This is a genomic window from Flavobacterium ajazii, from assembly GCF_010614725.1.
Classification (GTDB): Bacteria; Bacteroidota; Bacteroidia; order Flavobacteriales; family Flavobacteriaceae; genus Flavobacterium; species Flavobacterium ajazii.
This window is the reverse complement of the sequence record NZ_JAAEHL010000014.1, coordinates 57,672-165,723: the sequence shown is the minus strand read 5'-3', so window position 1 is coordinate 165,723 and position 108,052 is coordinate 57,672. Positions and strand designations below refer to the sequence as shown.

At 32.8% G+C, this 108,052-nt stretch carries 108 protein-coding genes (1 of these 108 running past the window's edge); 59 read left to right on the top strand and 49 right to left on the bottom strand.

Going from position 1 to position 108,052, the window contains the following annotated elements; all coding sequences use genetic code 11:
• Positions 1–105 precede the first annotated feature (105 nt).
• The 4 genes from GWR14_RS21430 (at position 106) to GWR14_RS21415 (ending at position 2,242) form a co-directional block, all read left to right on the top strand.
• Complete coding sequence (locus tag GWR14_RS21430) at positions 106–588, top strand: cbb3-type cytochrome c oxidase subunit I (RefSeq protein ID WP_163411190.1); 483 nt, start codon at positions 106–108, stop codon at positions 586–588.
• A gap of 58 nt (positions 589–646) precedes the next feature.
• A complete protein-coding gene (locus tag GWR14_RS21425; protein ID WP_163411189.1) occupies positions 647–1,042 on the top strand; it encodes a hypothetical protein in 396 nt (131 codons plus the stop codon).
• 297 nt (positions 1,043–1,339) lie between these two features.
• Positions 1,340–1,699 (top strand): hypothetical protein, encoded by a 360-nt coding sequence (locus GWR14_RS21420; protein WP_163411188.1) that lies wholly within the window; start codon positions 1,340–1,342, stop codon positions 1,697–1,699.
• Between the two features lie 303 nt (positions 1,700–2,002).
• Entirely contained in the window at positions 2,003–2,242 is a 240-nt protein-coding gene (locus GWR14_RS21415) for a hypothetical protein (RefSeq protein WP_163411187.1), read from the top strand.
• A 35-nt stretch (positions 2,243–2,277) separates the two neighbouring features.
• On the opposite strand, the gene GWR14_RS21410 is transcribed toward GWR14_RS21415, so the two are convergent.
• From GWR14_RS21410 to GWR14_RS21375, 8 genes are all read right to left on the bottom strand, one after another.
• Positions 2,278–2,979, bottom strand: coding sequence for a sulfite exporter TauE/SafE family protein (locus GWR14_RS21410; RefSeq protein WP_163411186.1), 702 nt, complete (start codon positions 2,977–2,979; stop codon positions 2,278–2,280).
• A gap of 122 nt (positions 2,980–3,101) precedes the next feature.
• Entirely contained in the window at positions 3,102–3,551 is a 450-nt protein-coding gene (locus tag GWR14_RS21405) for a FixH family protein (RefSeq protein WP_163411185.1), read from the bottom strand.
• A gap of 187 nt (positions 3,552–3,738) precedes the next feature.
• Positions 3,739–5,157: a cytochrome c oxidase accessory protein CcoG gene (ccoG, locus tag GWR14_RS21400; protein ID WP_163411184.1), complete on the bottom strand. Its 1,419-nt coding sequence runs from the start codon at positions 5,155–5,157 to the stop codon at positions 3,739–3,741.
• A 5-nt stretch (positions 5,158–5,162) separates the two neighbouring features.
• Positions 5,163–6,104, bottom strand: coding sequence for a cbb3-type cytochrome c oxidase N-terminal domain-containing protein (locus tag GWR14_RS21395; protein WP_163411183.1), 942 nt, complete (start codon positions 6,102–6,104; stop codon positions 5,163–5,165).
• A gap of 1 nt (position 6,105) precedes the next feature.
• Positions 6,106–6,300, bottom strand: a complete 195-nt coding sequence (locus GWR14_RS21390) for a CcoQ/FixQ family Cbb3-type cytochrome c oxidase assembly chaperone (RefSeq protein WP_163411182.1) — start codon at positions 6,298–6,300, stop codon at positions 6,106–6,108.
• A gap of 7 nt (positions 6,301–6,307) precedes the next feature.
• On the bottom strand, positions 6,308–8,494 hold the full coding sequence (gene ccoN / locus GWR14_RS21385) for a cytochrome-c oxidase, cbb3-type subunit I (RefSeq protein ID WP_163411181.1): 2,187 nt from the start codon (positions 8,492–8,494) through the stop codon (positions 6,308–6,310).
• Positions 8,495–8,496: 2 nt separating this feature from the next.
• Positions 8,497–8,688 carry a cbb3-type cytochrome oxidase assembly protein CcoS gene (gene ccoS / locus GWR14_RS21380; RefSeq protein WP_089052370.1) on the bottom strand — a complete coding sequence of 64 codons (192 nt, stop codon included), beginning with the start codon at positions 8,686–8,688 and terminating at the stop codon, positions 8,497–8,499.
• A 110-nt stretch (positions 8,689–8,798) separates the two neighbouring features.
• Entirely contained in the window at positions 8,799–11,189 is a 2,391-nt protein-coding gene (locus GWR14_RS21375; RefSeq protein ID WP_163411180.1) for a heavy metal translocating P-type ATPase, read from the bottom strand.
• 203 nt (positions 11,190–11,392) lie between these two features.
• On the opposite strand from GWR14_RS21375, the gene GWR14_RS21370 reads away from it, so the two are divergent.
• Positions 11,393–12,079, top strand: coding sequence for a Crp/Fnr family transcriptional regulator (locus GWR14_RS21370; protein ID WP_163411179.1), 687 nt, complete (start codon positions 11,393–11,395; stop codon positions 12,077–12,079).
• On the opposite strand, the gene mazG is transcribed toward GWR14_RS21370, so the two are convergent.
• The 3 genes from mazG to def form a co-directional block, all read right to left on the bottom strand.
• Entirely contained in the window at positions 12,074–12,844 is a 771-nt protein-coding gene (gene mazG / locus GWR14_RS21365) for a nucleoside triphosphate pyrophosphohydrolase (protein ID WP_163411178.1), read from the bottom strand. The two genes, GWR14_RS21370 and mazG, sit on opposite strands and share 6 nt — an antisense overlap.
• 93 nt (positions 12,845–12,937) lie before the next feature.
• On the bottom strand, positions 12,938–13,417 hold the full coding sequence (locus GWR14_RS21360) for a DUF5606 family protein (RefSeq protein ID WP_163411177.1): 480 nt from the start codon (positions 13,415–13,417) through the stop codon (positions 12,938–12,940).
• 39 nt (positions 13,418–13,456) lie between these two features.
• Entirely contained in the window at positions 13,457–14,047 is a 591-nt protein-coding gene (def, locus tag GWR14_RS21355; protein ID WP_163411176.1) for a peptide deformylase, read from the bottom strand.
• A 196-nt stretch (positions 14,048–14,243) separates the two neighbouring features.
• Here def and GWR14_RS21350 point away from each other — a divergent pair, with 196 nt between their 5' ends.
• Complete coding sequence (locus tag GWR14_RS21350) at positions 14,244–16,463, top strand: FUSC family protein (protein ID WP_163411197.1); 2,220 nt, start codon at positions 14,244–14,246, stop codon at positions 16,461–16,463.
• A gap of 45 nt (positions 16,464–16,508) precedes the next feature.
• On the opposite strand, the gene GWR14_RS21345 is transcribed toward GWR14_RS21350, so the two are convergent.
• The 6 genes from GWR14_RS21345 to GWR14_RS21320 form a co-directional block, all read right to left on the bottom strand.
• A complete protein-coding gene (locus GWR14_RS21345) occupies positions 16,509–18,008 on the bottom strand; it encodes a malate:quinone oxidoreductase (RefSeq protein WP_163411175.1) in 1,500 nt (499 codons plus the stop codon).
• 125 nt (positions 18,009–18,133) lie between these two features.
• Positions 18,134–18,550, bottom strand: a complete 417-nt coding sequence (gene ruvX, locus GWR14_RS21340; protein ID WP_163411174.1) for a Holliday junction resolvase RuvX — start codon at positions 18,548–18,550, stop codon at positions 18,134–18,136.
• A gap of 42 nt (positions 18,551–18,592) precedes the next feature.
• The gene (locus GWR14_RS21335; protein ID WP_163411173.1) at positions 18,593–18,874 is read right to left on the bottom strand and encodes a type II toxin-antitoxin system RelE/ParE family toxin; all 282 of its coding nucleotides are present in this window, start codon (positions 18,872–18,874) and stop codon (positions 18,593–18,595) included.
• Complete coding sequence (locus GWR14_RS21330; protein WP_163411172.1) at positions 18,864–19,109, bottom strand: hypothetical protein; 246 nt, start codon at positions 19,107–19,109, stop codon at positions 18,864–18,866. The genes GWR14_RS21335 and GWR14_RS21330 overlap by 11 nt, the downstream gene beginning before the upstream one ends.
• Positions 19,110–19,143: 34 nt before the next feature.
• Complete coding sequence (locus GWR14_RS21325; RefSeq protein ID WP_163411171.1) at positions 19,144–19,893, bottom strand: class I SAM-dependent methyltransferase; 750 nt, start codon at positions 19,891–19,893, stop codon at positions 19,144–19,146.
• A gap of 152 nt (positions 19,894–20,045) precedes the next feature.
• Positions 20,046–20,675: a PAS domain-containing protein gene (locus tag GWR14_RS21320; protein WP_163411170.1), complete on the bottom strand. Its 630-nt coding sequence runs from the start codon at positions 20,673–20,675 to the stop codon at positions 20,046–20,048.
• A gap of 261 nt (positions 20,676–20,936) precedes the next feature.
• Between GWR14_RS21320 and GWR14_RS21315 the strand changes: the two genes are divergently transcribed.
• Together GWR14_RS21315 and GWR14_RS21310 are read left to right on the top strand one after the other, a co-directional pair.
• A complete protein-coding gene (locus GWR14_RS21315) occupies positions 20,937–21,752 on the top strand; it encodes a 2,3,4,5-tetrahydropyridine-2,6-dicarboxylate N-succinyltransferase (protein WP_163411169.1) in 816 nt (271 codons plus the stop codon).
• A gap of 130 nt (positions 21,753–21,882) precedes the next feature.
• Entirely contained in the window at positions 21,883–22,941 is a 1,059-nt protein-coding gene (locus GWR14_RS21310) for a glycosyltransferase family 9 protein (protein ID WP_163411168.1), read from the top strand.
• On the opposite strand, the gene GWR14_RS21305 is transcribed toward GWR14_RS21310, so the two are convergent.
• The gene (locus GWR14_RS21305; protein WP_163411196.1) at positions 22,934–23,767 is read right to left on the bottom strand and encodes a glycosyltransferase family 2 protein; all 834 of its coding nucleotides are present in this window, start codon (positions 23,765–23,767) and stop codon (positions 22,934–22,936) included. The genes GWR14_RS21310 and GWR14_RS21305 overlap by 8 nt on opposite strands.
• On the bottom strand, positions 23,767–24,528 hold the full coding sequence (locus tag GWR14_RS21300; protein WP_163411167.1) for a Kdo domain containing protein: 762 nt from the start codon (positions 24,526–24,528) through the stop codon (positions 23,767–23,769). The genes GWR14_RS21305 and GWR14_RS21300 overlap by 1 nt, the downstream gene beginning before the upstream one ends.
• A gap of 109 nt (positions 24,529–24,637) precedes the next feature.
• Here GWR14_RS21300 and GWR14_RS21295 point away from each other — a divergent pair, with 109 nt between their 5' ends.
• The gene (locus GWR14_RS21295) at positions 24,638–25,480 is read left to right on the top strand and encodes a glycosyltransferase (protein WP_163411166.1); all 843 of its coding nucleotides are present in this window, start codon (positions 24,638–24,640) and stop codon (positions 25,478–25,480) included.
• A gap of 92 nt (positions 25,481–25,572) precedes the next feature.
• On the opposite strand, the gene GWR14_RS21290 is transcribed toward GWR14_RS21295, so the two are convergent.
• The 7 genes from GWR14_RS21290 to GWR14_RS21260 all read right to left on the bottom strand — a co-directional run bounded on the left by GWR14_RS21290 (position 25,573) and on the right by GWR14_RS21260 (position 33,671).
• Entirely contained in the window at positions 25,573–26,478 is a 906-nt protein-coding gene (locus GWR14_RS21290) for a hypothetical protein (RefSeq protein WP_163411165.1), read from the bottom strand.
• A 340-nt stretch (positions 26,479–26,818) separates the two neighbouring features.
• Entirely contained in the window at positions 26,819–27,631 is an 813-nt protein-coding gene (locus GWR14_RS21285; RefSeq protein WP_163411164.1) for a glycosyltransferase family 2 protein, read from the bottom strand.
• Positions 27,632–27,693: 62 nt separating this feature from the next.
• Entirely contained in the window at positions 27,694–28,518 is an 825-nt protein-coding gene (locus tag GWR14_RS21280) for a glycosyltransferase family 2 protein (RefSeq protein WP_163411163.1), read from the bottom strand.
• Positions 28,511–29,641 (bottom strand): glycosyltransferase family 4 protein, encoded by a 1,131-nt coding sequence (locus GWR14_RS21275; RefSeq protein ID WP_246236363.1) that lies wholly within the window; start codon positions 29,639–29,641, stop codon positions 28,511–28,513. The genes GWR14_RS21280 and GWR14_RS21275 overlap by 8 nt, the downstream gene beginning before the upstream one ends.
• 75 nt (positions 29,642–29,716) lie before the next feature.
• Positions 29,717–30,601 carry a glycosyltransferase family 2 protein gene (locus GWR14_RS21270; protein WP_163411162.1) on the bottom strand — a complete coding sequence of 295 codons (885 nt, stop codon included), beginning with the start codon at positions 30,599–30,601 and terminating at the stop codon, positions 29,717–29,719.
• Between the two features lie 75 nt (positions 30,602–30,676).
• Entirely contained in the window at positions 30,677–31,813 is a 1,137-nt protein-coding gene (locus tag GWR14_RS21265; protein ID WP_163411161.1) for a glycosyltransferase, read from the bottom strand.
• 25 nt (positions 31,814–31,838) lie between these two features.
• Positions 31,839–33,671, bottom strand: a complete 1,833-nt coding sequence (locus GWR14_RS21260; protein ID WP_163411160.1) for an ABC transporter ATP-binding protein — start codon at positions 33,669–33,671, stop codon at positions 31,839–31,841.
• Positions 33,672–33,959: 288 nt separating this feature from the next.
• Here GWR14_RS21260 and GWR14_RS21255 point away from each other — a divergent pair, with 288 nt between their 5' ends.
• A complete protein-coding gene (locus GWR14_RS21255; RefSeq protein ID WP_163411159.1) occupies positions 33,960–34,664 on the top strand; it encodes an adenine nucleotide alpha hydrolase family protein in 705 nt (234 codons plus the stop codon).
• Between the two features lie 138 nt (positions 34,665–34,802).
• On the top strand, positions 34,803–35,531 hold the full coding sequence (locus GWR14_RS21250) for a 7-cyano-7-deazaguanine synthase (protein WP_163411158.1): 729 nt from the start codon (positions 34,803–34,805) through the stop codon (positions 35,529–35,531).
• Here the strand turns inward: GWR14_RS21250 and GWR14_RS21245 are convergent.
• Together GWR14_RS21245 and GWR14_RS21240 are read right to left on the bottom strand one after the other, a co-directional pair.
• Complete coding sequence (locus tag GWR14_RS21245; protein ID WP_163411157.1) at positions 35,511–36,401, bottom strand: ATP-grasp fold amidoligase family protein; 891 nt, start codon at positions 36,399–36,401, stop codon at positions 35,511–35,513. The genes GWR14_RS21250 and GWR14_RS21245 overlap by 21 nt on opposite strands.
• On the bottom strand, positions 36,391–37,518 hold the full coding sequence (locus GWR14_RS21240; protein WP_163411156.1) for a glycosyltransferase family 4 protein: 1,128 nt from the start codon (positions 37,516–37,518) through the stop codon (positions 36,391–36,393). Before GWR14_RS21240 ends, GWR14_RS21245 begins: the two co-directional genes overlap by 11 nt.
• Positions 37,519–37,775: 257 nt before the next feature.
• Between GWR14_RS21240 and GWR14_RS21235 the strand changes: the two genes are divergently transcribed.
• Positions 37,776–38,345 carry an L-threonylcarbamoyladenylate synthase gene (locus GWR14_RS21235; RefSeq protein ID WP_163411155.1) on the top strand — a complete coding sequence of 190 codons (570 nt, stop codon included), beginning with the start codon at positions 37,776–37,778 and terminating at the stop codon, positions 38,343–38,345.
• A 16-nt stretch (positions 38,346–38,361) separates the two neighbouring features.
• Here the strand turns inward: GWR14_RS21235 and GWR14_RS21230 are convergent, their stop codons facing one another.
• Positions 38,362–39,486 carry a cysteine desulfurase family protein gene (locus GWR14_RS21230; protein ID WP_163411154.1) on the bottom strand — a complete coding sequence of 375 codons (1,125 nt, stop codon included), beginning with the start codon at positions 39,484–39,486 and terminating at the stop codon, positions 38,362–38,364.
• Between the two features lie 80 nt (positions 39,487–39,566).
• Here GWR14_RS21230 and GWR14_RS21225 point away from each other — a divergent pair, with 80 nt between their 5' ends.
• Entirely contained in the window at positions 39,567–40,508 is a 942-nt protein-coding gene (locus GWR14_RS21225; protein ID WP_163411153.1) for a hypothetical protein, read from the top strand.
• 124 nt (positions 40,509–40,632) lie between these two features.
• Here the strand turns inward: GWR14_RS21225 and GWR14_RS21220 are convergent, their stop codons facing one another.
• Positions 40,633–41,181 carry a Smr/MutS family protein gene (locus GWR14_RS21220; RefSeq protein ID WP_163411152.1) on the bottom strand — a complete coding sequence of 183 codons (549 nt, stop codon included), beginning with the start codon at positions 41,179–41,181 and terminating at the stop codon, positions 40,633–40,635.
• Positions 41,171–41,332: a hypothetical protein gene (locus tag GWR14_RS21215; RefSeq protein WP_394367940.1), complete on the bottom strand. Its 162-nt coding sequence runs from the start codon at positions 41,330–41,332 to the stop codon at positions 41,171–41,173. Before GWR14_RS21215 ends, GWR14_RS21220 begins: the two co-directional genes overlap by 11 nt.
• 142 nt (positions 41,333–41,474) lie before the next feature.
• Between GWR14_RS21215 and GWR14_RS21210 the strand changes: the two genes are divergently transcribed.
• Positions 41,475–41,741, top strand: coding sequence for a DUF2752 domain-containing protein (locus tag GWR14_RS21210; RefSeq protein WP_246236364.1), 267 nt, complete (start codon positions 41,475–41,477; stop codon positions 41,739–41,741).
• A gap of 3 nt (positions 41,742–41,744) precedes the next feature.
• Here the strand turns inward: GWR14_RS21210 and GWR14_RS21205 are convergent, their stop codons facing one another.
• On the bottom strand, positions 41,745–42,446 hold the full coding sequence (locus tag GWR14_RS21205) for a DUF1003 domain-containing protein (RefSeq protein ID WP_163411149.1): 702 nt from the start codon (positions 42,444–42,446) through the stop codon (positions 41,745–41,747).
• 191 nt (positions 42,447–42,637) lie between these two features.
• Between GWR14_RS21205 and epsC the strand changes: the two genes are divergently transcribed.
• The 5 genes from epsC to GWR14_RS21180 all read left to right on the top strand — a co-directional run bounded on the left by epsC (position 42,638) and on the right by GWR14_RS21180 (position 46,500).
• On the top strand, positions 42,638–43,429 hold the full coding sequence (gene epsC / locus GWR14_RS21200; protein ID WP_163411148.1) for a serine O-acetyltransferase EpsC: 792 nt from the start codon (positions 42,638–42,640) through the stop codon (positions 43,427–43,429).
• Position 43,430: 1 nt separating this feature from the next.
• The gene (gene cysM / locus GWR14_RS21195; protein ID WP_163411147.1) at positions 43,431–44,318 is read left to right on the top strand and encodes a cysteine synthase CysM; all 888 of its coding nucleotides are present in this window, start codon (positions 43,431–43,433) and stop codon (positions 44,316–44,318) included.
• A gap of 113 nt (positions 44,319–44,431) precedes the next feature.
• The gene (locus tag GWR14_RS21190) at positions 44,432–45,418 is read left to right on the top strand and encodes an aldo/keto reductase (RefSeq protein WP_163411146.1); all 987 of its coding nucleotides are present in this window, start codon (positions 44,432–44,434) and stop codon (positions 45,416–45,418) included.
• 145 nt (positions 45,419–45,563) lie between these two features.
• Entirely contained in the window at positions 45,564–45,962 is a 399-nt protein-coding gene (locus tag GWR14_RS21185; RefSeq protein WP_163411145.1) for a hypothetical protein, read from the top strand.
• A gap of 97 nt (positions 45,963–46,059) precedes the next feature.
• Complete coding sequence (locus GWR14_RS21180; RefSeq protein WP_163411144.1) at positions 46,060–46,500, top strand: hypothetical protein; 441 nt, start codon at positions 46,060–46,062, stop codon at positions 46,498–46,500.
• Here the strand turns inward: GWR14_RS21180 and GWR14_RS21175 are convergent, their stop codons facing one another.
• On the bottom strand, positions 46,501–47,553 hold the full coding sequence (locus GWR14_RS21175; protein ID WP_163411143.1) for a sensor histidine kinase: 1,053 nt from the start codon (positions 47,551–47,553) through the stop codon (positions 46,501–46,503).
• Positions 47,554–47,711: 158 nt separating this feature from the next.
• Between GWR14_RS21175 and rlmD the strand changes: the two genes are divergently transcribed.
• The 3 genes from rlmD to GWR14_RS21160 are packed head-to-tail and all read left to right on the top strand — an operon-like array spanning position 47,712 to position 50,459.
• Positions 47,712–49,124, top strand: a complete 1,413-nt coding sequence (gene rlmD, locus GWR14_RS21170; protein WP_163411142.1) for a 23S rRNA (uracil(1939)-C(5))-methyltransferase RlmD — start codon at positions 47,712–47,714, stop codon at positions 49,122–49,124.
• An 11-nt stretch (positions 49,125–49,135) separates the two neighbouring features.
• On the top strand, positions 49,136–49,672 hold the full coding sequence (locus GWR14_RS21165) for a DUF6452 family protein (RefSeq protein ID WP_163411141.1): 537 nt from the start codon (positions 49,136–49,138) through the stop codon (positions 49,670–49,672).
• Complete coding sequence (locus GWR14_RS21160; RefSeq protein ID WP_163411140.1) at positions 49,644–50,459, top strand: DUF6048 family protein; 816 nt, start codon at positions 49,644–49,646, stop codon at positions 50,457–50,459. The genes GWR14_RS21165 and GWR14_RS21160 overlap by 29 nt, the downstream gene beginning before the upstream one ends.
• Positions 50,460–50,522: 63 nt before the next feature.
• On the opposite strand, the gene GWR14_RS21155 is transcribed toward GWR14_RS21160, so the two are convergent.
• The 3 genes from GWR14_RS21155 to GWR14_RS21145 form a co-directional block, all read right to left on the bottom strand.
• Complete coding sequence (locus GWR14_RS21155; RefSeq protein ID WP_163411139.1) at positions 50,523–51,215, bottom strand: aspartate/glutamate racemase family protein; 693 nt, start codon at positions 51,213–51,215, stop codon at positions 50,523–50,525.
• Positions 51,216–51,232: 17 nt separating this feature from the next.
• The gene (locus tag GWR14_RS21150) at positions 51,233–51,469 is read right to left on the bottom strand and encodes a hypothetical protein (RefSeq protein WP_163411138.1); all 237 of its coding nucleotides are present in this window, start codon (positions 51,467–51,469) and stop codon (positions 51,233–51,235) included.
• A gap of 137 nt (positions 51,470–51,606) precedes the next feature.
• Complete coding sequence (locus GWR14_RS21145) at positions 51,607–52,764, bottom strand: THUMP domain-containing class I SAM-dependent RNA methyltransferase (RefSeq protein WP_163411137.1); 1,158 nt, start codon at positions 52,762–52,764, stop codon at positions 51,607–51,609.
• 157 nt (positions 52,765–52,921) lie between these two features.
• On the opposite strand from GWR14_RS21145, the gene GWR14_RS21140 reads away from it, so the two are divergent.
• Both GWR14_RS21140 and GWR14_RS21135 read left to right on the top strand, forming a co-directional pair.
• Positions 52,922–53,686 (top strand): class I SAM-dependent methyltransferase, encoded by a 765-nt coding sequence (locus tag GWR14_RS21140; RefSeq protein ID WP_163411136.1) that lies wholly within the window; start codon positions 52,922–52,924, stop codon positions 53,684–53,686.
• Between the two features lie 91 nt (positions 53,687–53,777).
• A complete protein-coding gene (locus GWR14_RS21135; protein WP_163411135.1) occupies positions 53,778–54,446 on the top strand; it encodes a ZIP family metal transporter in 669 nt (222 codons plus the stop codon).
• 262 nt (positions 54,447–54,708) lie between these two features.
• On the opposite strand, the gene GWR14_RS21130 is transcribed toward GWR14_RS21135, so the two are convergent.
• Positions 54,709–57,096, bottom strand: a complete 2,388-nt coding sequence (locus tag GWR14_RS21130) for an outer membrane beta-barrel family protein (RefSeq protein WP_163411134.1) — start codon at positions 57,094–57,096, stop codon at positions 54,709–54,711.
• Between the two features lie 155 nt (positions 57,097–57,251).
• Positions 57,252–58,400 carry a helix-turn-helix domain-containing protein gene (locus GWR14_RS21125; RefSeq protein WP_163411133.1) on the bottom strand — a complete coding sequence of 383 codons (1,149 nt, stop codon included), beginning with the start codon at positions 58,398–58,400 and terminating at the stop codon, positions 57,252–57,254.
• Positions 58,401–58,578: 178 nt separating this feature from the next.
• Between GWR14_RS21125 and murQ the strand changes: the two genes are divergently transcribed.
• The 8 genes from murQ to GWR14_RS21085 all read left to right on the top strand — a co-directional run bounded on the left by murQ (position 58,579) and on the right by GWR14_RS21085 (position 64,373).
• On the top strand, positions 58,579–59,391 hold the full coding sequence (murQ, locus tag GWR14_RS21120; RefSeq protein ID WP_163411132.1) for an N-acetylmuramic acid 6-phosphate etherase: 813 nt from the start codon (positions 58,579–58,581) through the stop codon (positions 59,389–59,391).
• A 115-nt stretch (positions 59,392–59,506) separates the two neighbouring features.
• The gene (locus GWR14_RS21115; RefSeq protein ID WP_163411131.1) at positions 59,507–59,728 is read left to right on the top strand and encodes a DUF6095 family protein; all 222 of its coding nucleotides are present in this window, start codon (positions 59,507–59,509) and stop codon (positions 59,726–59,728) included.
• Between the two features lie 25 nt (positions 59,729–59,753).
• Positions 59,754–59,951: a hypothetical protein gene (locus GWR14_RS21110; protein ID WP_163411130.1), complete on the top strand. Its 198-nt coding sequence runs from the start codon at positions 59,754–59,756 to the stop codon at positions 59,949–59,951.
• Positions 59,952–60,003: 52 nt separating this feature from the next.
• The gene (locus GWR14_RS21105) at positions 60,004–60,576 is read left to right on the top strand and encodes a pentapeptide repeat-containing protein (RefSeq protein WP_163411129.1); all 573 of its coding nucleotides are present in this window, start codon (positions 60,004–60,006) and stop codon (positions 60,574–60,576) included.
• Between the two features lie 2 nt (positions 60,577–60,578).
• Positions 60,579–61,154 (top strand): DUF1572 family protein, encoded by a 576-nt coding sequence (locus GWR14_RS21100; RefSeq protein WP_163411128.1) that lies wholly within the window; start codon positions 60,579–60,581, stop codon positions 61,152–61,154.
• Positions 61,155–61,295: 141 nt separating this feature from the next.
• A complete protein-coding gene (locus GWR14_RS21095; protein WP_163411127.1) occupies positions 61,296–61,667 on the top strand; it encodes a DNA topoisomerase IV in 372 nt (123 codons plus the stop codon).
• Positions 61,668–61,827: 160 nt separating this feature from the next.
• Positions 61,828–63,741, top strand: a complete 1,914-nt coding sequence (locus GWR14_RS21090; RefSeq protein WP_163411126.1) for a DUF294 nucleotidyltransferase-like domain-containing protein — start codon at positions 61,828–61,830, stop codon at positions 63,739–63,741.
• Between the two features lie 2 nt (positions 63,742–63,743).
• The gene (locus GWR14_RS21085; protein WP_163411125.1) at positions 63,744–64,373 is read left to right on the top strand and encodes a 3'-5' exonuclease; all 630 of its coding nucleotides are present in this window, start codon (positions 63,744–63,746) and stop codon (positions 64,371–64,373) included.
• Between the two features lie 41 nt (positions 64,374–64,414).
• Here GWR14_RS21085 and GWR14_RS21080 read toward each other — a convergent pair whose 3' ends face one another.
• The 4 genes from GWR14_RS21080 to ychF form a co-directional block, all read right to left on the bottom strand.
• Positions 64,415–65,329, bottom strand: a complete 915-nt coding sequence (locus GWR14_RS21080; RefSeq protein WP_163411124.1) for a YihY/virulence factor BrkB family protein — start codon at positions 65,327–65,329, stop codon at positions 64,415–64,417.
• A gap of 95 nt (positions 65,330–65,424) precedes the next feature.
• On the bottom strand, positions 65,425–66,096 hold the full coding sequence (locus GWR14_RS21075) for a hypothetical protein (RefSeq protein ID WP_163411123.1): 672 nt from the start codon (positions 66,094–66,096) through the stop codon (positions 65,425–65,427).
• An 8-nt stretch (positions 66,097–66,104) separates the two neighbouring features.
• Positions 66,105–66,782 carry a TIGR02117 family protein gene (locus GWR14_RS21070; RefSeq protein WP_163411122.1) on the bottom strand — a complete coding sequence of 226 codons (678 nt, stop codon included), beginning with the start codon at positions 66,780–66,782 and terminating at the stop codon, positions 66,105–66,107.
• Between the two features lie 251 nt (positions 66,783–67,033).
• Positions 67,034–68,128: a redox-regulated ATPase YchF gene (ychF, locus tag GWR14_RS21065; protein WP_163411121.1), complete on the bottom strand. Its 1,095-nt coding sequence runs from the start codon at positions 68,126–68,128 to the stop codon at positions 67,034–67,036.
• 292 nt (positions 68,129–68,420) lie between these two features.
• Between ychF and GWR14_RS21060 the strand changes: the two genes are divergently transcribed.
• Complete coding sequence (locus GWR14_RS21060) at positions 68,421–71,123, top strand: TonB-dependent receptor (protein WP_163411120.1); 2,703 nt, start codon at positions 68,421–68,423, stop codon at positions 71,121–71,123.
• 57 nt (positions 71,124–71,180) lie between these two features.
• Here the strand turns inward: GWR14_RS21060 and GWR14_RS21055 are convergent, their stop codons facing one another.
• A complete protein-coding gene (locus GWR14_RS21055) occupies positions 71,181–72,344 on the bottom strand; it encodes a peptidase associated/transthyretin-like domain-containing protein (RefSeq protein ID WP_163411119.1) in 1,164 nt (387 codons plus the stop codon).
• Positions 72,345–72,512: 168 nt separating this feature from the next.
• Complete coding sequence (locus tag GWR14_RS21050; RefSeq protein WP_163411118.1) at positions 72,513–72,863, bottom strand: 4Fe-4S dicluster domain-containing protein; 351 nt, start codon at positions 72,861–72,863, stop codon at positions 72,513–72,515.
• A gap of 137 nt (positions 72,864–73,000) precedes the next feature.
• Here GWR14_RS21050 and GWR14_RS21045 point away from each other — a divergent pair, with 137 nt between their 5' ends.
• From GWR14_RS21045 to GWR14_RS21015, 7 genes are all read left to right on the top strand, one after another.
• Positions 73,001–74,071 (top strand): acyl-CoA reductase, encoded by a 1,071-nt coding sequence (locus GWR14_RS21045; RefSeq protein WP_163411117.1) that lies wholly within the window; start codon positions 73,001–73,003, stop codon positions 74,069–74,071.
• 95 nt (positions 74,072–74,166) lie between these two features.
• Positions 74,167–75,237, top strand: coding sequence for a 3-phosphoserine/phosphohydroxythreonine transaminase (gene serC / locus GWR14_RS21040; RefSeq protein ID WP_163411116.1), 1,071 nt, complete (start codon positions 74,167–74,169; stop codon positions 75,235–75,237).
• 92 nt (positions 75,238–75,329) lie between these two features.
• Complete coding sequence (locus tag GWR14_RS21035; RefSeq protein ID WP_163411115.1) at positions 75,330–76,280, top strand: D-2-hydroxyacid dehydrogenase; 951 nt, start codon at positions 75,330–75,332, stop codon at positions 76,278–76,280.
• Between the two features lie 106 nt (positions 76,281–76,386).
• On the top strand, positions 76,387–76,950 hold the full coding sequence (locus GWR14_RS21030) for a DUF937 domain-containing protein (protein ID WP_163411114.1): 564 nt from the start codon (positions 76,387–76,389) through the stop codon (positions 76,948–76,950).
• Between the two features lie 143 nt (positions 76,951–77,093).
• Complete coding sequence (locus tag GWR14_RS21025) at positions 77,094–77,531, top strand: DUF6146 family protein (protein WP_163411113.1); 438 nt, start codon at positions 77,094–77,096, stop codon at positions 77,529–77,531.
• 33 nt (positions 77,532–77,564) lie between these two features.
• Positions 77,565–77,867, top strand: coding sequence for a DUF6787 family protein (locus GWR14_RS21020; protein ID WP_163411112.1), 303 nt, complete (start codon positions 77,565–77,567; stop codon positions 77,865–77,867).
• A gap of 344 nt (positions 77,868–78,211) precedes the next feature.
• Positions 78,212–81,001 (top strand): T9SS type A sorting domain-containing protein, encoded by a 2,790-nt coding sequence (locus GWR14_RS21015; protein ID WP_246236362.1) that lies wholly within the window; start codon positions 78,212–78,214, stop codon positions 80,999–81,001.
• Positions 81,002–81,066: 65 nt separating this feature from the next.
• On the opposite strand, the gene GWR14_RS21010 is transcribed toward GWR14_RS21015, so the two are convergent.
• Both GWR14_RS21010 and GWR14_RS21005 read right to left on the bottom strand, forming a co-directional pair.
• Entirely contained in the window at positions 81,067–81,363 is a 297-nt protein-coding gene (locus tag GWR14_RS21010) for a hypothetical protein (protein ID WP_163411111.1), read from the bottom strand.
• A 10-nt stretch (positions 81,364–81,373) separates the two neighbouring features.
• The gene (locus GWR14_RS21005) at positions 81,374–82,099 is read right to left on the bottom strand and encodes a phosphodiester glycosidase family protein (RefSeq protein ID WP_246236361.1); all 726 of its coding nucleotides are present in this window, start codon (positions 82,097–82,099) and stop codon (positions 81,374–81,376) included.
• A gap of 125 nt (positions 82,100–82,224) precedes the next feature.
• Here GWR14_RS21005 and GWR14_RS21000 point away from each other — a divergent pair, with 125 nt between their 5' ends.
• From GWR14_RS21000 to GWR14_RS20960, 9 genes are all read left to right on the top strand, one after another.
• Positions 82,225–82,890: an ABC transporter ATP-binding protein gene (locus GWR14_RS21000; protein WP_163411110.1), complete on the top strand. Its 666-nt coding sequence runs from the start codon at positions 82,225–82,227 to the stop codon at positions 82,888–82,890.
• 109 nt (positions 82,891–82,999) lie between these two features.
• Positions 83,000–83,764 carry a TIGR02757 family protein gene (locus GWR14_RS20995; protein WP_163411109.1) on the top strand — a complete coding sequence of 255 codons (765 nt, stop codon included), beginning with the start codon at positions 83,000–83,002 and terminating at the stop codon, positions 83,762–83,764.
• Between the two features lie 203 nt (positions 83,765–83,967).
• Entirely contained in the window at positions 83,968–85,029 is a 1,062-nt protein-coding gene (locus tag GWR14_RS20990; RefSeq protein WP_163411108.1) for a HEAT repeat domain-containing protein, read from the top strand.
• Positions 85,026–86,459 carry a glycosyltransferase family 2 protein gene (locus tag GWR14_RS20985; protein WP_163411107.1) on the top strand — a complete coding sequence of 478 codons (1,434 nt, stop codon included), beginning with the start codon at positions 85,026–85,028 and terminating at the stop codon, positions 86,457–86,459. The genes GWR14_RS20990 and GWR14_RS20985 overlap by 4 nt, the downstream gene beginning before the upstream one ends.
• Positions 86,460–86,726: 267 nt before the next feature.
• On the top strand, positions 86,727–88,805 hold the full coding sequence (locus GWR14_RS20980; protein WP_246236360.1) for an LTA synthase family protein: 2,079 nt from the start codon (positions 86,727–86,729) through the stop codon (positions 88,803–88,805).
• Positions 88,806–88,831: 26 nt separating this feature from the next.
• Complete coding sequence (locus GWR14_RS20975; RefSeq protein WP_163411105.1) at positions 88,832–90,121, top strand: YaiO family outer membrane beta-barrel protein; 1,290 nt, start codon at positions 88,832–88,834, stop codon at positions 90,119–90,121.
• Positions 90,122–90,307: 186 nt separating this feature from the next.
• On the top strand, positions 90,308–92,467 hold the full coding sequence (locus GWR14_RS20970; RefSeq protein WP_246236359.1) for a DUF4838 domain-containing protein: 2,160 nt from the start codon (positions 90,308–90,310) through the stop codon (positions 92,465–92,467).
• 20 nt (positions 92,468–92,487) lie between these two features.
• Entirely contained in the window at positions 92,488–92,850 is a 363-nt protein-coding gene (locus GWR14_RS20965) for a response regulator transcription factor (RefSeq protein ID WP_163411103.1), read from the top strand.
• Between the two features lie 96 nt (positions 92,851–92,946).
• Positions 92,947–94,293, top strand: a complete 1,347-nt coding sequence (locus GWR14_RS20960) for a DEAD/DEAH box helicase (protein WP_163411102.1) — start codon at positions 92,947–92,949, stop codon at positions 94,291–94,293.
• A 90-nt stretch (positions 94,294–94,383) separates the two neighbouring features.
• On the opposite strand, the gene GWR14_RS20955 is transcribed toward GWR14_RS20960, so the two are convergent.
• A complete protein-coding gene (locus tag GWR14_RS20955) occupies positions 94,384–95,496 on the bottom strand; it encodes a lactonase family protein (protein WP_163411101.1) in 1,113 nt (370 codons plus the stop codon).
• 245 nt (positions 95,497–95,741) lie between these two features.
• On the opposite strand from GWR14_RS20955, the gene GWR14_RS20950 reads away from it, so the two are divergent.
• From GWR14_RS20950 to GWR14_RS20935, 4 genes are all read left to right on the top strand, one after another.
• Positions 95,742–97,670, top strand: coding sequence for a vWA domain-containing protein (locus tag GWR14_RS20950; protein WP_163411100.1), 1,929 nt, complete (start codon positions 95,742–95,744; stop codon positions 97,668–97,670).
• 65 nt (positions 97,671–97,735) lie between these two features.
• Positions 97,736–98,986 carry a dihydroorotase gene (locus tag GWR14_RS20945; RefSeq protein WP_163411099.1) on the top strand — a complete coding sequence of 417 codons (1,251 nt, stop codon included), beginning with the start codon at positions 97,736–97,738 and terminating at the stop codon, positions 98,984–98,986.
• Positions 98,987–98,990: 4 nt separating this feature from the next.
• Positions 98,991–99,317, top strand: a complete 327-nt coding sequence (locus GWR14_RS20940) for a hypothetical protein (protein WP_163411098.1) — start codon at positions 98,991–98,993, stop codon at positions 99,315–99,317.
• An 81-nt stretch (positions 99,318–99,398) separates the two neighbouring features.
• Complete coding sequence (locus GWR14_RS20935; RefSeq protein ID WP_163411097.1) at positions 99,399–100,043, top strand: alpha/beta hydrolase; 645 nt, start codon at positions 99,399–99,401, stop codon at positions 100,041–100,043.
• A gap of 95 nt (positions 100,044–100,138) precedes the next feature.
• Here GWR14_RS20935 and GWR14_RS20930 read toward each other — a convergent pair whose 3' ends face one another.
• Together GWR14_RS20930 and GWR14_RS20925 are read right to left on the bottom strand one after the other, a co-directional pair.
• On the bottom strand, positions 100,139–100,642 hold the full coding sequence (locus GWR14_RS20930; protein WP_163411096.1) for a hypothetical protein: 504 nt from the start codon (positions 100,640–100,642) through the stop codon (positions 100,139–100,141).
• Between the two features lie 12 nt (positions 100,643–100,654).
• Positions 100,655–101,419 carry an MBL fold metallo-hydrolase gene (locus GWR14_RS20925; protein ID WP_163411095.1) on the bottom strand — a complete coding sequence of 255 codons (765 nt, stop codon included), beginning with the start codon at positions 101,417–101,419 and terminating at the stop codon, positions 100,655–100,657.
• A gap of 91 nt (positions 101,420–101,510) precedes the next feature.
• On the opposite strand from GWR14_RS20925, the gene GWR14_RS20920 reads away from it, so the two are divergent.
• The 6 genes from GWR14_RS20920 to GWR14_RS20895 all read left to right on the top strand — a co-directional run.
• Positions 101,511–102,968 carry a TonB-dependent receptor gene (locus tag GWR14_RS20920; protein ID WP_163411094.1) on the top strand — a complete coding sequence of 486 codons (1,458 nt, stop codon included), beginning with the start codon at positions 101,511–101,513 and terminating at the stop codon, positions 102,966–102,968.
• Between the two features lie 147 nt (positions 102,969–103,115).
• On the top strand, positions 103,116–103,643 hold the full coding sequence (locus GWR14_RS20915; protein WP_163411093.1) for an NADPH-dependent FMN reductase: 528 nt from the start codon (positions 103,116–103,118) through the stop codon (positions 103,641–103,643).
• Complete coding sequence (locus GWR14_RS20910) at positions 103,643–104,620, top strand: transglutaminase domain-containing protein (protein WP_163411092.1); 978 nt, start codon at positions 103,643–103,645, stop codon at positions 104,618–104,620. The genes GWR14_RS20915 and GWR14_RS20910 overlap by 1 nt, the downstream gene beginning before the upstream one ends.
• 38 nt (positions 104,621–104,658) lie before the next feature.
• Positions 104,659–105,648, top strand: a complete 990-nt coding sequence (locus tag GWR14_RS20905; RefSeq protein WP_163411091.1) for a transglutaminase domain-containing protein — start codon at positions 104,659–104,661, stop codon at positions 105,646–105,648.
• A gap of 78 nt (positions 105,649–105,726) precedes the next feature.
• Positions 105,727–106,902, top strand: a complete 1,176-nt coding sequence (pncB, locus tag GWR14_RS20900) for a nicotinate phosphoribosyltransferase (RefSeq protein WP_163411090.1) — start codon at positions 105,727–105,729, stop codon at positions 106,900–106,902.
• A gap of 164 nt (positions 106,903–107,066) precedes the next feature.
• Positions 107,067–108,052: the 5' portion of a DNA topoisomerase IV subunit B gene (locus tag GWR14_RS20895; protein ID WP_163411089.1), read on the top strand. It continues 883 nt past the right edge of the window; 986 of the gene's 1,869 nt are visible here — the first part of the coding sequence; the start codon lies at positions 107,067–107,069; the stop codon falls past the right edge of the window.

Here is a 108,052-nt window from a genome sequence, read left to right as displayed (position 1 = left end):
TCACTTACAACTCGTGTAAATAACTATTTTTGGGTAAACGTAGTTAACTAAAAAGGGTTTTTAGACGAACTGACGTTAGGAGTAAGCCATGAAAACGAAGAAGCAATGAATAAAACTTTAATGAATTTAATAAAAATTAAAACATATAATTTATTTTGGCTAGTTGCTTTAATAATACTAATGATTGGATTAATTCAGGATCATTTTGAAGATAATACTTTCGATATAAATATACATGATACATATTTTGTAATTGCACATCTTCATTTTGCTATCTTTTTGAGTTTAACTTACTATCTGATAGGACTTGGATATTGGATTGTTCAAAAAGCCATGAAGAGAAAACTAATTAATGTATTGACGATAATCCATTCCGCAATCCTTAATGGAAGTTTTTTAGTTTATTGGTTAGTAATAGGCTATAGTAAAGCTTTTTTAGAAACTCCTTTTCCCTTATTCGACAATTATCAGTTAATCAATCAAACACTTGTAATTCTAACTATATTGATATTATTAATTGGCCAACCGATTTATATTATAAATTTAACAATAGGAATTTTTAAGAAACAGAAAAAGGCCTACTCCTAACACACGCTACAAGCAAGCTGGGACGTTATAAGTAAGCCATTGAAAAATTGTAGAAAAAATGAGTAAATTAGGATGCGTATGCGGAAATACGATTGTCGACCAATGTGATAATTTAGACAATAAGGCTTATTTTATTAGAGACCAAGATTACGAAAAATCTGAAAATTATACTGAAGATATTGAATCGTTTATTAATGCTGTGAAAAATGACAGTCGTGATAAATGGACAGAAAAATATTTTGGTTCTGAAGTGTATAAAAATCTCTCAAACTCAACAGTAATTCAAGACATAATCAGTCGATACAAATTGAAATACGAAAGTACAATGTATCAATGTAAAAATTGTGGAAGAGTAAAAATCGAAAAAGGAACAACAAATATTTTCACTTCATTCGAAACCGAAAATGACCAAAGTATGGATATTTTTAAAGTAGTGACCGAAAATGAAAGCTAATAAATCTGGCCTACTTATAACAGCCGTTACATACCATTTGCTCATTTAGTGCAAAATAGAAACAACAATTTTCATAAATTCGTTTTTTCCTAGCGGAAAAAACTCAGCTTCAAAACCGCAAACGGCTTGTAGCGCCCAAACGTTATGCGGGAGTTGTGCCGAAATTACGCACAAGAAATCAATTAGAAGACAAAAATTTGTTTCCACAAGAAATTTACAAAGCAGAAGCTTGACAGTTGGAACTTTCCAGCGGAAAGGTGAAAAGTGGAAACTAATAACAAATAGAATCTCAAAAAAATGCACATAATTTTAATTATTTTACCACTATTATTTCAAATTATTTTTGGCAGAAAAGCTATTGGAGGCGATATTAAATTGAGCTTTGGGGCGGTTTGTTTAATTAGTTTTTTAAGTCAAATCCTATTAACGATTTCTGCTTTTAAGCTAATTGCATATTATCTTGAAAAGAATAATAATGCTTGTGGAATGCCATTAGTTGGACTTGTAATGTTGTCGTTACTTTTTTCAGTAATCTTATTTATAACAATGCTTTTTCAAGACCGTATTAAAAAATCATATGAAGATGATGAAAATGATAAAATTGAGGATGAAGAGGATAAAATAGAAGATTATGGAAACGAAGAAGATGATTTTTAAAAAGGTGAAATTAATTGAAAACAAAAATTAAAACTACCATCAATGAGTTTGGTTTTTCTCTCTGGTGTTCGTTTGCAACGAGTATCTACATAAATTAAAAGATAAATTGTAGCATTTGTAATTCGGCTATTAACACAAAAGTTCATTATAAATTATAGAGAATTCATGTAAACAGGCGTGTTACGAACGCTTTATTCCCTGCTTTTAACAACTTCTTTAAAAGGTTTTAATGAGTATACAAAAGAAATTTAACAAAACATCTCAAGAAAATTTTGTTCTTTTTGAATATTAAAATTTCAGATTATGAAGCTTGAATTGAACATACAGGACAAAAAATTGAAATTAATCCAATGGCTTTCTACACTGGAGGATTCAACAATTATAGAAAAAATTATTGCTTTGAGAAATAATAAATCAAAAGATTTCTGGGATTCCATTTCTGAGACTGAAAAAGAATCTATCGAGCAAGGCCTGAATGATGCTAATTCCGGAAAATTAAATTCTCATTCAAGCGCAAGGAAGCTATATAAAAAATGGCTATAAAACTACAAATCCAATTGATATAATTCAATCCTATCCTAATGACAATCAGGATTCCCCTGTACAAACAAACTCATATTAGATGGGGAAACATACGGAATTCCTAATCCTAAACCTCTGAGGATAAATAAAACTCCAATTATCACAGCTACATAAGGAATTGCTTTTTGAATTTTATTTCGAAAAGGCAGTTTTAGTAAAGAATGAATATACACCACAACGGTCATTAAAGGTATAGTTCCTAATCCGAACAAGAGCATATACAAAATGCCAAAACCGGCGCTTTGCATTGCTATGGCTCCAAATAAAGCTACATACACCATTCCGCAGGGCAGGAAGCCGTTTAATAATCCAATGGTGAAAAGAGATTTGTAGCTTTTGTTTTTAAACTGACTTCCTAAAGAAGATTTTATGTTTGAAATCACTTTATAAACCGGTTTAGAGAAATTGTATTTTGAAAAGATTCTTTCCGGAATCAAAACGGCTGCAATCATAGCCAAACCAATAAAAATCGACATTTTCTGTTGTAATCCAACCAGGAAAAAACCTCTTCCTAATAGTCCAAAAATTAATCCGATTGTGGTGTAAGCGGTTAATCTTCCCAGATGATAGGTAATAATCTGCGTTACTTTTTTGGCTTCATTTTGATGGTCAACCGGAAGCATCATCGCAATTGGGCCGCACATTCCGACACAATGCAGACTACTGATAAGACCTAATATAAAAGCTGAATACAACATTATTTTTTATTTTTTGCCACAGATTTAATAATTAAAATGATTTTTAAAATCTGCGTGCTAAAATTTTCACGCAGATTCAGCAGATTTTGCAGATTCTGAAATTAAGAATTAGTGTTTATCCTTTAATTAACGTAAATCACTTCTTTCGAAAGGTATTTTTTCCCTTCGTACTGCCATTCCATGTTGACATCCCAGCGTCCTTTTACCAATTTCTTTTGCGGAATAAGCAAAGTTGAATTGGTCAGGGCAATTTGGGTGTTAAAATCAAACTTTTTATTTGAAGGACGGTACAGTAAAACGTTTCCTTTTAGTTTATTGCTTTCGAAAGTTTCAGGAAAAGTGATTTTTACTCCGTCTTCCACATATTGAATCGAAGGCTTGTACTGTAAATCATGTGCGTTCTGAATTCGTGCCATCTCCTCCTGAAAATGCGAATCGTGCTTGTAATATTCTTCTACAACCAAATCGTTGTCGTATTTACTGTTTGATTGCACTTCAAAAACAAAATATAAAATAAAGGTCATAAACAATCCGAATGCTATGACAATTCCTGTTCCCCAATTGATTTTCATAATATTGCTATTTAAATTACAACACATAGAATGATAGTTTTCATAGCCTAAAAAAGGCGTTTCACTTACTTCAAAACACATAGCTATGTGTGAAAACTAGTTTTTTCTAAAACCTTTTTATTCAAATTTAAATCTATGTTTCTATCTGTTACTATTTTTTTAATTATACCTAAAACAAGTTTGTTGTTTAATTAAAACTTCTCGGTCCTAAGAAATTTGTAGTCGTAGTTTCTAGTAATTCCTTACCGTTGTACACACCGATTTTTACTTTCGTTTTATCGCTTTCCAAAAGGGCTTCATTGATTTCGATGAATAATGTTCCCTGCGAAATTCCTTCTTTTGCTACTTTAAAATGCTGTTCACCAACTTTGCTGATTTCTCCTTTCTGATCAATCAATTCAAAATGAATATCGCTGTAATCTTTTATTGTCTTGTTTACAATTTTATAAGTGTAAACATTACTTATTTTATCGCCTTTATGCTGGAAAAGCTGTCCCGGTAGGCGTAAAATAATTGCTTCGACATTGGTTCTTAAAAACAGCATTCCGACAAAAACACTCAATAAAATAAATAAGACTGCTGTATATCCTTTCATTCGAGTGGTGAATTTAAAAGGCTCTTTTTTCTCTATTTCATCTTCAGACGCATAACGAATCAATCCTTTTGGCAGACCAACTGAGTCCATAATCGAATCGCATTCATTGATACAGGCAGTACAATTGGTACATTCTAACTGCGTTCCGTTTCGAATGTCGATTCCCATTGGGCAAACATGCACGCATTGATGACAGTCGATACAATCGCCTTTCCCGGTTAAAGCTCTGTCTTCTTTTTTATTGAATTTGGCACGACCCTGCTCTTTTTCGCCACGAACAAAATCATAGGCTACATTTATCGATTTATTATCTAAAAGTACCCCTTGTAATCGGCCATAAGGGCAGGCAATAATACAAACCTGCTCACGAAACCATACAAAAACAAAATAGAAAACGCTGGTAAAAATCAACAGTGCTATAAAATTACCTGCTTGTTGGATTGGTCCCTGTTCTATCATCAAAAACAAGGTATCACTACCCACTAAATACGCCAGAAAAACATTCGCAATTCCAAAAGAAATCAGAAAAAAAACAAACCATTTCGTGAGTCTTTTTCGGATTTTCTCTGCGTTCCATTCCTGTCTTGCTAAGCGTGATTGTGCGCCACGATCACCATCAATCCAATATTCAATTCGGCGGAAAACCATTTCGAGGAAAATCGTCTGAGGACAAATCCATCCGCAAAATATCCTTCCGAAAACAACGGTAAACAAGATGACAAACACAACCCCAACAAGCATCGAAATCACAAAAAGATAAAAATCCTGCGGCCAGAAAGGGAATCCGAAAATATTAAAACGACGTTCTATGATATTGAACATCATGAACTGGTTTCCGTTAATTTTTATAAAAGGATTAGCAATCAGAATCCCCAATAAAATATAACTGACTATTTTACGATACTCGTAAAACTTACCAGACGGTTTTTTAGGGAAAATAAATTTTCGTTTTCCGCCTTCATCAATAGTTCCAATGGTATCTCTAAAAGCTTCGTCTGGTAAATTTGACATGGTAATTATTTTTTAACTGCTGTACTATCTGTTGTTTTGTTTGCTGCACCCTCTTTTTTCGGAGCGCTTTCGTCTACCCAAACTTCTCCTTCAGCTTCTTTGGCATCTTTTGGATTACTTCCCTGTAAAGACAAAATGTAACTTGCCACTTTTTGAATTTCTTTTGGTTTCATACCATTTGTTTTCCAGGAAACCATTCCTTTTCCGTCACGTCCACCATTAGTAATTGTATGGAAAACATTTTTAATTCCACCACCCAAAATCCATTTATCATCTGTTAAGTTCGGACCAATCTGACCTCCTCCATCAGCTCTGTGACAAGCTGCACAATTGGTGGTAAAAATTTCTTTTCCGGCAGCTAAACTTGCCTCATCCGTAAGCAGAACTACTGTTTTTTCATCCATCAGGTCCGGAGCCGTTTTCAGGTATTCTTCTACCTCAATTTTTGCCTGAGCCATTTCCTTTTTCAATTCCATTTCCTGATTGTCACCGCCAAGAACATCAAAGTAAAAAACATAAACAACGCCAAAAGCTATACAGATATAGAACAGAATCACCCACCATGGCGGTAAATTATTGTCCAATTCTTTGATTCCGTCATAATCATGATCCATCAACAAATCACCTTCTTTTTCAATTGGTTCTGTTTTGGTAAGCTTGTGCATCAGGTTTTTAAACCAGGTGCTTTCCTTTATGCTCAGACTTTCTTCGTATGCCAGTTTTTCTTTTTCTTCAGGAGATAATAACTGATACATTACCCTATTAACGGCACTAAGTGTAATTTCGATAGCAACCAAAATAAAAAGAAAGACAAATAAAAAGACAGAAACCATCGGGTATTTGATAAAAGCAGGTCTGTCACCTGAGTCAATAAAATACTCCATTAAAGCAAATCCGATGAAGAAAATCAACGGTACTCTCACATATGCTGGAAAAAACTTTTTCATTTTAGCTTTCTTTTGAAATTATACTACTTCCTTCATTTAGAGGAATTTCACTCATCTCCTTAATTTTATCTTTAGTGTATGAAAACACCCAAAAACCTAATCCTACAAAAAAGAAGAAGAAAATCAGGAGGGAAAGAATCGGGTAAATTTCTATACCCGATATCGTTTCCATATTGTGTTTTATCTGTTCAAACATAATGCTGTTATTTTGATGTTTCTTTTACCTTAATATCAGTTCCAAGTCTTTGTATGTAAGCGATTAATGCCACAATTTCCCTTTCGTTCATCGGAACAAATTTCTCACCTTTTACAGCAGCTCTTTTTCTGCTTTCCTCATAACTTTTCACATAGTCAGGGTCATTTTCAAGGCTTTTCTCAATAGTAAGAGCCTGAGTTCTCAAGGTTTTCTGCGCATTGGCAACTTCTGCTTCTGAATAAGGAACACCTAATGACTTCATCGCTTTCATTTTCTTTTCAAGTAATGAAATATCCAATGCTTTATTATCAAACAGCCATTTATAGCCTGGCATAATAGATCCGGCAGAAGTACTTTGCGGATTCCACATATGATTAAAGTGCCAGTTGTCATTGTACTTACCACCTACTCGCTGCAAATCAGGACCTGTACGTTTTGATCCCCATAAGAATGGATGATCATACACAAATTCTCCTGCTTTAGCCTGAGGTCCATAACGTTCTACCTCACTCCTAAACGGGCGAACCGATTGTGAGTGACAGCCCACACAGCCTTCACGAATGTATAAATCGCGACCTTCTAATTCTAACGGTGTATATGGTTTTACACTTGAAATAGTTGGAATATTAGATTTTACCATAATCGTTGGGACAATCTGTATAATACCTCCAATTAAAATAGCAATCGTAGCCAAAATTGATAACTGAATAGGTTTTCTTTCTAACCATGAATGGAATTTCTCTCCCGTAACTCTTCCGCTTCTAATGGTCTGCAATGCAGGGGCCTGAGCCAACTCATCTTCAATTCTATTTCCTGCTTTAACGGTCATGATAATATTGTAAACCAGTGTCAGCATTCCAATCAGATACAAACTTCCTCCGATAGCTCTCATCCAATACATTGGCATAATCGCTGTAACTGTTTCAAGGAAGTTTCCGTATGTCAAAGTACCATCCGGATTAAACTGTTTCCACATTGATGCCTGCTGGAAACCTGCAACATACATTGGTAAAGCATACAATATGATTCCTAAAGTCCCAATCCAGAAATGGAAATTAGCTAATTTGGTTGAGAATAATGTGCTTTTTGTCATTCGGGGAATCAGCCAGTAAATGATACCAAAAGACATAAATCCGTTCCAGGCTAAAGCTCCAACGTGTACGTGCGCTACGATCCAGTCTGTATAATGTGCAATAGCATTTACATTTTTAAAAGAAAGCATTGGACCTTCAAAAGTCGCCATTCCGTAACCTGTAATAGCTACCACAAAGAATTTCAACACCGGTTCTACACGAACTTTATCCCAGGCTCCTCTTAAGGTTAATAATCCGTTGATCATACCTCCCCAGGACGGAGCAATTAACATTACAGAAAATGCAACACCTAAATTTTGAGCCCAGTTTGGCAAAGCTGAATATAGTAAGTGATGCGGTCCAGCCCAGATATAGATAAAAATTAAAGACCAAAAGTGAATAATCGATAATCGATAAGAATAAACTGGTCGGTTGGCCACTTTCGGAATAAAATAATACATCAATCCTAAGAATGGAGTCGTTAAGAAAAATGCCACCGCATTGTGCCCGTACCACCATTGTACTAGAGCATCCTGAACACCGGCATAAACAGAATAACTTTTTAATCCTGAAACCGGAATTTCAATATTATTGAAAATGTGTAAAACCGCAACTGTAACGAATGTCGCAATGTAAAACCAGATAGCCACATACAAATGACGTTCTCTTCGTCTCAGCATTGTACCTATTAAGTTAATCCCCATTACCACCCAAATTACCGCTATTGCAATATCAATTGGCCATTCAAGTTCAGCATATTCTTTTGATGAAGTATATCCTAATGGTAATGTAATGGCTGCTGCAACAATAATAAGCTGCCATCCCCAGAAATGTAGGTTACTCAAAAAGTCACTGAACATTCTGGCTTTCAGCAATCTTTGCAGTGAATAATACATCCCTGCGAAAAAAGCATTCCCTACAAAGGCAAAAATTACAGCATTGGTATGCAAAGGCCTTAATCGGCCATAACTAAGCCACGAAATCCCATCGGTCATGTTGGGAAAAAGGTACATAACCGCCAGGGTCAGTCCTACTAACATACCTACCACCCCAAAGAGAATGGTGGCATAAATGAATTTTTTTACGATTTTGTTGTCGTAGTAAAATTGTTCCATTTCCATAATTAAACTTGTTTTTCTTCTATTGGTGAATTATTATTTTGAGAGGTGATTTTGGTTTCATCGTCGAAAAGGATTCTGACCGAGGGTGTATAATCATCGTCGTACTGCCCTGATTTGACAGCAGCTATAAATGCAATAAAGAAACAGATTGCGACAAAAATACTTACTGAAATTAATAGATAAATGACACTCATACCTTAAATTTATATTATCAAAATTACTCGGTTACAGCCTATTAAAACATGATATTTATCATAGTCAAAAAAGTATGTTAAATTTATAAAAAAATAATATAAAACTTACTTTACAGTTGCTTTAAATCACTGTTGCTTAAACAGTTAGACATCACAGTAACAAAACTCACAATTGTAATTGTACTTAAAGGCATAATAATAGCAGCAACTAATGGCAAGAGGTTTCCAGTGACTGCAAATGCAAGACCGACAACGTTATAAAGCAATGATAGACCAAAGCTCATTTTGATAATCGAAATCGCTTTATGAGAGAGTTTTAAAAAGTAATTTAAACGTGAAAACTCTGTTGCATCCAGGATGGCATCACAAGCCGGAGAAAAGACATTGACATTCTCCGAAATAGAAATTCCAACGTTACTTTGAGCCAAAGCACCAGCGTCATTCAATCCGTCGCCAACCATCATTACATTTTTTCCTTTTTCCTGCAGGTTTTTAATAAATTCCAGCTTCTGTTCCGGTTTTTGATTAAAAATAAGCTCTGTGCCTTTTGGCAGAATAGCCTCCAGATTGGCTCTCTCTCCATCGTTATCTCCCGAAAGAACTTTTATTTCATAATTTTTATTCAGAGTACTAAACAATGCTCCAAGACCATCTCTATACTGATTTTGAAAACTAAATCGTCCATAATAAATGTTACCAATCTTAATATGAAGTGCTGTTTTTTCTATTTCTTCAGTATGATTAGTACTTTCAACAAAAGAAGCCGAACCAATTTTAATTGTTTTATTTTCAAAAGAAGCCAAGATTCCTTTTCCTGTTATCTCTTCAAATTCATCAATTTTGATTTTTTTTGTTTCAGGCAGAAAATCATATAACATGCGGCTTAAAGGATGGTTTGAAGCCCGAAGCACATTTTTAATCAGTACATAATTTTCATCAGAAAGTACGTTTCCTTCGTAAACAATATTTGATTTTTTATTGGTCGTAATGGTTCCTGTTTTATCAAAAACTATAGTATCTACTTTTGCCAGCTGTTCAATCACCAAAGCATTTTTAAGATACATCTTTTGTCTGCCCATAATTCTGAGAATATTCCCGAAAGTAAACGGAGCGGTCAGTGCCAATGCGCAGGGACAGGCTACAATTAAAACTGCCGTAAAAACATTGAAAGCGGTATTTGCATCAATAAATATCCAGTAGCCAAAACCAACAAATGCAATAAACAGTAAGATTGGGGTGAAATACCGACTTATTGCATCTGTTATGGTTTTATGCTTTTGATCTACTTTTTTCTGAAAAATTTCATTACTCCATAATTGTGTCAAATAACTTTGTGAAACCGAATGCAGTACTTCCATTTCGATTACTTTACCAATCTGTTTTCCTCCGGCAAAAACTTTGTCTCCTGATTTTTTAGTAATAGGAACTGCTTCACCTGTCACGAAACTATAGTCAATTTCAGCTTTTTCGCTAATTAAAATTCCATCTACCGGAATTAATTCCTGATTTCGAATTAATAACCTGTCTCCTTTTACAACATCATAAATTGGTATACTCTCTTCAGATGTATTCGTATTAATTCGGGTAACTGCAATAGGAAAATAGGATTTGAAATCTCTTTCGAAACTCAGGAAACTATAGGTTTTAGTCTGAAACATTTTTCCGAGCAGCATAAAAAAAACTAAACTTGCTAAACTGTCAAAAAAACCCGGACCATGATCCATAAGCATATCATAAGTACTTCGGATGAACATTACAATAATTCCCAAAGCGATTGGAATATCAATGTTCAGCATCCTCGTTTTGATACTGTGATAAGCTGAAACATAATAACCGCTAGCAGAATAGAGAAAACTTGGCAATGCCAAAACAAAAATCAAAAGTCTGAAAAATGGTTTATAGCTATCCAGCCAAAATTCTTTCATTTCAAAATATTCCGGAAATGACAATAACATTATATTTCCAAAACAGAAAAAAGCAACCCCTAATTTATAAGTAAGGCTTCGGTCTAATTTTGTTTTTCCGTTTTCATAATTTTCTAAGCTGATATAAGGTTCGTAACCAATTGAACTCAGCAAATAAACAATTGATTTGAGGGAAACGATTTCAGAATTGAATGTGATTCTAACTTTCTTCTCATGGAAATTAACCTGAGAAGCACTTATGCCTAGCTGCAAACGGTTAAGATTTTCAAGAATCCAGATACAAGAGCTACAATGAATGTGTGGTATATTTAAAGAAACTATTGAAGTATTTCCTTCCTGAAATTCTAAAACTTTTGAAATAATAGCTTCATTATCCAAAAAATCATATTTGCCCTGGATATTCTGAGGAGTGGCGCCCGGAGATTTTTCAAAATCATAATAGCAGGTTAAATCATTAAGACTAAAAATTTCGTAAACTGTTTTACAACCCGTACAACAAAATTTTTTTTTATCAAAATTGATCACTTCATTTTTAGGAATTGTAAGTCCACAATGAAAACAACTCTGCTCGCTCATAATTTGTTTCTTTTTAATGCAACAAATATTTCAAATAATAAGCCACTATAAATATGACATTTATCATATGAAAATGAAATCGGATTTTAAATTTAAGAAAATAAAACAGGCAAATTACTACAACTGATTTTCTCAGTCTTTTTTCAAAATATTTTAACCTATCAAAGCGATTATTGGTTAATTTTGCAGTAAATACTTTTGCTATGAATAAATGTGATCAATGTATCGTACGCCAGCTTTCATCTTTAAAAGCACTTAATAAAGAAGAAGTTATAAAATTAGCAAATAGTAAAACGACTCACAAAATTAAAAAAGGAGAAGCTATTTTTGAGGAAGGAGAAATAACTAATGGTGTTTTTTGTGTAAAAGACGGCGTTGGAAAACTTTCTAAATTAAGCGCCAACGGAAAAGATCAGATTATAAAACTGGTAAAATCGGGAGAACTTTTAGGACAGCGTTCCATGATCAGCAACGAACCTGCAAATTTATCGGCAAAAGCAATTGCAGATATGGAAGTTTGCTTTATACCAAAATCTGAAATCATAAACTTCTTTAATAATAACAATCAGTTTTCATTAAATCTGATGCAATCGGTTTGTGAAGATTTGAAAGAATCTGAAAACGATAAAATTGCCCTTGTACAAAAAACGGTAAAACAAAGACTTGCAGAGACTTTGTTGCATTTGCACGATGAATTTGGTGAGAACCCGGATAAAACACTGAAAGTTCAACTAACAAGAGAAGAACTCGCCGGAATGATTGGTACAGCTACAGAAAGCTGCATCCGCTTATTATCTGATTTTAACAAACTGGAATTAATCGAACTAAAAGGTAAAAAAATCGTACTTAAAAACGTAAAAGCCTTAAAAAAAATGGCTGAACAATTATAGCTTTTTGGCTTCGTTCCAAAATACATCCATTTCTGCCAAAGTCATTTCCATTAATGGTTTTCCTAGTTCTCCGGCTTTATTTTCCAAATACTGAAAACGTTTGATAAACTTTTTATTGGTTCGTTCTAAAGCATCTTCCGGATTCACATTTAGAAATCTTGCATAATTTATCATCGAGAATAAAACATCTCCGAATTCGGCTTCAATTTTATCCTGATCGCCGGATTTAATCTCAACCTGTAGCTCTTCTAATTCTTCCTGAACTTTGTCCCAAACCTGATGTGGCTCTTCCCAGTCAAAACCAACACCTTTTACTTTGTCCTGTATTCGGCTTGCTTTTACCAACGCAGGTAAACTTCTCGGAACTCCTTCCAAAACAGATTTTTTTCCTTCTTTTAGTTTTAGTTTTTCCCAGTTTTGTTTGACTTCTTCCTCATCTTTAACCACAGTATCGCTATAAATATGGGGATGTCTGTGAATTAATTTATCACAAATTTCATTACACACATCAGCTATATCAAAATCATTTGTTTCAGAACCAATTTTGGCGTAAAAAACGATATGTAGCAATAAATCTCCCAGTTCTTTTTTAACTTCGTTCAGATTATCATCCAAAATAGCATCGCCCAACTCATAAGTTTCCTCAATAGTCAAATGTCTTAGGGTTTGTAAAGTTTGTTTTTTATCCCATGGGCATTGCTCACGCAGTTCATCCATTATAATCAATAATCTTTCGAAAGCTTTAAGCTGAAGTTCTTTGCTCATTTTGAAGTTTTTTTTGGTAACCTAATAGTGTAAAAGTAAAAAATCCTGTCAAGAAAATATCTTAACAGGATTAATTATTTGAATGTAAAATTACTATTCTTCTTTTTTAGCTTTTGCTTTTTTTGCAGGAGCTTTTTTTACCGGCTCTTCTACAGCGATTTCTTCAGATGTTGAAGTTGCAGCCGGAGCTTCATCAGTAACTAACCCTTTTGCCTGAAGCATATTATACCAATTTAATACTTTTTTAATATCAGATGGATAAACTCTTTCTTCATCATACTCTGGCAAAATTTCTTTAAAATAAGCTGTTAATTTTGCATTATCTTCTTTATGAGAAATTGCCTGACCCTTATTTTCCTTAACAGCGATATGCTGCATTACTTCTGTTAAAGGTTTTTCGCCTTCGTAAGTATAAATTGAAATTTCAGACAATAAACTTACATTGCTTTTTAAGTTAACAGTGATTTTTTTTCCGTCTAATAATGATTCTGCCACAAAACCTGTACGCGTTTGCACTTTCAATACATATAATCCAGGTTTTCCTGAAATGGCTAAAATTTTGTCTAAATTCATGTTTATTAAATTAGTATTAAGAATTTTGGGTGTATTATATTATCTTGCTTTTTTAGGAGATGCAAACTTCATTCTATACTCCTGTGATGTCTTCCCTTCGGTAATGTTTTTTAATTTTTTCTGAATCAAACGTTTCTTCAAAGAAGATATTTTATCGGTAAACAGGATTCCTTCAATATGATCGTATTCGTGCTGAATAACCCTTGCTACCAAACCGTCAAAAACTTCGGTTTTCATTACAAAATCCTCTTCGCAATATTCTAGTGTAACAGTAGGTTTTCTGTATACATCCTCTCGCACATCAGGAATACTTAAGCATCCTTCATTAAAGCTCCATTCCTCGCCTTCTTCTTTAACAATTTTAGCATTAATAAAAGTTTTTTTGAAACCTTTTAAATCTTTCTGCTCATTAGAAGGTAAATCTTCATCATCGCTAAAAGGCGCCGTATCAATAACAAATAATCTCAAGGCCAAGCCAACCTGAGGTGCAGCAAGTCCTACGCCGTAAGCATTGTACATGGTCTCGTACATATTTGCAATTGTTTCTTTTAAATTTGGATAATCTGGTGTCACTGACTCTCCCACTTTTCTTAAAACAGGATCCCCATATCCTACAATTGGTAAAATCATTTAGTTTATTTTAATTTTTTTTATGTTTTAAACCTCTTCCGATTCATCGAAAATCAGGAGGCAAAAATAGTAAAAATTAGTCAATGACAGTTTTAAAATGTATATTAATCTCATTTTGCCTGCTCATCAAAATCTGAGCTATAATTATGCCAAATTAACTCTTACAATTCTTACCTTTGTCTGTAAACCAGTTTCTATGCTAGACCGTATTACAAAATTTACCAATAGTACTTCTTTTTTAAACGCCACAAAAGTAACGATAGCCTCTGTTATCCCTGTATTGATTTTGAATTTTTTAGACCTTTTTGAAATTGGTTTTACCATAGCTTTAGGTGCTTTTTATACTTATCCGAGTGATATTCCGAGTACGTTAAGTCATAAAATAAAAGGACTTATAGTTGCTTCATTTATTGTATCAGGAGTTAACCTTTTAGTCAATTTTGCCTATCCTTATCCTGTTTTATTTTATCCTTTTTTAGTTTTTCTGCTTTTTTTATGTTCCATGATTTCAGTCTATGGGCAAAGAGCTACTTTGGTTTCCTTTTCTGCCTTAATCTCAATTTCCTTATCATTCGGACATATACACGAAGGCTGGGAGGCTTTTGCTTATTCTGGTTATATTTTCATCGGGGGAATTTTATATTTAATTGTTTCTCTTATCTTCCATTTTATACAGCCTTATAAATATATTGAGCTTGAAATTGCTCAGGGAATTAAATTAACTGCAAAATATTTAAAACTAAGAGGTGATTTATGGAGTCCTGAAGCCAACCGAAAGACAATTATTGAAAAACAATTGGGTATTCAGGTAGAACTAAATGAGATTCATGAAGATTTGAGAAAAGTGCTTATTGGTAACCAAAGCAGTTCAGCAACCAGTCAAAACCGAAAGATGTTATTGGTATTTATTACGCTGGTTGAAATTCAGGAACTGGCTTTGTACACTTCTTTTGATCATAGTAAAATTCATGAAAAATTCGCCAAACACCCTGATGTAATAAGAACGTATCAGAATGTAGCATACAAACTGGCATCAACTTTAAAGAAACTTTCTAAAAATGTACACCATATTGCAGTATATGTAGATAAAAATGATTTAAAGAATGAGCTTGATGCCCTTGAATTTGCCATTTTTGATTACGAAAAAACATTAGGAAAAGAAGAAGCTGCTGAAGGGGTTCTGATGCTGACCAATATGCTGAAATATGCTAAAAATCAGGTTGGAAAAATCAAAATTATACAAAGGGCATTTTCACTGGCAATGCAGTCTTATAAACTTAAGGATAAAGATAAAGAACTCGAAAAATTCCTGACACCACAGTATTATCCTTTACGTACACTCATAGAAAACCTGAGTTTTTCATCATCAATCTTCAGGCATTCAGTACGATTAACAATTACCATTTTAATTGGATTTATAGTCGGGAAATTTCTCCCTTTTCAAAATGTATACTGGATTTTATTAACTATTGTTGTGATCATGCGTCCGGGTTACGGCTTAACAAAAGAACGTTCCTATAATCGTATTTTCGGAACAATTTTAGGAGGTTTACTGGCTTTTGGAATCGTCTCTTTGATACAAAACCATGTCCTTTTGAGTATTTTTTCAATTATCTGTATGCTTTTGGGCATTTCTTTTGCACAAGCCAATTACAAAATCAGTGCGACTTTTGTAACGATGTATGTCGTTTTCATTTACGGAATTTTAGTTCCGAATGTTGTAGAGGTAATTCAGTTCCGAATACTTGATTCGCTTGTAGGAGCAATTTTAGCCTTTCTCGCCAATCAGTTTTTATGGCCTGCCTGGGAATTTATCAATACTCCAATACATATTGAAAATTCGATTCGTGCCAATCGGACTTATCTTAAGGAAATTGCTGATTTTTATAACAAAAAAGGAGAAATACCAACTTCATACAGGCTAGCCAGAAAAAATGTTTTTATCGAAATAGGCAATTTAATGACCTCTTTTCAGCGTATGATGCAGGAACCTAAATCAAAACAAAAAACGCTTCCATTGGTCAATAAGCTGGTAGTTTTAAATCATTCTCTGCTTTCTGCTCTGGCATCTCTATCAACTTATATCCAGTCGCATCAGACTACATCAGCATCGGAATCATTCAATTATATCATCAAGACCATTCTGTTGAATTTAGACCATTCTATTTTAGTTTTAAAAAACGAAGCTATCCTGACTGATACTTTTTTTGATAAAGAAGATGTGACTCTGCAATTTGAAGAACTGAAACGTAAAAACTTTACCCGTCTCGCAACAGATGAAGATCTCGACAAAGAAACGCGCCAGTCCAAAATGCAGGAAGCACAAATGGTCATTGAGCAATTAATCTGGATGAGTAATCTGGCCGAAAAAATATTAAAAATCACAAAAGACTTTAAAGCAACAAATCCGGATTAATTCATCCGGATTTGTTTTTTTTATAGTGAAAATTATCTTTTAATATTAGTTTCTATTCAGCTTTAAAACCTCAGCAGTCTGCTTTCTAAGTTCTTCTAAAAGTTCGGGCTTGTCGTTTAAAGTCTGCTTGTAAGAAGGAATCATTTTTTTCAGTTTCGCTTCCCATTCTGGTGTATTGATCTGATCTTTAAAACATCTTCCAATTAAATCTACCATAATTGAAACTGCTGTAGAAGCTCCCGGAGATGCTCCTAACAAAACAGCCAGAGTTCCGTCTTGTGTATTAATTACTTCGGTACCAAATTCTAAAACACCACCTCCGTTTTCACCTTTTTTGATCACCTGAACACGTTGTCCTGCCTTTTCCAAAACCCAGTCCTTAGACCTTGCACTTGGCAAATATTCGCGTAAAGCTTTTATTCTGTCTTTTGGAGACTGACGAACCTGTTCAATTAAATATTTAGTTAACGGAATATTGTTGTATCCTGCAGACAACATCGGAATTAAGTTGTTTGCTTTTATAGATAATGGTAAATCAAGGTATGAACCATTTTTTAAGAAACGAGTTGAAAATCCTGCAAAAGGACCAAAAAGCAGTGCTTTTTCACCATCAATTACACGAGTATCAATATGTGGAACCGACATTGGCGGAGCTCCAACACTCGCTTTTCCGTATACTTTTGCCTGGTGTTTAGCAATAACTTCCGGATTTGTGCATTTTAACCACTGTCCACTCACAGGGAAACCTCCATAACCATGTCCTTCCGGCACATTTGCTTTTTCTAACAACGGTAAAGATCCTCCTCCGGCACCAATAAATACAAATTTAGTATAGGCTTTTCTTTTTTGACCAGACTCTAAATCAGTAATTTTAATTCTCCATGATTTATCTTCACGCTGTCTTATTTTTTTCACCTCATGATTAAAATACAAAGACACGCCGTCTAATTTCTCTAAATAATTAAACATGCTTCTGGTCAAAGCACCAAAATTTACATCGGTACCAATTGCCACTGTAGTCGCAGCCAGTTTTTCATCAGGCTGTCTTCCTTCCATTACAAGAGGCATCCACTGTTTTAGCTGTTCAAAATCAGTACTAAAAAGCATATCTGCAAATAATGGGTTAGCCTGCAAAGCTTCAAAACGAGTTTTAAGATACTGAACGTTTTTATCTCCCCAAACAAAACTCATGTGAGGCACACTTTTAATAAAGTTTTCAGGTGAAGGAACCTTATTTTCCTGTACTAAATACGACCAAAACTGACGCGAAACCTCAAAAGCTTCCGCAATACTTATGGCTTTTTTAGGATCTACAGAACCATCGGCCTTTTCAGGGGTGTAATTTAATTCGCAAAAAGCAGAATGTCCGGTTCCGGCATTATTCCATGCATCAGAACTTTCGGCTGCAGCAACATCTAATCTTTCGTAAATTTCAATCTTGATATCAGGTTGTAATTCTTTCAAAATTACTCCGAGTGTAGCACTCATAATTCCAGCTCCAATAAGCACTACTTCACTATTGGAACGTATTGTATTGTCAGGCATAACAGTATTATATTTTAAAATGCAAAGGTACTTTTTATAATCCCAAAAAAAAACTAATTTTTGAAAGATAATAGTTAGATAATTACATTTTTTTCTAAATAAAGTGAAATTTATAAGCCTAAAACCTAAAAACGATTAGAAGAAAGATAGTCCTGAAGCATAATCGTTGCGGAAATTTCATCAATCAGTCCTTTGTTCTGACGCTGCTTTTTGCTCAATCCACTATCGATCATGGTCTGGAAAGCCATTTTTGAAGTAAAACGTTCATCTACTCGGACTACTTTCATATCTGGAAAAATATTTGAAAAGTGAGTCACAAAACCTTTTATAACGGATGCACTTTCTGATGGCTGGCCATTCATTTGTTTCGGCTCACCAATTAAAACCGCTTCCACCTTTTCTTTCGCAAAATAAGCTGTAAGGAAATCAATTAAAGTATTCGTTGGAATCGTAGTCAAACCCGAAGCTATAATTTGCATTTCATCAGTAACAGCAATTCCGGTACGCTTTTGTCCGTAGTCTATAGAGAGAATTCTTGGCATTTTGTAATTTTAATCAAAGATATAAAGGATATTTTTAAAAAGTTAAAGAGAATATTTATGTTTTATAAATCCGAAAACTGAAATAAAATTTTCTGGCTCATTAATAAAATAAACAATCACATAACCTTTAAATATATAATCTCTTATCATTTCGTTATTGAAATATCTAGATTTCTTAAAGTAAAAAGGATTCTTAAGATCTTTTTCAATATTACGCAGTAAGTCATTTTTAAATTTTCTGGCAGCTGCTGGCTTATCTTTTGAAATGTAGTCAACTTGTAAATCTAAGGCTAACAAAAATTCTTCCTGTAGCCTAATTTTCATATTTTGAAATTGTTTCTTCAAGTATTGCGTCCACTTCTTCAAAAGTATAAAATTTTGCAGTTCCGTTTTTAACCTTAGCATAGGTCGCATTCAATTTCTTCTTGTTCTCCTTAAAGTCATGGTCAAAAAGAATATCTTCTTCAACAATTTTCAATTCATCAGAAGAAAATGAACTCAATAATTCTAAAATTTTCTCTTTAATTTCTGATTTAAACTCTAATCTAATCGCTTCCATAATACTTTCATTTACAATACAAATATAAAACTTTTCAAACTTTATTTCCCTTATTCAGCATCCCAATTCTTAGTAATAAAGGAAATTTCACTTTCTTATCATTATTTCCCCAGGAAAATTTCAATTCATCATAAATCAAATCAATTGGATTTTGATTGTTTTTTGAAATATAATGCTGAACTGAAGACCAGGTCTGAAGATATCCAATAAGTGTTTCAAAATCCCATATAAATTCGTTACAGAACTTATTTGCCGAAATTTCATCAAACGGAAAGGGAATAGTTTCGTAATTTTCATCCAGATACTTTCGTTCAGCATCCCAATAAGGCCCGACAATATCATAATAAAAATGTCTCAGGATTTTATCCGAATCAGAGTTGGTAGAAAATAATCCATAACCTATTACAGCAAAAACACCTTCGGGTTTTAATATTCTGTAGATTTCTTTATAAAACACATCAAAATTAAACCAGTGAACTGCTTGTGCCACAACAATCAAATCAAATTGCTGATTTTTGAAAGAAGTTTTCTCTGCAGATTCTTTACTGTAAATTATATTTTCAGCCCGAATTGCATTATCCAGTTGTTTTTGACTAATATCAGTTGCAAATACATTTTCAAAATAAGCAGAAAGTTTATGGGCTACCTGACCGTTTCCTGTAGCGAGATCTAAAGCAGTCGATTTATAATCAACAAATGAGACTATATATCGAATCATTTCCTCCGGGTATTGTGGTCGAAATTTTGAATAATCTACTGCCTGTTTTGAAAAATTATCTTTCATGATACTTATTTTAAATTGGTATCCTAAAGTTATGACCTTTTTACCTAACTATATCTACCCAAATATTTAGACTGCAAAAAATCCGCTCTGAAAAATTCAAAACGGATTTTTAACCAAATTTAAAACAACTAAAAAATTAATTATTAAAAGTATTACCTACCAAATAACCTTTTAAAAAAACCTTTTCCCTCTTCTTCGTCTTCTTCTTTGAGTTCATATTGAGCAAATTTTGACTGCGCTTTTTCATGCTCATAAATCAACTCCTTAATATACTCAATATAACTTCTCTTTTTTTCTTCCAGGAATCCGATTAAATATTTTTCACTGAACTCGACACCGCTGGCAGCTTCAATTTGCAGCAATTTTTTATAAAGAGGCTCAATATGCAATGAAACAACTTCCTGAGGAACAGCCTGTCTTCTTGCAAAATAATTTACAATTACACCGTTTTCATCCCTTGCAATATCAAAATCTGTAATTACCCAGTAGTATCTTCCCGATTTCGCTAAATTTTTTACAATTGCATGAAAGTTTTTTCCTTGTTTCAGATTCTCCCAAAGCACTTTAAAAATAACTTTTGGCATATCCGGATGACGAATAATATTATGTGGCTGCCCCATTAGTTCATAATCTTCATAACCACAAACATCAACAAAAACTTCGTTGGCATATTCTATAATACCAAAAGCATTTGTTTTACTCATAATTACTTGCGTTTTGTCCCACGTGACTTCTTTGTCAATAACTGCAGTTCTGTTTTGAAATTGATTCTCCTGATTCATTTTTCGGCTTGATTAATTTAAAACTATATTTCAATTCCTTAATTTGTCTCAGGAATTATTGCGCAAAATTAATCTGAATAAAAATCATGAAATCTGATTTTTATCATGAAATAATAATAAAGAAATTGCATTTTCAAAAACATTTCAGTTTATCATAATCCTTCAAATTAAAAACAAAAAGTTATATTTATAACATTTTCAAATTGATTTGCCTTTTTGATTTTATTCAAATGCGCTATCTTTGCCAAAAATTTAAACATTATGAGTTCTTTACAAACTATAATTGAACAAGCTTGGGAAAACAGAGCTTTATTGCAGGAAACAGCAACTACTGATGCTATCAGAGAAGTTATCGAATTATTGGATGCTGGAAAACTTCGTGTTGCCGAACCAAAAGGTGACGGATGGCAGGTAAACGAATGGGTAAAAAAAGCAGTAGTAATGTACTTCCCTATTCAAAAAATGGAAACATGGGAAGCAGGAGTTTTTGAATACCATGACAAAATGGAATTGAAAAAAGACTATGCTACCAAAGGAGTTCGTGTAGTTCCTGGAGCTTCTGCGCGTTATGGCTCATTTATTTCAAGCGGTGTGATTATGATGCCTAGCTATGTAAATATCGGGGCTTATGTTGATGCCGGAACTATGGTTGATACCTGGGCTACTGTTGGTAGCTGTGCTCAAATTGGTAAAGACGTTCACTTAAGCGGTGGAGTTGGTATCGGAGGTGTTTTAGAGCCATTACAGGCTGCTCCTGTTATCATCGAGGATGGTGCTTTTATCGGTTCACGTTGTATCGTTGTAGAAGGAGTTCACGTAGGTAAAGAAGCCGTATTAGGAGCAAATGTATGTTTGACTGCTTCAACAAAAATCATTGATATTACAGGAGATGAACCAGTTGAAATGAAAGGTTTTGTACCAGCACGTTCTGTTGTAATCCCTGGAAGTTATACTAAAAAATTCGCCGCAGGTGAATATCAGGTTCCATGTGCTTTAATTATTGGTACACGTAAACCATCTACAGATTTGAAAACTTCATTAAATAATGCGTTACGTGAATACGACGTAGCAGTATAATTTAAATTTCAATATTTTAAAATTCCAAATTCCAAAATCATGATTGGAATTTGGAATTTTTATTTTAAAACTAATCTTAATTGATTTTTTTTCCTTCAATTTGTACTCTCTTAAAAGATTCGATTTCTATATGAAGATACTTGTAATTCAACAAAAAATGATTGGCGATGTGCTCGCGACTTCAACAATTTGCAACACGTTAAAAAATGAATATCCAACAGCACAAATAGATTATTTAATTTATCCGTTTACCAGTCCGGTTGTTGAAAACAATCCAAATATTGATAATCTTATACTTTTTACTGATGAGGCTAAAAAAAGTAAAATTGAACTTTTGAAATTTTGCCTTAAGATCAGAAAATCAAAATACGATATTATTATTGATGCTTATGGAAAGCTTGAAAGCAATATGATTGTGGCTTTTTCCGGAGCGAAAACAAAAATCGGTTTTTATAAATCTTACACTAATCTTATTTACACAAATACGGTTAAAGAACTCTCTGTACCTAAAACAACTGCGGGACTAGCCTTAGAAAACAGAATGCTCTTATTAGAGTCTTTTGATCTGAAAAAACCGCTAAAAATCAAACCTGAAATCTTTCTCAAAGAATCTGAAATTGAAAACGGAAAACAAATTCTGATTCAGAATCAAATTGATTTCTCTAAAAAAATATACATGATAGGTGTTTTAGGAAGCGGAAAAACAAAAACCTATCCAAGCACATATATGGCCCGGCTTTTGGATAAAATTGTTTCGGATACGAATGCTACATTGTTATTCAATTACATTCCATCTCAATTAAAAGAAGCCCAGGAAGTCTTCAATTTATGCCTGCCTGAGACACAAAAAAATATCAAAATAGATATTGTTCCAAAATCCATCAGGGAGTTTTTATCCATTACCTATCACTGTGATGCTTTGATTGGTAATGAAGGCGGGGCTGTAAATATGGCAAAAGCATTAAACAAGCCAACATTTACTATTTTTTCGACCTGGATTAAAAAAGAAGCATGGAATAGTTTTGATGACGGAATAAAAAACGTTTCAGTGCATTTGAAAGACTTAAAACCTGAATTATATGGTAAAAAATCTGCCAAAGAAATGAAAAATCATGCTATGGATTTGTATCAGGCTTTTACACCTGATTTAATTATTCCGAGTTTAGAAGAATATTTGAAAACTAATTAGAATCGATACCGATTGTAGTTTTTACAACTTTATTCTTTTTGGTATTTTCCCTTATTGCGAAGTTTTTCTTCCATGTTGCTTCATTTACATAACCCCTTGCGTGATCTAAATGCACCACAATAGCACTATAGCGGATTTGTTTAGACTTAAGGCCTTTATTAAAAAGTCTTTCGCCTAATTCTCTATCCTGTCCTCCGTACTGCATTTCCTGATTGAAGCCGTTTATAAAAACCAGATCTTCTTTCCAGCCTGATGCGTTATGTCCGTTCCAGGTTGCTTTTGTAGGAGTTACAGCATTTAGAAATTTAGCAAGGAAACCTGAAGCCGTCAATTTAGAATTTTTGAATGATTTTTTTAAACCATTCTGAATAAGCCATTTTACATCAAAACAATTCTGCGATAGAATATCATTTTTGGTAATTGCCTTTGAAATACTCATCGGCAGCATAAAATAACCTCCTGAAAGAAAATATCCTTTTTCTCTGTATTCCAAATGAGTTGCTACAAAGTCTTTCCTCGGAATACAGTCTCCATCTGTAAAAATAAGATAATCTGAACTGGAAGCTATTATTGCCTTATTCAAAATCTGTGATTTCTGAAAACCATTATCTTCCTGCCATACGTGTACCAACGGCATCGAAATCTGAGTTCTCAATGAATCCAATAATTCCTTTGTTTTCGGCTTTGAACCATCATCGGCAATAATAATTTCGAAGTCGGTTTCAGTCTGAATACTAAAGCCCCAAATAACTTTTTCAAGCCATTCCTCGGCATTATAAGTACTCATTATTACAGATGCTTTTATATTTTTATTGGTATCGCCCATTATTTTTTCCAAAATTTTAATGCTTTTTTTATACGCTTTTTGCGATGAAACTTATCCCTGAAAGCTTCTGCTCCAGTTATCATTACTTTTAAAACCTCATTATAAGAAGCTCCGTAAAGTTTAGCATATTCGTCGCTCATCACTTCAACAATCTTTCTGTTTGGGGTTAATTTTGAAAAGTTCAGAATTCTTTGGTTCAGACTCATTTCTTTATGAAATTTCATTCTGTTCAAATCAACCAGAAAAAAGGAATAAGAACCCGCAGGATTTTTTTTAATTAAAGTATTACCGGGCGTATGATCTAAAAACTCAATTCCGTTTTGATGCAGATTAAACGTAAATTTGGTAAACTGCCTCAAAATTATTTCATGATCAGGATAATCAAAATCATTAGTTAATTCCCTAAAAGTCAAATCAGGATAAACTTGTTCACAAACATAATAGCTATCCAAAAGCACTCCCTTAAAATTCTCAAAATAAGCTATTGGAGCCGGAGTACCTATTTCTTTTTCAACAAGAATATTGGCAAATTCATAAGAACGACGGGCTTTTGAAGGTCTGAAAAAAGCATAAACTATTTTGTTTATAAAATTCGGAACCTTAAAAGATTTTACATTGAGTGTTATTTCTCCTAAATCAAATGTTTTGATTTTGTTCCTCTTCCCATCAACAAACAGCGTTCCTTTTGTTTCATAATTTTCTATCGCATCCTTTATTTCCTCCTTTTTGCTTAGAAAATTATGATGATAAACTTCATGCATTTGATCCCTTTTTATGTTTTTTACAAAAGTAGCGATTTGAATTTTACCCTTCAAATAATTAATTTAATTTTACACACAAAGTTATTTAGTATCTCATAAAAATTCACAAATGTTCGAACACTATCTCATCACCCGATTTAATCTTAAAAATCCTAATTGGGATGTAACCAAAAACAACGAGGAACTCCTGACTGATGCATGGATGGAAGACAGAATGTGGCTCTTTGAAAATTTTTGCCTGCCATCTGTTAAAGCACAAACCAACAAAAATTTTACATGGCTAATTTATTTAGATATTACAACTGCAGAAAAGTATAAAAACAAAATAATCGATTTGACTTCGGATACAAATAATATCAAACTGTTTTTTATTAACGGAATGAATGAATTTTATCCTGAAATACAAAAAGCTGTCTCTAACGACAAGCCTTACCTTATTTCTACGCGAATTGATAACGATGATGTTATCAGCCGGTTTTTTATAGATGAAATTCAGAAAAAATTTGCTTCTCAGAATTTCCTTGCAATAGATGTTATCAAAGGATATTCACTTCAAATAAAACCAACTTATATTTTAGGTAAAAAAGAACATGTTTTCAATCCTTTTATAAGCCTTATTGAAAAAAATGAAAATCCAAAAACAGTCTGGTTTAACGACCACACACAATGGAAAAAAGAAAGCAGGATTATTCAGGTAACCGATAAAAGACTTTGGATGTCAATCATTCATGAAAAAAACAAAGTCAATGAATTTGATGGTTATGACAATGTAAAATGGCAGGATGTTAAAAATGAATTTATTGTTTCTGAAGAACTGGATAATTTAATAACTCAAAAAATCATACCCTATAAAGACTGGTATTTTTTGAGTTTAAAAAACATGCTGTATGTCAAAATGGTTTTATCCAGCAAAAAAATAAAAAAAGCACTTGGACTCTACAAAATAAAATAAGTTCAGATATATCATTGATTTACAATAAAAAAACCGGCTATAAAATTATACCGGTTTTTTTGTTACTTCAATATCAAATTCAAACAAAGTGATTAATGGAAAAAACCAGTAATAAAATTAAATTCTAATGCTTTTTTTCTGCAAAAAAACTTAAACCATTGACCAAAATTTTTCAATAACAAATATTCTCTGGATACTTGCAGGTTAGATTTTACATTTATATACTTTTTTATATCTTCAAATCGTCTGGTAGGCAAATAATCCAGTTTTCTCCACCTTTTCGGATTTATATAATAAAAGTCCTCAAATTGATTATAATTTGTTTCATTTACCGTTACCCATTTTTTAAGAAAATCTTCATTCACTTCATTATTATGTCCCCAATTCTTGAGTTTACACACAAGCTGTTCTTCGGTTCTGGCAATTGATTCATGCAAAACTAAATTGTCAAAATAAATTGTCCTTTCGTTGGTTCGTCTGGCACATTTATAATTAGGATAATTAGTAGCAAAAACAGACTTCATTGGTTTGTCAACAAAAAGAGTTCCTTCTTTTGTATACTTATAAATAATCAACCAAAAACAGGCAAACTGAATTTTATTTTTTTCGGGTTCATCGAGATAATGATCGTACTTTCTTAAATTTGAAACAAAACTCTCAAAATCAATAAAATATTCATCACTGTCTATCTGAATCAACCAATTTCCAATACCCATTTTCAAAGAAAGCAAATGACGTTCTCGTGTATCGTTTTCAATTGCTGTTAGTTCCGGAATATAGAAATTATCTCTATAAAACTCAATTTTATTATCAACATCAAATTCTTTCAACCATTCATAGAAAGAATTATCTACAACAAATTCATTTCCTGACCAGGTTAGCTTATTACTATCTTCAGCAATAAAAATCTTATCTGCCGCTTTATAAACAGGCGGAATTGACAGTTTTAGCTTTTCATAATCATATGACAACAGAAAACCTACGTGAATTTTCTTCATATTATTTATTTTTTAATAAACAAATTGAGAATATCAAAAAATTATTTCACAACTCTGAATTATAAAATTGACAATGACAAACTGCAATCTGCATAATTAATTAAACGTGTTTTTAGTTAATTATGTTGTGCTTCATCTGTTAATATTTATAGGAATTGCTTGATAATTTAATCGATTTTAAACAAAATTATTAATATTTATACAACAAACACTTCAAAACAAAGCTTCTATTTGAAAGAACACTTGTTTGTATATAAGAGCCTAATTTCTTTGAATGGTTGCGTAAATAATACTATTTTTTTGTAGATTTTTTTGTAGATTTTTTTGATTATGATAACATTTATTTTTTTGCCAGAAGTGCTAAAAAATTAATAATCACTTTAAATAATTTCCATATCGTCGGGAATGTTTTAATGTAAAGAATTTGCTGTATTCTCTTAGATTTGATTGTACTTACTAATTTATAATCCTCTGTGAAAAGAGGGAAATACTTATCGAAAACTATTTGTTTTTCTGAGTCAGCAATAGATTTATTTTCCTTTTTAGACGAAATACCGGTAAAATCATAATTACAAATAGTCATTTTTAAATATTTAGAAGGCCTGTTTTCTACACAAATAGTATAGATAAAAAACTCCCAATCTGCTACTATTTTAAATTTTTCATTATATAAAAAATAATCAAAAAATAGCTGCCTTCTTATAAATGTTGACTGATGATTTATGCAGCTATTATAAAAAAAAGAAAAAGACAATTTTTCAGGATATGTTTTCTTTCTTTTAGAATTTTGTTTCACCTTATAATTATCACCATAATAAATATCAAAGTCGTCCACTAATAAAGGATTTACTTTTTCCAAAACAGTATTTTCATAAAAAGTATCTCCGCTATTCATAAAAATAATAAAATCACCTGTTGCAGCTTTTATACCTTTGTTCATTGCATTATAAACTCCTGAATCAGGTTCTGAAACCCAAAAATCTATTTTTTCAGAATATCTTTCAATTAATTCTTTTCCGCCATCTGTACTGCCACCATCAATAACAATAAATTCATAATTGTTTTGAGTTTGGTGTATAATACTTTTAATGGTTTTTTCTAAACCTTTTATGTCATTATAATTTATTGTAATTATGGAAATTTTTGGAGGCATCGTTTAAGGTAATTTTATTTTAAAAAGTTTTTTACAATAAATAGAGGACATAAAAAACCTGATTAAATTTTATTTCTTTTAGGCAGGATAAAAATAAAAACTGAAACAAAAAACTTCAGAATACTCCACAATATTTTATTATTTTGTATCCTTAACACCTTTCGAATTCTTCGGTCAATTACAGTATTATAATATCCAAAATCTTCATAGAATGATGAAAAATGCTTTTTCATTATTGTTTCTCTTTCCTGGTGGTATATATGTAAATTTTCCGGAATTGCTGAAATTCCGGAGAAATCATAGTAACAAATCGTTTTGTGCAAACATTCGTATGGTTCGTTTTTTTTACATATTGCATAAATAAAAAATTCCCAATCAGAAGAAATTTTGTATTGGATGTTATACATAAAATGTTTTAAAAACAAATCACGTTTAATAAAGCTTGCCTGATGATTAATTCCTGAATTAACAAAATGCGAAAATGTTAATTTTGAAGGTGTTTTCTCTATTCTGTCATAACCAGCTTCATTAAAATAAAATGAATCACCATACAGAATCCCAACATCGCTTTTAAATTTATGATGAATTTCTTCTAAAACTGTATTGTTGTAAAAATAATTACCGCTATTCATGAAATTAACAAAGGTACCTTTAGCTAACTGAATCCCTTTGTTCATGGCATCATAAACTCCTTTATTCTTTTCTGAAACCCAATAGCTAATATATCTCTCGTATTTTTTTATAGTTTGTAGGCTTTCGTCTGTACTTCCACCATCAATAATAATAAACTCAAAATCGGTCCAGGTTTGATTGATAATACTTTCAATTGTTTTAATCAATCCGAAATTATTATTATAATTTATGGTAATGATTGTTAGCTTAACCATTTATTGCTTTTTTATAAAGTTCCAAACATTGTGAAGCAGCAATTTCCCAATTAAATTTTTTCGCTTGCTCTATTCCTTTTAAAACATGTTCGTCTCTCAGTTTTTTATCATTTAGTACCAATACAATCTTATTCATTAAATCTTCTTTATTCGAGACATCAAAATAAATTCCGGCCTCACCTGCTACTTCAGGAAAAGAGCTGCTATTAGCTAAAACAATTGGACAACCACAAGCCATTGATTCTAAAACCGGTATTCCAAAACCTTCATACATTGAAGGAAAAACAAAACATCTGGCATTTTTATAAAACAGGCCTAACTGTTCCTCTTCAAAATATTTTTGCTCTACTTGTTCCTGAATGCCTATTCTTTTTAAAAACTCAATTTCTTCTTCTTTAAATTCGCCTCCCCCTGCACAAATCAATTTTAAAGAAGTATCCTTAGCCAACAAATCTTTTATTGCTTCCGCTAAAAAATAAAAGTTTTTGTAATAATCCCTGGAACCAACAAATAAGATGTAATTATCTGGTAAATCTACCGATACATTTTCATTTACCTGAATTGAATTTCCGTGATAGATGACTTCTATTTTAGACTCATCTATGTGAGGATAAATTTTAATTATGTCTTTTTTAGTATTTCTTGAAACAGCGATAATTTTTGTCGCTGTTTCTAATAATCTTTTTTTGTTAACCGTTACATTCCATGGGTCTTCTATAAAATATTGAGGGAATAACTCATGAATCATATCATAAACAGTCAGAACAAAAGGTTTATCATTAATAAACTCTAAAAAATAAGGGTCATAATAAGTAGGTATAAACAATTCAAAATTATTATCCCTCAAAGGTCTTTTGGTTTTTTTTTCGCTTATTTTTCTATTTAGCGAACGAGTACTTACCCCTAAAGCATTTAAAGTTTTAATCAAATACGTAATTAATTTCTTTTCTTTTAACAGTAGCCCACTATTGGCAACATAAACATTATTTGAGCTATCAATAGGAAGTATAATGGACAGTTTTTTATTTTTTTTAAGACGCTTAAAAATTTCAGTATAATATCTGGAAATCCCGCCATAAGTTTGTAAATTAAAAATCTGGGGATCAATAAGTATTTTAATCATAAATGATGTTTTTTATAAACATGTAACACTAAAATCTAAGGATAAAATTATCTTTCTATTTTAGTTTATAAAAGTTTAAAAGAATCTCTTTTTGGAAGTAAAAAACAGAGAAATAGTTATAAATGCTTTTATTATTTTATAAGAAAACCTATTATTTTGACTAATAAATAATAATTGATTTAATCTCTTCTCACTTACATATCCTTTATTATTAGCTGAAGTGTTTTTTTGAAGATCTTTTATCAATGGCTTATTATGTTCTACTAATTTTTCAATAGTTTTTTCGTAATCATCAATAAAGGCTGCAAAGTGTTTTTCCAGTACAATCTTCCTTTCGTTATGATCGAATTCTTTTTGATGATGAGAAACTCCATCTAAATAGTAATCACAAATAATTACATTAATATGCTTATAACTTTTGTTTTTTAAGCATATATTTCTAATATTAAATTCCCAATCTGAAACAATCTTCAAATCTTCATTATATAAATTATTCCAAAAAATTTCCCGTTTATAAAAAGTAGACTGATGGCACAATGAATTTGTGTAAAAAAACGAAAAATTTAATTTATCTGGATATTCAACTTCAAATCTTTTATTTTTAGTTATAAAAAAAGCATTTCCGTACAATATATCAATATTATTATCAAATTCGTTCTTTATAGTATCTAAAACATCTATAGAATAAAAACAATCACCACTGTTCATGAAAATTATATAGTCGCCTGTTGCTGCCTTAATACCTTTATTCATTGCGTTATAGATTCCTGAATCTTTTTCAGAAACCCAATAATCAACTCTACTATAATTTTCTATTATTTGTTTTGAACCATCTTCACTTCCTCCATCAACAATAATAAATTCAAAGTCTTGAAATTTTTGAGCTAAAATACTGTATATCGTTTTTTGTAAACCTTCACGATTATTGTAATTAACAGTAATTATCGTAATTTTTTTCATAACCAACATTCGGTTTGATATTTTAATTTTAAGTAATTTACTCCAACAACATGATATCGAAATGTTTTTAATTTTTCAACTTAAAAAAACTTTATCTAATTTCTCATATGTTTTATTTTTTTCATGATTATTTAAAAAATACTCTTTTGCTAAAACTGAATGATAATTATAAAATTCTTTATCAGAAATCAATTTTTCAATATGTGAAGCAAATATTTTTTCATCATTAGTCACTAAACATCCATTATTAGTCTTATTTAACAAACCATCAACTCCTCTTTCATTACATACAATTGGCAAACCATAAGATAAAGCTTCAATTACTTTAATTTTAACACCTGTACCGGATAACATTGGACAAATAGCTATTTTAGAAATACTATATACATCCTCAAGATTATCCACATAATTTATATTATGAACATTTTCTAAAGCTGCTGGCACATTATCATTTATTTTTCCAACAACACAAATTTTAATATCCTTTGACAATAATGGATAAACTTTTTCAAAAAACCATTTTACAGACTTCACATTATGTGCGTTATTACTAGCTACATAAACCACATCGTAAACTTCTTTTTCTGATTTCTGTTTAAGTTCTTCCGGATGACTAATTAGATGTATTTCTTTATCTAAGAACTGATCAAAAATATATTTCTCTTCAATTGAAACAACTAAAATTTTATCAAAAAAAGATAAACTTCTAATCTCTTCTTCAAAATACTTTCCTAATTCAAATTTCTTATGATTCTTAAAATGAGGCGTAATAAAATCGTGTGTATCAATAATTAATTTTGCATTTTTTATATACTTATTATTTTCAATAAGTCTTGACCAAAAAACATATGATATTACAATATAATCGTATTCATTATTTTTAAGAATTTCATCAAAACTTTTTTTATGATTCGCTCTTAATCTATCTAAAACTTTAGTTGTTTCAACTATTTTCAACAAACCTAATTTTTTAAATATTTTTTGGATCTTCTTTTTCTTTCTGCTTAATCCCTTTAATAAAAAACCATTCGTAATAAGTTTTTCACTTTTTAATTCTTCAAAATGTAAGTTATTTATATATAAAGGATCTCCAACAAAATCTACAGAAATATCTTTACTCTTAAAATACTTTAATAATCCCATAGCGCGTGCATTATTCCCCTGCGTTAAAAACAATGGGTTTTCGGTATAAAAATAAAGTACTTTTGTCATTTACTGGTTTATAATAATATTCATTCTAATTCACCTCCAAAGACTGCAAACTCACTAAATTGGCATAATTCCCATTCATATTCAACAGTTCCTCATGAGTTCCTTGTTCTACAATTCTTCCTTTACTCATTACCACAATCAAATCAGCATTTTGGATCGTTGACAAACGATGTGCAATAACGATTGAAGTTCTGTTCTCCATCATATTTTCCAATCCAACCTGCACTAATTTTTCAGATTCGGTATCTAATGCTGACGTTGCTTCATCTAAAATCATGATTGGAGGATTTTTCATTACTGCTCTTGCAATAGCCACCCTCTGTCTTTGTCCACCTGACAGCATTCCTCCGCCATCACCTACCGGGCTGTTATATTGCTCCGGAAATTGTGAAATAAAATTATGTGCATTAGCTACTTTTGCAGCACTTACAATTGCATCCATATCTGGATTATCAATACTTAGAGAAATATTATTTGCAATAGAATCATTAAATAAAATAGAATCCTGTGCCACAATTCCCATTTGCTTTCTTAGCGAATCTGTAGTAACATCCTTGATATTAACACCGTCAAAAGTTATACTTCCTTCAGTAACATCATAAAGTCTGGTAATCAAATTTGCCAAAGTTGATTTTCCGCTTCCTGATTCTCCAACTAATGCAACTCTTTTTCCTTTTGGAACTGTCAGATTAAAATCTTTCAAAACATACTCAGAATCGTATTTAAACGAAACATTGGTAAACTTAATTTCATTTTTAAATTCAGTAATCTCTTTAGCATCAAGATTGTCTTTTAACGGATTGGTTGCGTCTAAAATAAAAGCAACTCTCTCATAAGCTGCATTTCCTCCCATAAGAGCCTGATTTGCTTTTGTTATAGCTTTTGCCGGTGTTAATATTTGATATGCCAATCCCATATAAGCAATAAAGGCACTTCCACTCATAGAACCATCAATCAACACTAATGATCCACCATAAACCAGCAGAATAGAAATTACAAAAATCCCTAAAAACTCACTCATAGGCCCCGCCAAACTCATTCTGACACCTATTCTATTGTTCAAATTGTTGATAAATTCTGTTGAATTGAAATAGCGTCGTATAAAGAATTTCTCTGAAGTAAAATTTTTAATTACTTTAATTCCGCCTAGTGTTTCTTCAATATCAGATAATAAATGCCCTTCAAGAGAAAAAATATCTCCCGATTGGCTTTTGATGGATTTACTCATTCTTGATATTAAAAACCCTGAAACAGGAAGAAAAAGGAATACAAAAATGGTCAGTTTCCAACTTATTAAAACCATTGATATCAAAGTAAATATAATCGTCAGGGGCTCGCTTACCATCATTAAAATACTCATGAAAGCACTTTTTATTGTATTAATATCGGAAGTCATTCTTGAAATTAAATCTCCTTTTCTTTCATTGGAGAAAAAAGAAACCGGCAGGCTAATTACTTTTTGATATACATCATTTCTCAAATCTTTCAAAATTCCATTATTCAAATAAGTCATGTATACAATTGAAGTAAAGTTGAAAAGGTTTTTCAATAAAAAGGTTGTCAAAACAAATACAACCATCCATATCAATGTATTTAAAGCTCCTTTCGTTTCTGTATTATGTGTAATAAAATAATTTAAAGAATCTTCCAAATAACGTTTATCGATACTTTTAAATCCTTCGTATACTGGTTTAACATGTACTTTTTCTCCATCAGAAAATAATACTTTCATTAAAGGAAAAAGGGAAAGCATTGAAACAGCTGAAAAAAGCGCATACAAAACATTGAAGATGATACTTATTATTAAATTTTTCTTGTGAGGTGTTAAATACTTTAAAAAACGTTTAAAATTTTTCATTGAATGACTTTAAAATAAAGGCTAAATTAATTAATACTGTTATTTTTTTGCAAAGTTAAAACTAAAATAGTTTCAAAACTAACAACCAAAAACGAATAAACTTACAAAAAAACAAGGTCTATAAATTCTCAGTTCTTTTTCACAATAATCAAACCAAATCGACCAACTACTCAATTACACCATAAATAAAACCCCAAAAAAAATAAATTTGAAGGTTTCTTTTTTAGATTGCAAGAATTAAATTTACGGCTTCAATTTTCTATTTATTTTATTAATTTATACTTTAAAATGCCTACCCATAATTTACTCTGGACCAGTGGATGGGACTCTACTTTTAGACTTTTACAAATAATTCTAACTGAAAAAGAAACTGTTCAGCCCATTTATATAATTGACAAAACCAGAAGGTCTTTAAAGAAAGAACTTGATAGCATTAAAAGAATTCAGGAAAAAATCAAAGAATTAAATCCAGAAGCTTATTTACGAATACTTCCGGTCTGGTATGTTGATGAAGAACTTACCATCGATAAAGAAATAGGTAAAAGTTCTCAGCATATAAAATCACTAACAAAAATGGGTACTCAACATGACTGGATTTCTCAGTTTTGTAGTAATCATAATTTAAAAAAAATCGAAATGTGTTTAGACAAAAATGCGAATCTGGATTCATTTACACATTTTTTAGTAACTAATTATATAGAAACCGATTACAGTAATACCAAAGACAAAGAACTATACAACTGCATAAATGTTATTTTTAAATATTTCACCTTTCCGGTTGTCAATTTATCAAAACAGGAAATGAATATCATCGCTAAAGCAAATAATTGGGAAGATATAATGTCTTTGACCTGGTTTTGCCACAAACCTAAAAGAAATAAACCTTGTGGAAAGTGTGTTCCCTGTACTACAGTTATAAAAAAGAAAATGGGATTTAGAATTCCTTTAATAAACAGAATAAAAGGATATTTTAAGATTTACTTCTCAAAATGATTATAAAAACAATTCATGCAAATCATTATAGAACAAACAAATAATATTCAAATCACTATTTTTAAGGATTTAATTTCAAATTCTAAATATTACATTTACACCTTAAAATTTTGTTCATAAAATAACTTTACGATAACAATGCCTACTCATAATTTACTCTGGACCAGCGGATGGGATTCTACTTTTAGACTTTTACAGATAATATTAGTTGAAAAAGAAACTGTTCAACCAATATATATCATTGACAAAACACGAAGATCATTAGAGGTTGAATTGGATGGGATTAAAAAAATTCTGGAAAAAATTAAAGAATTACATCCCGAAGCTTATGAACTCATACTTCCTGTTTGGTATGCTGAGGAAGATCTAACCATTAATAAAGAAATTGAAGAAAGTTCAAAGTATATCAATTCACTTGTAAGGCTAGGGCCACAATACAGCTGGCTGGCTCAATTTTGCCATAATCATAATTTAAAAAATATAGAAATCAGTAATGATAAAAATCTAAGAACTGACTCACTCACATATTTTTTAATGACAAATTTTATAAAAGCAGATCTTAACAACCCGGTAAATCAGGAAAAATATAATAAAATTGCTCCCGTATTTAAACATTTTTCTTTCCCAGTCGTTACGCTCTCTAAAAGAGACATGTTGGATATTGCAATAAAAAACAACTGGGAAAATATTATGTATTTAACCTGGTTCTGTCATAAACCACGTAAAAATAAAGCCTGTGGCAAATGTACTCCCTGTGTAAATGTAATAAAAAAGCAAATGGGCTTTAGGATTCCGTTTGTCAACAGAATGAAAGGATATTTTAAAATTTATGTATCAGGAAAAAAACTAAACAGGAAGTTTAATTAATTTCCCCATTTCAAGATTTAAATAATCTATCGGAAACCTATTGTGACCACCTGTTGGAAAAAAAGTAAGTTCACCAAATAAAACTTTATCTTCTATCGAATATAAATCTACCCTGACAAAAATAAACTGATCAGATAAAACGCTGGCAACTTTTAGCATTTCGTTAAAATTTGCCGGCTTTTCTATTTCAGATTCAAGCCTATTTATATCATTTTCATTAGAAGTGATTTTTTTCCAGTTCAAATCATAAAAACATTTTTTTTGTTTTCCGTCTTCAAGTTTTTTTACAAGAATATATTTTGGCTGACCGTGGAAACAATAAAATTTATAATCAATTAAACCTTCATCAAAATTTGAAATATATTTTTCAATTAAAAGTCTGGGTTTAACATCTTTATAAATTGCCTCTCTGTATTTATCGTAATAATTACTGCTCAAAAAAGACTTTAACTTATTTTTATCATCTGTATTATTAATCGAAGAGGTATCTTTTACAATAAGGTTATATCCTGAACCGTGGGTTCCTTTTATAGCATATTGCTTCGGTAGTTTTTCAAAATCAATTTCTTCAACAGTATCATAAACTCCTATTATATCATTCAAATATTTCTTTCCAATTTTTGTTTCAACAAAAGAGCGTACCTCAAATTTATCCACATACTGACCATATCCCTCTTTATAATGGTACAACTTCAGCCATTGAATTTTTTCCATAAACTCCTGAGGATTATCCAAATTCAATATTCTTTTGTTTTTGCAATAATATTTTGCTTTTGTCACTTTTGCATCATCACTGGAGTATTTACTTAATAAAATAGCTCTTGTCTGATTATACTTTCTATATACAAAGTTGTTTAATTTAAATTCCAATTTTAATACTTCTATTTTTTTGTAAAACTTCATTTAGTTCGTTGATCATTTTTTTTGAAACAACTTCTTTTGTGCAATTCTCCATTAGAAATTTTCGTCCATTTTCTACACAATTCTCCTGCAATACTGTATCGTTCAGCATTTGTTCTGCTTTATCGGCAAAAGACAATGCATTTCCAACTTCTGCCAGCAAGCCTGTATGATTATCAATAACAACTTCTGGTACACCCCCGGCATTTCCTGCTACAACAGGTACTTTGCACGCATACGATTCAAGAATAACACCACCTAATGGTTCGCTGTTTGAAGTAAACAATAACAAGTCTAACTCCGGTAAAATTTCAGGAATATCTTTTCTAAAACCTGCTATAATAATTTCGTTTTCTAAGCCTAAATCCGAAATTTGTTGTCTTACCTGTTGCTCCAGAGGCCCTTTTCCAATCAAAATATATTTGGCTTTAACACCTCTTTTTACAAGTTCTGCAACTGTATTTACCCAGGTAATATGATCTTTGAAATCAACAAAAGCAGCTATATTACCTATAATTTTATAATCTGCCGGAATATTAAACTGTTTGTGCAAAATACCTGTCTTTTGTGTTTTCGTAAATTTGTGCACATCCGTTACACATCCTACTACACATAATTTACTATGATCTTTTATAACTGGTTTTAAAATATCAACAACAGGATAAGAAACACATATGATTTTTTCTATTCCGCTATAATCATATTTCCATTTTCTAAAAAAATTTGTATCAACCCTTTTTATCAAAGTCCTGCACAAAACTAATGGTTGTTTCAGTCCGAACAACAACTTAGATAAAACCATGAGTGTATGGGAATGGCTATTATGTATAAACACCAAATCGGCATTCAGTTCCTTTGTAATTTTTGAAAACCTTTTGGCATATTTTAAATCGTATTCTGATTTATTATTTAATGGAATAACATTCATTCCTTTTTGGGTTGCAATTTTAAAAGTTTCAGAGTCATCCGGACAAATAATCCATTGGTCTTCTACATATCCATACTCTTTAAATGCCTCATATAAATAGATGATTTTTTGTTCATGCCCTCTCCAGCCTCTTGAAACAGTAACCTGTATTAACCTCATTTTATTTTTTTAAGCTGTAAATATTATCTGTTATAAAAAATCGATCTCTGCTGTGTTTAACAAATTTTAACAATCATTAAACACTAAATTAAGTTTTTATTAAGAGCAAATATAGTACAATAGAACTACAAACCTAAAAGATTATAGTTAATTAAAATGTTATGTTTATAAATTATTTTGGGGCAAAGTAAAGTACTGGAATTTCACTTTTTTTATTCGTTTCTTTGCACTTTAATATATTCAATTCAAATATAAAAATGGAAAATCTTAACGAAGAAGTACATAAAGCTTTTGAAGTAATCAAAGAAGGCGGCATCATTCTTTATCCTACGGATACAGTTTGGGGGATTGGCTGCGATGCTACAAATCCTGAAGCAGTTTCCAAAATATACAAACTGAAACAACGTGCCGAAACACAAAGTATGATTGTATTGATGAATGGCGAAAAAATGATGTACAACGTTTTTAAAAACATTCCAGAAGTAGCCTGGCAAATTCTTGATTTATCTGAAAAGCCAACAACTTTAATATTAGATGAACCACGCAATGTTGCTCCAAATATCGTTGCTGCAGATAATTCATTAGCTATACGTTTAGTAAAAGAGCCTTTTTGTTTTAAATTGTTAGAAAGAATGAAAAAACCATTGGTCTCTACCTCTGCTAATATTTCAGGACAGCCTACACCATTAGCTTTTAAAGATATAAATCCTGAAATTGTCAAAGGAGTTGATTATGTCGTAAACTTATACCATGATAAAATTGCAGGAAAGCCATCTACAATTATAAAACTGACAAATGACTCACAGGTTAAAGTAATACGAAAATAAGTTTTAATTGAAAAACTTAGATTGTTTTCAAACTCTCAATCAGCCAGTCAATATCTTCCTGATTATTGTAATGACTAAATGAAATTCGGAGATTCGGTAATTTCAAATCGGTCTCCGATAACATTTCTTTCAACACATGCGAAGGTTTTATACTTCCTGACTGACAAGCACTTCCTCTGGAAACTGCAATGCCTTTCATATCTAAACTAAACAGCAGCATCGAAGTTTTATCCTCTGAAAAAGGTAAAATAATATTGATAATATTATAGAAATCGTCCTTTTTACCTGCAATTCTAAAATCGGGAAAATGAATTCCAAGTTGTTTTATCAGATAATTTTTTAACTCGAAAATATATTCTCTTTCTATTTCTAAATTTTCATACGAAAGACTCAAAGCTTTTGCCATTCCGGCAATTTGATGAACAGCTTCAGTTCCGGCACGTAGTCCTTTTTCCTGTTCTCCTCCAAAAAGTAAAGGCTGCAGACCTGAATTTTTTCGAACAAAAGCAAAACCAATTCCTTTAGGCCCATGAAATTTATGAGCACTTGCAACGATAAAATCAGGAGATATTTTTTGCAGATCAATTTCAGTTTTACCCACAGACTGCACTGTATCCGAGTGAAACAGCGCATTATATTGTTTACAAATAACTCCAACCCGTTCTATATCCAGAATTGTTCCCGTTTCATTATTTACATGCATCAGACTTACCAGTGTCTTTTTTTCATCAGACAGTAAATTAGACAAATGCGTCAAATCGATACTTCCATCAGAATTGATTTTAACATAATCTACCTGTGTATTATAATCTGACTGTAAAGCTAAAACTGTATACAAAACGGCATGATGCTCTGTTTTGGAAGTAATAATTCGTTCTACTTTCAAATCTTCAACAGCAGAACGGAGAATCCAGTTATTTGCTTCAGTCCCTCCCGAAAGGAAAATAATTTCCTGAGCAGAGCAATTCAAATATTTAGCTATATTTTTTCTGGAAAGTTCAATAATAGTTTTTGCGTTTCTCCCAAAACTATGTGTTGACGACGGATTTCCAAAATCATCGGTCATTGTTTTTATCATTTCCTGAATAACTTCAGGTCTCATGGCTGTTGTAGAAGCGTTATCGAGGTATACTTTTTTCATTATCGCAAAGTTATGAAATATCGATTGTCTAAATATCATTTGCAAAAATTTTCACTATTTTTGACGCAAATAAAATTACGATGAAAAAATATGCATGCCTGCTTTTATTCGCCCTTTTACTAAACGGATGCGACGATGGTGATTTAACCCCTGAAATTTTTGATTTTACTGACGTAAGTATCCAAAATTGCACAGATACTTACGAATTACTTTATAAATTAAAGAATCAGGAAAGCTTATTGCTGCAAATGCCTGAAGAGACTCTTATAAATGAAGTTGGAGATCAGGAATTCGACATTAACAATAGTACTTTTAAGTTAGTTTACAGAACTTATAATGGAACAGTTGCAACAGCTAATATTTGTGATGCTATCAGACCTTCAACTCCAAATGTAACCAATGAATTGTATGCTATAAGTGGTAAAATCAAAATAAGCACAACTGCAACTTATACTACTAACACAACAGAAAACAGCACCAGAATATCAGGTTATAGCCATATTATTTCTTTTGAAGATGTTACCTATTCTCAATCAGCGGGTGATCAGATAGGACCATCATTTGTTTTTGGAACTTTTGTTACCGATGCTGATGATTTAAATCTAACCTTCAAAGAAGCTGTAGACCAATGCACCGATTCTAAACAAGTTTATAATTATAATACCGGAAATGCAACATCTTTTACAATAGACAATATAGAATCTAGTCTAATTGTAAATGAAGCTACACCTGCAGGCCAGCCAAGAACAGGATTAATTAGTTCAACTAATAATCTAGTCACTTATAAAATTTATGAAGGCTTGATTACTGATACTTATTTCTGTAACACTACTACCCCATCAACTCCTGCTGTTAAAGAAACCTGGAAAGGTTTAAATGGCGGTGTCATTGAAGTAACTACAACAACATTAGGAACTGCATTTAAACATGTTATTGTATTTAAAAATGTAGAATTAACTAATGGAAATGTAAGTTTCAGTTTAGGGAGCAGCTTTTTGTATGGAGAATTAATTACAAATTAGCACTCAAACTCATTTTCTTACAAATTTTATCGTCCTGTTTTATACTGATCTGACAAAAAATCAATATTAAAACAGGACGATTTTTTATACCCTCCTAACTTTATTTATCTAAAATTATTCAGGTCTATCTATTTTGCCTGAAATAAACTTCGGTAGCACCAAGCCCGTATTTTTGATAATTAGCATCCTGAAAATCTATTCCGTCGTATCTGCCCAATAAAAAATCAAGTTCAGCTTTTAGTATTCCTTCTCCAACTCCATGAATAAAAACGATCTTGGGAATGCGGTTTTTAATGGCAAATTCAATATGCCTTTTTGCCGTTTCAGTTTGAAGTGTCAAAATATCATAATTTGACATTCCACGCTTATTTGGAATCAATTTTTCGATATGCAAATCAAATTCAGGAACTCCAATTTCGCGTTTATCTTTCTTTTCTTTCACAAAACTCCTTGGTTTTGGCTCTTCTTTTTGTTTTGAAACAGAATCTAAATCAACCCTTTTAATAGAATTCATTAAGTTACTGGAATCCTGAATTTTAATCAATTCATTGACAAAAAATGTCATCATAAATCCATCTTCGGTTTCAATCAAAACTTCATTATTTTTAACCGAAACTACTGTTCCGTTTATAGCTTCGTCCAAAACCGAAACCTTATCTCCTTTATTCAGCATCTTCTTCTTCTTTTTCCTGATTTTTACTAGGTGTTTTTGCACTCAGCTGCATCATTCCAAACATAAACACAGCAATAGCAACTACCATTATATAGATATTTTTTTCTTCAGAAACCTGTTCGTATAAGGCTACCGAAATTGCGGCTGCCATTATTAAAATTTTAAAAGTTTTCATAATTTTATATAAGACATCAAAAATAAGAAACTTTAAAATAGTACTCTTATCTATTTAAAGCTTATTCAATAATTTCGTAAAATTGTAATAAAGAAAAACCGTGGGATTAGAAAAATACATGCTGCCCTGTCTGTTCAAAACACTGTTTGGTTTTGAGTGCTTAGGCTGTGGTTTTCAGCGGTCTTTATTCTTACTTTTTGAAGGACGTTTTTTTGATGCTTTTAAAATGTATCCGGCTATTTATACTACTCTTTTTTTTCTGTTTTCCGGACTGCTTTACTTTTTTAAAAAATCCAAAAATCACAAAAATTTATTATGGATTTTTGCTATCGTAAATAGCTTTTTTATGATTGGCGGATATTATTACAAACATTTTTATTTGTAGTTTTCACTTCTTAATTTGATTTAAAATATCATTCATCATTTCAATTTGTACTTTTTGAATCTCGATTAATTCCTGTTGCTGATGCATAATCAAATGGTCAACTTTATCATGAATCATTCTGATTTCAAGTTCTGATTTCAGATTAATCATATAATCTTTTTTGGCACGGTTCCGGTCTTTTTCTTCCTGACGATTCTGACTCATCATAATTACAGGAGCCTGCAAAGCTGCAATGCATGACAAAATCAGATTCAGTAGAATAAAAGGATAAGGATCAAACCCTTTATTCATTAAAATGTAAACATTAGAACCAATCCAAAGCACAATAAAAATTACAAACGAAATAATAAAAGTCCAGCTTCCGCCAAAATCAGCAACTTTATCTGCTATTTTTTGACCAAAATTTCTGGTCTCATCTTCATCTTCAACGATACTTACAATTGATTTATCTTCTTTTAAAGATGAAATAACACTCTTTTCAAGATCTGAAAGAGCACCAATCTCGGTAGATAAATAATTTGAAATATATTTTTGACGATAGGTATTTAATTCGCTAAAAGAAATAAAATCGCTATCACAAAACAAAGGATGATCTTTAATTATAAGCCCTAAAATAGGGTCGTGTATGGATTTTGCCGAAACTTTCTCTGTTATCGGAAATGACTGGTTAGAGACAGCACTCTTAAAAGTGTGGACATTTTTCATTACTACGATGTTTTCTGCTAATTTACACATTTAACTTCTTAGCAATCTCATAAATTACCTGCTTTTAAAAACTCTTTTATTTATCACAAATAGAATGCTCAGTTGAAAAATTCTTTAAAGAATTCATACCTATTATTTACAAAAAACACCTTACTTTTAACGTTTCAAATTATCCATTCAATTTTACGATTGTGTCAAAAGATCTCATCATACAAAATATCAAAGCTTTAAAAAGCCATTCAAATATAAATTACGGTATTAAAACCAAAACAGAAGAGTTTACCGAAAAGCTTTTTTACACCCTTTTTGATTCAAATGCCGCTTTAGATCAAAGCATTTATGAACTAGAATTTCGCTTTAAGGAAATTGCTGTTCTTGCCTGCAAAAAGCCGGAAAAATTATGCGGATCAATGTGGGACCTTTTTCTGGAAAAACTACCTGAAGTTTTAGAAAAACTGAATCAGGATGCCGAATATATCTTAGAAAATGATCCTGCCTCAAACAGTATCGATGAAGTTTATTTAGGCTATCCCGGCTTCTATGCAATTGCAATTTACAGATTAAGCCACGAATTGTATAAACTCGATTTATTATTATTTTCAAGATTGATGAGTGAATACGCACATCGCATCACAGGAACTGATATTCACGCCGGAGCCGATATTGCTTCTCCGTTTTTTATTGATCACGCCACCGGAATTGTTATTGGGGAAACAGCTGTTATCGAAAAACATGTCAAAATTTATCAGGGAGTAACTTTAGGCGCTTTAAGTGTGAGCAAAGAAATGAAAAACGCCAAACGACATCCTACTGTCGAAAAAAATGTGTGTATTTACGCAAATGCAACTATTTTAGGAGGCGAAACAGTTATTGGCAAAAACAGCATCGTAGGAGGAAATGCCTGGGTAACCAAATCTATTCCGGCAGATTCTGTCGTCCTGAATACCACTACAACCGAAGTCAAAATAAAAGAAAAAAAATAGAATGAAACCACAGAAATTAATCAACCTGATTGGCAACACTCCATTGATGGAAACTGTCAATCTGGTCAAAAATAAAAACGTAAAACTTTTATTAAAACTTGAAGGAAACAATCCGGGGGGAAGTGTAAAAGACAGAGCCGCTTATAACATGATTGCATCCGCTCTGGAAAGAGGCGATATAAAAAAAGGTGATAAATTAATTGAAGCAACGAGCGGCAATACAGGAATTGCTCTGGCCATGATTGCTCAATTATTTCAGGTTGAAATTGAACTGGTACTTCCTGAAGATTCTACAAAAGAACGCACACAAACCATGCGTGCTTATGGCGCAACCGTTATTTTGACACCTGCCAGTGAAGGAATCATCGGTTCACGTGATTACGCTGACAAAAAAGTAGCTGAAGGAGGTTACGTAATGCTAAATCAGTTTGCAAATGATGACAACTGGAAAGCACATTACAAAACCACAGGGCCTGAAATCTGGGAAGATACCGAAGGAACTGTAACCCATTTCGTATCAGCAATGGGGACTACCGGAACCATCATTGGTACCTCATCTTACTTAAAAGAAAAAAATCCAAATATTCAGATTATAGGAGCTCAGCCTAGCGATGGGTCTCAGATTCCGGGAATTCGCAAATGGCCTCAGGAATATTTACCAAAGATTTTTGATGCTTCAAAAGTAGATACCGTTATTGATGTAAGCGAAGAAGAAGCAAGGGAAATGACTAAAAGATTAGCACTTGAAGAAGGTGTCTTTGCAGGAATGAGCAGTGGAGGTTCTGTAGCAGTAGCCCTGAAAATCGCAGAACAGTTAGAATCAGGTGTGATTGTAGCGATTATTTGTGATCGCGGTGACCGTTATTTATCTTCTGACTTATTTGATTAAAAAACAAAAACACTAAGATTCTTAGCTGGTAAAATTCTAAGCTTTTTTACTTGACTTATAAATATCTTAGTGACTCAGAAGCTTTACTTATCTAAAACCTTTAAAGAAACAAAATGAATTACCGTAAATTAGGCAAAACAAATTTTAATATATCTGAAATTTCACTGGGAACCTGGCAGGTTGGTGGAAAATGGGGATCAGCTTTTGACAATAAAACTGCAGATGAACTTTTAAATACAGCCATCGATAATGGAGTCAACTTTATTGACACCGCAGATGTTTATGAAAATGGTTTAAGTGAAACTGCTGTTGGAAGAGTTATTCGTTCGAGATCTGAGCGAATTTATGTCGCTACAAAATGCGGACGCCATATCAATCCGCATGTTAATGAAGGCTATCAGCCAAAAGTGCTTCAGAAGTATGTTGAAGACAGCTTAAAAAGATTGGGATTAGAAACTCTTGACTTAATTCAATTACACTGTCCTCCTACTGAAGTTTTTTATCGTCCTGAAATTTTTGAACTATTTGATCGTCTGAAAGAACAGGGGAAAATTTTAAATCTTGGCGTTAGTGTAGAAAAAGTCGAAGAAGCCTTAAAAGCAATCGAATATTCAAATGTTACAACGGTTCAGATTATTTTTAATTTATTTCGTCAGCGTCCTTCACAATTGTTTTTTTCTGAAGCAAGAAAAAAAGATATTGGTATCATTGCAAGAGTTCCTTTAGCAAGCGGGCTTTTAACCGGTAAGTTTGATGCAAAAACAACTTTTGAACCACAAGACCACAGAAATTTCAACAGAAACGGTCATGCTTTTGACAAAGGAGAAACTTTCTCTGGTATTGATTACGAATTAGGCCTAAAAGCTGTTGAAGAATTAAAAGCATTATTTCCTGAAGCTTCTAATCTTTCACCTTATGCTCTACAATGGATCCTGAGTTTTGAAGATATTAGCTGCATCATTCCAGGAGCTTCTAAAGAAAGCCATGTACTATCTAATTTATCGGTTTATGATTTACCTAAATTATCTTCAGAAAAAATTGCAGCCATGAATAAAATTTACGAAGAATATATAAAACCCTCTGTACATCAGTTGTGGTAATTATTTACTTCTCCTGAAGTACTGAATTTCAAAATACTGAGTTTCTAAGATTAAAATTTAAAATCTTAGAAACTTTTTTTATAATTACGCAACCCTTTCACAATCAACACGTCTTATCAATAAAACTAACCTAAAATCATTTACCATGAAAAAATTAAGTTTTATTGTATTCATTATTTGTTTTGGTGCTGTTTCCTGCAGTAATGACGAAGACACTCAAAAAGAAGATGCCCAAAAATTAGAAAAAATGCATCAGGAGATTGTTACACTTTCATTGTCTACTTCTCAAACCTGTACAAACCCTGAAGAATGGGATTTTACATCAATTAACTCCAGTGCCTGTGGCGGAACCAATGACTTTATAATATATTCTAAAAAAATAGATAAGGTTAAATTTCTTGCCAAAGTAGACCAGTACCTAAAAGCACAGGCTGCCTATAATAAAAGATGGAAAATAGACGCTGCCTGCGACCTCATGTTACCTCCTGCTGGAATTAAATGCGTCGAAGGAAAGCCTAAATTGTTTTCTTCTATACCAAAATAATTAAAAGTTTACTGATTCTAAGGTATTGAGCAATTTGACATTTAAAACTTGAAAAAACTTAGTACCTTAGAACCTTTCTTTACCGGAATTTCGCAAAATGCTCAAAAAATCAAATTTTAAAGAATGGTTTGACCGATACAAATATGCTGAATTAGCCAGTACAAGTGCTGCGCTTACAACATCACTTTTCAGTAAAATTTGCAATGGACTAACCACTGCCTATTTGATTACGTTTGCAGAATACCTCGCTTTTTACAGTGTGATTTTATTTTCTTCTTATAAGAAATTAAACAGACAAAACAGTCTTTTAGACAAAAAGACTACTACTCATGAAATTCTAAGCCTCGTTAAAAATCTGATTTTAGAATTTGGTTATCCTGCATTTCTGGATTTTTTGGTAATCCGTCCTTTTTGTATGTACTGGATGCCGATACTTTTTGGAAATTATTTCTTCGGAATTATTTTTGGTAAAATTTCAGCCGATTTGTGTTTTTATTTTTTTACAATTGTCAATTATGAATTGATAAAAAAAAAGTAATCAGCAATTCTCAAATACAATTTTAAACTCAGCTCCTTTATTTGTGCCTTCACTTGATGCTGTTAGTTTACCCTTGTTTCTTTCGATGATTTTTTTACACAAGTATAAACCAATTCCGGTTGAAGATTCATTGGCAGTCCCCAGTCGGCTCATTTTGGTGAATTTCTTAAACAACTCTTCTATCTGATGTTGACTAAAACCAATTCCATTATCAGAAACTGTTATAACCAGAAAAGTATTTTCAGTAAAAATTCGAAGTTTAATTTCACTGTCAAAATAAGAGAATTTAACGGCATTACTGATTAAATTTACTAAAACCTGAATCAATAAACCTTCATCAATTTTAAGTATTGCCTCTTCCGTTTCTATATTTACATGCAAACTGATGTTTTTATCAATAAGACGTTGCTCAACCTGTTCATTGACAAAATCCAGTACATCGTAAAACAATATTTTTCGGGATTCCTGATTTATTTTTACAACCTGATCCTGTTCATTAAGCAATTTTATAAAGTTTTCGATATATCGAAATTGCAGATTGGTAGATTCACAAATTAGCTCAGCCAGTTCCTTAATTGACTCAGACGGTTTTTCTTCCATAATAAGTTTCGCAAGTCCTTGCGGATTTCCTGCAAAGTTTTTCAAATCATGCGACAGCATGTAAATAAGATCCTGTTTTTCGTTAATAAAACTTTCAGCCTCAAAAATAGATTCCTGAATATTACTCATCAACAGACCGGCTTCATCGCTGTATTCTGTTGGCAAAACAGTTAACTTTCTTTCATTTCTGTAATCATCTAATGATTTTGAAGCAATAGCAATTGGTTTAATCAATTGATTTAAAACCAAAAGCGTAATAGCTGTTGCCAGTAAAGTCATAATTAAAGAAAAAATCAAAACTGACGTAGCAGGTACAGTGCTGTCAAAATATAATACAAAAAATAAAATTCCGATCAAAGGAATATGAATACCTATAAACGCAACAAACAGGAATTTGAATGCATAACTTTTTTTTAAAAAGCCTATTTTCGAAAGATTATGGTACAGCTTCATACAAAACAACAATTACTTAGACTTAGAAATGGGGCTATCGAAGCACTTGATTAAACAAAGTTAGCTTTTAAAGCCAATTAAACGATGTAAATTATAGAAATTGATAAAATATTTTAAAAATTAATTTATAAAAGTTTACAAACCCTTATTTTTGCGCTATGGGAAGAAAAAATACAGACAAAGTTGTCTTTCATCAAATACAAGTCTTAGATGCCGGCGCAAAAGGCGTATCAGTTGCAAAAGCTCCTGACGGAAAAGTAATCTTTATTCCGAATGTGGTTCCGGGAGATGTGGTGGATGTACAGACATTTAAAAAACGAAAAGCTTATTACGAAGGAAAAGCCGTTAAATTTCATGAATTATCAGAACACCGTGTAGATCCAATTTGCGAGCATTTTGGTGTTTGTGGCGGATGTAAATGGCAAAATATGAAATATAGCCAACAGCTTTTTTTCAAACAAAATGAAGTAAAAAATCACCTGCAAAGAATTGGAAAAATTGAATTACCGGAATTTGAAGATATTTTAGGTTCTGAAAAACAGTTTTTTTACAGAAATAAAATGGAATTTTCTTTTTCGAACAGCCGTTGGTTAACCGAAAAAGAAATTGGAAGCACGGAAGATCTTGGAAACAGAAATGCCTTAGGTTTTCATATTCCGAAAATGTGGGACAAAATCCTGGATATCACTAAATGTCATTTGCAGGAAGACCCATCAAATGCCATCCGTAACGAAATCAGGGCTTTTGCAAACGAAAATAATTTAGCTTTCTTTAATCCAAGAGAACATTCGGGATTATTGAGAACTTTCATGATTCGTACTGCTTCAACAGGCGAAATTATGGTTTTGATTCAGTTTTTCGAAAATGATAAAGCCGGACGTGAATTGATTTTAGATCATCTTTACGAAAAATTTCCACAAATTACTTCGTTGCAATACGTGGTGAATGCAAAACAAAATGATACTATTTACGATCAGGATATAAAACTTTACAAAGGGAGAGATTATATTCTGGAAGAAATGGAAGGATTGAAATTTAGTATCAATGCGAAATCATTTTACCAGACCAACTCTGATCAGGCATACGAATTATACAAAATAACACGTGATTTTGCCGGACTCACAGGTAATGAAACCGTATACGATTTATATACCGGAACAGGAACAATTGCACAGTTCGTTTCTAAAAAAGCAAAAAAAGTAATTGGTGTAGAAAGTGTACCGGAAGCAATTTTGGATGCTAAAGCCAACGCTGAACGTAATAACATTACAAATTGTGAGTTCTTTGTTGGTGACATGAAAGTTGTTTTCAATGAAGCTTTTATTGCGCAACATGGAAAACCTGACGTTATTATTACCGATCCTCCAAGAGACGGAATGCATAAAGATGTTGTTGAACAGATTTTAAAAATAGCTCCTAAAAAAGTGGTTTATGTAAGCTGTAACTCTGCAACACAGGCAAGGGATCTGGCATTAATGGATGAAAAATACAAAGTTACACGTGTTCGCCCTGTGGATATGTTCCCGCAGACACATCATGTAGAAAATGTTGTACTTTTAGAACTTCGATAATACATTTATAAATGAAAAAAATACTGTATTTTTTACTGCTCTTTACGTTTGGACTATCCAGTTGTGAAAAAGATGATATTTGTGATGCAAATACACCAACCACACCCCGATTAATTATATCTTTTTATGATATAACAAACCCTACTGTAAAGAAAAGTGTGACCCGTTTGAAAGTAATAGGCGAAGGAGAAGATGAAGGTATTATCTTTAACGAATCAGGTGATGAGACAACCAAATACCTGACAAGTGGTGACTCTATTGCCATTCCTCTGAAAACATTTGATAATACCACAACTTTCACTTTTATACTGAATGCAGACAGTTCTAATCCGGCGCTTACCAATACTGATCAGGTAAAGTTTAATTACACCCGTGAAAACGTATATGTTTCAAGGGCTTGTGGTTTTAAAACCCTCTTTCAGTTACTTACCCAGGTTCCTATCGAGAGTACAGATTCTGGCTCTGACAGCTTCTGGATGCAAAATATTCAGGTAAATAATCCTAAAATTGAATTGGAAAATGAAACACATGTCAAAGTATTTTTTTAGTATTTGTTTATTGTTTTCATTCATTTGCATTCAGGCACAGGAAACATCAACCACTACTACCATCAAAGAACCTGCTAAAGGAAAACCGAAATCTGAAACCAGTAAAACTGCTGCAACGGAAACTCAAACAGACAGTATCCCTGTAAAAAAGGATCGGTATGGTTTGCGTGTAGGTGTTGATTTATATAAACTTACCAAAGGTTTTTATGACAAAGATTACAAAGGAATAGAGTTTGTAGGAGATTTTCGTTTTTCTAAAAATTATTATCTGGCAGCTGAACTTGGTATAGAAGACAAAACAACTGACGATGCCCGATTAAATTCGACCGCAACAGGAACTTACATAAAAGGAGGTTTCGACTATAATATGTATGAAAACTGGCTGGATATGGAAAACCTTATAACTGTAGGTTTGCGTGCAGGTTTTAGTACTTTTAGCCAGCAATTAAACAGTTATAAAATTTATAATCCTAACCCATATTGGGGAGAACAGCCGCCAATTGCTGACGGTCAAAAATATACCGGTTTAACAGCAGCATGGACTGAAGTTTCTTTGGGAATGAAAGCCAAAGTTTTTAATAATGTTTTTGTTGGATTTGGTGTTCAGCTAAAATTACTTTTGGCAAATAAAGATCCTGATAATTTTGAAAGTCTTTATATCCCGGGCTTTAACCGAACTTACGATGGAAGTTTCGGAATCGGATTTAATTATACGGTTTCATATTTTATTCCACTTTACAAAAAGACAATTACTCCGGAAGCTAAAAAAGAGGCTCAAAAAAAATAGTTTTTTAAATACAAAAAAATAGGCGAATTCAATAAAATATTGAATTCGCCTATTTTTTTGTATTTATGATAATTGGAAATTGACTGCTGCACTTGCATGTATCAAAGCCGTATCAAAAACAGGTACAGATAAATCTTCTGCTTTTATTACTAACGGAATTTCAGTACAGCCTAAAACAATTCCCTGAGCACCATTTTCAATCAATTCATTAGCAATTTTCAGATAACGCTTTTTTGTTTCTTCTGACACAACTCCTCTTCCCAATTCTTCAAAAATGGTAGAATGAATAAAATCTTTATCCTCCTGACTCATCGGAATTATCGTTTCAATACCTTTCTCTGACAGTTTATCCTTAAAAAAATCAAGTTCCATTGTAAATTTTGTTCCCAAAAGTCCAACTTTTTTAATTTTCTGTTTCTCAATTACAGCTGCTGTTTCGCCTGCAATATGAATAATTGGTAAATCTATGGCTTTCTCCAGCTTGTCAGCAATAAAATGCATGGTATTCGCACACAAAATGATTGCTTCTGCTCCACCCGATTTTAAGAACTCACATCCTTTAAAAAGCATTTTAAAAGTTGAGTCCCAATCATTCGCATCATTATTCTTTTTAATATCCGCATAATTAAAAGAATAAACCAGACATTCAGAAAAGTTTAATCCTCCCAGCCTTTCGTTTACTCCAAGATTTATGAGTTTATAATAATCTGAAGTCGAAACCCAGCTAATTCCTCCAATCAGTCCAATCTTCTTCATATTTAATGATTTAAAAACTAACCAATTTCTTTAATTCCTTTTAAGAAAATCCATTTCATAAAAAGCTTCTCACCATCTTTAGTCTTTAAAGCTTTAAACTGAGGAGCTATTAAAGTAGCTACAATAAAAGCGGTCAACGGAATCCATATTCCGTTTATTCCTGTGTACTCTGCAATTATAAATCTTCCAAGAATAAATAAAATTGCGAAACATCCTAATTGATATAAAAACGCTCTTACTTGTAATTTTGTCATTTTTTTTAGAGTTGCTAAGGTTCTGAGGCACTAAGATGCTAAGTTAAATATTAGTATCTTAATCAGAAGCTTATAATTAGTTTTAGTTCTTTTGCTGTTTTAAATTCTTAGCATCTTAGTTACTTAGAATCTTAAATTTATACCTGAAATTTCGTTCTTTTGCTTCCTTCGTACATTTCATATTTAACCAGGCGGGCTTCAAGGCTTCCGTTAAAAAGCTTGATTTTTCTTGAAGGTTTTAATCCAACGAATTTCAGGGCTTCCAGATTTGCCGTGATAAACCACGCATTCGTTCCCGGATAATTTTTCTTTAAGGTATCTCCGATATTACTATAGAATCGCTCCATGTGAATATCCAGACGCTCATCATACGGCGGATTGAAAACAATGTGAAGCTTTCCTTCTGTTTCTTTCTCCGTGTCAAAGAAATTATCTTCATAAACCGAAACATAATCTTCAAGATTCGCATTTCTGATGTTGTCTTTGGCTTTATTTACAGCACTTGGTGCTTTATCAAAACCTTTAATCGTATAATGAAACTCTCTCGTTTTTTTCATTAGACTGTCAACGATTTTATCAAATAAATCATTGTCCCAGTCTTTCCATTTTTCAAAAGCAAATTCTTTTCTGTTGATATTTGCCGGAATATTGCAGGCAATCATTGCTGCTTCTGCCAAAAATGTTCCCGAACCACACATAGGATCCAAAAAGTGGCTTTGTCCATCCCATCCGGACAATAAAAGGATTCCGGCAGCCAAAACTTCATTGATTGGTGCAATATTGGTAGCTGTCCTGTATCCACGCTGATGCAATGAATTTCCGGAAGTATCTAATGCCACCGAAACCTGATCTCTATCAATATGAATATTAATTCGTAAATCCGGATGCTGTTTATCAATACTTGGACGCTGTCCGGTTCTTTCCCTAAACTGATCTACAATAGCATCTTTACATTTTTGGGAAACAAACTCAGAATGATTAAAATAAGTAGAATGTACAGTTGCATCAATTACAAAAGTCTGATTGGCATTCAGTAATTTCGACCAGTTTATACCAGAAATTCCTTTGTACAATGCCTGCTCATTATTGGCTCTGAATGAATAAATTGGTTTTAAAACCTTAAGAGCTGTTCTAAGTGATAAATTGGCTTTGTACATAAAACCTTTATCACCTTTAAAACTTACCATCCTTACCCCTTTTTCGACATCCTGAGCACCAAGCACACGCAGCTCGTTCTCTAATATTTCTTCAAAACCAAAAAAACATTTGGCTATCATTTTAAAATTTTCTTCCATCTTTATAGTTGAATTAAAACAGATTTCAGATCAAATCAAATCTGCATTAAAAACATTCCAAATAACGCAACAATGTTTCAGGTATCATTGCGAAATTGTTATTTTCGGCAAAAATACACTAAATTTGCCGGACTTTAAATTAATTGAAATAGAATAAATGTCTGAAACGCCTAACTCACCAACACCTAATCAGGATCGTAACACCGAAAATTGGTTTACATCATGGTTTGACACTCCGTATTATCATATTTTGTATAAAGATAGAAATTACAGAGAAGCTCAGGTGTTTATGGACAATCTGACACATTATCTAAATTTGCCTGAAAAAGCAAAAGTATTGGATTTAGCTTGTGGAAAAGGCCGTCATTCTATTTACTTGAATCAGTTAGGTTACAACGTTTTAGGAGCTGATCTTTCAGAAAACAGCATTACCGAAGCCAGCAAAAACAGCAATGAAACCCTGCATTTCAAAGTGCATGATATGCGTGAACCTTTTGAGGAAAAATTCGATGCAATCTTCAATTTGTTTACCAGCTTTGGCTATTTCGAAAATGACGATGACAACCTGACCACCTTAAAAGCAATCAAAGAAAGTTTATCTGAATATGGTTTTGCCGTAATTGATTTCATGAACGTAAATCAGGTTATTGAAACTCTTGTTCCTGAAGAAGTAAAAACAGTTGACGGAATTGATTTTCATATCAAAAGATACGTTGAAGACGGGCATATTTTTAAAGAGATCGATTTTGAAGATCAGAACAAAAAATTTCATTTTACAGAAAAAGTAAAAGCCTTAACATTGAAAGATTTTCAGGATTTAATGGATGAAGCCGGAATTTATCTCTTAGATATTTTTGGCGATTACAAGCTCAAAAAGTTCCATAAAACTGAAAGCGAAAGATTAATCATGATTTTTAAATAAAATTGGTGAATCGTTTAATTGTTTAACCGTTTAATCGCTGAACAAAAAAACAATTAACCGATTAAACAAATCAACGATTAAACAATAAAAAATGAATTATCTATTACCCTTATTTTCTGTACTTTTAGGATATGGAGTGGCTTTGTTTATAAAACCAAAAAACAAAACCAATCTAAAATTACTGCTGGCATTCAGCGGTTCTTTTTTATTGTCACTAACCGTAATGCATCTTTTACCTGAAGTTTACGAATCACACAATCATAATATCGGGATTTTTATTATGGTCGGAATCTTATTCCAGATCATTCTCGAGTTTTTCTCAAAAGGCGCAGAACACGGACACGTACACGGACACGCAAAAATGTCCCAGATTCCATGGCTGCTTTTCATTAGCCTTTGCATTCATGCCTTTTTAGAAGGTTTTCCGGTAAGCCATCATCATGGTCTTGCTATCGGAATTGCAATTCACCATTTACCGATTGCCGTGATTTTAACGACGTTTTTCGTAAATGCCGATTTAAATAAAAAAGCCATTTTCGTTTTTATGTTAACTTTTGCTATCATGACCCCACTGGGAACTGTCGCTTCTGACTTTTTACCTATACTAAACGAATATTATACCGAAATAACTGCAGTCGTAATCGGAATTCTGTTCCACATTTCATCGACCATTATTTTCGAAAGCAGCGAAGGACATAAATTTAATGTAGCCAAAGTCTCGATGATTGTTCTCGGAATTTTACTGGCCTTCTTTCTTTAATTAGTGAATTAGAAAATTTGTCAATCAGATAATTATTTGCATTGACTAATTATCTAAATTCATTTTTTTAGGACCTCCAAAAACATTATCTAATTATCTAATTGCATACTATTGTTTGTGTGAGGGATAGTAGCAAACTACCGAAGTAGTGCGGATAGCCCGACCGCATTTACAAAAGGCGCACATAAACGGTTTGTTAAATAGCGCCTTTTGTAAATGTGGTCACACCCAAAAAATTATCGAATTGACAAATTTTCTAATTCTAATTGCCTGTTCTTTTCTTCTCTTCTTCATTTCCAAAATTACGCTCTTTTATATTGATCTTTTTATTTCCAAAATTATAAACTACAGATAGGCGGGCAAATCGATTGCTTTCATGTTGACTATAAACTTGTCTCACACCATTTACAATTGAAACATCGTCTTTTAAATATGACGTATTAAAAATATCATTTACTAAAAAAGAAATCTGCATTGCTTTGTTTAATAAATCCTGCTTAAAACCAATATTTAAACCTGATGTATATCCTGTTTCGTATAAACCACTTTTATATGGTGTCGTATAATTAAAATCTATTTGTAATTTGGTTGTTTTACCCAACGAAAAGGTATTATTCGTTGAAAAATTAATTTGGAGACCATTTACCGGTGCTGCATTGATATTTTTTATGAATTTAATATCTGAACCTAAAAAATACACTGAATTTTCACTCTGCCACCAATCTGTAAAACTGGCTGAATAAATTTCTCCAATTCCATAAGTAATGCCTTTAAAATAATTTTCTCTCGTTATAACTTGTGTCAATGTTTCCGGATTTGCAGTAAATATTACTCCATAACCATCTGTAATCGAATTTAAAAAAACACTTGTTTTCAATATTTTTTTATACGAATGTGCAAATTCAAAATTGTCACTAAAAGAAGGCTTCAAAAATGGATTCCCCTCAGAATAGCTGTTACTGCTTATATAAACCCGAAACGGATTTAATAGCGAAAAGCCAGGTCTTCGAATTCTCTTTCCATAATTTAAACTAAAACTGTTGTTTTCATCTTTTTGATAAGAAGCATAAATAGTTGGAAATAATTTAAAATAATTATTTACCGTTTTCTGATTTAACGTTTTAGAGAAACCATTTGTTTGAGTGTTTTCTAATCGTAATCCTAATTGAAAATTCCATTTATCATTAATTTTTTTATCTCCGCTAATATAGACCGCCTGATTATTTTCGGTATATTTAAATTGGTTTGACTGGTTAGTATCTAATTCCGGGGTTCCGGTAATCGTATTAAAAAAAACAACATCGCTATCACTGGTGGTGAAACTTACTTTCGCTCCATATGATAAGTTTAACCATTGAAGCGGATGCTCCATATCGGCCTTCAGGCTCACATTGTCAATATTTTGATTCGAAAGATTTCGTCCTGACTGATTTACATCGACAAAGGTTTCGTCTGACGCATAATTATTCGCTATAAAATCCCTGTCGAATTTTGAATTATAATTAAAATAATCCACATCAAATGATAATTTTCGGTTTAGAGAATCCAATTTTGTAATCAAATGCAGATTATAAGTCTTATTACCTGATTTTCTGTCTAAAAAACTCTTATTGATGATATAACTTTCCAATTCATTTTGAGCATTATATTTATCAATTCTAATATCAGAATCAAAATCCGGATTGCTTTTATCTTTTAAAAGTTGAAACCCAATGGTTGTATTTTCTGAAAAATCATAATCAAAAGCTATTTTTCCGGACAAGTTATCTTCATTTAATTTTGTCTTTACATCCATTTTTGTAGATTCTTCAGCAAAATACATATCCAGGTTTTCATTAATATTTCTGTAGCCCGTTTTACCATTGACACTAGCAGAAAATCGAAATTTATTTTTATTGTAAAAGAAATTATCTCTCAGCGCAAAAATTCCATATTTACTTTGATCATACGAAGCTGTGATCGTATTTTTCCATGAATCACGAGCCCCTTTTTTCATCACAATATTGATTAATCCTCCATTTCCTTCTGCTTCATATTTTGACGAAGGATTACTAATAATTTCGATGTTTTTAATATCACTTGCAGAAATCGATTTTAGGAAATTATTTAATTCTTCACCGGTTAACTCAATCATTCTTCCATCAATCATGACACGAGAAGCTCCTTTTCCTAATATATTGATAGCATTATTTTGCACCACAACACCCGGTGCTGTATTTATGGCACTCAAGACATCTCCTCCAACAGTGTTTACATTATTTTCAGGATTATAAACCAATCTATCAATTTTTTGTTCAATTGTACTTTTTCTCGACTGAACGACAACTTCTCCCAAATTTGTTGCATTTTCTATTAAAGTAATTGTGCCTAAATCGGTATCTTTCTCAATAACAATTTCACTTTTGTAATCTGTAAATCCTAAAAGACTGACTTCTATTTTATAAAAACCTTTTTTTATATTAATTTCAAAAGTACCGTCTTGCAGGCTTGTTGTACCGTCTATTATTTTCCCTTCTGAACTGGTTACTGAAATATCTGCCCACTCTAATGAAGTCGTTTGGCTGGATATTTTGCCTTTTAATTTTACTGTTGATTGTGCCAAACAAAATAACGGCAATAATAAAAAGATAAAGAGGTTTGCTTTTTTCATGATTTCTAATTTTTAGACTTGTTCAATTAATTTGAAGCAAAGTTGCCTTAGAAATTTTCCAGAATCGACCGACAAAAAAAAGTCGAACCAATTTCTATTCAAGAAATCAGTTCGACTTTATAATGTTTGAAGTACGACTTTTTACAAAACCTTAATTATGAAGCGTTTCTGTAAGCTGTGGGCGTTTGATTAGTATATTTTTTGAAGGAAGTATTAAACGAAGATTTTGAATTAAAACCTACTTCGTACAGAATTTCTAAAACGGTCAAATCTCTTTTTAAAGGATCTCTCAAAATATTCATTGCTTTTTGAATACGATATTCATTTACAAAATCAAAAAAGTGCTGATTCATATGATGATTTATCAAAATAGATAAATCCCGAACCGGAATATCAATTTGATTAGAAAGTTCCTGAATCGTAAGTGACGGATCGAGGAAAGGTTCTTTTTCTGCCATATAATTTTTTAATGTCAAAATCTGCATCGTAAATACTTCATTTTGATTACCTTTTACATCAATACTATCTCTATTTTCTTTAGGAAGAATATCTCTTGTTAATAATAATTTAGAATCAATACCTCTAAAAAGCTCAGGATGATTTAAGGCTTTTAAAACAAACCAGCAGGTAACTGACAAAACCAAAAACTGCAATATTGTATTAGACCAGATCCATAAAAAATCAATATTGGCATATCTCACAACATTCTTAGCTATCGACAAATAATACAAGACAAAAAGTACCATAGCCATTTGAAACAGCCACTTAAAAATAGATGCTCTCGGGTTCGTATAATTTTCCTGGTATATTTCTCTATACTTTTTTAAAACTAAAAATACCCCAATACTATAAAATATGGTTTGGAGACCTAAAACAAGAAACAAATAAGACATCTCAGACGATTGGTCGCGATTCTCATAAAACAGTATTTTTTCTGTATCAGTTAAAAAATAGAGTCTGAATAGAAAAACCACATTTGTAATAATAAATGGAATTATGTGCAACAGGTCTTTTGGCTTTAAACGAAAATCTGCAAAACAAACTGACAATACATATAAGTAAAAAGCAGGAAGTATCAGGGCACAAACAGTCCATCTGAAAAATTCTAAATTAAAATGAGTTCTAATAAAGTTTTCATCAATAAAAATACCGCTGTTATCAATCGCAAAAAAGATCAAATAACAAGCAAACAGTCTATTTGCCAGTTTGTTTTTTGTCTGTACAGTGAACAGAAAGAAAGCCAGCAATAAGGAAACAAAAACTGACAATCCGGCCATGGCCGTTAAAAAACTTTCTATATTCATTCCTCTTTAATTATTTAAACAAATATAATGTTTTAGTTCTTTTTATGAGTGTTCTAAAATTGGTTTCGCCTAAAAGAAAACTTCAAAAAAGACTTAAATTCTTTATAAGTTTGACTTGTATTTTTCTCTCATTTGCTTAAAAAAGTTTAATTTTGGAGGATAACTATTTCAACAAAAAATGACGTTTACAAAAACAACCGAGCAATCTTCAAAATACGAACATTTAGAGAAAATGTCAGTTCAGGAACTGCTGACAAATATTAATAACGAAGACAAAACTGTACCCAATGCCGTCGAAAAAGCGTTACCACAAATAGAAGCTTTGGTTGTGCAGACTGTTACGAATTTAAAATTGGGCGGACGTATTTTTTACATTGGTGCAGGAACATCCGGACGTTTAGGAGTCGTTGATGCTTCTGAGTGCCCTCCTACTTTTGGAGTCCCGTTTGATTTGGTAAACGGAATCATTGCGGGCGGTGATACAGCAATCCGTCATGCCGTAGAAAATGCCGAAGACAATGCTACACAAGCCTGGATTGACTTACAAGCACACAACATCAACTCAAATGATATCGTCATTGGTATTGCGGCTTCTGGGACAACTCCTTATGTTATTGGTGGTTTAGAAACCTGTAATGAAAATAATATTGCTACAGGCTGTATTACCTGTAATGCAGGAAGCCCTTTAGCATTAACAGCTAAATTCCCTGTAGAAGTGGTTGTCGGACCGGAATTTGTAACCGGAAGTTCACGAATGAAAGCCGGAACTGCACAAAAGTTGGTTTTAAACATGATTTCAACTGCCTCGATGATTCAGCTTGGAAAAGTAAAAGGGAACAAAATGGTAGATATGCAACTGAGTAATATCAAACTGGTTGACCGGGGTGTGAAAATGATTATGGAAGAAATTCCGGTTTCGTATGAAGAAGCGAGTGAATTATTAAAAAAATACGGCAGTGTAAGAAACGCGGTTGATAATTATAGTAAGTAAAAGTTATTGGTAAAATGTGAGATGCTGCTTAACCGCAAATTTAAACTTGAAACCTAAACCTTTTTCAAACCTGACCCGGGGCTGAAAGCCGAACAGACGAAGTAAACAAAAAATAATGGCTACAAATAAACAATTATTAGGAAAAGGGATTAAATATTTGACCGGTGCACTGCCGTTGATGTTTATTGGTCCTACGCTTATCTATAATGCATTTATGAATCAGCACACCGCCTGGCATTATCTGGTTTTAGGAATCGGGATTGTCGCTTGTCTGAGTGCTATGTTTTTAATTTTCTACGGATTGAAAATTATTATGAAAGGTATATTTAATGACTAATTTGTATCTTTTCAAATCTTAAATTATGAATATTCAACCAGAAACAAACGAGTTTTCTCAAAAAATGGATAATTTAAATTGTGATTCAAGTATCCTATACAATTTAGATATAGATAATGCATTAGATAATATAAAAAAACGGAAATTTTATACCCAAGAAGAGGCAAAAGATATTGCTGAAAAATGGGGCAAAAAACCATTAATTAAAAATCTATCTGTATAACACAGTATATTGTTCGAGTAGGTCACAACGCTCAAAAAATACAAAAACATTCATGGAAAGTCTAATTCACATTCAAAAAACATTCGAGAAGGTCATTTATATTGACAAGAAAATAAACAACCGTGAATTTGAAGATTGTATTTTTAAAAACTGTGATTTTTCTAACAGCAATTTTGCTTACAATACTTTTTTAGACTGTGAATTTATTGATTGCAATTTGTCGATGACCAGTCTGGCAGGAACGAGTTTAAAAAATGTGACTTTTAAAAACTGCAAGCTTTTAGGAATCGCTTTCAATGAATGTGACGATTTTCTATTTCAGGTTTATTTTGAAGAATGTACACTGGATTATGCTTTGTTTTCAAATAAAAAAATGCCGAAAACAAAGTTCATCAATTCATCAGTAAGAGAAGTTACTTTTATTGGAACCAATTTAATGAACTCGGTTTTTGACAATTGTGATTTAGACGGTGCGATTTTTAATGAAACCCAACTGGCTGCTGTTGATTTTAGGACGGCTTACAATTATAAAATCGATCCTGAATTTAACCCGATGAGAAAAGCACAGTTTTCAACTCAGGGAATCGTGGGGCTTTTAGATAAATATGATATTAAAATTGTATAATCATGGAAACGAACGAATCTTATCTGGAAAGCGTTAAAAAGCAATTTTTGTACTATAAAACACTGGGGGAAAAAGCCATCGATCAACTTGAACCTGAACAGCTTTTTATTACTTTAAATGAAGACACCAATAGCATTGCAACCATAATTAAACACATTTCCGGAAATATGCTTTCGCGTTGGACAGACTTCTTAACTTCTGACGGTGAAAAAGAATGGCGCAATCGCGATGCCGAATTTGAAAATGATTTACTGTCAAAAGATGAAGTTCTTGAAACATGGAATAGAGGCTGGAATGTATTTTTTGACGCTTTAAACAATTTGAGTCCCGAACAGCTTTCGGATATTATTTATATTCGAAATGAAGGCCATACCGTTATTGAAGCCATTAATAGACAATTGGCTCATTATCCGTATCATATCGGGCAAATTGTTTTTTATGCCAAACAATTGAAAAACAGCTCCTGGAACAGCTTATCGATTCCCAAGAATAAATCCGGGAATTACAACGCCGAAAAGTTTGCTAAAGAAAAAGAAATTAAAAATTTTACTGATGATGAATTAAACAGATTGAAATAATTAGTTCTCTCTTTTATTTTTCTGATGAAAACGATTGCCCTAGCCCTGATTGAAACGGAAATCCTTTTTATTTTTCCTTTAAAAATAAAAAGATTGCAGTGGAAAGCAGGAATCAGCTCCTAAAAAAACAACTTATTTAAAATGAAAAAAATTATATCCTTATTCCCAATACTTGCCCTGGTATCTTGTTATAATGCAGAGCACAACTGCAAAGATTTCAAAAACGGAAAGTTTAAATTTGAGTTTGAAGTAAACGGCGTAAAAAAAACAACGATTTTTGAGCGTAAAGACAGTATTGAAATTGAAACTTTTGAAGGAAAAACTGATACCGCAACGATACGCTGGGTAAGTGACTGCGAGTATGTTCTGCAAAAAAAACACCCTAAAAATATGGCTGAAGAAAAAGCAATCAGCATGAAAATATTAACGACTTCTAAAGATTCCTATACTTTTGAATTTGGGATGGTGGGTTCTGAAGAAAAACAGCACGGAACGGTTACCAAAATCGATTAAAAAACTGAAATCAAATCTCCTATTAAAAGTTCCTTTACGGAGCTTTTTTTGTTTCACAAATTATCCTGATTTTTTATAAAATATAGTTTGAACAGAAGCTTAAAAGTGTTTCTTTTACAATTCTGTTTCTATTCTGATTTTAGTACCTAAATCTAACCAAATGAAAAATACAATTTCATACAGAGTTGCCGATTTTTTGAAGAACTTCCCTCCTTTTAATCTTTTACACCAAAAAGATCTGGAAAAATTATCTGAGCAGATTTCTATTATTTATAAAGAAAAAGACTCGGTGATTTTTTCTGAAAATGAAAAGACACATGATTCCTTTTATGTGGTACATAAAGGAGCAGTTGCGCTTAAAAAAAATCAAAAAACACTTGACATGTGTGATGAAGGGGATATTTTTGGACTAAGACCGCTTTTGGCACAGGAAAATTATGTCATGGAATCCAGTACTTACGAGGAAAGTATTTTATATGCAATTCCGATTGCCGTTTTTAAACCGTATGCATTAGAGAATAAAGCCATTGGTAATTTCCTGATTGAAAGTTATGCTTCGAATACTAAAAACCCTTATTCTGAAGTTCATAAAAACAATTTATACGGTGAAGTTATTGCGCAGCACAATCCGAATAATGAAAAAGAAATTTTTGATTTACAGCCTGTAAAATATTCCAAAAAGATTGTTACCTGCGGTCCTTCAACCACTGCAAAAGAAATCGCTAAAATCCTGACCAAGAAAAAAGTAGGGGCTATTTTGATTGTTGATGAAATGCTTCCAATCGGAATTATTACGGATAAAGATTTGCGCAACAAAATCGTTTCCGGCGACTACCCTATTACTACCCCTGCTGAAGCTATTATGACATCTCCGGTTATTACGTATTCTAAAAAAATGACGGTTACCGAAGCTCAAATGGCAATGATCAAAAGTAATATCAGTTATTTATGTCTTACCAAAGACGGAACTGTAAATACAAAAGCTGTTGGTATTTTGTCAAAACACGACCTTATGGTTTCGCTGGGTAACAATCCGGCCGTTTTGATTAAAGCTTTAAAAAGAACTACAAAAGTTAAGGAAATCAAACCGATCCGCGCACAGATTATGCAATTGTTGCAAGGATATCTGGATCAAAACATTCCGATGACACTGATTACCAAAATCATAACCGAATTAAACGATGCCTGTGTAACCCGTGTTATTGACATTTCATTAGAAAAAATGAACACACCTCCTCCTGTAAAATTTACCTGGCTGGCATTGGGAAGTCAGGGGCGTGATGAACAAATGCTGCACACAGATCAGGATAATGCTATTGTGTATGAAAATGTTTCGGAAGTTTTTAGAGATGAAACAAAAGCCTATTTTCTAAAATTAGCTACTCACATTAATAAAGGACTTTTTACTATTGGCTATGAATATTGTCCTGCAGAAATGATGGCATCCAATCCAAAATGGTGCATGAGTCTTGACGAATGGAAAAATCAGGTAGCTTACTGGATAAAAAATCCGGGTAAAAATGAAGTTTTGTTATCATTTATCTTTTTTGATTATAGTGTAAAATACGGAAATCGTGAACTTGTAGACCAGTTATCAGATTCGATTTTTGAAAATGTAAAAGCTAACCCTATTTTTTATGTTCATTTGGTAAGTGGTGCTTTGCAAAGTCCTTCTCCGACGGGTTTCTTCAGACAGTTTTTGGTTGAACAGGATGGTGCCAATAAAGATCAGTTTGATATTAAACGAAGAGCTTTAATGCCGCTGACAGATGCTGCAAGGGTTTTGATTTTGTCTCATTCTGTAAAATCTATCAGCAACACGGCAGAACGTTTTGAAAAACTGGCCGAACTGGAACCTCATAACAGTGAACTTTACTTGTCGTGCTCTTATTCGTTTAAAGCCTTATTGAAATTCAGAACTAAACAAGGGCTTTTACACCATGATTCAGGACAGTTTATCGCTTTGGAGTCCCTTTCAAAAATGGAGAAAATAAAACTGAAAAGGACTTTTAAAACCATCAAAGAGCTTCAGGAATTAATTTCGGTACGTTTTAATGTTTCTAATATTGTATAAAAATGAGTTTATTTAATTTTTGGCAAAAAGAAGAAGAAAAGTTTTTCGATGAAAACATAACTATTGAAGAAACGCGTTTTGTAGTGCTGGATACAGAAACAACAGGTTTTGATTTTACAAACGACCGGATTTTATGTATTGGTGCACTCGTTTTACAAAATGGTACTATTTCGGTTCAGGATAGTTTTGAAGTTTATATCGAACAGGATCATTACGATGAATCAACTGCTCAGATTCATGGAATTCTGAAAGATTTTGTTGTAAAACGTCCTTCAGAATCAGAAGCTTTGAAACAGTTTGTTGCCTATTTAGGTGATGCCATTATTATTGCTCATCATGCCTATTTTGATATCACGATGATTAATCGTGCCCTGGAAAGAAATGGCTTGCCTGAATTAAAAAATAAATCACTGGATACCGGAGTTTTGTATAAAAAAACATTGATAAAATCACATCTTTTTGAGCGTAAAGATCATTACTCCCTGGATGATCTGGCTGACAAATTTGATATTTCAAAAAAAGACCGCCATACCGCGTTGGGAGATGCTTACATTACTGCTATTGCTTTTCTGAAAATTGTAAAAAAACTGAGAGAGAAAAAAGAGATCAATTTGAATCAATTATTTAAATAACGAGTAGTTAGATTTGAAATTTTTATAAAACACTCCTGAAATTACGACTGAATTTCAAAAATTTCTTTTTTTATTTCAACAGAATAATCGTTTGGGGTAATCTGTCCGCCAAAGGTTTTTGCATATACCTTGGTAAATTCGGCTCCGAAATACAAAATAATTGCAGAATAATAAACCCAGACCAAAATTATAATCACTGATCCGGCGGCTCCGTAAACACTTGCAATTGTAGAACTTCCGAGATAAACTCCGATTGCAAATTTTCCCACCATAAACAAAATAGCAGTACAGCCCGCACCGATAAAAGCATCTTTCCATTTTATGTCTCCATCGGGCAATGTTCTGAATATAATAGCAAAAAGCAAGGTGATACTCGCAAAAACAATTAAAATATTTATAATATAGAAGAGATATACGGTACTATCCGGCAAATATAATTTTAATCTTGCATTGAGAACATCTAATGTCGCATTCAGCATCAGACTCACCAGCATTAAAAAACCTACTGAAACAATCATCGAGAAAGACATTAATCGGTTTTTTATGAACTTTTTTAAACCTTTATTCGGTTTTGCACGTAAGCCCCAAATGTAGTTAATAGAACTCTGAATCTCAGCAAAAACACCCGAAGCCCCAATCAGCAGCATAACAACACCAAAAATGGTTACAAAAAAATTACTGTCTGCCAATTGCACATTTTTTATTGCCTCCTGAATCTGCACAGCGGCATTATTTCCTACCAGTCTATTTATTTGGCCGTATAATTGGCCTGTGACTGCCTCTTCCCCAAAAAAGACACCACAAATAGTAATGATAATAATCAATAAAGGAGGCAATGCAAAAATGGTATAATAAGATAATGCTGCACTTAATTTTATAGCATTATCATCATTAAATTCAAAAAAGGTAGTTTTTAATAAATACCAGGATTTCCAGAAAATATTTTGATTTTTCATCTGCTGATTTTTTGATATTCTCTCAAATTTACGCAATAATCAAAACTCCTTAATTCCTGATTTTTACTGGAATTTTATATTTTTTCCATGTGACCTTATTTTAAAACCTTTTTATATTCCTGATCAAAACCCAGTTTTTTAATTTTTAAAACCTTTTTGAGTTCGCTTCTTGTTGGTTTAATCAGATAAGAAGTTGAATCCAAATTTTTTCCTTTTACTTTAGTAACAGAATCAAGTTTTTTCAAATCTTCTTTTTCGCAAAGATTTTTAAACCTTAATGTGTTTTTATCAATTGAAAGAAACTGAATTTTCCAAAATACAGAATCTTTTCTACTTAATATCAATTGTCCATCAATCCGTTTTGCTTTTTCATAAAGTGAAAACCTAAACAAAGTGTCGGTCTGTTTTTGAATCAATTCTATTGAATCACCTTTCGGAATCATATCATATTCCGTCTTAAAACTTATAGACACTAATTTTCCTTTCACAATATCAAATTCTTCTTTCAAAGAATCTAAAGCGAGTTTATGAATCATATCTTTATAAAAATACTCTTTTAGGATTCTACTTTCTTCAATTCTAATAAAAGTAGAGTCATTATTCATATACAATCCTCTGAACTTATTCGGAAAATGATCTAATTCTGAATCTTTACCAGGCTCTGGATTTTCAAAATAAAAAATAATACAATCTGCACATGCCGCATCTGCTTTTTTGCAAGAAATAATTAATGTTATTACTGCTATAATTAAAATTGACTTTTTCATAACTACTTTTACTTATAGTGACAAAAAATCCCTTTATCATAAACCGTCCATAAACTTGCTTTTTGATTGGCAGCTTTTAATGCATTGTTTGCCCATGTATTGCAGGTATAAAAAAGACTGTAACTTCCTTTTGCTTCGTAAAAAGCATCTTTTTTGCCGTAGCTATGACCTTCAATCCATTGAGGATGAATAGAATCACTAAAGCTCTCTGAAATATAAGTCACCAGATTTTGGTAATTCTCTTTTGAAATCAGAATACGTTTGCAGTCATTTCCTTCTTTTAATTGTTTAAAAAATGTAGTATGCATCGCCGATGAACTTACACCGAATGCAGCTTTCAATGCCGTACTTGCTTTCAAATCTGACCATTCCGGCGTATCCAGATAAAAACCTTTGTCTCCCCAGCCAAAAGCAACATAATTCATCAAAGAATCTTTTGATTGTGTCTGGTCAAACCGAATTTCGTTTCGCCAGTCTTTGATTTCGTTTTTAATAGGAACTACAATATCGGTGTGAACACCGTTAGAGAGAATGTAAATTGGAATTGCATTTTGTTCTTCTACTGCTGCGATATCTGAATTCACAGTAATTTTTGAAATTAGAAGAACTGATGAAATGTACAAAGCAAGAAAAGTGAAGATTCCGAAAAGTGTCCAGCCGAGAAATTTGAAAGATTTTTTTAGCATTTTTGATTGGTTTTAGATTTAGTTATTGGTTGATTTTTCTGTAACCAATTTTTGAGCCAAAGTTTTACTAGTTTTTAATTTGTTTGCGAAATGTTATGCGGATTTTACAGATTCGCTATTGCGAAAGCGCGGGTTTACGCAGATTTTTTTAGATTATCAGGCTTCAATTTTAGACATAAAAAAACTGCTGAATTTCTCCAGCAGTTCAATCTATTCTCTTCCTTCTTTACTCTATTTTCTCAAGAAAAAAATTAAACGTTAAAACGGAAATGCATTACATCACCATCTTTTACCACGTATTCTTTTCCTTCTACTTTGAATCTTCCCGCTTCTTTAGCTTTTGCCTCAGAACCATATTGAACGTAATCATCGTATGAAATTACTTCTGCTCGAATGAATCCTTTTTCGAAATCAGTGTGGATAACTCCTGCAGCCTGTGGCGCTGTCGCTCCAATATTGATGGTCCAGGCACGAACTTCTTTTACACCGGCTGTGAAGTATGTTTGCTGTTTTAATAATTTATAAGCTGCACGTATTAAAACTGAAGCTCCCGGCTCTTCTAATCCCATATCTTCAAGGAAAACCTGACGCTCTTCGTAGCTCTCTAATTCGGTAATATCTGCCTCTGCACCCACTGAAAGTACTATAACTTCTGCATCTTCATCTTTTACTAATTCACGAACCTGGTCAACATATTTATTTCCGCTTACTGCTGAACTTTCGTCAACGTTACAAACGTATAAAACTGGTTTTGCTGTAATCAATTGGAAGCTTTCTAATAAAACTTCTTCGTCATTATTCTGAGGAACAATTGTTCTTGCAGATTTTGCCTGTAATAAAGCTTCTCTGATTCTGTTTAATAAAGCTTCTTCTGTCTGAGCTTCTTTGTTTCCTGTTTTTGCAGCACGTTTTACTTTTTCCAAACGTTTCTCGATTGTTTCTAAATCTTTTAACTGCAATTCGATATCGATAGTTTCTTTATCACGAATTGGATTTACATTTCCGTCAACGTGTACAATATTATCATTATCAAAACAACGCAAAACATGAATGATAGCATTACACTCTCTAATGTTTCCTAAAAACTGGTTTCCAAGACCTTCACCTTTACTTGCACCTTTTACCAAACCTGCAATATCTACGATATCTACAGTTGCCATTTGAACACGCTCTGGTTTTACCAATTCCTCCAGTTTGTTGATTCTCGGATCCGGAACGTTTACAACACCAATATTAGGTTCGATTGTACAAAATGGAAAGTTGGCACTTTGCGCTTTTGCATTAGATAAACAATTAAATAATGTTGATTTTCCAACATTTGGTAATCCTACAATTCCTGCTTTCATCTGTTTGTTTCTATTTATTTTATTCGCCCTTTTCTGTTCAGGCTCAACTTAATTCTTCTAATTTATTCTTTATGAATTATTTATTTCTTTTAGTTTCTGCCAAACTGATATTTTTTGGCTTTAAAATTTTGCAAATATAAGATTTAATAACTCGGGAGTGAAGTAAAAATGAGTATTAATCTATTTTTAGAAGTCTTATTTAAAATTTTTAAACTTTTTATTATGATTTTGTTAAAAAACATTACTTTTATACAAACAACAAACAAAAACAAACCAAAAAAATCAAACAACCATGAAAAAGATTACATTATTTTTATTCCTGATAAATTCAGCCTTTCTTTTTGCCCAGAAAGAAGTTTCAGGTGTCGTTAAAGATAAATCAGGTGCTCCTCTGCCTGGTGTAAACGTTGTCGAAAAAGGAACTTCAAACGGAGTTTCTACCGATTTCGAAGGAAATTTTGTTATTAAAGTAAAAGAAGGCGCTGTTTTAATTTTTACTTATGTTGGCTACACGGCTGTAGAAAAACCTGCTTCTGGAAGTAAAATAGAGATTGTTCTCGATGAAAGCGGAGGTCAAATTTTAAACGATGTTGTAGTCGTTGGTTCAAGAAGTGCAAAAAGAACTGTTGTAAATTCAGCGGTACCTATTGATGTCATTAATGTAAAAGATGTTACCACACAAAGTGGAAAACTTGAAATTAATGAATTATTACAATATGTTGCCCCATCATTCAACGCCAATAAACAATCGGGCTCTGATGGTGCCGATCACGTGGATCCGGCTTCTTTAAGAGGAATGGGACCTGACCAGACTTTGGTTTTGATTAACGGAAAAAGAAGACACCAATCCTCCTTAATTAATTTGTTTGGAACCCGCGGACGTGGAAATACTGGAACAGATTTAAATGCAATTCCGGCTGCTTCTATCAAAAGGATTGAAATTCTGAGAGACGGAGCTGCTGCACAATATGGTTCTGATGCCATTGCAGGAGTTATCAATATTGTAACCAACGATAATGTAAAAGAATTTACCGGCGCAATAACATATGGAGCATTCAATACAGACGCCAAAGGAGATTTTCCTGAAGGAACCGCAAATACAAAAGGTTACAGATTAGACCAAAACGGGAACGGGAATTCCTTTGGAAAAGATCAGGATTTTGACGGAGGTTCTGTAAAAATATCAGCTAATTATGGGGTTCCAATTGGCACAAAAGGCGGTTACGTAAATGTTACCGGAGAATTTTTAAACAAAAACAAAACATTACGTCCTGGCTTCGATTTCAGAAAAGGTTTTGGAGAAGCTTCAATTCAGGGCGTAAATTTATTTGTAAATTTTGCAGTTCCGATTTCTGAAAAAACTCAATTTTATGCTTTTGGAGGAAGTAACTTCAGAGATACAGACGCTTATGCCTTTACCAGAAATGACGGTGAAAGAGTGGTAGAAGAAATTTATCCAGGCGGATATACTCCAAGAATTACTTCAAAAATAAACGACAATTCGATTGCAGCAGGAATCAGAACCGAAACTTCCGGAGGCTGGAAATGGGATTTCAGCAATACTTTAGGAAAAAATAAATTTCATTATGACATAAAAGGAACTCTAAATGCTTCCCTTGAAGAAAATTCACCAACAGAATTTGATGCCGGAGGTCATAGTTTACTTCAAAACACTACCAATATCGATCTTTCTAAAAATTATGGTGACATTCTTGAAGGCTTAAATTTAGCTTTTGGAGCAGAATATAGAGTAGAACAATTCGAAATTTTTGCCGGAGAAGAAGGTTCTTATGCAACCTATGATACAAATGGAAATCCGATTACTGATCCTACAACCCAAAGTGCCCCAATTGACCCGGTTTCAGGTGAGCCACGTCCCGGAGGTTCTCAGGGATTCCCAGGTTATAGTCCGGCAAACGAAGTAAATGAAAACCGTACCAACTTCTCCTTATATACGGATGCTGAATTAGATGTTAGTAAAGCTTTTATGGTAAGTGGCGCTATTCGATACGAGAATTACAGCGATTTTGGAAGTACCGTAAATGGAAAACTGGCTTCAAGACTTAAAATTACAGATAACATCAACTTAAGAGGATCTGTTAGCACCGGTTTCCGTGCGCCTTCTTTAGCACAGATTTATTATAATTTGCGTTTCACCAATTTTAGCTCTGCAGGTGCAACAGAAGTTTTATTGGCTCCAAACAACAGTGAAATAACAAGAGCTTTTGGAATCCAGAAATTAAATGAAGAAAAAGCAGTAAATGCATCGTTAGGATTTACGGCTAATTATGGAGATTTTACCGCAACTGTCGATGGCTACCTTATCAATGTAGATGACCGAATTGTATTAACTGGTTATTTTGATGCATCACATCTGGGAACAAATGTTGATAAAGCACAGTTTTTCGTAAATGGTGTAGATACCAAAACAACCGGACTTGATGTAGTTCTGTCCTGGAAAAAAACAATTAATGAAAATAGATTTGGCGCCACTTTGGTTGGAAATATTAATGATATGAAAATTGACAAAGTAAAAAATGGCGATTTAGACGAAAAAACATTCTTTGGTGAACGTGACAAAGCTTTTTTACTTGCCTCTGCCCCACCAAACAAATTTGGTCTTAACCTAAATTATGGCAGAAAATGGTTTGATGCGGGATTGGCTTTCACGAGATTTAGTGAAGTAAAACTATTAGATTATCAAATGGACGAAGATCCTGAAGATTACAGAACGGATCCGTCTGAAACCGACGAACAGGTATTGGCAAACCAAAAGAGAGCAGCTACAGATACTTACGGAGCCAAAATTGTAACCGATCTGACTTTAGGTTTTAAACTTTCTAAATCTACCAAATTAAGTATTGGTGCCAACAACCTGCTAAATGTTTATCCTGACCAGCAAGATGACTGGGTTGAAGCCGGTGGCTACTGGGATGCTGTACAAATGGGATTCAGCGGAGCTTATTACTACGCAAGACTTGGATTTAATTTTTAACAGAATAGCATAAAACCAAAAAATCCTGAGCGCTAAACTCAGGATTTTTTGGTTGAATTATAATTTAAATTCTAACGAATCGATAATTCCTTTTTCTTCATCGGTAGCCGTAAATCCGGAAATGTCCCAATATTTAGTCAGGACTTTGTTCTTTTTATTAAAAAGCGATTTCTCTTTAAAAACATCACTTTCTTTATAAGTAAAATTCTGTCTGTTGAAGTTGGTTGTTATAAAATTATTACGAACCTGAATATTTTTAATTTCCTCTTTTAAAACCAAATCATATCCTATTTCTTCATTTGCAGTCAATAGATAATAATCCTGGCCTTCGGCCCTGTAACTAACTTTCACAATTGACCTTGTAACATTTTTAGAACCAATTTGTTCATTTTCGACTATTTCTGCCAAATTTTTTGGCTCAATAATAACGCTAAATTCTATAATTAATTTTTTTTCGGGATCGTAAACTATTTCATAAGTATCTAATGCCGTTTTTGCACTTTCTAACGGCACTACAGACATTACATAATAGTTTTTATTATTAGGATGTCCTTTGGTCGTAAAACTGTATTCTTTTTTGGTTTTTGAATCCAAAAGAGGGTCGAAATAGTTTAAATTGCAATAATTCTCCATAATATTATTCAAATTATAGCCCATCAAATCAGCACTGATATCGTTTTCCAATAAACCGTAAGATCTATTTTGCTCAACCAGTAATGTCGTAGTTGCTTTTTTCTGGTTTACTGAAAACTGAAAATTTACCAGTCCGTCATTGTAATAAGAATATTTATTATCTAACAAAAAGAATTCTCTAACATATACCTTTAGACGATAAGAAGCAGCTAATTTCTGTCTTGAATTGGAAACGATTTTTTGAAGGATTTTTTGAGGATTTTCATTTGAAACAACTACTTCATCTAATTTATTATGACTGTTTTTGAGATAAATTACAAATTGATCTTCTTTTAAAGCGGCCCAACGAAGTGTCAGTTTTTCATAATTTGTTTCTGAAACCTGAACATTGGAAGCTCCGTTTAATACAAAAGTTACTTTACCATCTTTATTAGTAATCAAAGTCTGTTTGGTTTTCATAACAAAAACTGTAGCGTTTTCTATCGGCAACAGCGTTTCTATATCTTTTACAATTACAGAATACTCTGCTTCTTGCGCAAAAAGACTTAAATTTAAAAAAATAACCAATAAAAGTATCAGTCTTCTCATAAGTGTTATTAAATTTTCAACTAAAGTATTAAATTTCCGTCAATAAATTAATATTCATTAAAAATAAAACATTAAAAATCAAAGAAATAACTTTTATCATATTAAAAATCAAGAGAAAAAAAAATCCTGAATTTAAAATCAGGATTTTTATATCGTCAAAATAAAATATTACTCTCCATGCAAAAACGCCTGTCTGTTCAACAAGGTTTCTTCATCTTCTACGTGATTATCATCTGGCACACAACAATCTACAGGACATACTGCTGCACACTGAGGTTCATCATGAAAACCTTTACACTCTGTACATTTTCCGGGAACGATATAGTATATTTCGTCAGAAATTGGCGTCTGAGCATCATCTGCATCAACTTCAGTTCCGTCAGGTAAAACTACTGTTCCTGAAAGGCTTGTTCCGTCTTTATATCGCCAGTCATCAGCTCCTTCATAAATTGCTGTATTTGGGCATTCTGGTTCGCAAGCCCCACAATTGATGCATTCGTCGGTTATAATTATTGCCATTTTATTCTTGGTTACGGGTTAAAACTTATAAGATTCTGCAAATAATATTAAACATTTTATTCTGCTTTGCCTTATAACTTAATATAGCTTATTTTTGTGCAAAATTACAATCAAAACCTTTCATAAACAAATTAGTTATGTTACAAAACGAAAAAAAACAATCTTTTATAGCGCTGGGTCAGTTTTTGAGTCAGTTTTCAGAAGAAGGAAATACCCGTAATGAATCGGTTTTAGGTAATGACTTATTTTATGAAGACTTTATAAATCTCATCGAACTTTCGCAATCACACAACGGATGGTACACTCCTGAACAAGTGCATTTTGCAATAAAATCATGGGCAGAAGCTTTGACAGAAGAAAATATAGACAAATGGCTTTCTAACTATTCTGCAGAGTTTTCTCAAAACAATAAAAAAGAAAAAACGGTAGCTTTAATCTTAGCCGGAAATATTCCTCTTGTAGGTTTTCATGATTTTTTATCCGTTTTAATAACAGGAAATAAAGCTTTGATAAAAACTTCTTCAAACGACCAGCATTTGTTGCCGTTTTTAGCCAAATATTTAATTTTTGCTGATAAAAGTTTAAAAGATAAAATTGTTTTCACTGAAGGGAAATTAGAAAATTTTGATGCCGTAATTGCTACGGGAAGCAACAATACTGCCCGTTATTTTGAATATTATTTTAAAGACAAGCCCTCTATTATACGCAAAAATAGAAATTCAGTTGCGGTATTAAACGGTCAGGAAACCAAAGAAGATCTAGAAGGTTTAGGTGAAGATATTTTTCGCTATTTCGGTTTAGGATGCCGTAATGTTTCTAAACTTTTTGTCCCGAAAGATTATAAGTTTGATGATTTTTTTCAGGCGATGTTTAAATATCAGGATGTTATTCATTACGAAAAATATGCTAATAATTATGACTATAACAAAGCAGTTTTTTTAATGAGTAATTTCAAATTACTCGATAACGGATTTTTGACAATAAAAGAAGATTCCAGTTATGCCTCTCCTATTTCGAGCGTTTTTTATGAGTTTTATGAAAACATAGAAGATTTACAAAACCGTCTCGAAGCTGACAGTGACCAAATTCAGTGCATTGTAAGCAACAATCTGATCAAAAACAGCATTTCTTTCGGCAAAACCCAGACTCCGCAATTATGGGATTACGCAGACAATATTGATACTATATCGTTTTTGTTAATAACATAGGTTAAAAATTTATAATTATTGCGAATAATTTAACGGTTTTTCAACTTGTATTCCCGAAATTTGCGTTTTTAAAAATTTGGACTATTAACTATACCATGAAAAAACACAACTACAGCGCAGGACCAAGTATTTTACCTCAGGAAGTTTTTGAAAAAGCATCAAAAGCCGTATTAGATTTTAATAATTCAGGATTATCAATTCTTGAAATTTCGCACCGAAGCAAAGATTTCGTTGCTGTTATGGATGAAGCCCGTTCATTGGCTTTGGAATTATTAGGCTTAACAGGCAAAGGATATCAGGCCTTATTTTTACAAGGTGGAGCAAGTACAGCATTTTTAATGGCTCCATACAACTTAATGAAAGAGAACGGAAAAGCAGCTTATTTAGATTCAGGAACATGGGCGACAGCAGCCATAAAAGAAGCTAAGTTTTTTGGAGAAACAGTTGTCGTAGCTTCTTCAAAAGAAGAAAATTACAACCATATTCCAAAAGGTTACGAAATACCTGCAGATGCAGATTATTTTCACTGTACCAGCAACAACACTATTTTTGGAACTCAAATGAAAGAATTCCCGGCAACTAAAATTCCGGTAGTTTGCGATATGAGTTCAGATATTTTTTCACGTGATTTAGACTTTTCTAAATTTGATTTAATCTATGCCGGAGCTCAAAAAAATATGGGACCTGCAGGAGCTACACTTGTAGTGGTAAAAGAGGAAATCTTAGGCAAAAACGGAAGAGCAATTCCTAGTATGCTAGATTACGCGAAACACATCAAAGCAGAAAGTATGTACAATACACCTCCTGTTTTTTCTGTTTATGTATCATTATTAACTATGCAATGGATTAAAGCTCAGGGCGGAGTTGCTGCTGTTGAAAAATTAAATGACGCAAAAGCTGCTTTATTATATGCTGAAATCGACAGAAATCCATTATTTAAAGGTGCAGCAAATGTAGAAGACCGTTCAAACATGAACGTAACTTTCTTATTGACAAATCCTGATCATACAGCAACTTTTGACGCTTTATGGAAAGAAGCAGGAATTTCAGGATTACCTGGACACCGTTCTGTAGGCGGTTACAGAGCTTCTATCTACAACGCTATGCCTATCGAAAGCGTACAGGTTTTAGTTGATGTAATGAAAGCATTGGAAACTAAAGTTTAGTTTTCAGTCACAAAATCACAGTTTACAAAAAAAAGAAAATATAATATTTTAGATGATTTAAACGATCAATCTGATAAACAATAAACACAGCAATGAAAGTATTAGCAAATGACGGAATTTCTAAAAGCGGAATTCTAGCCTTAGAAAAAGGAGGTTTTGAAGTTATCACTACAAAAGTAGCTCAGGAACAAGTAGCTAACTATATTAACGAAAACAATGTCGATGTAATTTTAGTTCGTAGTGCAACTAAAGTACGTAAAGACATCATCGATGCCTGCCCAGGTATCAAAATCATCGGACGTGGTGGTGTTGGTATGGATAATATTGATGTGGATTATGCTAAAAGCAAAGGAATCCATGTAATCAACACTCCTGCTTCTTCATCAGAATCTGTTGCTGAATTGGTATTTGGACACTTACTTTCTGGTGTTCGTTTTTTACATGATTCAAACAGAAATATGCCTTTGGAAGGGGATTCAAATTTTGACGGTTTGAAAAAAGCATACGCAAACGGAACTGAATTAAGAGGAAAAACATTAGGTATTGTTGGAATTGGCCGTATTGGTCAGGCTACTGCAAAAATGGCTCTTGGTTTAGGTATGAAAGTTATCGCAGCTGATGGATTTATTCCTTCTGTAGATGTAAAAGTTGAATTCTTCGACGGACAATCAATCACGACTACAATCGTTCCTCAATCATTGGAATCATTATTAAAAGAATCAGATTTCATTACATTACACGTTCCAGCTCAGGATGGTTATATCATTGGTGAAAAAGAATTTGAAATCATGAAAAATGGCGTTGGAATCGTAAACTGTGCTCGTGGTGGTGTTATTGATGAAGTAGCTTTAGTAAAAGCTTTAGATTCAGGAAAAGTTGCTTTCGCAGGTTTAGATGTTTTCGAAAACGAACCAAAACCGGAAATGGCCATTTTAATGCATTCTAAAATCTCTTTGACTCCTCATATCGGAGCTGCAACAGGAGAAGCTCAGGACAGAATTGGTACTGAATTGGCATCACAAATCATTACTTTGTTGAGTTAATTCATTATAACTAAATAATCTTAAGAGGGGATTTATTAACGTGTTTAATAAATCCCCTTTCTTTTTTTGTTTAAATTTGAGTTCTAATCTAAAACACTAAAAAACCATGCTAGACCAATTAACCCAGTTAGTACAGCAATTCGGAGGAGATGCTGTCGTAAAAAATAACGCTATTCCAAATGAACAGAATGAAGGTGTAATCAATGAAACAAGTAACTCTATCTTTTCAGGACTGCAAAAAATTGCTTCAGAAGGCGGTGGCGAACAATTAGCTGCTTTGTTTCAGGGAAAATCAATTGACAGTTCGAATCCAGTCGTACAACAGCTAAGCCAGCAATTATCTGGTAATTTAGGCGAGAAATTTGGATTAAGCAGCGATACATCTTCAAATGTTGCAGGAAGTATGATTCCACAGATTTTAAATTCACTGGTAAACAAAGCCAAGGATCCAAATGACGGAAGTTTTCAAATCTCAGATATTATAAACGCAGTTACAGGAAACAGTAGCCAGGCCTCTGGTATTATGGACACCATTTCAAAATACGGAACCCAATTTGGACTGGACCAAAATGCTGATGGTAAATTGGACATTGAAGATGTTCTGGTCGTTACGAAAAGTAGTGGTGGTATAGCAGGTTTTATTGGTAAATTCTTTAAAAGCAAAAAATAATCTAAACAGACCAACTAAAATATTAAAACCTGTTTGAATTTACGCAAACAGGTTTTCTTTTTGACTATGATTTCCATGACAAAGTGTTAAATCATTCGAGCCATCACTCCTTTTTTTGTAAATTTAATGTTCAAATTTAAGCCATGAAAAATTTCGTTTACATAATAGGAGTTTTATTTACAATTATTGCATGTTCAACATCTTCTAAGAACACAATCGCAGCAACTGATCACCAAATAAAAGCATCAGTAAATGATACGGTACGCATTGCAAATGACTCTTTAGAATACGAAGTTATCATTATTGATAATGGATTCAACTATTGGCTGGCTTCACAAGCTTATCCCAGAAATTATTATTCCCAGTCTTATCTCGAAATCAAAAATCAGCTATATATAACAGAATGGAACAACAGGGTTCTACAGCCTCAGCGTTACAATCCTAATTTATACGAAATGAGAATTGACTATGACCCATTTATCAATTATGGTTACGAAGTAAACTATCTGATTTATAATTACATGATTTATTTTCAAAATACTTACAAACAAAAACTAACTGGTTACGTCCCTTCCAGATAATGTTTACTATATTTGTAATCATTCCAAACAAAAATGAATCGATTAAAGCAGCGATGGGGTGTGACCTCTAATTTTCAATTTATCATTATATTCATTGTTTTTGCCATCACCGGATCGGCATCTGCATGGCTGTCCAGACCTTTTTGTGAATGGCTCAACATTACCAAAGAAGATTTTGGCGGATGGTTTACCCTTATTCGGTTAATAATCATCTTTCCTATCTATCAGGTTTTACTGGTTGCAATAGGTACTCTTTTTGGACAATTTCGCTTTTTTTGGAATTTCGAAAAGAAAATGCTTAAAAGTTTAGGCTTGGGGTTTTTGTTCAAAAAATAACATTTTCTCCCTCTTTCTCATATCTATTAGCGAATTAAGACCTGTCTAAAACAGAATCAGCTTTTCATAGAATTTGTTATCATTTATTTTTTTAGTATTATTCTTTCAATCACACAGAACGGTTGTACTATCAAACGAGAAAATATTCTTAAAAGTACATTTTACAAAACACTTGAAAACATAAGCACTTTTTAACAATAAATATACGAAATACAAAAAAATATCCTCCTTATATTACCGTAAACACAACCATAACAGGACAGGACAGGACAGTTTTTTTCTAATGATTGGCAATCTTTACAATTATAAGATTACATCTTTACTAACTAACCAAACCTATCAAAATGTTTAACAATACAATGAAATTTGTAATGGCAATTATGTCCCTTACAATGTCAATGACAAATGTTTTTGCTCAAAATCCGGTAGTAAAAATTGATTTTGACCAGTCAGGAAGGCAATCTGCTGAAGTAAGCGATCCTGATTATATACCATGGGTAGTAACTACCAATACTGCGAGTAAAACTGAAAACGGAGTTACATTTACTGTAACCAGAATTGGTGATAATGGAGAAACTTTGGGTACAAATTGGTATAAAGCAGGTATACTGTCTCCGTATTATGCCAGATTAGTCTGCGATGGACTTACTGTAAAAGATGTTTCTTCAAATCCTCTAAATCCTGCAAATAAAGGCGCCAAAATAGAATTAAAAATTACAGGTCTGCCCGCAGGGAATCATTCATTATTAGTTTACTTAAACGCCGTAGACAGTCCAACAATAAGTTTTAGCCCTATTGACATCACTGTTAATGGCAATCTGGTTGTTGATAATTTAATTCCAAGCGTAAGAGCTACAAAAACCTCAGATGCTACATCTGCATATCTACAATTTCAGTCTAATGCAACCAGTGATGTGATTGTTATAACGTTTGAAGCCGAAACATCTGGAAATGAAACTCAAAAAAACATAGTGATTAACGGTATTGAGTTAAATACCTCTAATATTGCGCTTAAAGCAACAAATCCTACTCCTTTACATAACAACGAGCATGTTGAACTTAATTCAGGTAACCAAACATTGTCATGGACTGCTTCTGCCAGTACCGTTTCCCAAAATATTTATTTTGGAACAGATGTAGTTTCGGTACAATCAGCAACAACAACATCACCTCAATTCAAAGGAAATCAAGCCAAAGAAAACTCCTCTTATCTGGTAAATGGATTATATACAGGAACTACTTATTATTGGCGTATAGATGAAGTTTTAGCAAATAACGATGTTATAAAAGGTGATGTGTGGCGTTTTCGTCCTGCTCAATTAGCATTCCCGGGTGCTGAAGGTTATGGTCGTTTTGCCCGTGGAGGAAGAGGCGGGAAAGTAGTAGCCGTGACCAACCTTAATGACAGCGGACCTGGAAGCTTGCGTGAAGCTATTACAAATGATATCGGACCAAGAACTATTGTTTTTAATACATCTGGAGTCATTCAACTTGAGTCTCGTTTAGTCTCAAATCAGCCTTATGTAACAATTGCTGGTCAAACTGCTCCCGGAAAAGGAATTTGCATTCGTAAAGCACCTTTAGGAATTACAGGGAATGATGCTATAGTTCAAAACATAAGAGTTAGATTAGGAGGAGGACAAACTTTTGATGGTATGGGACTAACTGGTGCAGATAACAGTATAATAGATCATTGTTCTATCAGTTGGACTATTGATGAAGCTTTTAGTTCCCGTGGAGGAAAAAACATTACATTACAAAGAACATTAATATCCGAAGCATTAAACGCTGCCGGACACCAAAATTACCCTGCCGGAACTGAGCATGGCTATGCAGCTACCATAGGCGGCGATATTGGAAGTTTCCATCATAACCTTTTAGCACATTGCTATGGACGTAACTGGAGCTTAGGAGGAGGTTTAGATGGCAGTGGTGCTTATACCGGAAAAATGGATATTACTAATAATGTAGTTTACAATTGGGGATCCCGAACAACTGATGGAGGAACTAAAGAGGTAAACTTTGTAAATAATTATTACAAGCCCGGTGCTGGTTCCAAAATTTTTGTGGCTTTCAACCAACAAAATGAAAATGTAGGTACAGGAACGCAACTATGCTATTTTAATGGCAATGTAATGCCTGGTTATTTTGACGAAACAAATCAAACTATTGGACGAAAAGTTACCTTTTCAAATGGCGCAACCTATTCTTATGATAACTTTGTCAACACACCATTTTTTCCTTCATACGTAACCACACAATCTGCTAAGACAGCTTACAAAATAGTACTTTCAGATGTAGGTTGCATCCAACCTGAGTTTGACGAACATGACCAACGAATTATATCCGAAACATTAAACGGGACTTATACCTACAGAGGAAGTGTTACCAACAAACCGGGATTTCCTGATAACGAATCTGATGTTGGAGGATACGAAACATACCCTGAAATTGTCAGAGACGCAAACTGGGATACTGATCAGGACGGATTGCCTAACTGGTGGGAGACAATTCATGGAACAAATATAAATTCGGGTACCGGAGATTTTTCAGATGCCAATGCTGATGCAGACTTAGACGGATATACCAATCTGGACAAATATTTGCAATGGATGTCCCTTCCTCATTATGATTCTCCAACCGGAAATAAAGTCGATATTGATGTTCAGAAACTTTCAAGAGGTTTTACAAGCGGTGTTAATTATTCAGTTTCAAATGTTATGAACGGAAGTACTACACTTAATGGGAATATTGTAGCATTTACACCAAATGCAACAGGTTTATGTTCTTTCGATTTTACAGTTACAGATAATGAAGGAGCTAGCATGACACGTAAAGTAAATATTGTTAGCGGATATAGTTCTACCCTTTCAATAGAAAAACCAGCCAAAGAAAACACTTCTTTTAGTGTTTGGCCTGTACCAAATAACGGTTCTTTTTCTGTTTTGATGGAAAATGACGGTAATGCTGAACTTAAAATATTTGATATTTTGGGCAAGGAAGTAGTAAAAAGAAACATTTCCGGAAAAACTCAGGAAAACATCAATTTAAAATCAAAAGGTGTTTTTATTTTAAAGTTTACTGACTCAAAAACAAAAGAAGTATTACACATTAAAAAGATTATTGTTCACTAAGTTTAGTTTATTTTTTATAGTTTTTTTGACATAAATGGCAACCTTACAAGTTGCCATTTATTATTTTACGATTTTTCTTTTTGGAAATAATACGTGTAAATCCAGGTAATTGTAAATGACGGAATCAAATCGGTAACCGGAAGTATCTCTTCTACAAAAGTCAAAATAGCTGCCACCCGCCCTACTCTGCCTTTGTACATTCTGGACATGATAAAAGCCGCAATTGGCGCCCAGATTACATCCAAAGGCTCAGCTAATAGCGGAACACTAAATGTCATCATGCCAATTCCGTCCAAAATTAAACCTAAAATCAGTTTTTTAATTTTATTGTCTTTTACAACTGATGCTTCATTTGTTTCCATCTCATTTTTTTTATTTTGTCGTTACTGCAAATAGCACACCAAAATTTCCATCGGTCTGAACCCAATGCTTTGAAGGAAGATAAGCTCTGGATACAAAACCATCTAAATACAAGGCATTTTTACATCCTAATTTTTTAAAATAGCTGGCAAAATCATAAAAATTAACCTCTTCCTTTGAAAGTACAAAAACTACTTTCCCATTTGGTAAAATACCTACTCCGTTTCGAATATTCAGGTTTGGAGACCTTTCTTTAAACTCCGGATGAATCTGACCATCAACAAGCAACATAGGCCCGGATTGAGTTGCATATTTTATTTTTTGGTTATTATGAAACAATTCTGTTTTACATATTTTAGGAATATTTTGAGTCGTTAAATAAAACACACCGTTTGGCTTCAAATAAAAATTCCCATTTCCTTTCAATGTATCCAAAGGAGATAGTATTCTTTTATTTTCAATATAAAGCCCCTGAGGAGAAAAATCTTTTTTGTACATCCCTCCATTCATAGCAAACTCAAGCTTCAGGTTCTTTTCTTCAAGCCAAAATTTCAAATTCCCAATACTGTTAAAATTTTGATTTTTCTCATTTTTGTAATACAATTTCAGATCTTGTTTTTTACAATCTACTGTATAAGTCAAAAACTTGTTTTCAGAATAAGTTCCGGCACTAATAAAAACAATTACAAGTGCAATAGACAACAACAATGATCTAATATAAAATTTATTTTTTTTCACTTTGTACTTTTTCTATAAATGTAAAATAAAACTATGATCCCTTTATTAAACATTCTTCTTAAAATTCTGTTACGCCCATTTTTATATCGGCAGAATCTTTGTTTCTTTGTAAAAACAGTTTCCAGATGATACATGCAAAAAACATACATAAATTCTACGATAAGCTTGAAGTTTTAAAAGGCGTTGATTTACATATTCAAAAAGGGGAAATTGTTTCAATTGTCGGTGCGTCCGGTGCCGGAAAAACAACACTATTACATATTTTAGGCACTTTAGACAAACCCGAAAAAACAAATTCTGAAACTTCTCTTACCATAAACGGACAAAATATTTTAGGACTGAATGACAAAGCCTTATCAAAATTCAGAAACCTGAATCTAGGTTTTATTTTTCAGTTCCATCAGCTCTTGCCTGAGTTTACAGCACTCGAAAATGTATGTATTCCTGCTTATATTGCAGGCAAAAAGCCTTCCGAAACCGAAGCTGAAGCTAAAAAACTACTAGACTATTTAGGATTATCACATCGTATTAATCATAAACCGAGCGAGCTTTCAGGCGGAGAACAGCAGCGTGTTGCTGTTGCCAGAGCCTTAATCAATAAACCGGATGTTATTTTTGCCGATGAACCTTCAGGAAATCTGGATACACATTCTGCCGAAAATTTACATCAATTGTTTTTTCAGCTTCGTGATGAGTTCGGACAAACATTCGTAATTGTAACCCATAATGAAGAACTGGCCAATATGGCCGACCGAAAATTGATTATGGTCGATGGTCAGATTAGTAATTAGAAGCAGTTTCCAGCTGTCCGCTATATCTTTTATGGCAAACCCTGCCATAAAAGGATACCGCTTCCATCTGGGCTAGGGCGGCAGAACAACAAGAATATTCATTTTGAACATGACAAAAAAAGAACTCAAAGAATTCCTTGACGAAAAAGTCATCCAGTACAACAATCTTGATTTTATTGAAAGTGATCCCGTGCAGATACCGCATCTTTTTACACAAAAAGAAGATATTGAAATTGCCGGTTTTTTAAGCGCTTCAATTGCCTGGGGAAACCGTAAAATGATTATTAAAAATTCGCATAAAATGATGGAATTAATGGGCAATACACCTTACGATTTTGTCATGTCGCATTCTGAGGAAGATTTGGCAGGATTGGAAACTTTTGTACACCGCACTTTTAACGGACAGGATTTTGCCGGTTTTATAAAAGGGCTTCAGCATATTTATAAAAATCATAATGGCTTAGAAGCTGTTTTTGCAAAACATCAGGAACAGGATAGCTTGCAGAAAAGCATCCATGAATTCAAGAAAATATTTTTTGAAACGGATCACCTTCCGAGAACCCAAAAACATATTTCAGATCCTATGAATGGCTCTGCTGCAAAACGCATCAATATGATGCTGAGATGGTTTTGTCGTCAGGATACAAAAGGTGTTGATTTAGGAATCTGGAAAACTATTTCACCATCTGCCCTGTCCTGCCCTTTGGATGTACACTCAGGAAACGTGGCCCGCAAATTAGGACTTCTTTCGCGTAAGCAAAATGACGGAAAAGCACTTGTCGAATTAGATTTAAAACTACGGGAATTAGATCCAAATGATCCGGTAAAATATGACTTTGCCTTGTTCGGTTTAGGGGTTTTTGAAGGATTTTAAAAAATCACGCAAGAATCATTTTAAACTTTTCAAACGTTATTGCTACTAAGATTTTCTTCCTTCGATTTAATACAAATTGCGAAAAAAGGAGAGATTTTGCTATATTATACTTTTAAAATATTCGTTATCTTTATGTAATCTTCAATTAAAAAGAATAGATTATTCGTTAAGTTTTACAATAACCTCAAACGACTTTTTATTAGATGGAAGTGTTTATTCATTACTTTATACGAATTATATTGCCCATACTAATCATCGGGTGCATTTTATTAATCATAGTTTTAATTATCAACAGATACTGCTATGATTCTTTTAGCCCCAGATTTGATGCAACAAAAAACGAAATTGATATCTTCCTCACTAATCTGATTTTTGCTCCTTTTGATGAAGTGTTTCATCAAAAGGAAATAGAACAATTTAAAACTACAATTCCTTTTGAAAAAAATTGGTGCAAAAAATTATTACTTAACGAAATTATTTTTTTGAAACTGAACTTAAAAGGTGAGGTTACCAATAAATTTCATTATATCTATGAACAATTTGATTTATTTCGATATACCCAAAAACTTTTAAAGAGCCGTCGCTTTTATTTAAAATGTCTTGGATTATTTCAACTTGAATCATTAGACTATAAAAAAGGTAAGCACTACATAACCCCTTTATTAAATCACAAAAACAGAGATATAAAATCCAGAGCTTTTTTGGCATTAATTTCATTAAGACCCAATAAACTGGAATCATTGATTGACTTTTCGCATGAGATTACAATTGCAGAAGAGGTTAATATCATGGATATTTTACATCACAAGAAAACAAAAATACCGGCAAATTTAAAAGACTGGATTGTTTCTTACAATGCAACTATAGTTAAATTAGGCATTAAACTGATGATTTTTTACAACTATACAAATGAAAACAAAAATATAGTAAAATTACTGAGTCACAATGATAAAGCAGTCCGCCATGAAGTGATTTTGGCTATTGATTCCTTATACATTGTTGAAGCTGAAACTGAATTGATAAAACACTTCAGTTATGAAGATACCGAAAATAAACTGGAAATTTTTAATACACTTTCCAAAATTGGCATGACAGCTTCAGAAAAATTTATTGCAGAGTTATTAGAAAACAAAACCGATGAAAGCATCAAACTGGATGCTGTTTATTGTCTGTACAAAATAAATCGAAACTATTTTGATAGTCATTTTTTAGATAATGAAGATGTACAAAAAATGGTTAAACATGTTAAAGCTAATAAGAAATGATAGACGATATATTATCCTTCTATACTAATTTCATAGGTGCTTTTTCAATCACTTACATCATCTTCTATTCTATACTGGCTGGTTTGTCTTACTATGCTATCAAGAAAAGTCTTAACACCAAACACTTTATTCCTAACAATGTTATCATAAAATCCAATTATATTCCGGGGGTTTCCATTGTAGCACCGGCATTCAACGAAGGAGCTACCGTAGTAAATAATGTTAAATCTCTACTATCATTAAATTATCCGAAATTTGAAATCGTATTAGTCAATGATGGAAGTTCAGATGGTACTTTAAAAAAATTAATTAAAGAATTTGAACTGGTAAAAGTTAATTTCTATTATCAGGAACAGATTAAAACCCATACCGTAAGAGGTCATTATAAATCTACTAATCCACTTTATTACAAACTTTTAGTCGTAGATAAAGAAAATGCGAAGAGCAAAGCTGATGCTGTCAATGTCGGAATAAATTCGACCAAATATCCATTATTTATCTGCACAGATGTCGATTGTATTTTAAAAAGTGATACCATTATAAAATTAGCAAAACCATTCATAGAGTCGAAAAAAAGAGTCATAGCAACCGGAGCAGGCATCAGGATATCCAATTCCTGCGAAGTAAAAAATGGTTTTTTAGTTAAAATTCATTTTCCAAAAGGCTGGCTCCCCAGGTTTCAGGAACTGGAGTATGTCAGAGCCTTTCTCTTTGGCAGAATGGCCTGGAGCAAAGTTAACGGATTACTATTGGTTTCAGGAGCTTTAGGAATGTTTGATAAAGAAATTGCTATCGCAGCCGGAGGTTATTTTCATAAATCTCTAGGAGAAGACATGGAACTTGTAACCCGAATGAGAAAATATATGTATGATAACAAATTGCCTTTCTCTATTCAATACATTCCTGAATCACTCTGCTGGACGGAGGTTCCCGCTACAAGAGAAGTCTTTATACGTCAGCGTGTGCGATGGTCACGAGGATTAGTCGAGACTTTATATTTGCATAAAAATATGTTCTTTAATCCAAAATATCAAAGAACAGCATTTCTAATATTTCCTTATTTCCTCTTTTTTGAATTTTTGATTCCTATTCTGGAAGTAATTGGTGTTGTGGTGTTAATTCTCTGCTTCATTATTTCGCATGAAGATTATGTTAATTTCCTTTATCTTACGCTAACTGTTTATTTCTTTTACATCATCGTAACCTTTATATCCATTCTGCTGGATGATGTTATTTATAAAAATTATGCCAATGCAAAAGAAATTATTATTTTAGTACTGATGGCTATTATTGAGCCTTTTTGCTACCACCCTATTTGTGTTTATGCTTCGTTAAAAGGATATTATAATTTTTTTAGTCTAAAAGAACAAAGTTGGGGAAACATGCAACGGCAGGGTTTTGATAGTCCTGTAACAATTAAAGAAAAATAAAACTTTATACAATATAAAATAAATCAAATGCACGCACACTACTTAAAATATTTATATCTCACAATATCTTTAATACTTATCTTTTGGTTATCAAGTTTTTACGAAACATATTTAAAAATAGCAAATGGTATTGTAATTTCAAATATTGGTCTGGAGATCTGCTATAAATTACTTAATGATTTTTTATCAGCCATAGTGGTGAGCTTGGTCCTTTTGCCTTTATTTATAGTCATTGGGTATATAAATAAAACGTTTGCTATACGATTTATGACCGTAATTTTTACCCTGATTACACTTATACAATTTGCATTGGTAAAATATAGTTCTACAACGCTTGTCAATCTGGGTGCCGATTTACTGGGTTATTCTTTCTCCGACATGTACTTAACCGTAACAGCATCTGAATCGCTTTCTTTTATGTTCTTTTTGCCATTCTTTATAATTCCTCTGTTATATTTGGGAATCAATTTTGGTTTAAGAAAACTGGACAAAAGTAAAATAGTTTTAGTAACAACGTGTACACTTTTTATTATTGCCGGCGGTATGAAATTACTTGTTTCAGACCTGTCTGACTCAAAGTACGAAAATAAACTGGCGTTTTTAACCAAAGACATTATTCGGTTTGAAAGAGATAAAGACATAGCCCAAAACGTTCAGAACATCAAATTCAAATCGGAATATCCGATGCTCAAACCTTTTAAAGAGACTCCGGACGTTTTATCGCCTTATTTTAATATTACGAATGAAAAACCAAATATTGTCGTTATTGTTGTTGAAGGCTTGGGAGCCGAATTTATTGGCAAAAACGAATATGCAGGATTTACACCTTACTTAGATTCGATGATCCCAAAATCATTATATTGGGAAAATTTTTTAAGTAACGGGGGAAGAACTTATGCTGTACTTTCGTCATTATTGGGTTCGCTGACTTACGGCCAAAAAGGTTTTTTGGAATTAAATCCGTATCCGGCGCATCTTTCCCTCATAAATGTGCTGAAAGCTAATCATTACACCACCTCTTTTTATTCTGGTGATGATGCTAATTTTGATAGAAAAATCAACTTTCTGGATCAGAATGGTATTGAAAATTTAATCGATAAAAATAATTACGGTCCCGAATACACCAAAACAAAAAACAATGCAGAAGGCTTTTCCTGGGGATATCCTGATGCTGAAATTTTCAAAAAAGCGCTTCTCGAAACCAACAAAATGAAACTTCCGCGATTGGATATTATACAAACCCTTACCAATCATGAACCTTTTGATTTTCCTGAAAAAAATGAATATTTGAAAAAAATTGATGGTATTATTGATTCCCATCAAAATCTAAAAGATCAAAAAGGTAACCTCGGCTCTTATAAAGATATTTTTGCCTGTTTGAATTACACTGATAATTCAATCAAAAATTACATGGAAGCATATGCGAAAAGACCCGATTATAAAAATACCATCTTCATAATTACGGGTGATCACCGCTTAATTCCTATTGACCAAAAAGACAAATTATGCCGCTTTCATGTACCTTTGTATATTTTTAGTCCGATGTTAAAGAAAGCCGAATCGTTTAAATCTGTTTCCTCTCACTGGGATGTGACACCAAGTTTGATTTCCTTTTTGTTCAACAATTACAAATTCAACAGGCTTGATCAAACCGCATGGATGGGTAAAGGACTTGACACCGCAAAAGAATTCAGGAACACTCAGGGTATCCCTTTGACACGCAACAAAGGAACAATTGATGATTATGTGTATAAAGAATATTTGTATTCAAGTGGCGAATTATACAAAATAAAAGACAATTTTGATGTGGAAAGAATCAATGACGATGAAATTTTGGATAATATTACCCGCGAATTCAATGCTTTTAAACAGCTGAATGCTTATTTGACACAAAAAGACAAAATTATTCCAAAATCATTGGATTTACACAAAGAGCAAGGAGTTCATTTTACAAAAGAAGAGCAAAACACTCTAGATAAATTAACTAAAGGATTAAATCGTGAAGAAATGTTTTTCAAAGCAAGGGAGTTAGCTTTCAATAAAAAACACAAAACAGCGATTTTGCTTTGCGATTTTATATTAAATGAATTACCCAATTATTCAGATGCACGAACTTTAAAAGGCAGAATACTGGGTTGGGACGGCGAATATAAAAAAGCAGAACATGAATTAATGATTGTTATCAAAAGAATGCCTTTATACGATGATGCTTATTTAGCATTGATGGATGTATATTGGTGGTCTGATCAGAATAAAAAAGCTGTCGAAACGGGTAAATTAGCACTTTCAAACGGTGTAAAAAACCCTGAAATCAAAATAAAGATCGAAAGATCTCAAAAAAAATAATAAACAATTCAAATACAAAATAAGTAATGGGTACTCAAATAAAAAATGGACATAGAAATTTTCAAATCTATATTTTTCTCATTATAGCTTTATTTTCCGCTTCGTTTCAGATGGCTGGACAAGAAAAAATGTATAGTGGCGACCCTGATGTTTCGTTTGCAAAAGCACGTGATCTGGCTTTTAATAATAGCAGAAAGCAGGCACAAGATACTTTACTGCACATCCTGACGAAATATCCTAATTATCATGATGTTCGTGAATTTTTAGCTTCGACCTATGCCTGGGATGGAGATTATAAAAAAGCCAGAACCGAATTTCAAAAAGTTTTAGCAAAAGACCAGCACAGGCAAACCACATGGGTAGCAGCCATTAAAAATGAAATATGGGGAGACTTTCCTTTTCTTGCTTTGAAATTATCCAGGAAAGCATTGAAAAAATTCCCAAATGATACTGAAATACTGGAATTACAGAAACGCGCACAGGAAAGCACCATGATTCCAACTGCTACTGCCGGTGCTGTACAAACAATATCCAGTGATATCCCGAATGATTCTATATCCAAAGAATCTGAATCGGAGTTGAGAAAAAAAGTGCTCAACAATACGATTGGTGTCACTTCTGAAGTCAATATTTACTCCGATGTCTTTGATCCTATGTTTTACAATGCTGTAAAATATGCACGTCAAACCAAATACGGAAGCATTATTGGGAGGGTAAACATTGATAGAAGACTTGATGAGTACGGAACTCAGTATGAAGTCGATTTATACCCAAAAATTGCTAAAGGAACTTATGCGTATCTGAATTTTGGTGTATCAGGTTCTTCTATATTTCCTGATTACAGATACGGGGTCGAAATTTTTAAATCGCTGCCAAGAAGTTTTGAAATTTCGGCAGGGCTCAGAGGCTTACAATACGATACCACAACCATGATTTATACGGGTTCTGTAACCTGGTACAACGGAAATAATTACTGGTCTTTCCGCCCCTATTTTACTCCGGGAGATAATGGATTAAGCTCTTCAGGCACGCTAACATATCGAAAATACAGAAGCGATGCTGATAATTATTTCGGCATCAATATTGGAGCCGGAATTTCGCCGGAACTGAATCAGAATTACTTTTTTGAAAATGATGACCGAATTGTAAATCTGCAATCGCAAAAACTGAATGTGGCTTATTATTTTTCTACCCATAATAAACAAAATGCCTGGGGCGCACAACTCGGAATCATTCATCAGGAAATTCCTTTTGACCAGGGGAATTATTTCTGGATTACAACCCTTGCCCTGTCCTGGGAAATCCGCTTTAGGTAAAAGTATTTTAAGAATTTAAAAGAGAATCAGTTTATATTTTAAGCCGTTTTGAAGTCAATTTTGTAACTAAGAATAAAAGAAGCCAGAGATCATTTGAAATTTCAATATCAATTCTAAAAAATGCAAATTAAACAACGTACTATTTTCTGCATTGTTGTTTTCTTGTTTTTTCTAAACTGCAAAATTATGGCTCAAAACTCCTTACATTTAGCAAATACGAAAGGACAGGAAATTAGTATTGTTTCTTCTGATGAAAATACTCAAAAAGCATCCGTTCTTTTAAAAACCTATTTAGATCAGGCTTTTGAAAATCCATTTTTAATTCAAAATAACAAATCAGAAAACACTGAAAGTTCAAAAATAATTCTTGAAGTTAATACAGAAAGTGTCAGTAAAAAGGATTCGTTTATAATCAAAAGCGATGAAAAAAACATCTATTTGATTGGTTCCAGTGAAAAACCGTTACGATACGCCATTTATACTTTACTGGAAACATGGAGTTTTAGAAAATACACTGCAAAAGACAGCTTTATTCCGAAGCTGAAAGAAGTAACTTTCCCAAAAAACTTCAATAAAACCTACACACCTTCTTTTGAATACCGCGCCTTATTTTATCCTGATTGTTACGATGAAAATTTTAGAGAATGGCACAAACTGGATTGGCATATCGATGATTTTGGCATTTGGGGACATTCATTTTATAAATTATTAAGTGCCAAAGAATATTTTAAAACAAACCCGGACTTTTTTGCTCTCTATGAAGGCAAGAGAAACGCCGAATCATTATGCATGAGCAATGATACTGTCGTAAAAATTGTTTCAAAAAAAATGGCTGAGATTATAAGTCAAAATTCTAATGCACGTTTCTTTTCAATAAGTCAAAATGACGATGTTGTTTATTGTGAATGTGATAAATGTAAAGCTTTAAATGAAAAACATGGAGGCCCTCAAGGATCGTTGTATTATTTCCTGAATAAAATTGCAGCACAATTTCCAAAAACTAAAATCACAACATTAGCCTATCTTCACACCTATAAGGCACCCAAAAACATAAAAATTAAGCCTAATATTTATACGATTTTTTGCCCAATAGAAATGGATCGTGGTAAAGCTATCCAAGATATACCTGATAATAGCAGCTTTTTAAATACTCTCAGTAAATGGAGTACCACAACAGAACATTTATATTTATGGGATTACACGGTTGAATTTACCAATTACCTTTCTCCTTTTCCAAACTTTCATACTTTTTCGAAAAACTATAAATTATACGAACAAAATAAGGTTAAAGGCTTGTTTGTGCAGGGTTATGCTGATATTCCCGGTGATTTATATGAATTGCGGCAATATCTTTTAGCAAAAATAATTTGGGATACCGATACTGATGTTGAAGCCGTAACGAATGATTTCCTAAATGGATTTTATGGCAATGCAGCCCCGTTTGTTAAAGAATACATTAATTTACTTATTCAAAATCAGAAAAAAAGCGACCGCTTTCTGAATATTTACACAAATCCAATAGAAAGCAGGAATACATTTCTCTCCCCTGAAGCAATGGATCAATACGATCAGCTGATAAGCAAGGCTGAAATGGTTTCCAAAGGCGAACCTGTAATCGCAAAGAGAATTTTAAAACTGAGATTAGCATTAGAATACGTCTATTTTGAACAGGCTAAATTTTACGGAAAAGAACCTCACGGCATGTATCAAAAAATCGGAGATTCATTTTCTGTTAAAGATCATCTGGAGAAAAGGGTTCAGAATTTTGTACAAAATTGTACTGAATTTGGAATTTACGAACTTAGTGAAGATGGTTTAAGTCCAGAAGAATATGGTACTCAATGGAACTACATTGCTCAAAATAATGTAGTCGATCATGTAGGGGAACGTCTGAAATATGAATTTAAAACACAACCCGAACCTGAATTTAACCTAAAGAAGGAAAATGGACTGCATGATGGAATAAAAGGCTACAAAGATTATAATCTGAACTGGACAGGCTGGTACGGCCAAAATGCTGAAATAATCATTTCCGGCAATAATACTGATTTTACCTCGTTAGAATTTCAATGTCTGGAAGATCAGCGGCACTGGATTTTTCTACCCTCAAAAATTATCATAAAAGGATTCAAAAATCAAAAATGGAGAACTTTAAAAGAGGAAAAAGAGCCATATTTAACTGAAAATTATGCTTTTACTATAAAAAAATACAGTTTTAACAACATTAGTTTCCGTAATTTTGACAAAATAAAAATCATTGTAGCACCGGAACAAAAACTACCTGAGTGGCGCGAAAGAAAAAATAAAAAGCCAATGCTGATGATAGATGAGATTATACTCAAGTAATATACCTAAAAACCAGCCCCATGCCAAAAAGAATATTCATTATTGAAGATGATAACATGACTATTCAGATATTGAAATTTATATTCTCAAAAGAAGGATACGAAATTTTTATTTCAAAAGACGGTCTGGATGCCATTGAACGGATTCCTCAGGAAAACCCGGATTTAGTTATAACAGACATTATGCTACCTATGAAATCCGGTCTCGAAATTATACAATTTATTAAAGATAACTATCCCAATACTCCCGTAATTGCCTTGTCTTCACTTGGCGAAGAAGAAGCTACTGTACTGAATGCCTTCAAATTGGGAGCCGATGATTTTATCGCTAAACCTTTTAGTCCTAACGAGTTATTACTACGGGTTAAAAGATTTTTAAAATAACATTTTATCACAAAATACTCAATTGATTCACTATGTTTTTCGTATTTCTCTCTTACAAAGGGGATTTAATGCTATCTTTGCAAAAAAATAATGCAAATGAGTACTTTCGAAAAATTCAATCTTCCAAAATCATTACAAAAAGCCGTTGACGAATTAGGGTTTGTTACACCTACTCCTATTCAGGAAAAATCTTTTTCCGTAATTATGTCCGGCCGAGATATGATGGGAATTGCACAAACCGGAACCGGTAAAACATTTGCTTATTTACTGCCTCTTTTAAAATTATATAAATTCACTAATACTAATACGCCAAAAATCGTAATTCTGGTACCAACCCGCGAACTAGTAGTGCAAGTTGTAGAAGAAGTAGAGAAATTAACCACCTATATGTCGGTTAAAACTTTGGGAATTTATGGCGGTGTAAACATCAATACACAAAAAAAAGCAGTTTACGAAGGAGTTGATATTTTAGTAGGAACACCTGGACGCACAATGGATTTAGCGCTTGACGCTGTTGTTCGTTTTGATGAAACTCAAAAATTAGTTATTGACGAGTTTGATGAAATGCTAAATTTAGGTTTCAGACCACAATTGACTTCTCTTTTTGCCATGATGAAAACCAAACGTCAGAATATTTTATTTTCTGCAACGATGACAGATGAAGTTGACGATATCCTAAACGATTATTTTGATTTTCCCGAAGAAGTTACACTGGCTCCTTCAGGAACTCCGCTTGAAAAAATTACGCAGATTACTTATAATGTACCAAATTTCAATACCAAAGTAAATCTTTTGAAACATTTGCTCGAAAACGACGAAAGTATGAGCCGCATTCTGGTTTTCGTAAACAACAAAAAGATTTCAGATATGCTTTTCAATCGTATTGATGAGCTTTTTGAAGGACAATTTGGTGTAATTCACTCTAACAAATCTCAAAATTACCGTTTGAGCACCATGGCTGAATTTCAGGAAGGAAATCTTCGCGGTTTAATTACAACCGACGTTATGGCAAGAGGTCTGGATATTTCTAACATTACACATGTAATCAACTTTGAACTTCCTGAAGAACCGGAACTTTACATGCACAGAATCGGTCGTACAGGTCGTGCAGATGCAACCGGAACCGCAATTAGTTTTGTTACTCCAAGAGAAGAGGAGTACAAAATTGAAACAGAACTTTTAATGGATCAGGAACTTGAAATTGCTGATTTTCCTGAAGAAGTTGAAATTTCAGAAAAATTAATTGAGCCTGAGAAAGACAGATTGCCAAGGAAGTTTTTAATGAAAAAACCGAAACTGGAAGGTGATGGTGCTTTTCACGAAAAATCTAAGAAGAATCAGAAAATCAATCTTGGAGGCCCTTCAAAAACCAAAAAGAAAACTCACGGTTCAGTTAACAGAAATATGCTAAAGACGAGAAATGAGAAGAAGAAAAAAAAATAACAGGTAGTAAATTCCAATAAAAAAATTCCAAATTCCAATTAATTTCTAAAATTGGAATTTGGAATTTTCATTTTTTGAGATTTGATATAACTATATTTTAGTAAAAACCAAACCAACAGGCGAACATAATTCAATTTTCTTTCCTGTGCCAGTAAGCTTTCCGGTAGTTTTATCTCTTTTAAAAATAACAATTTCGTTAGTATACTGATGTCCCACTAAAAGAAAATTTCCGGACGGGTCGATTGCAAAATCTCTTGGACCTTTTCCCTGAGTACTCACTTGTTCTACTTTAGTGATGCTTCCGTCTTTTAAAATAGTATAAACCGTAATCGAATTTACATCGCCACGATCTGAAACATACAAAAATTTTCCGTCAGGTGAAATTTTGATAGCAGCTGAACTATTTGCTCCTTTAAAATCTTTCGGAATAATATTGGTTTCTTTTAAAAGCTTTAAACTTCCGCTTTTATCATAAGAAAATGTAGTCAGGGTTCCGTCTAATTCCTGAAGCAGATACACATACTTTCCGTCTTTACTGAAAGTTAAATGTCTTGGTCCGCTGCCGGATTTTACATCAACAGTGCTTTTTAAGGTCAGAATTTCATGTGATGCTCCCGGATTATATTTATAGATAAAAACTTTATCCGTTCCTAAATCATTAGCCAATACAAACTTTTTATCTGGTGAAAAAACAACCATGTGTACGTGCGCTTTCTCCTGGCGTGCTTCGTTAGGTCCTTTACCTTCATGCTGAATTAATTGTTGTCCTTCTGTAATACTTCCGTCAGCATTTTTCTTAAACACAGCAATATTTCCACCTGAATAATTGGCTACAATTACATTTTTATCATCGTTAATTAAATGACAAGGATCTGCTCCCAAAGAAGCATTTGTGTTGATTAATTTAAGTTTGCCGGTTGGTGAATCATACGCAAAAGCACTCACAGCACTTTGTAGTCCGTTTTCATTAACAGCATAAATGAATTTATTATTTGCAGAAACCGATAAATAACTCGGACTTACCACATTTTCTGAAGAATTCTTTAATTTAAAATCGCCGGAATTTGAATCAAATTCATAAACATAAATTCCGTTGCTTTTACAGGTATTAGTATAGGTCCCCACTAATAAATTGTATTTATTCTGAGCTTTTGCTGTGGTCATTGCTAAAGCTGAAAATAATACCAGATACATTTTTTTCATAGTTTAGTTTTTTTTAATGAGCTAAAATACACATTAATATCTTTCTCATTGTTACAAATAAAATCAGAAAAGTTACATTTTCAGTTTATTTAAATTTCAGATATAAGCTTTAAATTAATCTAACCCTCGAATTATTTTTACTTACAATCTCTTATCTGAACGTATGTGGTTTAATAATTTTAATTTGTATTTTTGAACCTGCATCTTCGCAAAAACAAAACGTAGCGAAGTAAATCGAAGCCAGAATGCATTTTAAACATCCCGAAATTCTATACTTTCTGTTTTTGTTGATTGTTCCAGTTTTGGTTCATTTATTTCAATTACGGCGTTTTAAGACCTCTTATTTTACCAATGTCCGCTTCTTAAAAGAACTTGCTGTTCAAACCCGTAAAAGTTCTAAAATCAAAAAACGCTTATTGCTGACAACCCGTTTATTGCTTCTAACCTGTGCAATTATCGCTTTCGCCCAGCCTTTTTTTGAAGCAAAAGACAGTAAAAATGCTTCAAACGAAATGTATATCGTTCTGGATAATTCATTCAGTATGCAGGCAAAAGGTAAAAAAGGAGAACTATTAAAACGTGCTGTTCAGGAATTACTGGAAAATACGCCTGAAACTGCCCAGTTTTCTCTTTTGACCAATACCGAAAACTTTTGGAATACCGATATTAAATCATCTAAAAGTGCTTTACAAAATTTAAAATACAGCGCCACTCCATTTGAACTTTCTTCAATTTTAGCAAAAATAAAAGCTCACAAATCAGCCAATAAAAAAGATATTGTCATTATTAGTGACGCTGTAGGTTTGGCTGAAAAAGATGTAAAAAACATTGATTTTGAAGAAAAACCTTATTTCATAGTTCCTGAGGCCGAGCAAAAAAACAATATTTCGATTGACAGCGTTTACATCAATCAGACTTTAGAAAACTTCTATGAAATTGGAATTAATTTATCGGCTTATGGCGAAGATTTCAAACCAGTATCTACAGCTTTATACAATCAGAATAAACTGATTGCAAAAACGATTATCAATTTTGACACAAAGAAAAAGAAAATCAATTTTACTATTCCAAAAGAAGCTTTTCATGGATATGTTACAATTGAAGACAACGGTTTAACTTATGATAACAAGTTATTTTTCAGTATTTCTAAAAACAAAAAAACAAACGTTATAAGCATTGGCGAACCTGAAAAAAGTAATTTCTTGTCTCGAATTTATACATCTACAGAATTCAATTATAACAATTATCCAATCAGTGCTTTAGATTATAATAGTTTAGAAAAACAAAATACTATTATTCTAAACGAATTGACCGATATTCCACAGGCATTGCAGACAACTTTAAAAGCTTTTGTTTCCAAAGGAGGAAATCTGGTTGTAATTCCTTCTGAGAAAACTTCGATTTCTAATTTAAATACATTTTTAAGCAGTTTCGGAAAAATTCAATTCAGAAATTTAGAAAACAACAGCAAATTAATCACTAAAATTAATTTCGATCATCCTTTATTTTCAGGAGTTTTCGAAAATAAAATAACGAATTTCCAGTATCCGAAAGTAAACAGTTCATTTGCTGTTTCGAGTCCATATCCGGCTGTACTTTCATTTGAAGACCAGACTGCTTTTGTAACTTCTGTTCAAAATCAGGTTTCGGGAACAACAGTTTTTACAGCTCCTATAAATAGTACGAATTCTAATTTCCAGCAATCGCCTTTAATTGTTCCATTATTTTATAAAATTGCTCAAAAAAATCAGAAAACCGGTGTAAATGCTCTGACAATTGGTAATAATCAGCCTTATTTTGTGGATATTTTATTGACAAAAGATGCTATTCTGGAAGTAAAAGGAACAGAAGACCAGTTTATTCCAATTCAGCAGATTTTAAATAATAAAGTAAAATTAACGTTTAATGATTATCCTGAAACAGCTGGAAACTATGGTGTTTTCGACAAAAAAGAATGGGTTGAAAACATCAGTTTTAATTACAAAAGAACCGAAAGCGATTTGAATCAGGTAAATACAAATGTAGTTTCAGATTTTAAAACCGCCGATACAATTTCGACCATTTTTAATACCTTACAAACTGAACGAACTGACAGCCAAATTTGGAAATGGTTTGTTATCTTTGCACTGTTATTTTTAGCATTAGAAATAGCTATTATAAAATTTGTAAAATAGTTTTTACGTTTTTTAAAATATCTTACTTTTTACAAAAAACATTTTACGACAAAAAATATCTACATATGAAACTAATCATCAAAAGCGCCAAAATTATCGACTCAAAAAGTCCGTTTCACAATCAGACAGTTGATCTTTTAATTGCAGATGGTTTAATAGAAAAAATAGGTGTTTCGCTCCCAAACGATGATGCAGAAGTAGTACGATTCGATAATCTGTATGTTTCTCAGGGTTGGTTTGACAGCAGCGTTTCGCTGGGAGAACCGGGTTACGAAGACAGAGAAACCATTGCTAACGGATTAAACGTTGCTGCGAAAAGCGGTTTTACTGCAATTGGTTTACAGCCAAACTCCTTCCCTATTATCGACAATCAGTCTCAGGTAAATTTTGTAAAAAATAAAGCAAACGGTTCTGCAACAGAAATTTTTCCGATTGGAGCTTTAACCAAAAGCAGCGAAGGAAAAGATATGGCTGAACTTTTTGACATGAAAAAAGCCGGAGCTATTGCTTTTGGAGATTATAATAAAAGCATCGACAACGCTAACATCCTGAAAATTGCATTACAGTACGTGCAGGATTTCGACGGATTGGTAATTGCTTATTCACAGGACTCTAACATTAAAGGAAACGGTGTTGCTAACGAAGGAATTGTTTCTACGAGATTAGGTTTAAAAGGAATTCCGAATTTAGCTGAAGAACTACAAATTTCAAGAAACTTATTTTTACTGGAATACACTGGTGGAAAGCTTCATATTCCAACTATTTCAACAGCAAAATCGGTTCAGTTGATTCGGGAAGCAAAAGCAAAAGGTTTAAACGTAACCGCAAGTGCATCTGTTCATCATTTGGTTTTAACAGATGAAAAACTGGATGGATTTGACACTCGCTTTAAAGTTACTCCTCCACTAAGAACTGAGGTTGACAGACAAGCTTTGCTAAACGGAATTGCCGACGGTACAATCGATTTGATTACTTCAGACCACAATCCAATTGATATCGAATTCAAAAAAATGGAATTTGATACCGCTAAAAACGGAACTATTGGTTTAGAAAGTGCTTTTGGAGCGCTACTAACTGTTTTACCTGTAGAAACCGTTGTTGCAAAGCTAACTGCAGCAAGAATTGTTTTCGGTATTGACAGCAATACAATCGAAGAAGGTGCTAAAGCTAATTTAACTTTATTTACTCCTGAAGGAAAATCAACTTTTACGAAAGAAAATATTCTTTCAAAATCTAAAAATTCTGCTTTTTTAGGAACTGAAATCAAGGGTTCTGTCTACGGAATTTTAAATCAAAATCAACTTGTTACAAAATAATAAAATGAATAATACAATCGAAGAAGGAAAATCAATTGCGATTACCAGTTATATTTTAATCATTGGTGTTTTAATCGCTATGTCAATGAACGCTGAAAACAAAAACAGTTTTGCTTCTTTTCATATTCGCCAATCGTTAGGATTGTCTCTAACCTTCATTTCTTTCGGAGCCATTATTAGTAATTTCGACAGTTTTTTTATCACTTTTCCAATGTGGATATGTATTTCGATTCTTTGGACTTTCGGTATTTTCAATGCCATTCAGGGACAGACAAAACCAATTCCTTTGGTTGGGGAATTATTTCAAAAATGGTTTAAATCTATAGGATAATAAATTCAATTTTTGAAATTCCAAATTCCAAAACTGAGACCCACTTTTACAATTCACAATTTACATTTTACCATTAAAAAAATGAACCTATCTTTAGAATATAAAATACAGGAGCCAAAAGTAATTTTAGATAAAAATCCATTGTTACTTCTATTGCACGGATACGGAAGCAATGAAGCTGATTTATTTTCTTTTGCTACAGAACTTCCTGATAATTATTATGTAATTTCTGCAAGAGCACCTTACGATTTACAATACGGTGCTTATGCCTGGTATGCGATTAATTTTGATGCAGATCAGAATAAATTTTCAGATAATGAACAAGCCAAAGTTTCCAGAGATGTAATTGCCTCTTTTATTGATGAATTAGTAGCAAATTATCCAATTGATGCTAAAAATGTAACTTTGATTGGGTTCAGCCAGGGATCTATTTTAAGTTATGCTACAGCACTTTCTTATCCTGAAAAAATTCAGCGGGTTGTTGCGATGAGTGGGTATTTCAATAAAGAAATTATCAAACAGGATTTCGAACAAAACGACTTCAAAAACTTAAAAATATTCGCTTCACACGGAACTGTAGATCAGGTTATTCCGATTGAATGGGCAAGAAAAACGCCTTCAATTTTAGAAAAGCTAAATATTCCGGTTACATACAAAGAATATCCTGTCGGTCACGGAGTTGCACCTCAAAATTTCTTTGATTTTAAGAATTGGCTTTTGATGTAAAAATAAAAAAGTGAGATGTAGTTTTAAATTTACATCTCACTTTTTTATTTCTCTAAAAGGATTAAGATTTGAAACATCATCTTTCCATCCTTATTTTACTTTTGATATAACCAGTTTTGATTTACTTCAAAAGTTATATTTTCTTTATCGTCAACAAAGTATTTCAACAACACTTCTCCCCATAATTCCCCATTGCTGTAATCAGCAATAATCCATCGATGGTTTAAGACTTTTATTTTATTAATGATAAATTTTTTACCGTCAATAATATCCTGACCTGTGTAAGGATTTCCGTTTGGATTTTCGTTTAAATCTAATAGCTTTTCAGTTACCGCAGGAATCAGTTTTTCGTACAAAATTACTTTTCCTCCCGAAGCACTGTTATCAAAATAATTTTGTGCGTTTTCATTATGCTCAAGCGAAAAATAATCTGCATCTGATAATTTTACTGACACTAAATCAATACTATCTCTCAGCCTTTTAGTTGTTTTATCATATCGTTCATTTTCAAATTTCACTTCTCTGCTATAAAACATATAAGTAAAAATATTCATTAAAATTGCTAATAAGAAAAGATAAAGCATTAAGGATTTCTTCATTTGTAGGTATAATTAAATTGTAATTTCTAAATTATCATAAGCCAGGAAAACATTTTCAGGAAGCTGCTTTTGTACTTCTTCATGGAACCCTAAAACGTGGCTGATGTGTGTCAGATAGGCTTTTTCGGGCTTGATTAAATTGATAAAATCAAGTGCTTCCTGTAAATTAAAATGGGTATCATGAGGTTCAACACGTAAAGCATTCACAACCAAAACTTTCAGGTTTTTTAATTTTTCAGTTTCAGCTTTTTCGATTGTTTTTACATCCGTTAAATAAGCAAAATCATCAATTCGGTAACCAAAAACCTGTAAATCGCCATGCATTACATTTATTGGGATAGCCATTTTGTCTCCAATGGCAAAAGGTTTATTGTTAATCACTTCTATAGTTTTCACACTTGGTGCACCCGGATATTTGTTTACCGTTTCGAAAACATAATCAAAACGTTTTCTGAGATTATCAATCACACGCTGATGCGCATAAACAGGAATTTCTCCCTGCCTGAAGTTATAAGGACGAATATCATCCAGACCCGCAGTATGATCAGCATGTTCATGCGTAAACAAAATAGCATCGAGTTTACGACATCCACAGGAAAGCATTTGCTGCCTGAAATCGGGGCCGCAGTCTATAACATACGAGTGTTCGTTCCATGTAATCCAGACAGATACACGAAGCCTTTTATCTTTAGCATCTAAACTTTTGCAAACAGGATGGTCAATCCCAATAATGGGAATGCCTTGTGAAGTACCGGTACCTAAAAAATAGATCTTCAACTGAACTTGATTTTTTTACAAAAATAGGGATTATTTCTCTTTCATTAGAGCGCTAATTTACTAACTTTGTAACAAATCTATTTAAAATAAAATGGGCACAGAAATAAAACTCAAAGGTGACAAGGTCATCGCTCAGATTCCTTCTATAAAAGACAAAGCACTACGCATTAATTTAAACGAAAATATTTACGGAACTTTTGCTGAAATTGGCGCCGGACAGGAAACTGTGAGACACTTTTTCAGATCCGGAGGTTCATCAGGAACAATTGCAAAAGCAATGTCTGCTTATGATAAAGATTTCAGTGATGCTGTTTATGGGGTAGAAAGCGATGGACGATATGTTACCGAAAATCGCCTCAAAAAAATGTTAACTTTTGAAGGTGAACTAATTGAAGAGCGTCTGAGCCGTGAAAAACACCCAAATAAACTCTTTTTCAGTTACGCCAATACTGTTGCCACTATAGATTTTGCCAAACAATTTAAAGGTCATGGCTGGGTTGGAATCAGATACCAGATTGAACCTGACGAAGCTTATAACGAAATTATTCTTCACATTCGTTTTAAAGAAACAGATGCCCGATTACAACAGGAAACGCTGGGGATTTTAGGAGTTAACCTGATTTACGGTGCTTTCTACAAATATAATGACCCTAAGAGATTGCTCCGTTATTTATACGATCACTTAGACAAAGATCAGCTTGAAATTGATACAATTAACTTCTCTGGACCTCGTTTCGCCGATGTTGACAATCGTTTGATGAGTTTACAACTGGTTAAAAATGGTATGACTGATGCCGTAATGTTTAATCCTGAAGGGAAAAACGTTTTACCGGCTGCCGTTTTATACAAGAAAAACCTTCTTGCTTTCAGAGGGAGTTTCCGCCCTGTTACCAATGTAAATCTTGATATGTATGAGAAATCATTAAAAATGTTTCTCGAAGAAAACAAAGTTGAAAAAGACAATACTTTGGTGGTTTTTGAAATTACGCTTTCAAATTTACGTTCTGACGGAGAAATTGATGAACGTGATTTTATGGACAGAGCCGAGTTGCTTTGTGCATTAGGACAAACCGTTATGATTTCTAATTTTCAGGAATATTACAAAGTAGTTGAATATTTTTCTAATTATACCAAAGCACGTATGGGACTTGCAATGGGTGTAAATAATTTAGTTGATATTTTTGACGAAAAGTATTACCGCCATTTAAGTGGAGGAATCCTTGAAGCCTTTGGAAAATTATTCTACCGCGATATGAAAGTATTTTTATATCCAATGCTCGGTGAAGATGGCGAAATTATCACTTCTGACAATCTGAAAGTACATCCAAGAATGAAAGAATTGTACAAATTCTTCAAATTCAACGGAAAAGTAGTTGATATTGTAGACTACAATCCTGATATCCTAAACGTGTTCTCACGTGAAGTATTAAAAATGATTGGTCAGGGAAAACCTGGCTGGGAATCAATGCTTCCTTCCGGAGTTGCCGAAATGATAAAAGAACACCACCTTTTTGGTTATCATCCGGAAAAAGAATTAAAACAAGGTTAAAGCAAATTTTATTTATTCAAAATCATATAAAGTCCAAAAAAGGAACAACTCTTTTTTTGGACTTTTCTTTTTTTTCAAAATTTATTTCGTTTTACTGCGTTCTACATTATAATTTAATTTTTAGTACTTTTAATAAAAAATAAAACCATGAAAATTATAGCCTTTGCAGGGAGTAACAGCCAACATTCTATTAATAAGCACTTAGCAACATATGCTGCAAATCAATTTGATAATGCACAAGTAGAAGTTTTAGATTTAAATGATTTCGCAATGCCTTTGTTCAGTGTTGATCTGGAAAAAGAAATTGGACAGCATGAAATCGCAAAATCGTTCCTTAATAAATTAGAAAGCGCAGATATTCTGGTTGTTTCTTTGGCTGAAAATAATGGAAATTATTCGGCTGCTTTTAAAAACGTATTCGACTGGAGCTCCAGAATCCTTAAAGATGTATTTCAGCAAAAACCAATGCTTTTGATGGCAACTTCTCCGGGAGCAAGAGGCGGCGCTTCGGTTTTAGAAATTGCAAAAACTGCTTTCCCAAGATACGGCGCCCAGATTAAAGGCCTTTTTTCATTACCTTCTTTCAATGCAAATTTTGATTTAGAAAAAAATGAAATTTCAAATCCGGAATTTGATAATGAATTAAAAACAATTGTAAAAAACAGTTTTAATTAATGAGAGTAAGACAAACCGTTTTTGTATTTATTCTTTTTAATTTTCTTTTCTTTCAGACCTCTTACTCCCAAAAATACAATGCAATTGATAAAATTGTATTAAAATATCCTGATTTTGACAGTACTGAAGAATTAGCAGAAAAAATACAAAAAGACTTTACATCAGAATATGATAAGGCCAGAGCAATTTACAGCTGGATTGCCCTAAATATAGATTACGATTTCAAGGCTTTTCTGAATCCTGCACAACCAAAAAGTTTCAGTTACAGAACAGAAGCCGAAAAAGAGAAAAAAATCAAACAATTTAATGATGCCATCCTTCAAAATACTTTTAAATCAAGAAAAGGAGTTTGTGAAGGTTTTACTTTATTGTACAGTCATTTAGCTTCATTAACCGGTTTAAAATCACAAATTATCAAAGGGGATTCAAAAAACAGCCTGAGCGATATCGGCAGAAAAAATTCTCAGACCAACCACGCATGGAATATGGTTTTGATTGGCGGAAAATGGAGATTAATCGATGCTACCTGGGGACAAGGATATTACAGTCAAAATAAAGGCAGGATGATCAAAGATTTTACCTCTATTTATTTTGACACACCACCAAACTATTTCTTTGCGAAACATTTTCCTGAATCAGGAACTTTTCTGAATACTAAATTAGATAAAAATGCTTTTCTAAACGGGCCATTAATCTATAACGAATTAATAGAAAAAGATACTGAAATTCTATTACCTGATTCCGGCTTGTTAGAAGTTAAAAATGGCCAAAAAGTTACTTTTAGATTTAAGAATATTTCAAAATCAGATCAGTTGTATTATTTAAATAAAAAGAACCAGCCTGTAAAAATTGAAAATCCAAAAGAAAAAAAAGGAGGATTGGAATTTCAGGTCACTTTCGACAAAAATATCGGACAGTTTATTACTTTTTATTTATATACCAACAGCCTGGTTTCGTTTAAGGTTGTCCAAAAATAAAAACTTAAATCAGTCAACTTTTATATAATTTAATTTTAATGACACATAAAAAATTCCCTCTTCTATTTCTATTTCTATTTCTCACTCTGTTTTCCCTTAATTCATCATATTCACAAAAGTACAACGCAATAGATAGTATTGTTTTAAAATACCCCAATTTTGGAAGTACTGAAAAGCTAGCTGAAAGAATTCAAAAAGATTTCACTTCAGAACATGATAAAGCAAGAGCAATTTACAGCTGGATTGCTTTGAATATAAACTATGATTTGGAGACATTTTTAGATCCTCCAAAACCAAAAAACTATTCTTTTAAAACTACAGCTGAAAGAGATAAGAAAAAGCAATTACTAGACGAAGATACAATGCAAAAAGCATTTAGATCCAAAAAAGCTGTTTGTCAAGGATATTCTCTTTTGTATACACATTTAGCAGCATTAAGCGGCTTACGATGCCAAATAGTAACCGGAGATTCCAAAGTTGATTTGCCGGATATTGGCAGAAGAAATAATCTTTCTAATCATGCCTGGAATACTGTACAGATTGACGGACAATGGATATTAGTTGATGCCACCTGGGGCGCAGGGAGTTATGATTATCATCGAAAAGTATTTGTAAAAAAGTTTACACCTATTTATTTTGATATGGCTCCAAAATATTTTAATACCAAACATTATCCTGAAGCCTCAATGTATAAGGGAAATACAGGAAATAAATTAGAGTTTTTAAACGGTCCACTTATTTATGATTCTTTAATTGAAGAAAATGCTGAAATTTTGATGCCGTATTCAGGAATAGTTAAAGCAAACGATGGTGATAAAATTACATTTAAGATTAAAAATATTTCAAAGCATGACGATCTCTATTATTTAGACAAAAAAGAAGAAAAAATGAAACTTGAAAATGTAAAAGAAGAGAATGGAATTCTTGAATTTCAAATTACTTATAATAGAAAAATGGGAAGGTTTATTACTTTTCGTCTCTTTCAGCATGGTTTTGCTGCTTTTAAAGTTGTTCCAAAGTCAGAGTAGATTTTAACGAAGTATTAAAATATCGTTTCGTATTTATTGACGATATTAGCAATACCTACAAAAAATAGTTTTTAGCTCATGGAAACAATTTTCCTAAAATCGATTTTAGATAACGACTTTTATAAATTTACGATGCAGCATGCTGTAATAAAGCTTTTTCCAAAAGCAAAAGTCCGTTATGGATTTATCAATCGTGGGAAACATATTTTTCCGGCAGGATTTGGAGATTTGCTCCGCCATGCAGTAGACGGCATGGCAAATCTTCGTTTAACAAAAGAAGAAAAAAGTTATCTGGCGCATTATTGTCATTATCTTGATCCAACTTATCTGGACTTTCTGCAGGGCTATAGTTTTGATCCGTCTGAAGTACATATCATTCAGGAAGGTTCAGAAATAAAAGTTACAGTTGAAGGTTTTTGGTACAGAACTATTTTATGGGAAGTCCCTTTGATGGCTCTGATTTCTGAGCTATTTTATAAATCAAACCACTTAATCCGTTTAAATAACGAAGCTATAAAAAACCTTACCAAAGAGAAAATAGACAGTTATAATCAATTAGGCGTTTCAATTTTAGAATTCGGCACAAGACGCCGGCATTCTTATGAAGTACATGATTTGGTAAATGAAACACTTAGAACGTATGGCGGGCAAAGTTTCATAGGAACAAGTAATGTACATTTTGCAATGGTTAATAACAGAAGACCTCTGGGTACGCATGCGCACGAATGGTTTATGTTTCATGCAGCACAATATGGTTTTAAAATGGCCAATTCCATAAGCCTCGAACATTGGACACAAGTTTACAGCGGAGATCTCGGAATTGCTTTAACAGACACTTACACGACAGATATCTTTTTTAATCAATTTGATAAAAAGTATTCCAAACTTTTTGATGGGGTTCGTCATGATAGTGGTGACCCGGTTGAATTTGCACAAAAAGTAATTACTCATTATATCAAAATGGGAATCGATCCAAAATCAAAAGCAATTGTCTTTTCGGATTCTCTCAATTACAATAAGGTAAAAACAATTACAGATTTCTGCCAGGACAAAATAAAAATGTCGTTCGGAATCGGAACAAACTTCACAAATGATGTAGGCCTTTCTGCTATGAATATGGTTATTAAACTGACCGACACAAAACCCGATAATACACACTGGCAGGGCGTTGTAAAACTTTCAGACGAAAAAAACAAAAACACGGGAACTCCCGAAATGATTGCTTTAGCAAAAGAAGTACTCGGAATCAAATAGTATTTCTTTGTTTGAATGCTGATTTTTTATATTTTTAGTCTTTGTATTATTTTCTCATCAATTTAAATAGAAATTTAAAGCTATTTTTATTGATAACTTTAAAATGATACGCTTTCATTTTTTACCGATAAATGGTACATTAGCCAAAAATCCTAAATTCATTTATGCTAGAGCAAAATCAATATAACGAAGATAATATTCGTTCACTCGATTGGAAGGAACATATTCGTATGCGTCCGGGTATGTACATCGGGAAATTAGGGGACGGATCATCACCGGATGATGGTATTTACATTCTTTTAAAAGAGGTTTTAGACAACTGTATCGATGAGTTCGTTATGGGTGCAGGTAAAACTATCGAAGTTTCTATAAAAGATAAAACCGTTTCGGTTCGTGACTACGGACGTGGAATCCCGTTAGGAAAAGTAGTTGACGTAGTTTCGAAAATGAATACGGGAGGAAAATACGATTCTAAAGCTTTCCAGAAATCAGTGGGACTGAACGGTGTCGGAACAAAAGCAGTAAACGCACTTTCTACATTTTTCCGTGTAGAATCGGTTCGTGATGACAAACAAAAAGGAGCGGAGTTTTCGGCAGGAAATTTAGTTCTGGAAGAAGATGTAATTGATACGACCAAACGTAAAGGAACAAAAGTAGTTTTTACGCCAGACGAAACGATTTTCAAAAACTATAAATTCCGTTTAGAATATGTAATTAAAATGGTTAAAAACTATTGTTACTTAAACAATGGTTTGACAATTATTTTCAACGGAGAAAAATATTATTCAGAAAATGGACTTCGTGATTTATTAGAAGAAACAATCAACGAAGAAGATTTAGAATATCCAATAATTCATCTAAAAGATCACGATATTGAGGTTGCGTTAACACACAGTAAAACGCAATACAGTGAAGAATATCACTCTTTCGTAAATGGTCAGAATACAACACAGGGAGGAACGCACTTAGCAGCGTATCGTGAGGCTGTTGTAAAAACGATTCGTGAATTTTACAATAAGAATTTCGAAGCATCAGACGTTCGTAAATCGATCGTAAGTGCGATTAGTATTAAAGTGATAGAACCTGTTTTTGAGTCTCAGACCAAAACTAAATTAGGTTCTACAGATATGGGGTCTGATGATGGAACACC

Bases quoted from the DNA above. Each gene is read 5' to 3' on its own strand.
- GWR14_RS21190 (WP_163411146.1), top strand. From the start codon at position 44,432: ATGAATTACCGTAAATTAGGCAAAACAAATTTTAATATATCTGAAATT.
- GWR14_RS21270 (WP_163411162.1), bottom strand. From the start codon at position 30,601: ATGAAAAAAATTACGATAATTACTGTTAATTACAATAATCGTGAAGGT.
- GWR14_RS21370 (WP_163411179.1), top strand. From the start codon at position 11,393: ATGAATAAATGTGATCAATGTATCGTACGCCAGCTTTCATCTTTAAAA.
- GWR14_RS21250 (WP_163411158.1), top strand. From the start codon at position 34,803: ATGCCTACTCATAATTTACTCTGGACCAGCGGATGGGATTCTACTTTT.
- GWR14_RS21275 (WP_246236363.1), bottom strand. From the start codon at position 29,641: ATGATTAAAATACTTATTGATCCCCAGATTTTTAATTTACAAACTTAT.
- GWR14_RS21290 (WP_163411165.1), bottom strand. From the start codon at position 26,478: ATGAAGAAAATTCACGTAGGTTTTCTGTTGTCATATGATTATGAAAAG.
- ccoG (WP_163411184.1), bottom strand. From the start codon at position 5,157: ATGTCAAATTTACCAGACGAAGCTTTTAGAGATACCATTGGAACTATT.
- GWR14_RS21225 (WP_163411153.1), top strand. From the start codon at position 39,567: ATGAAAAAATATGCATGCCTGCTTTTATTCGCCCTTTTACTAAACGGA.
- GWR14_RS20950 (WP_163411100.1), top strand. From the start codon at position 95,742: ATGCATTTTAAACATCCCGAAATTCTATACTTTCTGTTTTTGTTGATT.
- GWR14_RS21055 (WP_163411119.1), bottom strand. From the start codon at position 72,344: ATGAGAAGACTGATACTTTTATTGGTTATTTTTTTAAATTTAAGTCTT.
- GWR14_RS21325 (WP_163411171.1), bottom strand. From the start codon at position 19,893: ATGAAAGATAATTTTTCAAAACAGGCAGTAGATTATTCAAAATTTCGA.
- GWR14_RS20980 (WP_246236360.1), top strand. From the start codon at position 86,727: ATGACCGTAATTTTTACCCTGATTACACTTATACAATTTGCATTGGTA.
- GWR14_RS21015 (WP_246236362.1), top strand. From the start codon at position 78,212: ATGTTTAACAATACAATGAAATTTGTAATGGCAATTATGTCCCTTACA.
- GWR14_RS21000 (WP_163411110.1), top strand. From the start codon at position 82,225: ATGATACATGCAAAAAACATACATAAATTCTACGATAAGCTTGAAGTT.
- GWR14_RS21305 (WP_163411196.1), bottom strand. From the start codon at position 23,767: ATGGGCGATACCAATAAAAATATAAAAGCATCTGTAATAATGAGTACT.
- GWR14_RS21010 (WP_163411111.1), bottom strand. From the start codon at position 81,363: ATGGAAACAAATGAAGCATCAGTTGTAAAAGACAATAAAATTAAAAAA.
- rlmD (WP_163411142.1), top strand. From the start codon at position 47,712: ATGGGAAGAAAAAATACAGACAAAGTTGTCTTTCATCAAATACAAGTC.
- GWR14_RS20985 (WP_163411107.1), top strand. From the start codon at position 85,026: ATGATAGACGATATATTATCCTTCTATACTAATTTCATAGGTGCTTTT.
- GWR14_RS20970 (WP_246236359.1), top strand. From the start codon at position 90,308: ATGGCTCAAAACTCCTTACATTTAGCAAATACGAAAGGACAGGAAATT.
- GWR14_RS20945 (WP_163411099.1), top strand. From the start codon at position 97,736: ATGAAACTAATCATCAAAAGCGCCAAAATTATCGACTCAAAAAGTCCG.
- GWR14_RS20915 (WP_163411093.1), top strand. From the start codon at position 103,116: ATGAAAATTATAGCCTTTGCAGGGAGTAACAGCCAACATTCTATTAAT.
- GWR14_RS21050 (WP_163411118.1), bottom strand. From the start codon at position 72,863: ATGGCAATAATTATAACCGACGAATGCATCAATTGTGGGGCTTGCGAA.
- GWR14_RS21155 (WP_163411139.1), bottom strand. From the start codon at position 51,215: ATGAAGAAGATTGGACTGATTGGAGGAATTAGCTGGGTTTCGACTTCA.
- mazG (WP_163411178.1), bottom strand. From the start codon at position 12,844: ATGAGCAAAGAACTTCAGCTTAAAGCTTTCGAAAGATTATTGATTATA.
- GWR14_RS21300 (WP_163411167.1), bottom strand. From the start codon at position 24,528: ATGCATGAAGTTTATCATCATAATTTTCTAAGCAAAAAGGAGGAAATA.
- GWR14_RS21085 (WP_163411125.1), top strand. From the start codon at position 63,744: ATGAGTTTATTTAATTTTTGGCAAAAAGAAGAAGAAAAGTTTTTCGAT.
- GWR14_RS20910 (WP_163411092.1), top strand. From the start codon at position 103,643: ATGAGAGTAAGACAAACCGTTTTTGTATTTATTCTTTTTAATTTTCTT.
- GWR14_RS20955 (WP_163411101.1), bottom strand. From the start codon at position 95,496: ATGAAAAAAATGTATCTGGTATTATTTTCAGCTTTAGCAATGACCACA.
- GWR14_RS21145 (WP_163411137.1), bottom strand. From the start codon at position 52,764: ATGGAAGAAAATTTTAAAATGATAGCCAAATGTTTTTTTGGTTTTGAA.
- GWR14_RS21075 (WP_163411123.1), bottom strand. From the start codon at position 66,096: ATGAAAAAGTCAATTTTAATTATAGCAGTAATAACATTAATTATTTCT.
- GWR14_RS21090 (WP_163411126.1), top strand. From the start codon at position 61,828: ATGAAAAATACAATTTCATACAGAGTTGCCGATTTTTTGAAGAACTTC.
- GWR14_RS21095 (WP_163411127.1), top strand. From the start codon at position 61,296: ATGAAAAAAATTATATCCTTATTCCCAATACTTGCCCTGGTATCTTGT.
- GWR14_RS21035 (WP_163411115.1), top strand. From the start codon at position 75,330: ATGAAAGTATTAGCAAATGACGGAATTTCTAAAAGCGGAATTCTAGCC.
- GWR14_RS21375 (WP_163411180.1), bottom strand. From the start codon at position 11,189: ATGAGCGAGCAGAGTTGTTTTCATTGTGGACTTACAATTCCTAAAAAT.
- GWR14_RS21220 (WP_163411152.1), bottom strand. From the start codon at position 41,181: ATGCTGAATAAAGGAGATAAGGTTTCGGTTTTGGACGAAGCTATAAAC.
- GWR14_RS20905 (WP_163411091.1), top strand. From the start codon at position 104,659: ATGACACATAAAAAATTCCCTCTTCTATTTCTATTTCTATTTCTCACT.
- GWR14_RS21210 (WP_246236364.1), top strand. From the start codon at position 41,475: ATGCTGCCCTGTCTGTTCAAAACACTGTTTGGTTTTGAGTGCTTAGGC.
- ccoN (WP_163411181.1), bottom strand. From the start codon at position 8,494: ATGGAAATGGAACAATTTTACTACGACAACAAAATCGTAAAAAAATTC.
- GWR14_RS20920 (WP_163411094.1), top strand. From the start codon at position 101,511: ATGGGCACAGAAATAAAACTCAAAGGTGACAAGGTCATCGCTCAGATT.
- GWR14_RS21235 (WP_163411155.1), top strand. From the start codon at position 37,776: ATGGAAAATCTTAACGAAGAAGTACATAAAGCTTTTGAAGTAATCAAA.
- GWR14_RS21020 (WP_163411112.1), top strand. From the start codon at position 77,565: ATGAATCGATTAAAGCAGCGATGGGGTGTGACCTCTAATTTTCAATTT.
- GWR14_RS21060 (WP_163411120.1), top strand. From the start codon at position 68,421: ATGAAAAAGATTACATTATTTTTATTCCTGATAAATTCAGCCTTTCTT.
- GWR14_RS21425 (WP_163411189.1), top strand. From the start codon at position 647: ATGAGTAAATTAGGATGCGTATGCGGAAATACGATTGTCGACCAATGT.
- GWR14_RS21205 (WP_163411149.1), bottom strand. From the start codon at position 42,446: ATGAAAAATGTCCACACTTTTAAGAGTGCTGTCTCTAACCAGTCATTT.
- GWR14_RS21165 (WP_163411141.1), top strand. From the start codon at position 49,136: ATGAAAAAAATACTGTATTTTTTACTGCTCTTTACGTTTGGACTATCC.
- ruvX (WP_163411174.1), bottom strand. From the start codon at position 18,550: ATGCCAAGAATTCTCTCTATAGACTACGGACAAAAGCGTACCGGAATT.
- cysM (WP_163411147.1), top strand. From the start codon at position 43,431: ATGAAACCACAGAAATTAATCAACCTGATTGGCAACACTCCATTGATG.
- GWR14_RS21390 (WP_163411182.1), bottom strand. From the start codon at position 6,300: ATGTTTGAACAGATAAAACACAATATGGAAACGATATCGGGTATAGAA.
- GWR14_RS21265 (WP_163411161.1), bottom strand. From the start codon at position 31,813: ATGACAAAAGTACTTTATTTTTATACCGAAAACCCATTGTTTTTAACG.
- GWR14_RS20940 (WP_163411098.1), top strand. From the start codon at position 98,991: ATGAATAATACAATCGAAGAAGGAAAATCAATTGCGATTACCAGTTAT.
- GWR14_RS21130 (WP_163411134.1), bottom strand. From the start codon at position 57,096: ATGAAAAAAGCAAACCTCTTTATCTTTTTATTATTGCCGTTATTTTGT.
- pncB (WP_163411090.1), top strand. From the start codon at position 105,727: ATGGAAACAATTTTCCTAAAATCGATTTTAGATAACGACTTTTATAAA.
- GWR14_RS21415 (WP_163411187.1), top strand. From the start codon at position 2,003: ATGAAGCTTGAATTGAACATACAGGACAAAAAATTGAAATTAATCCAA.
- GWR14_RS21320 (WP_163411170.1), bottom strand. From the start codon at position 20,675: ATGAATCAGGAGAATCAATTTCAAAACAGAACTGCAGTTATTGACAAA.
- murQ (WP_163411132.1), top strand. From the start codon at position 58,579: ATGACGTTTACAAAAACAACCGAGCAATCTTCAAAATACGAACATTTA.
- GWR14_RS21295 (WP_163411166.1), top strand. From the start codon at position 24,638: ATGTTCGAACACTATCTCATCACCCGATTTAATCTTAAAAATCCTAAT.
- GWR14_RS21230 (WP_163411154.1), bottom strand. From the start codon at position 39,486: ATGAAAAAAGTATACCTCGATAACGCTTCTACAACAGCCATGAGACCT.
- GWR14_RS21335 (WP_163411173.1), bottom strand. From the start codon at position 18,874: ATGAAAATTAGGCTACAGGAAGAATTTTTGTTAGCCTTAGATTTACAA.
- ychF (WP_163411121.1), bottom strand. From the start codon at position 68,128: ATGAAAGCAGGAATTGTAGGATTACCAAATGTTGGAAAATCAACATTA.
- GWR14_RS21180 (WP_163411144.1), top strand. From the start codon at position 46,060: ATGCTCAAAAAATCAAATTTTAAAGAATGGTTTGACCGATACAAATAT.
- GWR14_RS21185 (WP_163411145.1), top strand. From the start codon at position 45,564: ATGAAAAAATTAAGTTTTATTGTATTCATTATTTGTTTTGGTGCTGTT.
- GWR14_RS21100 (WP_163411128.1), top strand. From the start codon at position 60,579: ATGGAAACGAACGAATCTTATCTGGAAAGCGTTAAAAAGCAATTTTTG.
- GWR14_RS21160 (WP_163411140.1), top strand. From the start codon at position 49,644: ATGAAACACATGTCAAAGTATTTTTTTAGTATTTGTTTATTGTTTTCA.
- GWR14_RS21045 (WP_163411117.1), top strand. From the start codon at position 73,001: ATGTTACAAAACGAAAAAAAACAATCTTTTATAGCGCTGGGTCAGTTT.
- GWR14_RS20990 (WP_163411108.1), top strand. From the start codon at position 83,968: ATGGAAGTGTTTATTCATTACTTTATACGAATTATATTGCCCATACTA.
- def (WP_163411176.1), bottom strand. From the start codon at position 14,047: ATGATTTTACCAATTGTAGGATATGGGGATCCTGTTTTAAGAAAAGTG.
- ccoS (WP_089052370.1), bottom strand. From the start codon at position 8,688: ATGAGTGTCATTTATCTATTAATTTCAGTAAGTATTTTTGTCGCAATC.
- GWR14_RS21280 (WP_163411163.1), bottom strand. From the start codon at position 28,518: ATGGTTAAGCTAACAATCATTACCATAAATTATAATAATAATTTCGGA.
- GWR14_RS20935 (WP_163411097.1), top strand. From the start codon at position 99,399: ATGAACCTATCTTTAGAATATAAAATACAGGAGCCAAAAGTAATTTTA.
- GWR14_RS21330 (WP_163411172.1), bottom strand. From the start codon at position 19,109: ATGGAAGCGATTAGATTAGAGTTTAAATCAGAAATTAAAGAGAAAATT.
- GWR14_RS21215 (WP_394367940.1), bottom strand. From the start codon at position 41,332: ATGGCAGCCGCAATTTCGGTAGCCTTATACGAACAGGTTTCTGAAGAA.
- GWR14_RS21405 (WP_163411185.1), bottom strand. From the start codon at position 3,551: ATGAAAATCAATTGGGGAACAGGAATTGTCATAGCATTCGGATTGTTT.
- GWR14_RS21410 (WP_163411186.1), bottom strand. From the start codon at position 2,979: ATGTTGTATTCAGCTTTTATATTAGGTCTTATCAGTAGTCTGCATTGT.
- GWR14_RS21110 (WP_163411130.1), top strand. From the start codon at position 59,754: ATGAATATTCAACCAGAAACAAACGAGTTTTCTCAAAAAATGGATAAT.
- GWR14_RS21255 (WP_163411159.1), top strand. From the start codon at position 33,960: ATGCCTACCCATAATTTACTCTGGACCAGTGGATGGGACTCTACTTTT.
- GWR14_RS21135 (WP_163411135.1), top strand. From the start codon at position 53,778: ATGAATTATCTATTACCCTTATTTTCTGTACTTTTAGGATATGGAGTG.
- GWR14_RS21080 (WP_163411124.1), bottom strand. From the start codon at position 65,329: ATGAAAAATCAAAATATTTTCTGGAAATCCTGGTATTTATTAAAAACT.
- GWR14_RS21070 (WP_163411122.1), bottom strand. From the start codon at position 66,782: ATGCTAAAAAAATCTTTCAAATTTCTCGGCTGGACACTTTTCGGAATC.
- GWR14_RS21350 (WP_163411197.1), top strand. From the start codon at position 14,244: ATGCTAGACCGTATTACAAAATTTACCAATAGTACTTCTTTTTTAAAC.
- GWR14_RS20965 (WP_163411103.1), top strand. From the start codon at position 92,488: ATGCCAAAAAGAATATTCATTATTGAAGATGATAACATGACTATTCAG.
- GWR14_RS21285 (WP_163411164.1), bottom strand. From the start codon at position 27,631: ATGCCTCCAAAAATTTCCATAATTACAATAAATTATAATGACATAAAA.
- serC (WP_163411116.1), top strand. From the start codon at position 74,167: ATGAAAAAACACAACTACAGCGCAGGACCAAGTATTTTACCTCAGGAA.
- GWR14_RS20975 (WP_163411105.1), top strand. From the start codon at position 88,832: ATGGGTACTCAAATAAAAAATGGACATAGAAATTTTCAAATCTATATT.
- GWR14_RS21125 (WP_163411133.1), bottom strand. From the start codon at position 58,400: ATGAATATAGAAAGTTTTTTAACGGCCATGGCCGGATTGTCAGTTTTT.
- GWR14_RS21360 (WP_163411177.1), bottom strand. From the start codon at position 13,417: ATGAATTTAGACAAAATTTTAGCCATTTCAGGAAAACCTGGATTATAT.
- GWR14_RS21395 (WP_163411183.1), bottom strand. From the start codon at position 6,104: ATGAAAAAGTTTTTTCCAGCATATGTGAGAGTACCGTTGATTTTCTTC.
- GWR14_RS20960 (WP_163411102.1), top strand. From the start codon at position 92,947: ATGAGTACTTTCGAAAAATTCAATCTTCCAAAATCATTACAAAAAGCC.
- GWR14_RS21115 (WP_163411131.1), top strand. From the start codon at position 59,507: ATGGCTACAAATAAACAATTATTAGGAAAAGGGATTAAATATTTGACC.
- GWR14_RS21150 (WP_163411138.1), bottom strand. From the start codon at position 51,469: ATGACAAAATTACAAGTAAGAGCGTTTTTATATCAATTAGGATGTTTC.
- GWR14_RS21105 (WP_163411129.1), top strand. From the start codon at position 60,004: ATGGAAAGTCTAATTCACATTCAAAAAACATTCGAGAAGGTCATTTAT.
- GWR14_RS21030 (WP_163411114.1), top strand. From the start codon at position 76,387: ATGCTAGACCAATTAACCCAGTTAGTACAGCAATTCGGAGGAGATGCT.
- GWR14_RS21345 (WP_163411175.1), bottom strand. From the start codon at position 18,008: ATGCCTGACAATACAATACGTTCCAATAGTGAAGTAGTGCTTATTGGA.
- GWR14_RS20930 (WP_163411096.1), bottom strand. From the start codon at position 100,642: ATGAAGAAATCCTTAATGCTTTATCTTTTCTTATTAGCAATTTTAATG.
- GWR14_RS21025 (WP_163411113.1), top strand. From the start codon at position 77,094: ATGAAAAATTTCGTTTACATAATAGGAGTTTTATTTACAATTATTGCA.
- GWR14_RS21430 (WP_163411190.1), top strand. From the start codon at position 106: ATGAATAAAACTTTAATGAATTTAATAAAAATTAAAACATATAATTTA.
- GWR14_RS21175 (WP_163411143.1), bottom strand. From the start codon at position 47,553: ATGAAGCTGTACCATAATCTTTCGAAAATAGGCTTTTTAAAAAAAAGT.
- GWR14_RS21240 (WP_163411156.1), bottom strand. From the start codon at position 37,518: ATGAGGTTAATACAGGTTACTGTTTCAAGAGGCTGGAGAGGGCATGAA.
- GWR14_RS21260 (WP_163411160.1), bottom strand. From the start codon at position 33,671: ATGAAAAATTTTAAACGTTTTTTAAAGTATTTAACACCTCACAAGAAA.
- GWR14_RS21420 (WP_163411188.1), top strand. From the start codon at position 1,340: ATGCACATAATTTTAATTATTTTACCACTATTATTTCAAATTATTTTT.
- GWR14_RS20995 (WP_163411109.1), top strand. From the start codon at position 83,000: ATGACAAAAAAAGAACTCAAAGAATTCCTTGACGAAAAAGTCATCCAG.
- GWR14_RS21310 (WP_163411168.1), top strand. From the start codon at position 21,883: ATGAAGATACTTGTAATTCAACAAAAAATGATTGGCGATGTGCTCGCG.
- GWR14_RS21315 (WP_163411169.1), top strand. From the start codon at position 20,937: ATGAGTTCTTTACAAACTATAATTGAACAAGCTTGGGAAAACAGAGCT.
- GWR14_RS21140 (WP_163411136.1), top strand. From the start codon at position 52,922: ATGTCTGAAACGCCTAACTCACCAACACCTAATCAGGATCGTAACACC.